At 70.6% G+C, this 111783-nt stretch carries 110 protein-coding genes, 1 pseudogene and 1 riboswitch (2 of these 112 cut by a window edge); of the genes and pseudogenes, 54 read left to right on the forward strand and 57 right to left on the reverse strand.

Annotated features, from left to right (window positions below; genetic code table 11):
* The 10 genes from PKF00_RS09960 to PKF00_RS10005 form a co-directional block, all read right to left on the reverse strand.
* A protein-coding gene (locus PKF00_RS09960) for a hypothetical protein (protein ID WP_271217128.1) crosses the window boundary here: on the reverse strand, window positions 1-514 show its 5' portion. 377 nt of this gene lie to the left of the window's left edge; 514 of the gene's 891 nt are visible here — the first part of the coding sequence; it begins with the start codon at window positions 512-514; its stop codon lies off the left edge, out of view.
* 4 nt (window positions 515-518) lie between these two features.
* A complete protein-coding gene (locus tag PKF00_RS09965) occupies window positions 519-1193 on the reverse strand; it encodes a hypothetical protein (protein ID WP_271217129.1) in 675 nt (224 codons plus the stop codon).
* A 636-nt stretch (window positions 1194-1829) separates the two neighbouring features.
* The gene (locus tag PKF00_RS09970; protein ID WP_271217130.1) at window positions 1830-3314 is read right to left on the reverse strand and encodes an FAD-dependent oxidoreductase; all 1485 of its coding nucleotides are present in this window, start codon (window positions 3312-3314) and stop codon (window positions 1830-1832) included.
* Window positions 3311-4237 carry a VOC family protein gene (locus tag PKF00_RS09975; RefSeq protein ID WP_271217131.1) on the reverse strand — a complete coding sequence of 309 codons (927 nt, stop codon included), beginning with the start codon at window positions 4235-4237 and terminating at the stop codon, window positions 3311-3313. The genes PKF00_RS09970 and PKF00_RS09975 overlap by 4 nt, the downstream gene beginning before the upstream one ends.
* Before the next feature lie 43 nt (window positions 4238-4280).
* Window positions 4281-5465, reverse strand: coding sequence for an acyl-CoA dehydrogenase family protein (locus tag PKF00_RS09980; protein WP_271217132.1), 1185 nt, complete (start codon window positions 5463-5465; stop codon window positions 4281-4283).
* Between the two features lie 8 nt (window positions 5466-5473).
* Window positions 5474-6493, reverse strand: coding sequence for a 4-hydroxy-2-oxovalerate aldolase (gene dmpG / locus PKF00_RS09985; protein WP_271217133.1), 1020 nt, complete (start codon window positions 6491-6493; stop codon window positions 5474-5476).
* Window positions 6494-6509: 16 nt separating this feature from the next.
* The gene (locus PKF00_RS09990) at window positions 6510-7418 is read right to left on the reverse strand and encodes an acetaldehyde dehydrogenase (acetylating) (protein ID WP_271217134.1); all 909 of its coding nucleotides are present in this window, start codon (window positions 7416-7418) and stop codon (window positions 6510-6512) included.
* Between the two features lie 287 nt (window positions 7419-7705).
* The gene (locus PKF00_RS09995; RefSeq protein WP_271217135.1) at window positions 7706-8740 is read right to left on the reverse strand and encodes a ferredoxin--NADP reductase; all 1035 of its coding nucleotides are present in this window, start codon (window positions 8738-8740) and stop codon (window positions 7706-7708) included.
* A gap of 27 nt (window positions 8741-8767) precedes the next feature.
* Entirely contained in the window at window positions 8768-10486 is a 1719-nt protein-coding gene (locus PKF00_RS10000; RefSeq protein WP_271217136.1) for an FAD-binding protein, read from the reverse strand.
* Window positions 10483-11352, reverse strand: coding sequence for an alpha/beta fold hydrolase (locus PKF00_RS10005; RefSeq protein ID WP_271217137.1), 870 nt, complete (start codon window positions 11350-11352; stop codon window positions 10483-10485). The genes PKF00_RS10000 and PKF00_RS10005 overlap by 4 nt, the downstream gene beginning before the upstream one ends.
* A 248-nt stretch (window positions 11353-11600) precedes the next feature.
* On the opposite strand from PKF00_RS10005, the gene PKF00_RS10010 reads away from it, so the two are divergent.
* Window positions 11601-12179, forward strand: coding sequence for a flavin reductase family protein (locus PKF00_RS10010; protein WP_271217138.1), 579 nt, complete (start codon window positions 11601-11603; stop codon window positions 12177-12179).
* A 19-nt stretch (window positions 12180-12198) separates the two neighbouring features.
* On the opposite strand, the gene PKF00_RS10015 is transcribed toward PKF00_RS10010, so the two are convergent.
* A complete protein-coding gene (locus PKF00_RS10015) occupies window positions 12199-13089 on the reverse strand; it encodes an IclR family transcriptional regulator (protein WP_271217139.1) in 891 nt (296 codons plus the stop codon).
* A 210-nt stretch (window positions 13090-13299) separates the two neighbouring features.
* Between PKF00_RS10015 and PKF00_RS10020 the strand changes: the two genes are divergently transcribed.
* The 3 genes from PKF00_RS10020 to PKF00_RS10030 all read left to right on the forward strand — a co-directional run bounded on the left by PKF00_RS10020 (window position 13300) and on the right by PKF00_RS10030 (window position 17626).
* Window positions 13300-14181, forward strand: a complete 882-nt coding sequence (locus PKF00_RS10020; RefSeq protein ID WP_271217140.1) for an LLM class F420-dependent oxidoreductase — start codon at window positions 13300-13302, stop codon at window positions 14179-14181.
* A gap of 35 nt (window positions 14182-14216) precedes the next feature.
* A complete protein-coding gene (locus PKF00_RS10025; protein ID WP_271217141.1) occupies window positions 14217-14735 on the forward strand; it encodes a nuclear transport factor 2 family protein in 519 nt (172 codons plus the stop codon).
* A 473-nt stretch (window positions 14736-15208) separates the two neighbouring features.
* Complete coding sequence (locus tag PKF00_RS10030) at window positions 15209-17626, forward strand: M14 family metallopeptidase (RefSeq protein WP_271217142.1); 2418 nt, start codon at window positions 15209-15211, stop codon at window positions 17624-17626.
* Between the two features lie 67 nt (window positions 17627-17693).
* On the opposite strand, the gene PKF00_RS10035 is transcribed toward PKF00_RS10030, so the two are convergent.
* Entirely contained in the window at window positions 17694-17894 is a 201-nt protein-coding gene (locus PKF00_RS10035) for a hypothetical protein (RefSeq protein WP_271217143.1), read from the reverse strand.
* Window positions 17895-17992: 98 nt separating this feature from the next.
* On the opposite strand from PKF00_RS10035, the gene PKF00_RS10040 reads away from it, so the two are divergent.
* From PKF00_RS10040 to PKF00_RS10050, 3 genes are read left to right on the forward strand one after another with little or no spacing between them, the layout of a single operon-like run.
* Window positions 17993-18676: a PadR family transcriptional regulator gene (locus PKF00_RS10040; RefSeq protein WP_271217144.1), complete on the forward strand. Its 684-nt coding sequence runs from the start codon at window positions 17993-17995 to the stop codon at window positions 18674-18676.
* 1 nt (window position 18677) lies between these two features.
* Window positions 18678-20636: an ABC1 kinase family protein gene (locus tag PKF00_RS10045; protein ID WP_271217145.1), complete on the forward strand. Its 1959-nt coding sequence runs from the start codon at window positions 18678-18680 to the stop codon at window positions 20634-20636.
* A complete protein-coding gene (locus tag PKF00_RS10050; protein WP_271217146.1) occupies window positions 20633-20794 on the forward strand; it encodes a hypothetical protein in 162 nt (53 codons plus the stop codon). The genes PKF00_RS10045 and PKF00_RS10050 overlap by 4 nt, the downstream gene beginning before the upstream one ends.
* Window positions 20795-20979: 185 nt before the next feature.
* Here the strand turns inward: PKF00_RS10050 and PKF00_RS10055 are convergent, their stop codons facing one another.
* From PKF00_RS10055 to PKF00_RS10065, 3 genes are all read right to left on the reverse strand, one after another.
* Window positions 20980-21390: a RidA family protein gene (locus tag PKF00_RS10055; RefSeq protein WP_271217147.1), complete on the reverse strand. Its 411-nt coding sequence runs from the start codon at window positions 21388-21390 to the stop codon at window positions 20980-20982.
* 212 nt (window positions 21391-21602) lie between these two features.
* Window positions 21603-22343, reverse strand: coding sequence for a hypothetical protein (locus PKF00_RS10060; RefSeq protein WP_271217148.1), 741 nt, complete (start codon window positions 22341-22343; stop codon window positions 21603-21605).
* Window positions 22344-22437: 94 nt separating this feature from the next.
* On the reverse strand, window positions 22438-23604 hold the full coding sequence (locus PKF00_RS10065; RefSeq protein WP_271217149.1) for a methyltransferase: 1167 nt from the start codon (window positions 23602-23604) through the stop codon (window positions 22438-22440).
* Window positions 23605-23858: 254 nt separating this feature from the next.
* On the opposite strand from PKF00_RS10065, the gene PKF00_RS10070 reads away from it, so the two are divergent.
* The 5 genes from PKF00_RS10070 to PKF00_RS10090 all read left to right on the forward strand — a co-directional run bounded on the left by PKF00_RS10070 (window position 23859) and on the right by PKF00_RS10090 (window position 28260).
* Window positions 23859-24416 carry an MFS transporter gene (locus PKF00_RS10070; RefSeq protein ID WP_271217150.1) on the forward strand — a complete coding sequence of 186 codons (558 nt, stop codon included), beginning with the start codon at window positions 23859-23861 and terminating at the stop codon, window positions 24414-24416.
* 518 nt (window positions 24417-24934) lie between these two features.
* Entirely contained in the window at window positions 24935-25537 is a 603-nt protein-coding gene (locus PKF00_RS10075; protein ID WP_271217151.1) for a sigma-70 family RNA polymerase sigma factor, read from the forward strand.
* Window positions 25538-25680: 143 nt separating this feature from the next.
* On the forward strand, window positions 25681-26259 hold the full coding sequence (locus PKF00_RS10080) for an MFS transporter (RefSeq protein WP_271217152.1): 579 nt from the start codon (window positions 25681-25683) through the stop codon (window positions 26257-26259).
* A 226-nt stretch (window positions 26260-26485) separates the two neighbouring features.
* Window positions 26486-27061, forward strand: coding sequence for a copper chaperone PCu(A)C (locus PKF00_RS10085; RefSeq protein ID WP_271217153.1), 576 nt, complete (start codon window positions 26486-26488; stop codon window positions 27059-27061).
* Entirely contained in the window at window positions 27061-28260 is a 1200-nt protein-coding gene (locus tag PKF00_RS10090; RefSeq protein WP_271217154.1) for a Dyp-type peroxidase, read from the forward strand. Before PKF00_RS10085 ends, PKF00_RS10090 begins: the two co-directional genes overlap by 1 nt.
* A gap of 63 nt (window positions 28261-28323) precedes the next feature.
* On the opposite strand, the gene PKF00_RS10095 is transcribed toward PKF00_RS10090, so the two are convergent.
* Window positions 28324-29070 (reverse strand): (2Fe-2S)-binding protein, encoded by a 747-nt coding sequence (locus PKF00_RS10095; RefSeq protein ID WP_271217155.1) that lies wholly within the window; start codon window positions 29068-29070, stop codon window positions 28324-28326.
* 69 nt (window positions 29071-29139) lie between these two features.
* The gene (metE, locus tag PKF00_RS10100) at window positions 29140-31095 is read right to left on the reverse strand and encodes a 5-methyltetrahydropteroyltriglutamate--homocysteine S-methyltransferase (RefSeq protein WP_271217156.1); all 1956 of its coding nucleotides are present in this window, start codon (window positions 31093-31095) and stop codon (window positions 29140-29142) included.
* A gap of 26 nt (window positions 31096-31121) precedes the next feature.
* On the opposite strand from metE, the gene PKF00_RS10105 reads away from it, so the two are divergent.
* Window positions 31122-32663: a recombinase family protein gene (locus PKF00_RS10105; RefSeq protein ID WP_271217157.1), complete on the forward strand. Its 1542-nt coding sequence runs from the start codon at window positions 31122-31124 to the stop codon at window positions 32661-32663.
* Between the two features lie 694 nt (window positions 32664-33357).
* Window positions 33358-34791 carry a replication initiator gene (locus PKF00_RS10110; RefSeq protein WP_271217158.1) on the forward strand — a complete coding sequence of 478 codons (1434 nt, stop codon included), beginning with the start codon at window positions 33358-33360 and terminating at the stop codon, window positions 34789-34791.
* Window positions 34792-34814: 23 nt separating this feature from the next.
* Here PKF00_RS10110 and PKF00_RS10115 read toward each other — a convergent pair whose 3' ends face one another.
* Both PKF00_RS10115 and PKF00_RS10120 read right to left on the reverse strand, forming a co-directional pair.
* Window positions 34815-35282, reverse strand: a complete 468-nt coding sequence (locus PKF00_RS10115) for an NUDIX domain-containing protein (RefSeq protein WP_271217159.1) — start codon at window positions 35280-35282, stop codon at window positions 34815-34817.
* Window positions 35283-35292: 10 nt separating this feature from the next.
* The gene (locus tag PKF00_RS10120) at window positions 35293-36048 is read right to left on the reverse strand and encodes a DUF5919 domain-containing protein (RefSeq protein WP_271217160.1); all 756 of its coding nucleotides are present in this window, start codon (window positions 36046-36048) and stop codon (window positions 35293-35295) included.
* 234 nt (window positions 36049-36282) lie between these two features.
* Between PKF00_RS10120 and PKF00_RS10125 the strand changes: the two genes are divergently transcribed.
* From PKF00_RS10125 to PKF00_RS10140, 4 genes are all read left to right on the forward strand, one after another.
* The gene (locus PKF00_RS10125; RefSeq protein WP_271217161.1) at window positions 36283-37089 is read left to right on the forward strand and encodes an SAM-dependent methyltransferase; all 807 of its coding nucleotides are present in this window, start codon (window positions 36283-36285) and stop codon (window positions 37087-37089) included.
* Window positions 37086-37418, forward strand: coding sequence for a hypothetical protein (locus PKF00_RS10130; RefSeq protein WP_271217162.1), 333 nt, complete (start codon window positions 37086-37088; stop codon window positions 37416-37418). Before PKF00_RS10125 ends, PKF00_RS10130 begins: the two co-directional genes overlap by 4 nt.
* The gene (locus PKF00_RS10135; RefSeq protein ID WP_271217163.1) at window positions 37409-37696 is read left to right on the forward strand and encodes a hypothetical protein; all 288 of its coding nucleotides are present in this window, start codon (window positions 37409-37411) and stop codon (window positions 37694-37696) included. Before PKF00_RS10130 ends, PKF00_RS10135 begins: the two co-directional genes overlap by 10 nt.
* 591 nt (window positions 37697-38287) lie before the next feature.
* A complete protein-coding gene (locus PKF00_RS10140) occupies window positions 38288-38431 on the forward strand; it encodes a hypothetical protein (protein WP_271217164.1) in 144 nt (47 codons plus the stop codon).
* A 432-nt stretch (window positions 38432-38863) separates the two neighbouring features.
* Here PKF00_RS10140 and PKF00_RS10145 read toward each other — a convergent pair whose 3' ends face one another.
* A complete protein-coding gene (locus tag PKF00_RS10145) occupies window positions 38864-39247 on the reverse strand; it encodes a uroporphyrinogen decarboxylase/cobalamine-independent methonine synthase family protein (RefSeq protein ID WP_309298386.1) in 384 nt (127 codons plus the stop codon).
* Window positions 39248-39421: 174 nt separating this feature from the next.
* Window positions 39422-39682, reverse strand: a riboswitch (cobalamin riboswitch).
* 105 nt (window positions 39683-39787) lie between these two features.
* Here PKF00_RS10145 and PKF00_RS10150 point away from each other — a divergent pair.
* A complete protein-coding gene (locus tag PKF00_RS10150) occupies window positions 39788-40486 on the forward strand; it encodes a hypothetical protein (protein ID WP_271217165.1) in 699 nt (232 codons plus the stop codon).
* 167 nt (window positions 40487-40653) lie between these two features.
* Entirely contained in the window at window positions 40654-41556 is a 903-nt protein-coding gene (locus PKF00_RS10155; protein WP_271217166.1) for an AEC family transporter, read from the forward strand.
* A gap of 35 nt (window positions 41557-41591) precedes the next feature.
* Here PKF00_RS10155 and PKF00_RS10160 read toward each other — a convergent pair whose 3' ends face one another.
* Window positions 41592-42809: an MFS transporter gene (locus PKF00_RS10160; protein ID WP_271217167.1), complete on the reverse strand. Its 1218-nt coding sequence runs from the start codon at window positions 42807-42809 to the stop codon at window positions 41592-41594.
* A gap of 86 nt (window positions 42810-42895) precedes the next feature.
* On the opposite strand from PKF00_RS10160, the gene PKF00_RS10165 reads away from it, so the two are divergent.
* Entirely contained in the window at window positions 42896-43573 is a 678-nt protein-coding gene (locus PKF00_RS10165) for a TetR/AcrR family transcriptional regulator (protein WP_271217168.1), read from the forward strand.
* Window positions 43574-43586: 13 nt separating this feature from the next.
* Here the strand turns inward: PKF00_RS10165 and PKF00_RS10170 are convergent, their stop codons facing one another.
* Window positions 43587-44543: a glucosyl-3-phosphoglycerate synthase gene (locus tag PKF00_RS10170; RefSeq protein ID WP_271217169.1), complete on the reverse strand. Its 957-nt coding sequence runs from the start codon at window positions 44541-44543 to the stop codon at window positions 43587-43589.
* Window positions 44544-44674: 131 nt separating this feature from the next.
* On the opposite strand from PKF00_RS10170, the gene PKF00_RS10175 reads away from it, so the two are divergent.
* A complete protein-coding gene (locus PKF00_RS10175; protein ID WP_271217170.1) occupies window positions 44675-46345 on the forward strand; it encodes a hypothetical protein in 1671 nt (556 codons plus the stop codon).
* Here PKF00_RS10175 and PKF00_RS10180 read toward each other — a convergent pair.
* Window positions 46330-47799, reverse strand: a complete 1470-nt coding sequence (locus tag PKF00_RS10180) for a helix-turn-helix domain-containing protein (RefSeq protein WP_425582145.1) — start codon at window positions 47797-47799, stop codon at window positions 46330-46332. The genes PKF00_RS10175 and PKF00_RS10180 overlap by 16 nt on opposite strands.
* A gap of 238 nt (window positions 47800-48037) precedes the next feature.
* Between PKF00_RS10180 and aceA the strand changes: the two genes are divergently transcribed.
* A complete protein-coding gene (gene aceA / locus PKF00_RS10185; RefSeq protein WP_271217171.1) occupies window positions 48038-49330 on the forward strand; it encodes an isocitrate lyase in 1293 nt (430 codons plus the stop codon).
* A 258-nt stretch (window positions 49331-49588) separates the two neighbouring features.
* Here the strand turns inward: aceA and mihF are convergent, their stop codons facing one another.
* Window positions 49589-49897: an integration host factor, actinobacterial type gene (gene mihF / locus PKF00_RS10190; protein ID WP_271217172.1), complete on the reverse strand. Its 309-nt coding sequence runs from the start codon at window positions 49895-49897 to the stop codon at window positions 49589-49591.
* Between the two features lie 159 nt (window positions 49898-50056).
* On the opposite strand from mihF, the gene PKF00_RS10195 reads away from it, so the two are divergent.
* Window positions 50057-50230 carry a hypothetical protein gene (locus PKF00_RS10195; RefSeq protein ID WP_271217173.1) on the forward strand — a complete coding sequence of 58 codons (174 nt, stop codon included), beginning with the start codon at window positions 50057-50059 and terminating at the stop codon, window positions 50228-50230.
* Between the two features lie 421 nt (window positions 50231-50651).
* Window positions 50652-50939 carry an HU family DNA-binding protein gene (locus PKF00_RS10200; protein ID WP_271217174.1) on the forward strand — a complete coding sequence of 96 codons (288 nt, stop codon included), beginning with the start codon at window positions 50652-50654 and terminating at the stop codon, window positions 50937-50939.
* Between the two features lie 27 nt (window positions 50940-50966).
* On the opposite strand, the gene PKF00_RS10205 is transcribed toward PKF00_RS10200, so the two are convergent.
* Window positions 50967-51650: an ABC transporter ATP-binding protein gene (locus PKF00_RS10205; protein ID WP_271217175.1), complete on the reverse strand. Its 684-nt coding sequence runs from the start codon at window positions 51648-51650 to the stop codon at window positions 50967-50969.
* A 72-nt stretch (window positions 51651-51722) separates the two neighbouring features.
* Here PKF00_RS10205 and PKF00_RS10210 point away from each other — a divergent pair, with 72 nt between their 5' ends.
* Window positions 51723-53471, forward strand: a complete 1749-nt coding sequence (locus PKF00_RS10210) for a recombinase family protein (RefSeq protein ID WP_271217176.1) — start codon at window positions 51723-51725, stop codon at window positions 53469-53471.
* A 714-nt stretch (window positions 53472-54185) separates the two neighbouring features.
* On the opposite strand, the gene PKF00_RS10215 is transcribed toward PKF00_RS10210, so the two are convergent.
* From PKF00_RS10215 to PKF00_RS10250, 8 genes are all read right to left on the reverse strand, one after another.
* Window positions 54186-54569: a hypothetical protein gene (locus PKF00_RS10215; RefSeq protein WP_271217177.1), complete on the reverse strand. Its 384-nt coding sequence runs from the start codon at window positions 54567-54569 to the stop codon at window positions 54186-54188.
* A gap of 270 nt (window positions 54570-54839) precedes the next feature.
* Window positions 54840-55232 (reverse strand): hypothetical protein, encoded by a 393-nt coding sequence (locus PKF00_RS10220; protein ID WP_271217178.1) that lies wholly within the window; start codon window positions 55230-55232, stop codon window positions 54840-54842.
* A gap of 47 nt (window positions 55233-55279) precedes the next feature.
* Window positions 55280-55672 carry a hypothetical protein gene (locus tag PKF00_RS10225; RefSeq protein WP_271217179.1) on the reverse strand — a complete coding sequence of 131 codons (393 nt, stop codon included), beginning with the start codon at window positions 55670-55672 and terminating at the stop codon, window positions 55280-55282.
* 52 nt (window positions 55673-55724) lie between these two features.
* Window positions 55725-55928 carry a hypothetical protein gene (locus PKF00_RS10230; protein ID WP_271217180.1) on the reverse strand — a complete coding sequence of 68 codons (204 nt, stop codon included), beginning with the start codon at window positions 55926-55928 and terminating at the stop codon, window positions 55725-55727.
* Window positions 55929-55969: 41 nt separating this feature from the next.
* Window positions 55970-57607 (reverse strand): replication initiator, encoded by a 1638-nt coding sequence (locus tag PKF00_RS10235; RefSeq protein WP_271217429.1) that lies wholly within the window; start codon window positions 57605-57607, stop codon window positions 55970-55972.
* Between the two features lie 2 nt (window positions 57608-57609).
* Window positions 57610-57840 (reverse strand): hypothetical protein, encoded by a 231-nt coding sequence (locus PKF00_RS10240; RefSeq protein WP_271217181.1) that lies wholly within the window; start codon window positions 57838-57840, stop codon window positions 57610-57612.
* On the reverse strand, window positions 57837-59276 hold the full coding sequence (locus PKF00_RS10245; protein WP_271217182.1) for an FtsK/SpoIIIE domain-containing protein: 1440 nt from the start codon (window positions 59274-59276) through the stop codon (window positions 57837-57839). Before PKF00_RS10245 ends, PKF00_RS10240 begins: the two co-directional genes overlap by 4 nt.
* Window positions 59277-59503: 227 nt before the next feature.
* On the reverse strand, window positions 59504-59872 hold the full coding sequence (locus PKF00_RS10250; protein ID WP_271217183.1) for a plasmid replication, integration and excision activator: 369 nt from the start codon (window positions 59870-59872) through the stop codon (window positions 59504-59506).
* 364 nt (window positions 59873-60236) lie between these two features.
* Between PKF00_RS10250 and PKF00_RS10255 the strand changes: the two genes are divergently transcribed.
* On the forward strand, window positions 60237-61274 hold the full coding sequence (locus tag PKF00_RS10255) for a pentapeptide repeat-containing protein (RefSeq protein ID WP_271217184.1): 1038 nt from the start codon (window positions 60237-60239) through the stop codon (window positions 61272-61274).
* 323 nt (window positions 61275-61597) lie between these two features.
* Here the strand turns inward: PKF00_RS10255 and PKF00_RS10260 are convergent, their stop codons facing one another.
* From PKF00_RS10260 to PKF00_RS10280, 5 genes are all read right to left on the reverse strand, one after another.
* Window positions 61598-62155 carry a hypothetical protein gene (locus PKF00_RS10260; RefSeq protein ID WP_271217185.1) on the reverse strand — a complete coding sequence of 186 codons (558 nt, stop codon included), beginning with the start codon at window positions 62153-62155 and terminating at the stop codon, window positions 61598-61600.
* 52 nt (window positions 62156-62207) lie between these two features.
* Window positions 62208-62696, reverse strand: coding sequence for a hypothetical protein (locus PKF00_RS10265; RefSeq protein ID WP_271217186.1), 489 nt, complete (start codon window positions 62694-62696; stop codon window positions 62208-62210).
* 227 nt (window positions 62697-62923) lie between these two features.
* The gene (locus PKF00_RS10270; protein WP_271217187.1) at window positions 62924-63487 is read right to left on the reverse strand and encodes a hypothetical protein; all 564 of its coding nucleotides are present in this window, start codon (window positions 63485-63487) and stop codon (window positions 62924-62926) included.
* Between the two features lie 261 nt (window positions 63488-63748).
* Window positions 63749-64048: a hypothetical protein gene (locus tag PKF00_RS10275; RefSeq protein WP_271217188.1), complete on the reverse strand. Its 300-nt coding sequence runs from the start codon at window positions 64046-64048 to the stop codon at window positions 63749-63751.
* A 150-nt stretch (window positions 64049-64198) separates the two neighbouring features.
* Window positions 64199-64615 (reverse strand): ATP-binding protein, encoded by a 417-nt coding sequence (locus tag PKF00_RS10280; protein ID WP_271217189.1) that lies wholly within the window; start codon window positions 64613-64615, stop codon window positions 64199-64201.
* 689 nt (window positions 64616-65304) lie between these two features.
* Between PKF00_RS10280 and PKF00_RS10285 the strand changes: the two genes are divergently transcribed.
* The gene (locus PKF00_RS10285) at window positions 65305-66141 is read left to right on the forward strand and encodes a helix-turn-helix domain-containing protein (protein WP_271217190.1); all 837 of its coding nucleotides are present in this window, start codon (window positions 65305-65307) and stop codon (window positions 66139-66141) included.
* Between the two features lie 23 nt (window positions 66142-66164).
* Window positions 66165-66353: a DUF397 domain-containing protein gene (locus tag PKF00_RS10290; RefSeq protein ID WP_309298390.1), complete on the forward strand. Its 189-nt coding sequence runs from the start codon at window positions 66165-66167 to the stop codon at window positions 66351-66353.
* Between the two features lie 347 nt (window positions 66354-66700).
* Here the strand turns inward: PKF00_RS10290 and PKF00_RS10295 are convergent.
* Both PKF00_RS10295 and PKF00_RS10300 read right to left on the reverse strand, forming a co-directional pair.
* Window positions 66701-66841, reverse strand: a pseudogene (locus tag PKF00_RS10295) (ABC transporter ATP-binding protein); the annotation flags it as partial.
* 75 nt (window positions 66842-66916) lie between these two features.
* Window positions 66917-68596 (reverse strand): serine/threonine-protein kinase, encoded by a 1680-nt coding sequence (locus PKF00_RS10300; protein ID WP_271217192.1) that lies wholly within the window; start codon window positions 68594-68596, stop codon window positions 66917-66919.
* Between the two features lie 426 nt (window positions 68597-69022).
* Here PKF00_RS10300 and PKF00_RS10305 point away from each other — a divergent pair, with 426 nt between their 5' ends.
* The 4 genes from PKF00_RS10305 (at window position 69023) to PKF00_RS10320 (ending at window position 75331) form a co-directional block, all read left to right on the forward strand.
* Window positions 69023-69694, forward strand: coding sequence for an ABC transporter permease (locus PKF00_RS10305; RefSeq protein WP_309298387.1), 672 nt, complete (start codon window positions 69023-69025; stop codon window positions 69692-69694).
* 41 nt (window positions 69695-69735) lie between these two features.
* Window positions 69736-70524 carry an ABC transporter permease gene (locus PKF00_RS10310; RefSeq protein ID WP_271217193.1) on the forward strand — a complete coding sequence of 263 codons (789 nt, stop codon included), beginning with the start codon at window positions 69736-69738 and terminating at the stop codon, window positions 70522-70524.
* Window positions 70525-70529: 5 nt separating this feature from the next.
* Window positions 70530-71324, forward strand: a complete 795-nt coding sequence (locus PKF00_RS10315) for an ABC transporter ATP-binding protein (protein ID WP_271217194.1) — start codon at window positions 70530-70532, stop codon at window positions 71322-71324.
* Window positions 71325-71785: 461 nt separating this feature from the next.
* Window positions 71786-75331, forward strand: coding sequence for an nSTAND1 domain-containing NTPase (locus PKF00_RS10320; protein ID WP_271217195.1), 3546 nt, complete (start codon window positions 71786-71788; stop codon window positions 75329-75331).
* A 366-nt stretch (window positions 75332-75697) separates the two neighbouring features.
* Here PKF00_RS10320 and PKF00_RS10325 read toward each other — a convergent pair whose 3' ends face one another.
* Together PKF00_RS10325 and PKF00_RS10330 are read right to left on the reverse strand one after the other, a co-directional pair.
* Window positions 75698-76042, reverse strand: coding sequence for a DUF1036 domain-containing protein (locus PKF00_RS10325; protein WP_271217196.1), 345 nt, complete (start codon window positions 76040-76042; stop codon window positions 75698-75700).
* 3 nt (window positions 76043-76045) lie between these two features.
* Window positions 76046-76255: a hypothetical protein gene (locus tag PKF00_RS10330; RefSeq protein ID WP_271217197.1), complete on the reverse strand. Its 210-nt coding sequence runs from the start codon at window positions 76253-76255 to the stop codon at window positions 76046-76048.
* A 296-nt stretch (window positions 76256-76551) separates the two neighbouring features.
* On the opposite strand from PKF00_RS10330, the gene PKF00_RS10335 reads away from it, so the two are divergent.
* Window positions 76552-77103 carry an MFS transporter gene (locus PKF00_RS10335; protein WP_271217198.1) on the forward strand — a complete coding sequence of 184 codons (552 nt, stop codon included), beginning with the start codon at window positions 76552-76554 and terminating at the stop codon, window positions 77101-77103.
* 43 nt (window positions 77104-77146) lie between these two features.
* Entirely contained in the window at window positions 77147-77914 is a 768-nt protein-coding gene (locus tag PKF00_RS10340) for a YcnI family copper-binding membrane protein (protein ID WP_271217199.1), read from the forward strand.
* Between the two features lie 343 nt (window positions 77915-78257).
* On the opposite strand, the gene PKF00_RS10345 is transcribed toward PKF00_RS10340, so the two are convergent.
* From PKF00_RS10345 to PKF00_RS10355, 3 genes are all read right to left on the reverse strand, one after another.
* On the reverse strand, window positions 78258-79199 hold the full coding sequence (locus PKF00_RS10345) for a DUF2705 family protein (protein ID WP_271217200.1): 942 nt from the start codon (window positions 79197-79199) through the stop codon (window positions 78258-78260).
* Window positions 79186-80172: an ABC transporter ATP-binding protein gene (locus PKF00_RS10350; protein WP_271217201.1), complete on the reverse strand. Its 987-nt coding sequence runs from the start codon at window positions 80170-80172 to the stop codon at window positions 79186-79188. Before PKF00_RS10350 ends, PKF00_RS10345 begins: the two co-directional genes overlap by 14 nt.
* A gap of 163 nt (window positions 80173-80335) precedes the next feature.
* Window positions 80336-81538, reverse strand: a complete 1203-nt coding sequence (locus tag PKF00_RS10355; protein WP_271217202.1) for a LolA family protein — start codon at window positions 81536-81538, stop codon at window positions 80336-80338.
* A 158-nt stretch (window positions 81539-81696) separates the two neighbouring features.
* Between PKF00_RS10355 and PKF00_RS10360 the strand changes: the two genes are divergently transcribed.
* The 4 genes from PKF00_RS10360 (at window position 81697) to PKF00_RS10375 (ending at window position 86019) form a co-directional block, all read left to right on the forward strand.
* Complete coding sequence (locus PKF00_RS10360) at window positions 81697-82371, forward strand: response regulator transcription factor (RefSeq protein ID WP_271217203.1); 675 nt, start codon at window positions 81697-81699, stop codon at window positions 82369-82371.
* On the forward strand, window positions 82361-83827 hold the full coding sequence (locus PKF00_RS10365) for a sensor histidine kinase (RefSeq protein ID WP_271217204.1): 1467 nt from the start codon (window positions 82361-82363) through the stop codon (window positions 83825-83827). Before PKF00_RS10360 ends, PKF00_RS10365 begins: the two co-directional genes overlap by 11 nt.
* A 59-nt stretch (window positions 83828-83886) precedes the next feature.
* Entirely contained in the window at window positions 83887-84510 is a 624-nt protein-coding gene (locus tag PKF00_RS10370) for a TetR/AcrR family transcriptional regulator (RefSeq protein ID WP_271217205.1), read from the forward strand.
* A gap of 90 nt (window positions 84511-84600) precedes the next feature.
* Window positions 84601-86019, forward strand: a complete 1419-nt coding sequence (locus PKF00_RS10375; protein WP_271217206.1) for a pyridoxal phosphate-dependent decarboxylase family protein — start codon at window positions 84601-84603, stop codon at window positions 86017-86019.
* Between the two features lie 326 nt (window positions 86020-86345).
* Here the strand turns inward: PKF00_RS10375 and PKF00_RS10380 are convergent, their stop codons facing one another.
* Complete coding sequence (locus PKF00_RS10380; protein WP_271217207.1) at window positions 86346-87284, reverse strand: GlxA family transcriptional regulator; 939 nt, start codon at window positions 87282-87284, stop codon at window positions 86346-86348.
* An 86-nt stretch (window positions 87285-87370) separates the two neighbouring features.
* Between PKF00_RS10380 and PKF00_RS10385 the strand changes: the two genes are divergently transcribed.
* A complete protein-coding gene (locus PKF00_RS10385) occupies window positions 87371-88594 on the forward strand; it encodes an MFS transporter (protein WP_271217208.1) in 1224 nt (407 codons plus the stop codon).
* A gap of 99 nt (window positions 88595-88693) precedes the next feature.
* Here PKF00_RS10385 and folP read toward each other — a convergent pair whose 3' ends face one another.
* Both folP and PKF00_RS10395 read right to left on the reverse strand, forming a co-directional pair.
* Entirely contained in the window at window positions 88694-89542 is an 849-nt protein-coding gene (gene folP / locus PKF00_RS10390) for a dihydropteroate synthase (protein WP_271217209.1), read from the reverse strand.
* Window positions 89543-89671: 129 nt separating this feature from the next.
* Entirely contained in the window at window positions 89672-90541 is an 870-nt protein-coding gene (locus PKF00_RS10395; RefSeq protein WP_271217210.1) for a LysR family transcriptional regulator, read from the reverse strand.
* 910 nt (window positions 90542-91451) lie between these two features.
* Between PKF00_RS10395 and PKF00_RS10400 the strand changes: the two genes are divergently transcribed.
* Both PKF00_RS10400 and PKF00_RS10405 read left to right on the forward strand, forming a co-directional pair.
* Window positions 91452-92447, forward strand: coding sequence for a neutral zinc metallopeptidase (locus PKF00_RS10400; RefSeq protein ID WP_271217211.1), 996 nt, complete (start codon window positions 91452-91454; stop codon window positions 92445-92447).
* 280 nt (window positions 92448-92727) lie between these two features.
* The gene (locus tag PKF00_RS10405; RefSeq protein WP_271217212.1) at window positions 92728-94377 is read left to right on the forward strand and encodes an LCP family protein; all 1650 of its coding nucleotides are present in this window, start codon (window positions 92728-92730) and stop codon (window positions 94375-94377) included.
* 70 nt (window positions 94378-94447) lie between these two features.
* On the opposite strand, the gene PKF00_RS10410 is transcribed toward PKF00_RS10405, so the two are convergent.
* Window positions 94448-96511, reverse strand: coding sequence for a spermine/spermidine synthase domain-containing protein (locus PKF00_RS10410; RefSeq protein WP_271217213.1), 2064 nt, complete (start codon window positions 96509-96511; stop codon window positions 94448-94450).
* Between the two features lie 170 nt (window positions 96512-96681).
* Here PKF00_RS10410 and PKF00_RS10415 point away from each other — a divergent pair, with 170 nt between their 5' ends.
* Together PKF00_RS10415 and PKF00_RS10420 are read left to right on the forward strand one after the other, a co-directional pair.
* Complete coding sequence (locus PKF00_RS10415; protein WP_271217214.1) at window positions 96682-98040, forward strand: S8 family serine peptidase; 1359 nt, start codon at window positions 96682-96684, stop codon at window positions 98038-98040.
* A 4-nt stretch (window positions 98041-98044) separates the two neighbouring features.
* Window positions 98045-98278: a hypothetical protein gene (locus PKF00_RS10420; protein WP_271217215.1), complete on the forward strand. Its 234-nt coding sequence runs from the start codon at window positions 98045-98047 to the stop codon at window positions 98276-98278.
* Between the two features lie 90 nt (window positions 98279-98368).
* Here PKF00_RS10420 and PKF00_RS10425 read toward each other — a convergent pair whose 3' ends face one another.
* Together PKF00_RS10425 and PKF00_RS10430 are read right to left on the reverse strand one after the other, a co-directional pair.
* Window positions 98369-99100 (reverse strand): ABC transporter permease, encoded by a 732-nt coding sequence (locus tag PKF00_RS10425; RefSeq protein ID WP_271217216.1) that lies wholly within the window; start codon window positions 99098-99100, stop codon window positions 98369-98371.
* An 8-nt stretch (window positions 99101-99108) separates the two neighbouring features.
* Window positions 99109-100074, reverse strand: a complete 966-nt coding sequence (locus PKF00_RS10430) for an ABC transporter ATP-binding protein (RefSeq protein ID WP_271217217.1) — start codon at window positions 100072-100074, stop codon at window positions 99109-99111.
* Window positions 100075-100150: 76 nt separating this feature from the next.
* Between PKF00_RS10430 and PKF00_RS10435 the strand changes: the two genes are divergently transcribed.
* Window positions 100151-100801 carry a TetR/AcrR family transcriptional regulator gene (locus PKF00_RS10435; protein WP_271217218.1) on the forward strand — a complete coding sequence of 217 codons (651 nt, stop codon included), beginning with the start codon at window positions 100151-100153 and terminating at the stop codon, window positions 100799-100801.
* Between the two features lie 225 nt (window positions 100802-101026).
* The gene (locus PKF00_RS10440) at window positions 101027-101899 is read left to right on the forward strand and encodes an ion transporter (RefSeq protein WP_309298388.1); all 873 of its coding nucleotides are present in this window, start codon (window positions 101027-101029) and stop codon (window positions 101897-101899) included.
* Here PKF00_RS10440 and rpsD read toward each other — a convergent pair.
* Window positions 101887-102501: a 30S ribosomal protein S4 gene (gene rpsD / locus PKF00_RS10445; protein ID WP_271217219.1), complete on the reverse strand. Its 615-nt coding sequence runs from the start codon at window positions 102499-102501 to the stop codon at window positions 101887-101889. The two genes, PKF00_RS10440 and rpsD, sit on opposite strands and share 13 nt — an antisense overlap.
* Window positions 102502-102588: 87 nt before the next feature.
* Between rpsD and PKF00_RS10450 the strand changes: the two genes are divergently transcribed.
* Complete coding sequence (locus tag PKF00_RS10450) at window positions 102589-103311, forward strand: DUF2470 domain-containing protein (RefSeq protein WP_271217220.1); 723 nt, start codon at window positions 102589-102591, stop codon at window positions 103309-103311.
* Window positions 103312-103400: 89 nt separating this feature from the next.
* Here the strand turns inward: PKF00_RS10450 and PKF00_RS10455 are convergent, their stop codons facing one another.
* A complete protein-coding gene (locus PKF00_RS10455; protein ID WP_271217221.1) occupies window positions 103401-103979 on the reverse strand; it encodes a ClpP family protease in 579 nt (192 codons plus the stop codon).
* A gap of 303 nt (window positions 103980-104282) precedes the next feature.
* On the opposite strand from PKF00_RS10455, the gene PKF00_RS10460 reads away from it, so the two are divergent.
* Together PKF00_RS10460 and PKF00_RS10465 are read left to right on the forward strand one after the other, a co-directional pair.
* On the forward strand, window positions 104283-104864 hold the full coding sequence (locus PKF00_RS10460; protein WP_271217222.1) for a copper chaperone PCu(A)C: 582 nt from the start codon (window positions 104283-104285) through the stop codon (window positions 104862-104864).
* Window positions 104861-105367 (forward strand): GNAT family N-acetyltransferase, encoded by a 507-nt coding sequence (locus tag PKF00_RS10465; protein WP_271217223.1) that lies wholly within the window; start codon window positions 104861-104863, stop codon window positions 105365-105367. The genes PKF00_RS10460 and PKF00_RS10465 overlap by 4 nt, the downstream gene beginning before the upstream one ends.
* A gap of 75 nt (window positions 105368-105442) precedes the next feature.
* On the opposite strand, the gene PKF00_RS10470 is transcribed toward PKF00_RS10465, so the two are convergent.
* Together PKF00_RS10470 and PKF00_RS10475 are read right to left on the reverse strand one after the other, a co-directional pair.
* Entirely contained in the window at window positions 105443-106339 is an 897-nt protein-coding gene (locus tag PKF00_RS10470; RefSeq protein WP_271217224.1) for an SDR family oxidoreductase, read from the reverse strand.
* Window positions 106332-106943 (reverse strand): TetR/AcrR family transcriptional regulator, encoded by a 612-nt coding sequence (locus PKF00_RS10475; RefSeq protein WP_271217225.1) that lies wholly within the window; start codon window positions 106941-106943, stop codon window positions 106332-106334. The genes PKF00_RS10470 and PKF00_RS10475 overlap by 8 nt, the downstream gene beginning before the upstream one ends.
* 192 nt (window positions 106944-107135) lie before the next feature.
* Between PKF00_RS10475 and PKF00_RS10480 the strand changes: the two genes are divergently transcribed.
* Window positions 107136-107330 (forward strand): CsbD family protein, encoded by a 195-nt coding sequence (locus tag PKF00_RS10480; protein ID WP_271217226.1) that lies wholly within the window; start codon window positions 107136-107138, stop codon window positions 107328-107330.
* 105 nt (window positions 107331-107435) lie between these two features.
* On the opposite strand, the gene PKF00_RS10485 is transcribed toward PKF00_RS10480, so the two are convergent.
* Window positions 107436-107717: a hypothetical protein gene (locus PKF00_RS10485; RefSeq protein ID WP_271217227.1), complete on the reverse strand. Its 282-nt coding sequence runs from the start codon at window positions 107715-107717 to the stop codon at window positions 107436-107438.
* Between the two features lie 94 nt (window positions 107718-107811).
* Between PKF00_RS10485 and PKF00_RS10490 the strand changes: the two genes are divergently transcribed.
* The 3 genes from PKF00_RS10490 (at window position 107812) to PKF00_RS10500 (ending at window position 108905) form a co-directional block, all read left to right on the forward strand.
* On the forward strand, window positions 107812-108177 hold the full coding sequence (locus PKF00_RS10490; protein WP_271217228.1) for a hypothetical protein: 366 nt from the start codon (window positions 107812-107814) through the stop codon (window positions 108175-108177).
* Window positions 108165-108575: a hypothetical protein gene (locus tag PKF00_RS10495; protein ID WP_271217229.1), complete on the forward strand. Its 411-nt coding sequence runs from the start codon at window positions 108165-108167 to the stop codon at window positions 108573-108575. Before PKF00_RS10490 ends, PKF00_RS10495 begins: the two co-directional genes overlap by 13 nt.
* 63 nt (window positions 108576-108638) lie before the next feature.
* Window positions 108639-108905, forward strand: coding sequence for a hypothetical protein (locus PKF00_RS10500; RefSeq protein ID WP_271217230.1), 267 nt, complete (start codon window positions 108639-108641; stop codon window positions 108903-108905).
* A 265-nt stretch (window positions 108906-109170) separates the two neighbouring features.
* On the opposite strand, the gene PKF00_RS10505 is transcribed toward PKF00_RS10500, so the two are convergent.
* Window positions 109171-110340, reverse strand: coding sequence for an ROK family transcriptional regulator (locus PKF00_RS10505; protein ID WP_271217231.1), 1170 nt, complete (start codon window positions 110338-110340; stop codon window positions 109171-109173).
* A gap of 145 nt (window positions 110341-110485) precedes the next feature.
* On the opposite strand from PKF00_RS10505, the gene zwf reads away from it, so the two are divergent.
* Window positions 110486-111783, forward strand: the 5' portion of a protein-coding gene (gene zwf, locus PKF00_RS10510) for a glucose-6-phosphate dehydrogenase (protein ID WP_271217232.1). 178 nt of this gene lie beyond the right edge of the window; 1298 of the gene's 1476 nt are visible here — the first part of the coding sequence; its start codon is at window positions 110486-110488; its stop codon lies off the right edge, out of view.

Below are 111783 nucleotides of genomic sequence, written 5' to 3' on the forward strand. Positions count from 1 at the left end.
CCGTCGCCAGCTGTTCCGGCACCGCCTCATGGGTCCACGCGTTCTCCGCCGCGTACCCGAGCAGTAGAGCACCGACGCCGAGCGCCAACGGCGAGAGGAGAGGATCGGTGAGGGCCTCCGAGCTGAAGTTCAGGCCGATCGCACCGATCATCAGCAGCACAAGAGCGATGGCGCCGAGAGTCGCCCAGACGATTCGTCGCCGTCGCCGGTTCGCACGGCTCAGCAGATAAGCAAGCACGTGGTGAGCGATTATCGCCGCGACCCCCGTGACCACCATGACCACCAGCGGAGAGAACAGCGGGCCCGCGCTGCGCACGAGATAGTCCGTCGTCGACAGCCCGGCACTGCCGAGATCCACGCCGAAGTAGCCGAAGAACGCCTTCTCGCGTACGTAGCCGAAGTAGTACAGAACCGCCGTCAGCAAGCCGGCCGACGCCAGCACCTGGCCGGCGAACTGGATCAACGGGCCGAACCCTCGATCGCCGAGGGGCGGGTCGGTCGCCTCGGTGGCCACGTGATCAGGGGCTTGCGGGTGGAGCCGAGGTGGGTTCCGGTTTCGGAGACCACGACGGGACCGACGGAGTCGCCGGGGCGGTCTCCGTCGAGGTCCGGGTCGAGGTCTCCGTCGCGACCTCCGTCGGCGTCGGCGTGACGGTTGCCGTGGGAGACGCGGTCGGTCGCACCGTTCCGACGATCCGGTCGAGCACGCTCGACGTCTTCACCCCGATGCGCAGGCACACATGGTCGGGCCCTGATTCGCACAGCGACTTCCCGTGGAGCCGGTTGTCTGTGATCTCGACGAACCCGGCCTCGGCGAAGTCGGGGTCGGAGACGTCATACACCTTCAGGCACAGGCCGTGCGACCTGCACCGCCGTTCACCGGACGGCGGCGCTTCGCGGGAATCCCCACCCTGCTTTTCGATCAACGAGTTCAGGGAGTCGGCACAGGGATTCTGGCCCTCGAAGATCTCGATCGCCCCGCGACAGTCGTCGACGATTTCCTGCGCCTGCTTCTCGGTGAGACGGATCTCGACCACGTCTGTCGCCCGCGACTGGACGTCCCCTCCGACGACCAGTCCGCTCGACTGCAGCGGCAAAGGGGTGGTCGCGGGCTGCGACTCGCCGCCTCCGCACGACACGCCCAAGAGAAGCGAAACCCCGGCCCCCAGCACGCCCCATCGTCGAGAACCCATCGCTCGCCCCCCGTCCGCGCTCAGCAGAACGCGCGCTCATGACCCGCCCGAGCAGGCGTGTGGTCGAAATCGAGAAGTGGTCGTCACCGGGTCGGCCCGCTCGCGCTCCGGCGAGTGATGATCCGGGAAAAGCAGCGGCGCCCGCAGTTCCCCGGACCGTCGCCCACCTGTCGCGGACAGCTCGATCGAGGTGCACCGCCAGGATGTGAGGATTACCGGGACCACCCGCGCGGTCGGATGTGCGGCGACTCAAGAGCATGAGTACCCCGCATTCACGCCCCTTCATCGCCAAAGAGACAAAAAATGTCGAAAAACTTCATGCGTCATTGCGCGCAAACAAATGAGGCAACCGCGGGTTGATTGTTTCACGCACCCGTGGACATCAGCCCATGAGTGTATTAACTGTGGTGAAATATGCATTTTCATGACGATCACCCTCATTCGAGATTCGATGGATGGATCGACATGGACATACAAGAAAAATTCCAGGAGAGAGGTTTGGGTCATGCGCGGGCCGCCGCCGAGCGGTACCGCCGCCGAAGCAGCGCCGACCGTGACGAGGCCGGGTGCCGGCCGCCTGGGCAGGGCGATGCCCGATGCCGCAGGCGACCGCCCTGACCACCTGACGAAGCACTGCTAGGGCCGGGAGACGGGGGTCTCCTGGGCCGCCGTGCGGCCCGCCCTGCGGCCGAAGAACGTGCCGTCGCCCAGGGACGTCCCGCTGATGTAGCCCTCGCCGTGGATGCCGGAGCTGGCCCGGCCCGCGGCGTACAGGCCGAGGATCGGCTCGCCGGACAGGTTGAGCACGACCCCGTCGACCGTGGTGTGCAGCCCGCCGAGGGTGAAGCCCGCGACTCCGGTGCCCGCGCCCGCGCTCTCCCTGTCGCCGGTGTTGAACCCCAGGCGCGGGTCGACCGCGGCGAAGGGCCCCTTGAGCGGCCGCAGCCACTTGGCGTCCTTGTGGAAGTAGGGGTCCTCGCCCTGCTCGGCGTGACGGTTGTAGGTGGCGACCGTCGACTCGAGCGCGCCGGGAGGCATGCCGAGCGCCTCCTCCAGCTCGGCGAGCGTCTCGGTGACGTGCTCGGGACGCACTCCCCACAGGTCCCGCCGGGGGATGTCCTCGTAGCCCTCCTCGTCGATGATCGCCCAGTACGGCCCCGGCTGGTGCTGCACCGCGGCGACGCTGACCAGGCCCGGGTAGACGTCCTCGCTGACGAAGCGCTGCCCGTGGGCGTTGACGAGCATGCCGCGTGTGATCATGGCGGGCAGCACGGTCAGCGCGATCTCGACGACGGACATGCGCCGGGTCGCGGCGCCGATCGCCGCCGCCATCCTGATGCCGCTGCCGTCGTCGAGGCCGTCGCTGACCTTGCCGTGTCCCAAAAGCACCGGGGCGTGCTGCTCGAGCATCTCCTCGGAGTCGACGAACCCGCCGGTGGTGAGGATGACCGCCTTGCGCGCGCGGTAGGTCACCCGCGCGCCGTACCTGCGCGCGACCACGCCGGTCACCCGGCCCCTGCCGTCGACCACCAGGTTGGTCGCCAGGGTGTCGGTGTGGCTGACGGCCCCGGCGGACGTGGCGGCCTCGACCAGCTTCTCCATGATCAGCCAGCCGCCGAAGCCCGCGGCCGTGGGCCGGTGGCCTCTGGGGGCGGGCCTGGCGACGGTGTTGTACGGCCAGGCGTTCTCCCCCAGCCACATCAGGCCGTCCTCCGTGGGCGGCATCCAGCTCGGCGCGTCGTACAGCCGCTCGTTGAAGGTGAGCCCGCGGTCGCGGAACCACTGGAAGTGCTCGACGCTGCCGTCGCAGTACAGGCGCAGCTTCTCCTCGTCGGCGTGCGGGCCGAGCGCCGCCCTGAGGTAGGCGAACATGTCCTCGGGGGTGTCGTCGAAGCCGCAGGCCTTCTGCACCGGCGTGCCGCCGCCGAGGTAGAGCTCGCCGCCCGACATCGCGGAGGAGCCTCCGGGGCCGCCCGCGCGGTCGAGCACGATGACGTCGGCGCCCGCGGCGGCGGCCTCGTAGGCCGCCGCCGCGCCCGCGCAGCCGAAGCCGACGACGAGGACGTCACACTCGTGGTCGTAGTCGCAGAGCGAGGCCGCGACCGGTTCGACGGGCCTCATGAGGCCGTCGGTGGGAGGAAGGCCGCCAGCGGCTCGGAGCCCGACCAGTCGTGGCCCCAGTAGCTGTCGGCGGTGATCTCCTCGGCGGTGTAGTGCGTCTCGTCGACGAGCATGCCCTCGGTGCCGTACTCCAGGTCCCAGCCGCCGGGCGCGCGCACGTAGAAGGAGACCATCTTGTCGTTGGTGTGCCTGCCCAGCGTGGAGGAGACGGAGAAGCCGCCCTTCCTGACGTTGTCCAGCGCCCGCCCGACGGCGTCGAGGCTGTCGACCTCGACCATGAGGTGCACCAGGCCCGGGTCCCCTCCGTGCGGGGCGGGGCAGACCGCGAGGCTGTGGTGACGCCGGTTGACGCCCATGAAGCGCACCCGCCTGGCGGGCCCGTTCCCCTTTCCGCCGCCGAGCTTGATGGCGCCGCGGGGCAGGAAGCCGAGCACCTCGGTGTAGAAGGAGACGGTCTCCTCCATGGAGGTGGTCGGCAGCACCACGTGGCCCATCCCCTGCTCGCCCGTGACGAAGCGCTGGCCCATGCCGGTGAGCACCGGGCTGTGGTCGAGAACGGGGGCGAAGAAGACTTCGACCGGGGTGCCCGACGGGTCGTCGAAGGCGATCACCCGCTCGGCGTCGCGTTCCGCGGACTCCTGCTCGGAGAGCACCTTGACCGGCGTGCCCGACGCCTCGACCGCCCTGCCGACGGCGGCGAGCGCGAACTGGTCGCGGACCTCCCAGCCGATGGCGAGGACACGGTCGGTGTCACCGGGCAGCACGACGAGCCGCGCCCGGCGCTCGTCCATGCGGAGGTAGAGCCCCTCGGGATCGGGCCCGGAGCCCTCGGCGAAGCCGAGGGCGTCGACGACGAGTTCGCGCCAGCGCGCGACGTCGCGGGTCTGGACCCGCAGGTAGCCGAGTCCACGGATCTGCGTCATTTTCTCTGCCCATTCGTTCGTTGGCGGGTTCCCGGAACCGGTCCTAGATCATCGAGCGCATCGGGCCCTGCGGGGGCTCGATGTCGAGCTGGGTCAGGGCTGAGGCGTGGAAGACCGAGCCGGGCACGTGGATCGCGTGCGCCAGGCCCATGTGGGCGTCCCGCCAGAACCGCTGAAGGGGGTTGTCCATCCGCATGGCGTTGCCCCCGGAACGCGCCACGATCTCGTCGACCGCGCGCACGGCCCGCCAGGCCGCCTGCACCTGGACGCGGCGCCCCCTGGCGCGCTCGTCGAAGGTGATCTCCCGCCCGGCGGCGACGGCGTCGTACATCCGCGAGACGTTCTCCAGCAGCGCGCAGCGTGAGGCCTCGATGTCGGCGGCCGCCTCGCTGATCGCGTAGAGCACGTAGGGGTCGTCCTTGATCTTCGTGCCGGTGACCTGGACCCGTCCCTTCTGGTAGGCCAGGTGGTGGGCCAGGGCGCCCTCGGCGATGCCGATCACGGCGGAGGTGATGCCGAGCGGGAAGGCGCAGGAGAAGGGCAGGAGGTAGCCGGGGTTGGTCAGGCCCGCCTCACGCGCGGCGCTGCCGTCGACGACCTTGGAGTACGGGATGGTCCGGTAGGTCGGGACGAAGGCGTCCTTGACGATGATGTCCTTGCTGCCGGTGCCGCGCAGGCCGACCACGTCCCAGGAGTCCTCGACGATCTCGTAGTCCGAGCGCGGCAGGATCAGGTGCATCGAGACGGGCGGCTGGACCGGCTTGCCCTCGTCGTCGCCGAGGAAGCCGCCGAGGAAGATCCAGTCGCAGTGGTCGGTGCCGGAGGAGAACTGCCAGCGTCCGTTGAAGACGTAGCCGCCGTCGACGGGACGGGCGACCCCCATCGGCGCGTACGGCGAGGCGATCCAGGTGTCCTGGTCCTCCCCCCAGATCTCCTGCTGCACCTTCGGGTCGGCGAAGGCCATCTCCCACGGGTGCACCCCGACGATGCCCGCGACCCAGCCGGTCGAGCCGTCGAGGCTGGCGATCTTCATCACCGTCTCGGCGAACTCCCTGGGGTGGACCTCCAGGCCGCCGTGCGTCGCGGGCTGGAGCATCCGGATCGCCCCGGACTCGCGCAGCACCTTGGCGGCCTGGTCGTCGAGCCTGCCGAGCGCCTCGTTGGAGGAGCCGAGGGCGCGGATCTCCTCCGCGCGCTCCGTGATCGTGTGGAGTACCTGCTTGGTCATGGGTGTTGTCACTTCCCCGCGAGGGCGACTGCGATTTCGATGAGCTGGTCCTCCTGGCCGCCGACGAGCTTGCGGCGTCCGGCCTCGATGAGGATCTCGGCGCCGGAGACGCCGTACCTCCTGGCCTGCCGGTCGGCGTGCTTGAGGAAGCTGGAGTAGACGCCGGCGTAGCCCATGGTCAGCGACAGCCTGTCGAGCAGGCACTCGCCGTCCATGATCGGGCGCACGACGTCCTCGGCGGCGTCGATGATCTTGAGGGTGTCGATGCCGGTGCGGATGCCGAGCTTCTCGGCGACCGCGACGAACCCCTCGACGGGGGTGTTGCCCGCGCCCGCCCCGAACCTGCGGGTCGATCCGTCGATCTGGAGGGCGCCCGCCCGCACGGCGAGGACGGAGTTGGCGACGCCGAGGCCGAGGTTCTCGTGGCCGTGGAAGCCGACCTGGGCGTCGTTCCCGAGCTCGGCGACCAGGGCGGAGATGCGGTCGGAGGTCTGCTCCATGATCAGCGCGCCGGCGGAGTCGACGACGTACACGCACTGGCAGCCCGCGTCCGCCATGATCCGCGCCTGCTTGGCGAGGACCTCCGGCGGCTGGGTGTGCGACATCATCAGGAACCCGACGGTCTCCAGGCCGAGGTCCCTGGCCAGCCCGAAGTGCTGGGCGGAGATGTCGGCCTCCGTGCAGTGGGTGGCGATCCGGCAGATGCTCCCGCCGTTGTCCGCGGCCTCACGGATGTCGTCCTGGACCCCGAGCCCCGGCAACATGAGGAAGGCGATCTTCGCCTGCTTCGCGGTCTCGACCGCGGCCTTGATCAGCTCCTGCTCCGGGGTGTGGCTGAACCCGTAGTTGAACGAGGAGCCGCCGAGCCCGTCCCCGTGGGTGACCTCGATGACCGGCACCCCGGCGTCGTCGAGGGCGCCGACGATGGCACGGACGTGCTCGACGGTGAACTGGTGCTGCTTGGCGTGCGAGCCGTCACGCAACGACGAGTCGGTGACCCGGATGTCCAGGTCGGCGCCGTAGGGCATGGGGATCTCCTTGTGACTAAGAGGGAATGCGCTCGGAGACGACGCGCTGCGCGAAGCCCTCGCCGACCTTGGTGGCGGCGGCGGTCATGATGTCGAGGTTGCCGGAGTACGGCGGGAGGAAGTCGCCCGCGCCCTCGACCTCCAGGAAGACGGCCACCCTGGCGAGCCCGCCGCTCACCGGCGTGGGGTCGTCGAACTGGGGCTCGGCGCGCAGCCGGTAGCCGGGGACGTAGGAGGCCACGTCGGCGGCGACGTCCATGATCGAGGCCGCGATCGCGTCGCGGTCGGCGTCCTCGGGGATCGCGCAGAAGACCGTGTCCTGCATGAGCATCGGCGGCTCCGCCGGATTGAGGATGATGATCGCCTTGCCGCGCGCGGCGCCGCCGATCGTCTCGATGCCGCGGCTGGTGGTCTTGGTGAACTCGTCGATGTTCGCCCGCGTCCCGGGACCCGCGGACGGGGAGGCGACGCTGGCGACGATCTCGGCGTAGGCCACCTCGGTGACGCGGGAGACGGCGTAGACCATCGGGATGGTCGCCTGGCCGCCGCAGGTGATCAGGCTGACGTTCGGCGCGTCCAGGTGGGCGCCGAGGTTGACGGCGGGCACCACCGCGGGCCCGATCGCCGCGGGGGTCAGGTCGACGGCCTGGATGCCGAGCTCGGCGTACCTGGGGGCGTTGGCCCTGTGCACGTAGGCGGAGGTGGCCTCGAAGACGAGGTCGGGGAGCTCGCCCTGGGCGAGCAGCCAGTCGACGCCGTCGGCGGAGGCGATCAGGCCCTCGGAGGCCGCCCGCTTCAGGCCGGGGCTGTCGGGGTCGACGCCGATCATCCAGCGCGGCTCGATCTCCTCGGAGCGGAGCAGCTTGTACATCAGGTCGGTCCCGATGTTTCCCGAACCGACGATCGCGGCGGTCGCCTTGGTCACCGCGGCCTCGCCGGGGTGCTTCGGCCCTCAGGCCGGACAGGAATGGCATTCATCGAAATCCGCCGGTTCCTTTCGCTAGGGCGGGCTTGGCCGGTGGTGAGGGCCAGGCCGCCGTGTGTTCGGCCGCCCCAGGGGCATGGGGGAAAGCATGGGAGAGACGCGGGAGGCCCTCCCCGCGCCGGGTCGCGCCCGGTTCGGAGGGGCTCCCGAGTCAAAGATTTCAACGACGCCTCGTCGGGGGGCGCCGCCTCCCGCTCAGTGGGAGTCCCCGACGGGGCCCGGCAAGGTCAGCCGTCGTAGGTGACCTTGAGCCGTTCGCTGACCGGGATCGCCTGGCAGGCGAGGATGAGGCCGTCGGCGAGGTCCTGCTTGTCGAGGACCTCGTTGTGGTCCAGCGTGACCTCACCCTCGAGGAGCACGCAGGCGCACGCGCTGCAGGCTCCCTCCCGGCAGGAGAACGGCGCGTCGAGTCCGGCGGCGAGCAGCACGTCGAGCAGGTGGTTGCCCCGTGGCCAGGACACGCTCGTCGTCTGTCCGTCGAGCTCGACCTCGACCGTGCTGACCCCGGCCGAGGCGTCGAGGACGACCTCGGAGTCGACGAACGGGTCGGTGGACAGGGAGGTGAAGCGTTCCACGTGCACCCGCGCGTGCGGCATGCCGAGGCCGGTGAGCGTGGCGACCGCGAGGTCCATGAACGGGCCGGGACCGCAGACGAAGGCCCGCCGGTCCGTGTACGGCCCCGCCAGGGCGCCGAGGCCTTCGGCCGTCGGCAGGCCCTGCACGGACTCGAGCCAGTGGACGACGGTCAGCCGCCGGCCGTACTCCCTGGTCAGCGCGATCAGCTCGTCCCGGAAGATCACCGAGTTCTCGTCGCGGTTGGCGTAGACGAGGGTGACCGCGCCGGTCCCCGCGTGCAGGCAGGACTTCAGGATCGACATGACCGGGGTGATGCCGCTGCCCCCCGCCATGAGCAACAGGTCCTCCTCGAGCGTGTCCGGGGTGAAGGTGCCGGAAGGCCTCAGCACCTCAAGGACGTCGCCCTCGGTGACGTTGTCGCAGATCCAGTTGGACCCGTACCCGCCCACGGTGCGTTTGACGGTTACCTTGAGCTTCTCGTCGCGGACCGGGGAGCTGCACAGGGAGTAGCAGCGCGCCGCCCCGCCCTCGCGGGTGGTCGGCACCCTGATGGTGAGGAACTGGCCCGGCCGGTAGCCGAACCGGTCGCGGTCCCCCTCCTCGGGTTCGAGCACGAGCGAGTGCGCGTCCGCAGTCTCGCGGATGACCTCGACGACGCGCACCTTGAGGGATTTCGGCTGCGTCACTGTTGTCTCTCCTGGGTCTCCCGGCCGTCAGGCGGGCCGGGGCTGTACGGGCCGCTCGCCGCTCCGGTTCCCGTCCCCGAGGGACGGGCCGGGACGTGCGGCGGCGTGCCTGGCGGCGATGTAGCCGAACACGATGGAGGGGCCGATGGTCGCGCCCGGGCCGGCGTACTCGTTGCCCATCACCGACGCCGAGGTGTTGCCCGTGGCGTACAGGCCCTCGATCGCCGATCCGTCCCCGCGCAGCACCCGGCTGCTCTCGTCGCAGACCAGGCCGCCCTTGGTGCCGAGGTCTCCGGCCTCGATGCGGAACGCGTAGTACGGCGCCCTGTCGATCACGTCGAGGTTGGGGTTCTTCAGCGTGGGGTCGCCGTAGTAGCGGTCGTAGGCGCTGTCGCCGCGGCCGAAGTCCTCGTCCTTGCCCGCGCGGGCGAACCCGTTGAAGCGCTCGACGGTCTCGACCAGCGCGTCCGCGGGGACGCCGATCTGCTTGGCGAGCTCGGCGACGGTGCCGGCCCGGTAGGCCAGGCCCTGCTCGTAGAACTCCTTGGGGATGGGCATCCCGGGGACGATCTGCGCGAACGGGTAGCGGGAACGGGCCTTGGCGTCCATCACGAACCACACGGGGACGTGGCCGCCGTCGAGCTGGTCATGGACGAAGTTCACATACGGCGACGACTCATTGGTGAAGCGCCGCCCCTCGGACGACACGATGACCGACGGGGGGATGCACCGCTCGGAGACCAGCGGGATGGTCGCGCCCGCGGGATGCCGCACGGCGGGCATCCACCAGGCGTCGTCCATCAGGTCGAGGGCCGCGCCGATCCGCTCGCCCGCCAGGATGCCGTCGCCGGTGTTCTCCCTGGCTCCCATGCTGAAGTCGGCCCGTCCGCCCTCCGGCAGGTAGCGGGCGCGCATCTCGGGGTTGTGGTCGAAGCCGCCGGTCGCGAGCAGGACGCCGCGCCTGCCGCGCAGCCGCAGGGTCCTGCCCTCGCGTTCGACGACGACGCCGGTGACGACGCCGTCCTCGCCGACGACGAGGTCGGTCATCGTCGTGTTGAGCCACAGCGGGATCCCGGCGTCCTTGAGCGCCATCCGCAGCCGGGCGACGAGGGAGCGTCCGCCGGTCGCCATGTGACGGCGGCGGATCACGTTCGACGAGACCCGCCACGCGGCCACGACCGAGGCCCAGCGTCCGCGCCAGGTGCGCTTGACCATGGCCAGGTCGTGGTAGTCCTTGCCGGTGATCCACAGGCCCAGCGGGCCCTTCATGCTGTTGGGACGCTGGTACTTCTCGTCCTCGCCGAGCTTGCGGGTGTCGAACGGCAGCGCCTCGACGGACCGGCCGAGCGGCTTGCCGCCCTCGAGCTCGGGGTGGTAGTCGGCGTACCCCTTGGTCCAGAAGAAGCGCATCCACTTGCTCTTGCCGAGCAGTTCCATCGCGGCGGGGCCGTTGTCGACGTAGGCGTCGAGCCTTGCGGCGGGGACGCGCCCCTCGGTGAGCAGGTCGAGGTAGCGGCGGATGGACTCGCGGCTGTCGTCGTGGCCCCTGGCGCGCAGCGTGGGGTTGTTGGGGATCCAGATCCCGCCGCCGGAGATGCCGGTGGTGCCGCCGTACATCGAGCCCTTCTCGACGATCAGGGTGTCGAGACCGCTGTCAGCCGCGGTGAGCGCGGCGGCCATGCCGCCGCCGCCGCTGCCGACGACGAGGAAGTCGACCTCGGCGTCCCACTCCTGCCCGGCGCTCACGCCTCGTCCTTACGGGTGAGGAAGGCGAGGACGGCGCTCTCCCAGGCCGCCTTCTGCTCGATCATCACCCAGTGCCCGCAGTTGGGGAACACGTGCAGCTCGACGTCGGGAATGGTGCGCATCGGCAGGAGCGCCATGTCGACGGGGCTGACCCGGTCGTCGCGCCCCCAGGTGATCAGCGTCCTGGCCCTGATCTTGTGCAGCATCGCCCAGTACGGCGCGGCGTCCGAGGCCGCGGCGGCGGCCGCGCGGGCGGCGAACGCCGCCTTGCCGTACATCTTGCGGGCGCTGGCGAGGGTGTCCGGGTCGGTCGCCTGCGTCCAGCGCTCCTCGATCAGCTCCTCGGTGACCAGGGCCTGGTCGTACACCATGGAGTTGAGCCACTTGACGAGCGACTCCCGGGTCGGCTCCTCGGTGAACTCCATGAGCAGGCCGATGCCCTCCGCGGGCGACGGCAGCAGCAGGTTCTTACCGATCCCGCCGATGGTGACCAGCCTGCGGACGCGCTCGGGGTGGTTCATCGCGACCTGGGCGCCCACGATGCCGCCCATGGAGTTGCCGATCACGTCGACCTGCTGGAGGCCGAGGCCGTCGAGGAGGCGGATCACCGCGTCGGGCGCGGCGACCATGGGGTGGGCGTCCGTCGGGTCGCTGACCCCGAAGCCGGGGAACTCGAGGACCAGGCAGCGGAAGTGCTCGGCGAAGACGGCGAGGTTGCCCCGGAAGTTCCGCCAGCCGGTGACGCCGGGCCCGGAACCGTGCAGCAGCAGCAGGGGCGGGCCGTCTCCGGCCTCGTGGTAGCGCAGCACGCCCTGCTCGGTGGGGAGTTCGCGCAGCGTCGACTCGTAGCTCAGCTCCGTGGTCATCGTCCGCCTCAGTCGATAGGAATGTCAGCTTCGTAGGAAGGTAGTCAGCGGGGGCTCGCGGTCGCCGTGACCATCCCGATCAGCGAGACCGGGGGCGCTCTCCCCGGCGCCCGGCGAGCGGGCCCGCCGATGCCGGAAAGGCCTTCCACTCAACGGGATCAGGGCTCCACGGGCGTCCGGTGCGCGCCGTACGTTCGTCCCCTGAGCAGCCGCGACGCTACGGCCGCACGGACACCCGAGGTGAACCCATGAGCGCTGAGCCCGCCCTCGCGACGGACCCCGTCGACGTGGCTCCCCCGACTCCGCAGGAGCTCCGGCGTGCGATGAGCAGCTTCGCCAGCGGCGTCACCGTGATCACCGGCACCGACGGCGAGGAGGCGGTCGGCTTCGCCTGCCAGGCCTTCGCCTCGGTGTCCCTCGAGCCGCCGCTGGTGCTGTTCTGCGCCGACCACAACGGCCGCACCTGGCCCAGGATCAGGGAGACCGGACGCTTCTGCGTGAACGTGCTGAGCGAGGAGCAGGTCGACATCTGCGGCCGGTTCGGCTCCAGCAAGGGCAGGAAGTACGACGGGCTCGAGTGGGACAGCTCCCGCTGGGGAACCCCCGCCCTGCGCGACGTGCTCCTGCGGATCCACTGCGAGGTGTACGACGTGCACGTCGCGGGCGACCACGACGTGGTGATCGGCCGGGTCCTGGAGTTGGAGACGGTCACCGAACAGCGTCCGATGATCTTCTTTCGCGGGCGGTTCGGGATCGACCAGGACGAGCCGCCCGCACCATCCCACAACGGACCGCCGCTGTGGGGATGGGGCGATCACTGGGGATAGGGCGCGGGTCGCGGCCCGGTCACATCCAGTCGCCGTTCTGACCGGTCGCCAGGAGGCGGTTCATCGTCTCCGGCGACCAGGTCCGGTCGGGCACCGCCATCATCCAGCGGGAGCGCCTCGGGGTGTCCAGATCGGGGAACAGGGCCAGCGAGGCCTGACGCGCGGCGTCGATCACCAGCGGGGCGACCTTCTCCAGCGGCGTCCTGGCGTCGCCGACCAGGGAGATGCTGGCCACCGGTCCCTCGTGTCCGCGGATCGCCGCGGCCACGCAGGCGATGTTGGGGAAGCACTCCCCCCGTTCGAACGCCAGCCCCCTGCGCTGCCTGATGCGGTTCAGCTCCTGGTGCAGGGTGCTCATCTCGCCGATCGTGCGGTTGGTGAGCCGGCTGATGGCTCCGCCGATCTGCGTGTCGACCTGCTCGGGCTCGAGCCAGGCCAGGATCGCCTTGCCCAGCGCCGTCGAGTGGGCCGGGGCGCGGCCGCCGACGCGCGAGGGGACCGAGGCGGCGAACCGCCCGCCGACCTTGTCGAGGTAGAAGACCTCGGTGCCGTCCAGGACCGCCAAGTGAACAACCATTCCAGTTCTGATCTGGAGGTTGTGCAGCAGCGGGGCGGCGGCTTCGCGGATCTCTCCGTGGCTTCCGTCGCTGCCCCCGAGTCCGAGTGCGCGCTGCCCCAGGCTGTAGCCGAAAGAGGTGTGGTCGAGCCAGCGCAGACGCACTAGCTGATCAAGGATCCGGTGTGCCGTTGAACGGGGCAGATGCGTGCACCGCGCCACATCTTCCAGGGTGAGCCGGGTGGAGCGGCCCGCGAAGGCGTCCATGATCAGGGTCATCCGCTCGACCATCGACGGTGGCAGCTCACGGCGCGCGGGCGCGGTCAGCTCCGGCGAGGAACTGGGAACGGTCATTGAGTCCTCCCGGCCAAAAACTGAAATGAATTCTTGTTGGGGAATGTAGCAGTGAGATGGGTCACCCGGAAGAGTCCGACCCAGATTTGGAGCGATCCGAGACCCTCCCGCCCCCCGGTTCCGGTCAGCGGGATCCCCTGCGCGGCGGGCCATCTCGCCCCACTAGGAAGGGGTTACAAAGATTTGGTCAAGGCGACGAGAGGTGTGCCGATGCGGATCGGGATCGTCACTCCCGTGGTGGTGCGCCTGCCGGGCGCGCACTCGGAGTGGGAACGCGGAGCGGGCATCGAGGAGATCGGGCGGATCGCCGAGACCGCGGACCGGCTCGGCTACCACCACCTCACCTGCAGCGAGCACGTGGCCATCCCGGCCCCGGTCGCCGAGGAGCGCGGCGGCGTCTACTGGGACCCGCTGGCGACGTTCGGCTACCTCGCCGCGCGCACCGCCCGGATCCGGCTCGTCACCCAGGTGCTCGTGCTCGGCTACCACCACCCCCTGGCGATCGCCAAGCGCTACGGCACCCTCGACAGGATCAGCGGCGGACGGCTCGTCCTCGGCCTGGGGGTCGGCAGCCTCAAGGAGGAGTTCGAGCTGCTCGGCGCGCCGTTCGAGGACCGCGGCCCCCGCGCGGACGAGGCGATAGCCGCGCTGCGCGCGTCCCTGTCGCAGCGGACGCCGGAGTTCCACGGCGAGTACTACGACTTCTCCGGCTTCGTCGTCGAGCCGCACGCCGAACAGGCCCGGGTGCCGCTGTGGATCGGCGGCAGGACGGCGCGCTCCCTGCGCAGGGCGACGACCCACGGCGACGGCTGGGTCCCGTTCGGTCTCCCCCTCGACAGGCTCGCCGAGATGCTCGGCGGGGCGGACCTGCCCGACGGCTTCGAGGTCGCGCTCAGCGCGGGCCGCGCGCTCGACCCGATCGGCGCCCCCGAGGCCGTCGAACGCGCGCTGCTGCGGGTGCGGGAGGCGGGCGCGACGGTGACCGGGGTCAGCCTGTCCGCCGACTCGGCCGGCCACTACTGCGAGCAGCTCGACGCGCTGCGCGCGCTCGGCCGCGAGGCCGGCGCCGTTTTCCAGGGACACGACGACTGACGGCTCGCGGGACTGGCGAGGTTTCGGAGGACGACATGAGCGACATCGAACAGCGGCTGGCCGGGCTCGAGGAGCGCCTGCGGCTCATCGAGGACGAGCTGGCGATCACCCGCCTGGTCCTCTCCTACGGCCCGCTCGTCGACAGCGGCAGCGCGGACGCCGTCGCGGCGATGTGGGAGCCGGACGGCGTCTACGACGTGGACGAGCTGGTGATGAACGGCCGCGAGGAGATCGCGGCCATGGTCAGGTCGGGCGCCCACCAGAGCTGGATCTCCGGCGGGTGCGCGCACGTCGTCGGCGCGCCGCACGTCACCGTGACCGGCGACGACGCGGTCGCGGTCTGCTACTCGCTGATGATCGTGAACGGGGTGGACGGGAGCGGGTTCACGGTGCGCCGCGCCACCGCCAACCACTGGAGGCTGCACAGGGGTCCCGGGGGATGGACGGTCGCCACCCGGACCAACCGCGTGCTCGACGGCCGTTCCGAGTCGCCGGAACTGCTCGCGAGCGGGTTCCCGCACCGGGAGGAAAGGCCGGCGGACGCGGCGCGGTGAACGAGGTCCTCTTCTCCTCGCCTCCGCGGGGAAAAGAGGACGGGCGCGGTTTCCCCGCGTTTCCCGTCGCCGGCCACGAGGCCGTACCGCCGCGCCGACCCGGTGAACGCGCGCCTCCTCCGCGAGGGAACGTTCCGAGAATCCCCGGGGGAACGTTCCGGAAATCGGGGGAACGTTCCGGAAACCCCGGAATCGCGGGCGCCGATCCCGGCTCCACCGCGTGGACCGGGGCTGCGGCCCCACGGCGGCGGTCGTCCCGTCCCCGAGCCCGGACATTCAATCCATCCCAAATAACACACTTCAAACGACACATAATTAAATTTCATGGTTAATCAGCCAGGAATCGTATAACCCTACCCCCCTTGAATTGGGGGACTTGACGGAGATCAACTTATCGATCAAGACTTTCTCCTTGCGTGCTCATTCCGTGACACCCCCTACTCGGCCGAGCACGCCAACTGGAGGAATCTCGCATGAGGAGTTCTCTCAACGGCAGGAGAACCGGCCGGATCGTGGCCGCGGTCGCCCTGCCCATCGTCCTCGCGCTCGGCGCGTCCCCGGTCCTCGCGGGCCCCGTCCCCACGCCGAGCGAGATCACGCCCGACCGGCAGCCGAGCACCTCGCAGAACGGGGTCGCCCTGCTGCGGATCGTCGTCCCCGACCAGGCGGGCGTCGACCGCCTCAACTCCCTGGGCGTCGATCTCGCGGAGTACCGGAAACCCGTCGACGGCGGCGTCGAGGTGCACGCCGTGCTCAGCCCCCAGGAGGCGCGGGAGCTGCGCGCGCGGGGATTCGACGTTCGCGACGCCATCTCCGACCAGGGCGACTTCGCGCGCAACCAGGCCGAACGGCGGAGCGCGATGGCGGCCGTGGCCACCGCGGAGGCGGCGGCCGACACGCTGACCCCGCTGCGCGCCGAGTGGTTCACCAGCCTCGACGACCGGCGCTTCCTGTCGGTCGAGGTGAAGTCGAGCGCGACGGACGCCGAGACCGTGCTCACCGCCACCTGGGACTCGGGGCCGGGCACCGCCCCCGACTCCGGCGGCACGGCGACGATGTCGCGCTTCACCGACGCGGGCCAGTACATGTACCACCGGTTCGACTACCCGCTGCCGGTGACGGAGACCCCCACCAGGGTCAGGATCACCAGCAGCCGGGGCGGCTCGGTCACGGTCCCGGTGACCAAGTGGCTGGGCAAGCGCAAGGCTCCCGGCAGGCACTACGTGTCGGACTTCGTCGATCACTACATGGACCCGACCGAGGTCACGAACCGGATCACCGCCCTGGCCGCCGAATTCCCGAGAACCGCCCAGATCGTCGACCTGCCGAACAAGACCAACGGCTACCGCAGGGCGGCGCAGGCCCAGTTCGGCACGGTCGCGGCGAGCACGCTCCACGTGACCTCCAAGGCGTACGGCTCGCAGGGCGGCAACGACGTCAGCGTGGCCCTGGTGAAGCCGGACGCCGCCTCGGCCCCGCTCTCCGTCTCGGTCGGCGGCAAGGACGTCGTGGTCAGCCTGGCCACCGACGGGTCGGCCGCGATCGCGAGCACCGCCCGCCAGGTGGTCGACGCCCTCAACGCCGACGCCTCCGCCTCCGCGCTGCTGACCGCCGCGACCTATCGGGACGACGCGGGCGCGGGCCTGGTCGCCGCGGCCCCGGCGACGAAGCTGACCGACAACCTGAAGGCGCCGCAGAGCGTCTCGCGCGAACCGTTCCAGGTGAAGGCCCTGCGGATCGGCGCGAAGCGGGACGGGTCGAAGGTCGGCGTGTTCCTCTACTGCCAGGAGCACGCCCGCGAGTGGGTGACCCCGCTGGTCTGCGTCGAGACGGCCGAGCGGCTGCTGCGCAACTACGCCCGTGACGAGCGGACCAGGAAGCTGGTCGACAACCTCGACATCTTCGTCCTGCCGACGGTCAACCCCGACGGCGCGCACTACAGCTTCTACGACTACAACATGCAGCGCAAGAACATGACCAACCACTGCCCGGCCAAGGCCGCGGACCCGGCCGCGCGCAACTCGTGGGGCGTGGACCTGAACCGCAACTTCTCCGTCGGCTCCCTGTTCGACGGCTACAGCGGCGCCTCACAGGACTGCACCAGCGCCGTGTTCTCCGGCCCCGCCGAGCTCTCCGAGCCCGAGGCGCGCAACGAGGTCTGGCTCACCCAGCGCTACCCGAACATCAGGTTCGCGATGAACACCCACTCCTACGGCGGCTACTTCATGTGGCCTCCCGGCGCCTACAAGGCGGCGGGACGGGAGGTGCTGCCCCGGGTGGACTTCGGGACGGAGAACTACTTCTGGGAGTCCTCCCGCCACATCCTGTCCGCCGTGCAGGGCAGGCGCGGCACCGCGATCTGGCCCGGCCGCACCGGCCCCGTCCCCGACGTGCTGTACTCGGCGGCGGGAAACAGCGCCGACGAGCACTGGTACAACCGCGGCGTCATCGGCTGGGACTTCGAGGTCGGCGCCGACCTCTACGACGCGGCGACCAAGCAGTTCCAGCCGGTCGGCTTCCAGCCGCCGTTCGCGGAGGGACACGAGGAGGCGATGGAGTTCTCCTCGGGCCAGATCGCCATCCTGGAGGTCGCCAGGGACTTCGCCGCCGACCGCAGGCGTCCCGAGTCGAGGCTGAAGGTGACCGGCAGGACGGACACCTCGACCACGTTCACCTTCACGATCGACGAACCCGCGAACGTCTACTACACGCTGGACGGCAGCAGGCCGACGACGAAGTCCCGCAAGCTCACCTCCGCGGGGGTGCGCGAGGGGACGCAGCAGATCACGGTCGACAGGACGACCGAGGTGCGCTGGTTCTCCGTCGACGTCGCGGGCAACATGGAGAGGAACTCCCGGAGGGAGCGGGTCGAGGTCCGCGGGAACCGCTGATCCCGGCTGACCCCGGCGGCGCCGGCGCGGAGACACACGTCCGCGCCGACACCGCCGGGCCGGAGGATCAGACGCGGCGTGACCGGGCTGGAGCCGACCAGCGGGAGCAGAGGGATCCGTCCGGCCAGAGAGACGAGCGCGGGGACGAGGCCGTCCAGCCCCGCTCCGACTCCTGCGCGGTGGGGGCGGAGGCCGTCTCCGCGAGGGCCTGGCGCCCGAAAGGTGTCGCGATCGCGGCGAACATCGCCACGACGGACATGCGAATCATCACCTGACTCCTTCGCCGATATGTCTGCCAGACATACTGATGCGTCTGCCAGACAGATAAGCACACATATGTCTGGCAGACGCATTAGGGTGGGCGCCGTGGAAAACGTCGAGCTCACCCCCACCGCATGGGCGATCCTCGGGTTCCTGTCGCTGAAGGCGCAGACCGGTTACGAGATCCTCAGAGCCGCCAAGCGTTCGATGGAGGCCTTCTGGGGCGTCAGCAACGGCCAGCTCTATCCGCAGCTGCGCTTCCTGTCCGAACTCGGCCTGATCAGGGCCGTAGGTGAGGCTGAGGGGCCCAGGTCACGGCAGCGATGGGAGATCACCGCCGAGGGCAGAGCCGCCCTGCGCTCATGGCTGGAGTCGATCTCCTCGCCCGTGCAGATCCGCGACGAGAACCTCGTCAAGCTCTTCTTCGCCGGGCAGAACGGGCCCGACCTGGTCAGCCGCCTCCTCGACGAGCGCAAGAGGCTCTTCGCCCAGTTCGAGAGTGTGATCGACGCCGTGCTCCCCGGCGACCGGTTGCCCGAGGCCGAGCAGGCCGCCGCGCTGGGCGCCCCCGAGCTGCTCTTCCGCTACGGCAAGCACTTCACCAAGTCCACGATGCGCTGGATCGACCAGGAGGAGGAGCGCATGCGCGAGGCCTTCAGGAGCGAGAACAGCGAGAACGACAAGGACAGCGAGGACGACAAGGACAGCGAGGACGACAAGGACAGCGAGGACGACAAGGACAGCGAGGACGACAAGGACGGCGAGAACGGCAAGGACGGCGAGAACTGACGTGCCCGACCTGCTCACCCTCATCGCCCCGATCCTCAACGCGCTGCTCGTCGCGCTCATCGCCAGGAAGGCGCTGGGCGTGCCCGTGGGCTGGCCGCGCTCCATCGCCATGGGCCTGTTCATGGGAGCGACCGTGGCGTGGGCGGCCGGCTACATCAGTGAGCTGACCGGCGTCTACGTCGACGGCCAGGCCAAGGCCCCGCTCGGCGTGCTCTTCGTCGTCGCCGCACTGGTCACGGCATGGGTCTTCGTGATCGGCCTGATCGTCCTCGTCCTGCTCGAACTCTTCGTCCCGACGGGCACGCTGCCCTCACCGCTGACGTTCCTGCGCGGCTGGAAGGCGCGCAGGAGCAGGGCGCGGCGCTACACCCAGGTCATGCGGATCGCGGCCAAGCACGGACTGAGCGGCTACCTCGGCGGGCGCCGCAGAGCCCACGAGGGGCAGGCAGCGATCGCCCGCTCGCTGCGCGACGCGCTCAACGAGGGCGGCGTCACCTTCGTCAAGCTCGGCCAGATGCTCTCCACCCGGCGCGACCTCATCCCCGAGGTCTTCGCCAACCAGCTCGCCACACTGCAGACCAGGGCCGAGCCCGAGCCGTGGCCGCAGATCGAGCGGGCCATCGAGGAGGAGCTCGGCGCGCCCCTCGGCCAGGTCTTCCTGACGGTCGACTCCAGTCCGCTCGCCTCCGCCTCGGTGGCGCAGGTCCACGCCGCCCGGTTGCTGGACGGCACGCCCGTCGTGCTCAAGGTGCAGCGCCCGGGGGCTCGCAAGCAGGTCACCTCCGACGTCGAGATCATCCTCAGGCTGGGCAGGTGGCTGGAGCGGGCCACCCCGTGGGGCGGGTCGCTGCGTGTGTCCAGGCTGGCCGAGGGCTTCGCCGCCTCCCTCGACGAGGAGCTCGACTACACCGTCGAGCTCGACAACCTGCGCGGCATCGCGGCCACCCTGGACGGTGGGGTCCGTGTGCCCACCGCCCACGGCGCTCACTCCACCGGCAGGCTCCTGGTCATGGACCGCCTGGAGGGCACGCCGATCGGCGACGCGGGCGCGCTGCTGGCGACGCTGCCCGCCGCCACCCGCAAGGAGATCGCCGAACGCCTGCTCAGCGAGATCCTCAGGCAGCTCGTCCGCACCGGCGTCTTCCACGCCGACCTGCATCCCGGCAACGTCCTGGTCACCGCGGACGGCAGTCTCGGCCTGCTCGACTTCGGCTCGGTCGGCCGCCTCGACCAGCCGACCCGCAACGCCCTCGGCATGCTGCTGCTGGCCATCGACAAGAACGACGCGATCGGCGCCACCGACTCCCTCATCGAGATGCTGGACAGGCCCGAGGGGCTGGCCGAACGGGAGCTCGAACGCGACATCGGCCAGCTCATGGTCCGCTACCGCACGGGGCTCGGCAGGGGCGGCAGCTCGGGGATGTTCGCCGCGCTGTTCAAGCTGATCCACGCGTACGGCTTCGCCGTACCGCCGCAGATCGCGGGCGCCTTCAGGGCACTGGCCGCGCTCGACGGCACCCTCACCCTGATCAGCCCCGACCTCGACGTGGTGGGCGCGGCCAGGCGGCAGGGCCGGGAGATGATGCGCGAGGTCACCGAACCCGAGGCGGTGCGCGCCGACCTGGAGAGCCGCCTGGCCGGTTACCTCCCGATCCTGCAACGGCTGCCCAGGCGGATCAACAAGCTGGCCGAGGACCTGGAGCACGGCAGGATCTCGATCAACATCAGGCCGCTGTCGGATGAGCGCGACAGGCGTTTCCTGACCGGCCTCGTGCACCAGGTGGTCGTCGCCATCCTGGCCGCCACCGCGACGCTGGGCGCGATCGTGCTCCTGGCGTCGGACATCGGACCGATGGTGACGCCCAGCCTACGGTTGTTCGCGCTCATCGGCTTCGCGTTGCTGCTGGTCGGCTTCGTGCTGGCGCTGCGCTCACTCGCGCTGGTCTTCCGCCGCCAATGACCCGTCCGCCCACGATCCGTCGTTCCGGGGTGCGCAGGGGGACGCAGCAGATCACGGTCGGCAGGACGACCGAGGTGCGCTGGTTCTCCGTCGACGTCGCGGGCAACGTGGAGAGGAGCTCCCGGAGGGAGCGGGTCGAGGTCCGCGGGGACCGCTGACCCCCGAGGGCGGCGGATGACGCGGAGGTTCACCGAGATTCGAGGAGGTTCGCCGAGGCCGCCGGTCCAGGCGGCGGAGGCGCGGGCGGCCGCCGGTTGCTTGACCGGCGGCCGGACCGCGTTCCCGCCGGTGACCGGCGACCGGTGCCACGGCCGCGTACCGGCACGGCGGGCGTCGCCCCCGGTCAGCCGTCCAGGGCGGCGGTGAGATCCACCTCCACGAGCTGACCGGTGAACCCGAGGCGGGTGACGCCGAGCAGCGTGCTGGCCGTGGTGAAGGCGGCGCCGAGGGCGGAACCGGTCAGCCGCCGCCACACGGCGCCGAGCGTCTCGGTCTCGTCGCCGACCACGTAGATCACCGACCGGACGACCCTCTCCGGCCGCGCGCCCACCGCGTCGAGCGCGGTCAGCGCGTTGGCCACGACCTGGTCGACCTGGGCGTCCAGGTCGTCCGCCCCGACGAGCGCGCCTGAGCGGTCCAGCGGGCACTGACCGGCGAGAAAGGCCAGACGCCCCGCCTCGACCACGGTGACATGACTGTATCCGGGGGTGGGGTGCAGCCCTTCGGGACTGAGCCGGGTGATCGTCTCACTCATGCGCCCAAGTGTTCTGGACCCCCGCCTCGGCCCGCGACCCCTTTTTCCCGCTCTCCCCGGTTTCCCCGCCCGTTCCCCGCGACCGTTCTCCCCTGCCGCCGGATCCCTCGGCGGCCCCTTCCCGTTCTCCGCCCCCTGCCTGCCGTGCCCCGGGCCCTCACCGCCCTCCTCCGAGACGGGACACGTGACGGTCTCGCCGGGACCTCGGGGGCTCAGCGCTGGGAGGGGTCACGGGCTTCGACGGCGCGCAGCTGCGCCGCGATCACGCGGGTGGCCTCCGACGCTCGGACGCCGGGTCGCCGCACCCACCAGCCCGGCCCCCAGCGCAGCACCTTGCCGTACAGCGTCAGGATGAGCCCGCCGTCGAAATCGGCGGACGGGACGCGGACGGATCGGATCAGCGGGTCGGGATCGGAGACCCTTTCGTAGCGCCCCTCGCCGGGGACGTACTCCTGCCGGGACTCGGTCCAGCTGTCGAAGAACACCCAGTCATCCGAGGCGTAGCAGAGAACACGGCCGTCGACGACCAGGCTCGGCGGGCCGTAGGCGGCCACGACCTCGCTGCGGCGCACGTCGCGCTCCTCGAACCGGTCGCGGACGCCGGTCAGGAGGGTCTCCCACTCGGCCTGTTCGAGCCGCCGGTCGATGTCGAGGTAGCCGAGCCGGTGGAAGTGCTCGGCGTAGACCGACACCACCTCCGCCGCGTAGTCGCGCTCGCTTCCGAACATCTTCGCGAACGGGCCGTACACGCCGAGCTTGCCGAACCTGTCCCCGAGCCCCTGGATGATCTCCTCGTGGTCGCGATCCCGTTCGTCGACGAAGCACAGGTCGCCCATGAGCGTCCGGGCGAGCGTCTCCATCTCCTTGCCGCCCCGGGCGAACATGCCGGTGCGACTTGTCAGCAGGGGCACGGTTTCCAACCACCGCCGCCGCAGGTCGGCCGCAGAACGCATGAGAGCCAGCCTAACCGGAGAGGCACCCGGCAAGATCCGCGCCAAGGGACCGACCGCGCCGCGCCGCGCGCCCGTTGTTCCGGGGAGGGACCGCTCAGCGCTTCGAGGCCCGCAGGACGACGAACCTGGGGTCGCTCGCGACGACCTCGCAGTTGCCGAAGATCCTGCGCAGCTTCACGTGGTAGCCGAGGTGCCGGTTGCCGATCACCCACAGCTCGCCGCCGCGGCGCAGCGCGGCTCGCGCCCCGGTGAACATGCGCCAGGCCGTGGCGTCGGTCGTCGACCGCTGGGAGTGGAAGGGCGGATTGTTCAGCACCAGGTCGACCGTGCCCGCACGCACGCCCGACATCCCGTCGCCGACCAGGAACTCCGCGCCCTTCCCCGTCACGACCCCCGCCTCGACGTTCGCCAGGAACGTGGCCTCCGCCGAGGCCACCGCCTGGTAGGACTCGTCGACGAACGTCACCTCGGCCTCCTGGTTGGCCAGCGCCGCGGCCAGCCCGACCACGCCGTTGCCGCAGCCCAGGTCCACGACGCGCTCGGGGTCCCGGCGGCGCGGCAGGTTCCCCAGGAAGAACCTGGTGCCGACGTCGAGACGGTCGGCGCAGAAGATCCCCGCGTGGTTGACGACGGTCAGGCCGGAGACCGCTCCCGCGTCGGCGGGCAGCGCGTAGCTCAGCGGCCACGGGCTGGCCCCCACGGCGCGCCCCGGCTCCGGCGAGCAGAAGATGAGCCGCGCCTTCTTCGCCGCCAGCGAGGTCCTGGTCGGTCCGAGGATCCGTTCGAACAGCCTCAGCGTCGAGGTGTGGATCTCGGTGACCATCCCGGCGCCGACGACGACGGTGCCCGCGTGCACGTGGGGCGCGAGGCGGTGCAGCTGGTCCTCCAGGAGGGCGAGACTCCTGGGCACCCGGATCAGCAGCACGTCGATCCGGTCCGGCGGCGTGTCCCTGGTCGACAGCAGGCGCACCGCGTCCGCGTCGGCCCCGTTGCGCCCGAGGTTCGCCCTGGTCGCCTCCTGGGTGAGGAAGGAGTCGGTGATCTGCACGGGGCGGTGGCCGGCGAGCGCGGTGACCAGAGCGCCCCACCGGTCGCCCAGCACGACCACGGCGCCCGACAGGTCCGTCGGCGCGCCGTCGATCCCGTCGAGGTGCCGCAGGAGGTACTCGTCGGCGGCGTCCCAGGCGCGGAGCCGCTCGCGGGGATCATCGGGAAAGCGGGTGAGCTCGAACTCGCCCCTTGACGTCGTCAAACGGTTCATCGTGCCTCAGGCTAGCCCAGTCCGGCGCCGCGCCGGGCGCCTCAGCACGGCCGAACCCCCGTGACCAGGGGCGTCTCCCGGTGCGCGCCCGCGAGAACCCGAAAGAAGCGGCGCGGCCGCGACCCGGTGCGCGCCCTCGGAGGAGCCACGCGGCCGCCGCCCGGCGCGTGTTCCCCTGCCGCCCCGGGAGATCCGGGAACGAGATCCACGGTTCCGTCTTCTCGGCGGGCTGTCTGACTGACAGGATGGCGGTTGTGAGCCCAGTGGCGTCAACGCTCCGCCTGCCGCGGGCACTCGTCTTCGCGACGCTGTGCCTCGTGGTCTCCGGCGGTGGCCACGCCCTGGCCGGTGGCGGGCTGGTGCCCGCGCATCTGGGCGTTCTCGGCGGGCTGTTCGCCTTCTGCCTCGCCTACGCGCTCAACGGGCGTGAACGCGGCCTGGAGGTCGTGCTCGCCGCGACCGTCGGCGCGCAGGCCCTGCTGCACGAGCTGTTCACCCGCGCCGCCCCGCCCCCGCACCTGGCGTCCTCCCCCGACCACGGTCATCCGGGGCCGGGCATGACGGTGGCCCATCTCGCGGTGGCGGCCCTGACGGGCTGGTGGCTGCACCGGGGCGAGAGCGCGCTCTGGCTCATGATCCGCCTGTACGGCATGAGGATGCCGGTGGTCCGGCTGCTCGTCGTCGTCCTGGCGGAGACGCCCCGCCCCGTCTGGCAGGGCGCGCAGGCCGCGGATGTCCGGCCGTACGGCGGCTGGGAGATCTCCCCGGTGCTCCGCAGGCGCGGCCCGCCCGCGCCGGAGCCCGCCCGCTGAGCCCCTGAGGGTCCTGCGGCCTCCTGCCCCGCGACCGGGTGTCTCGCGTCCGCCCCCTCCACTGTGTTCGTGACGTCCGTGACGTCCGTGACGCTCACGGCCCTGTGGCGGCGTGCGCGACCATGACTCCGCGGCGGCCCGCGCCGCCGGGAGCGGGACGCGCGGGCTTCGCCTCCTGTGGCTGCCGGAGCGGGGCCGTCCCCGCACGTGGTGAGCCCGTACGGGTCGTCGGCCCTGTCCCCGTCTCCGGCCGGTCCTCACCTCACGCCACCCCACACCGCCCTCCCGGACGAACCCACCCCTGCGGGACGGCCCTGTTCCGTCCTGGAAGCGCCTGTTCCTCCCCGGCGGTTCCGTCCTCCCGGCGGAACCGGTCGCCGGGGCGCCGCCGTGCCCCTGTCCCCCGCCGGAGTACGCCCATGCCCCGTCACGTGTCTTCACCTCTTCGCGGGCCCGTCAGGGCACGCACCGCCTGAACCGTGCATCCGTTCTGCTCCGCGACACAAGGAACGATCATCATGAGTTCTGTCACGCGCGACCAGCGCGCCCCCCACCGCGACGCCGCCTCCGTGCCCTCCGACGATCATCTGACGGCGCTCGCCCTGGCCGCGCGCGGAGGGGCGCCCTCGGACGTCGAGGCCTTCACCTGCGCGGTTTACCCAGACGTGCGTAGGTTCGTCGCGCACCTGGCCGGAACCCACGCCGCGGAGGACCTCACCCAGGAGACGTTCGTGCGCGTGCTGGGCAGCCTGCCCCGGTTCGCGGGACGGTCCTCCGCCCGCACCTGGCTGCTGTCCATCGCCCGCAGGGTCGTCGTCGACCGGTTCCGCTCGGCGGCCTCCCGTCCCGTCGTCGCCGACCTCGCCGACTGGCAGGGGGCCGCCGAGCGATGCCAGCCCCGGGGGCTGCCGGGACGCGAGGACGGCGTGGCCCTGGCCGACCTGCTGGCCAAGGTGCCCCGCGAACGGCGGGAGGCCTTCGTGCTCACCCAACTCGCCGGCATCCCGTACGCCGAGGCCGCCGCGATGATCGGCTGCCCGATCGGCACGGTGCGTTCCCGCGTGGCGCGGGCGCGCAGCCAGTTGGTCGCCTCACTCGAGGCCGCCGACCGGGCCGCATGAGGGGGGCCGTCCAGGGGCCGTGGGACCGTCGCCACACGGCCCTGTCACGCCCCCGGTCTGATCCGCCCGGGGAGAAGTTCCCGCGGGTCGTCCGTCCCGCCGGTGGAGGGGGCGCGACCCCGGCGTGCGATGATTGCCGCACCATGCCCGCCCCGCCCGCCGCCTCACCCGCGACGCTGCCCTTCCGTCTCGCCCGTGCCACCGCCTTCGCCGCGGTCTGCCTGGGGCTGAGCGTGACGGCGCACGTCCTCGCGGGAGGAACGGTCTCCGCGCGGAACGCGGCCTGCGCTCTGGCGCTCGCGTTCGTCGCGGCCCTCGCCGTCTCCGGGCGCGAGCGCACGCTGGCGGTGATCCTGCCGCTCCTCGCCTGCCTGCAGGCCGGGCTGCACGTGATGTTCTCCATGGCGCACGTCGCGTCGCCCGCGGAGGCCGCCGGGCACGTCCACTCCGGGCTGGTGCCGGGCCTGGGCATGCTGGTCATGCACGGCTGGGCGGTGGGGCTGACCTCGGTGTGGCTGGCACGCGGCGAGGCGGCCCTGTGGGCGCTGCTGCGCCGGCTGTGCGTACGGCTGCGCCGCGTGCTCGTGCTGTACGTGGCTCCGGCTCACATCTCCTTCCTCACCCCTGACGCGCTCGAGCCGAGGACCCTGCGCTCGGCCGTGCTGCGCCACGCGGTGAGCAGGCGCGGCCCTCCCCTGGCTGCCTGCGTCACCTCCGGCTGACCGTCCCGGTCCTCCGGAGGCGTCGCCTCGCGCCCGAGCCCGTACCGATTCCCGGACCTCCGGATCCGTACGGCTCCCGAACCCTCACCGGTCCGTGCCGACGCCGCGATCCCGCCGCCCGGCTGACCGGATCACCGTGACAACCCCGGCTGCCCCGTTCGGCATGGCCAGATCAAGGCGGCACTCGGCCGCGGCCTGCCGGCTCCGCCGGAAGAAAGGCTTCAGCGTGTCCTCTTTCCGTACCGTCCCCGTCGCGATCCTGAGCGCGGCCGTCGTCGTGCTCAGCGGATGCGGTTCCCAGAACGGCGCCGCACCGGCGACCGTCACGGGCACCGCGCCCGCCGCCCCCTCCTCTTCCGCCTCCTCCGCTCCCTCCGCCGCCGGCCCCGCGCTGACGATCACCGATCCGTGGGTGAAGACCACCGACAAGGGGATGAGCGCCGCCTTCGGCACCCTGGTCAACGACACCGACGCCGAGGTGACCGTCGTCTCGGGATCCTCGCCGCTGTCGCCGAGGATCGAGCTGCACGAGGTGGTCGACTCGAAGGGCAAAATGATCATGCGGCCGAAGGAGGGCGGGTTCGTCATCCCCGCTCACAGCTCTCACACGCTCCAGCCCGGCGGTGACCACATCATGCTCATGGACGTCACGCAGAAGGTGAGACCCGGCGCGCAGATCCCCTTCACCCTCGCCCTCAAGGGCGGCGGGACCCTGGAGTTCACCGCGGTCGGCAAGGATTTCGCCGGCGGCAGGGAGGACTACCAGCCGGGCGCCGACGACATGGGCAAGGACCACGGCTGATGCGCCCGCCCCGGCTGACCCGCAGGGGACTGCTCGCGGGGAGCGCCGCCACGGCGGCCGGCGCCCTGGCCGCGTACGCCTCCCCTCGGCCCTCCTACGCCTCCGTCCCGGCCCGCGCTCCCGGCGGCTCGGCCGTCGAGCCCTTCCACGGCGTCCACCAGGCCGGGATCGCCACACCGCCGCAGGCCCACGCCGTGTTCGTCGGGCTGGACCTGCGGCCCGGCACGCGGCGCGAGGCGATCGTCCGGATGATGCGCCTGCTCACCGACGACGTCCGCCGCCTCACCGAGGGCAGGCCCGCCCTGGCCGACACCGAGCCCGAACTGGCCGTCCTCGCCGCCCGGCTGACCGTGACGTTCGGTTTCGGCCCCGGCCTGTTCACCGCCGCCGGGGTGGAGGACCTGCGCCCCGAGTCGATCGCGCCCCTGCCCGGGTTCGTGGTCGACAAGCTGGAGAAACGGTGGACCGGCGCGGACCTGCTGCTGCAGATCTGCGCCGACGACCCCGTCACCCTCGCCCACGCCCTGCGCATGACGGTCAAGGACGCCCGCTCCTTCGCCCGCGTGCGCTGGACCCAGCGGGGGTTCCGCAGGAGCCCGCAGACACAGGCCCCCGGCACGACCCAGCGCAACCTCATGGGCCAGTTGGACGGCACCGTCAACCCGGTGCCGGGCACCCCCGACTTCGACCGGGCCGTGTGGGTCGGCGACGGCCCGCAGTGGCTGCGCGGCGGCAGCACGCTGGTGCTGCGGCGCATCCGCCTCCAGTTGGAGACGTGGGACGCCGCCGACCGGGTGGCCAAGGAGTTCACCGTCGGCCGCCGTCTGGACACCGGCGCCCCGCTGACCGGGCAGAAGGAGCACGACGAACCGGACTTCGACCGGCTCAACGCGAACGGGTTCCCGGTCATCTCCGAATACGCCCACATTCGCCGGGCCCACGTCGCCGACCCCGGCATGCGGATCCTGCGCCGGGTCTACAACTACGACGAGGGGCTCACCCCGGAGGGACACGCCGACTCCGGGCTGCTGTTCGCCTCCTACCAGGCCGACATCGACCGGCAGTTCGTCCCCGTCCAGAAACGGCTGGCCGAGGCCGACCTGCTGAACGAGTGGACGACCCCCGTCGGCTCCGCGGTGTTCGCCGTTCCGCCCGGCTGCTCGCCCGAAGGCTGGATCGGGGAGACCCTTCTCGGCTGAGAAGGGTCTCCCCGGCGTCCTCGGGGCTCATGACGTCCCCCGGATCCGCCGTCCGGCGCGCGCTCAGCGCTCGCGGCGGGTCCGGGGGGCCAGCAGGACGCAGTCGCCGCACTTGCCGCCGCCGGGCAGGCGGTAGTAGAGGCAGCAACTGCGCCGGACGAAGGAGAGCCGTCCCCCGGCGGACCCGGTCAGCTCGCCGCCGCCCGCGAGCACTCCGTGGGAGAGCAGCTCGCGGCCCAGACAGAGCGCGCGGGCCGCGAGCTCGGGGCGTTCCCGCGCGACCGCTCCCAGCGTCCCGGCCAGAGCGGAGGCGGCGTTCCCCCAGAGCAGGGCGGGAGCGATCCGCGTGGTCTCCCGAACGGCCAGCGCCAGCGGCTCCAGCAGCCCGCCGACCACGATTCGGTACAGCGGCTCCGCGACCCGGTCCCGGTCCGTGATCTCCCATCCTTCCAGGCGGGGCGCCCACAGCGGGAGCGGTCCGGTCGGCTCCGGACGCCAGCGGACCCCGGCCGGGTCCAGGTCGGCGAGCAGGTCGTGGGCGACGGCCGCGCCGACGACCGGTGACCACAGCCGCGCCGCCAGTCCCTGATACAGGATCGAGGCGGCGATCCTGGTCTCGGTCGTGTCCAGACGTCGCCGGACGTCGGCGACCCTGGCCGACAGTGCTTCGACGTCGGTGAACAGCTCGCCGAGCGGCCGCCAGCCCTGACCGGCCGGCTCCACCGGGTCCGTCGAGACCTCGAAGTAGGCGCTGATCGTGGAGACCTGGGCCATGACGTCGGCGACCAGCCGAGGGGGCGCGGGCCGCATGGGAGACCACCGTCCTTTCCGTGAGGATCCCGGCCCGGCGCGCCGGAGGACGCACCGGGCCGGGACGGGTCAGCCGTTCGCGCCGGTCGCCTCCGCCCGCACCTCACGGGCCGCGGCGACCAGGTTGTCCAGGGAGACGCGCGTCTCGAGCCAGCCGCGGGTCTTCAGGCCGCAGTCGGGGTTGACCCACAGCCGCCCGGCCGGGATGCCGTCCAGCGCCTTGCGCAGCAGGGAGGCCATCTCCGCGACGCCGGGCACGCGCGGGGAGTGGATGTCGTAGACGCCCGGGCCGACCTCCCTGGGGTATCCGGCCTCGGCCAGCTCCCGGGCCGCCTGCATGTGGGACCGGGCGGCCTCCAGGCTGATCACGTCGGCGTCCAGGTCGTCGATGGCGGCCAGGATCTCACCGAACTCGGCGTAACACATGTGGGTGTGGATCTGGGTGTCGGCCCGCACTCCGCTCGTGGCCAGCCGGAAGGCCTCACCCGCCCAGGCCAGGTAGGCGGCCCGATCGGCGGCGCGCAGCGGCAGGGTCTCCCGCAGGGCGGGCTCGTCGACCTGGATGACGGCGGCGCCGGCGGCCTCCAGGTCGGCGACCTCGTCGCGCAGGGCGAGGGCGACCTGGCGGGCGGTCTCGGCCTGCGGCTGGTCGTCGCGGACGAAGGACCAGGCCAGCATGGTGACGGGGCCGGTGAGCATGCCCTTGACGGGACGCTCCGTCTGGGACTGGGCGTAGGTCGTCCAGCGCAGCGTCATCGGCTCGGGCCTGGAGACGTCCCCGGCCAGGATCGGCGGCCGCACGTAGCGGGTGCCGTAGGACTGCACCCAGCCGTGCTGGGTGGCGAGGTAGCCGTTGAGCCGTTCGGCGAAGTACTGGACCATGTCGTTGCGCTCAGGCTCGCCGTGCACCAGGACGTCGATTCCCGCCCGCTCCTGGAAGACCAGGATCGAGCGGATCTCGGCGGCGATCCGCTCGTCGTAGGTCACCCGGTCGATCCGTCCCGCGCGCAGGTCGGCCCTGGCCGCCCGCAGCTCGGCCGTCTGCGGGAAGGACCCGATGGTGGTCGTGGGCAGCGGCGGCAGGTCCAGGCGGGCGCGCTGCGCCGCGGCCCGCTCGCCGTACGGCTGGGGCCTTCGGGTGTCCCGCGTGGTGACCGCGGCGGCGCGGGCCCGCACCGCGGGGTCGTGGGTGAGCGCCGAGGCCGCGCGCGAGGCCAGGTCCGCCCGGTTGGCGGCCAGCTGCCCGGCGATGGCGCCGGTGCCCTCCGCCAGCCCCCTGGCGAGGGTGACGATCTCGGCGACCTTCTGCCTGGCGAAGGCCAGCCAGCGGCCGACCTGCGGATCGACCCCGTGCTCGAGGGCGGTGTCCAGGGGGACGTGCAGCAGCGAGCAGGAGGCCGCCACGTCCACCCGCCCCGCGAGGCCGAGAAGGGTGGCCAGGGTGGACAGCGACCTCTCCAGGTCGGCGATCCACACGTTGCGGCCGTCCACGACGCCCGCGACCAGGCGCTTTCCCGGGAGCCCGCCCACCCGGGCCAGGTCGTCCAGGTTCGCCGCGGCCGAACCGGTGAAGTCCAGGCCCAGCCCCTCGATCGGCGCCTCGGCCAGGACCGGGAGCGCCTCGCCGAGCCGGTCGAAGTAGGCGGCGACGAGGATCTTCGGCCGGGCGGCGAGGGAGCCGAGCTCGCGGTAGGCGTGGGCGGCGGCCTCCAGTACGGCTCCGCCGTGGTCCTGGACCAGGGCGGGCTCGTCCAGCTGCGCCCACTCGGCTCCGGCGGCGCGCAGAGCGGCGAGCACCTCGGCGTAGACGGGAAGCAGCCGCTCCAGCAGGGTGAGCGGCTCGAAACCGGGGTCGACGCCGGGCGCGGGCTTGGCCAGCAGCAGGTAGGTGACGGGGCCGACGAGGACGGGGCGCGCGGTGTGACCGAGCGCGAGGGCCTCGCGCAGCTCGGCGACGGGCTTGGCGGCGTCGGCGGTGAAGACGGTGTCCGGCCCCAGTTCCGGCACCAGGTAGTGGTAGAACATGATCAAGGGGCATATTAACTCGGGAGGTGCCCGTGCTCAAGCTGGCCACGCTGACGGAGAGAACAGACCTGGTCCCCGTCGTGTCCTACGCTCGCATCTCGGCCGACCTGAGGGGCGACGAACACGGTGTGCAGGATCAGCACCGGGTCAACCGGGAGACGGCCGCGCGTCATGGCTGGACCGTGGTGCACGAGTTCACCGACAACGACAAGTCGGCGGCCAAGGCCGACGTCTACCGTGACGACTTCGAGGCGATGCTCAAGGTTCTGAAGGCCGGAAAGCTGCCGGACGGCACGGAGGTCCGGGGCGTCGTGATCATCGCGGAGGACCGGCTCGCCCGGCGTCCCGGGGACTACGAACGGTTCGTGGAGGCGACCACCTACCGGGACGGGCGGGTCTTCGCGGACGCGAAACAGGCCAAGGATCTCTACAGCGAGGACGTGGAGAGCATGGGCCTGTTCGGCGCGGTCATCTCCAAGATGGAGGTCCGCAAGATGCAGCGTCGCATGCGCAGATCCCATGAGGCGCGGGCACTGGACGGCAGGGCTGTGGGCGGTCCCCGGCCGTTCGGCTGGAAAGAGGACCGGATCACCCTGGAGGAGACGGAAGCGGCGCTGCTGCGGCAGGCCGCCCGTGACTTCGCCGCTGGCACGTCTCTGTACGCCATCGTCATGGACTGGCAGCGACGAGGGGTCAAGACCCCTCGGGGTAACTACTGGCAGACACGCACGCTCAGCAGCGCCCTGGCCAAGCCGCGCATGTGCGGGTACCGGGAACTGCGCGGCGAACTGGTCCGTGACACGAGCGGTGCCCCGGTCGTCGGCGAGTGGCGACCGATCCTGACCCCGGCGGAGTGGCTGGCCGTACGGAACGTTCTCGACAGTCGCAAAGGGCACAGCGTCAGGCGGGGCGGGGTCGTGGGCGATCCCCTCCCCCACGACTACCGGGAGCACCGCTATCTCCTCACGGGCGTACTGCGCTGCGGCCGTCCTGTCGACGGTGGGGGCGTGTGCAACGTGCCCCTGAGGACGAAGAGGACCAAGGACGGCAAGCGACACATCTACTTCTGTCCCGGCCAGGACGTGGGCGGCTGCGGCGGGGTCGCCCGGCGTGGGGACCTGGTCGACTTCGCGATCTCCGAACTCGTGCTCGACCAGATGGAACTCGCCCAGTACGCCGACGCGGACGACTCTCCCCAGTGGACCGGGGAGCAGGAACTCGCCGACAAGGAGGAGCAGTTGGAGGAACTGACCCGGCGGTGGCGGGCACGGAAGATCTCCAACAACCTCTACTTCGGCAACGTCGGTGTCCTGGAGAGCGACATCGCCCGGCTGCGATCGGAGAAGAACAGGATCACGGGAAGAGCTGAACGTCAGCGGGCGAGCATGGCCACCGACGTCAAGGAGATCCGGCGACGCTGGTACCTCTCCGAGGAGGAGGGCGGGCTGCCGCTGTCCAGGAAGCGGGCGCACGTCCGCGAGATGCTGCACGCGGTGATCGTGCATCCGGCAGGCAAGGGACGGGCCACCTTCAACCCCGATCTGCTCGAACCGGTGTGGGTGGAATAGGACGTCTCCGGACGTCCTTGATCGTCAAGGGAGCTGAGTGCCTGACCATCAGGCGACAGCTCCCTTACTTGTTGCGCGCGTTTGTCGCGACCGACGGGACGGCATGGGACTTCCCCGGACGCCTACGGACGCTCACGGACATTCACGGGGACTTACAGGGAATGACTCGCCGGGAACTTCTACCTGCGTTAATTCGTTTATCAGTGGTACAAACGTAGGACAGAAAAGCCTCCGCCAAGCGGGAAGAGTGAGGGAAACCAGAAGCGACAGATTCGAGCGCACAAAGCCACCGGGCACAGAAGAGAAGAAGCCGTTCCCCTGGGGGGACCCGGCCAGCGGTAGGCCGCACCACAGGCAGCGCTCACTGGTCAATCGTCGCATGAAAACACTCCGCATCTCCCTCTGACCAGCACCAACGCACCAACAGGCATGCGATGTCGGCATGTCTGGCGATGGCGCTCGTCCTTTTTCCGGTTCAGGTGGCGGTTCCCTGCGAGGAAAGGAGTCTTTTGGTACCTCCGGACCTGGTACCCCATGCCGCGCTTGTAAAGGAGTGGTGCAAGCGCAAGATCGCCGAGTCGCCTCGGTGGTCGCCCGAGAAATGGCGGCGTATCGCTGCCATTCACGGCGTGGAGCTGGCCGACGGGCCGACTTGCGCCGAAGCCCCGGCCCACAAGGACGGGAGGGATGCCGCGTGAGCGGTGACGCCTTCCCCTCCCCCGACCTGATGGCCGCCATCCAACGGGCGGCCATGCCCGACTTCGCCCGGTGGCAACAGATGGTGCGGGCAACGGGCGGCTGCGCCCATCCGATCCGGCTCCACGGCGAACGCCTGACCGTGGACGCCGGAACGGGTGAGGTCCTGGACGTCTACCGGACGGCCGACGAACCGACCGGGTTCCTGCTCACCGCGTGCGGCAACCGGCGAGCCTCGGTCTGCCCAGCCTGTTCGGAGACCTACCGGGATGACACGTTCCACCTGATCCTGTCCGGCCTGCGGGGCGGCAAGGGCGTCCCGGAGGAGGTGAGCGCGCATCCTCGCGTGTTCGCCACCTTCACCGCTCCGTCCTTCGGGGCGGTCCACGCGCACCGGAAGAAGGGCGGCAAGACCCTGCCGTGCCGCCCCCGGCGCGACAACCCCGTCTGCCCGCATGGCCTCCGCGAGGGCTGTGGGGCACGTCATGACCGCGATGATCCTCAACTCGGGCAACCGCTCTGCGCGGACTGCTACGACTACGCGGGCGCGGTGCTGTGGAACGCCCACGCGGGCGAACTCTGGCGGCGCTTCACCCTCGAACTCCCGGCGGTCTTCGCCCGGCTGCTCGGCGTCAGCCGTACCGAACTGCGCCGACGCCTACGGTTGTCGTACGCGAAGGTCGCCGAGTATCAGGCGCGGGGCCTGGTCCACTTCCACGCGGTGATCCGTCTCGACGGTCCGGACGGTCCGGACTCGCCTCCTCCGGACTGGGCCACCGTGCCGACACTCGACCAGGCGATCAGACAGGCGGCCGGACAGGTGGCGGTCCCCGTCTCCTCCCCCGTCCTCGTCGTCGACGACACCGGCGAACAGGGGCCGCTCGTCCTGCGCTGGGGGACACAGCTCGACGTGGAACCGGTCTATGTCTCCTCCGCACTCGACGGCATCACTGACAAGCGGGTGGCGGCCTACATTGCCAAATACGCGACCAAGGGGGCGGAGTCGGCCGGAACCGTGGACCGTCCGATCCGGCAGGCATGGGAGATCGCCCGGCTGGACGTGACCGAGCACGTCCGGCGCATGATCTACACCTGTTTCAGCCTCGGTGACCTTCCCGAGTTTCGAGACGTCCCGCTTCGGAAGTGGGCGCACATGCTCGGCTATCGCGGGCACTTCTCGACCAAGTCACGCCGCTACTCCGTCACCATGGGCGAACTGCGGCAGACCAGGGCGGACTACCGGGCCGAACAGGCTCGGCTGATCCTCGGCCTTCCCGACCCCGCCGAGGGCAGGACCGTCACGCTGTCCGAGTGGCGCTACGCCGGAAGCGGTCACCGGCACGGAGAAGCGTTCTGGGCTGAGGTGACCCGGCAGCGCATCGAGACGGCGCGCCGGTTCGCCAGACAGAGCACGGCGGACACGGAGGAGTGACAGGTGGTCCCGGGGCGGGCGGTTCAGTCGATGTGCGGGTATGCGCCGTTCAAGTAGTCGTTGAGCTGCCGCCACTGGGTCGGGTGGATGTCGAGCGCCTGAAGATCCCCGGGCGCTACCCACCGAACGTCGCTAGCCTCGTCGTTGGCTTCCGGCTGGCCGCCGATCGGGCGGGCGATCAACATCACTTCGTACTCCTGGCGGACCTCCCCGTCTGTGTAGGCCACGATGTGACCGGGGTCGGAGTAGATCCCGAGCATGCCGACCGGCTCGACGACGACCCCGGTCTCCTCCTCGGTCTCCCGTACGGCGCACTGCGAGGGTGTCTCGCCGATCTCCATCTTCCCCATCGGCAGTGCCCATTGCCCGGTGTCACGCCTGCGCTGGAGGAGGATGCGGCCTGTCTCGTCGACGGTGATCGTGCCGCACGCGGGAACCAGGGTGTTGGCCTTCGGCGCGTTCGGGTCGTTCCAGTACTCGACTCGCCCCATGGCCGTCCTCTCAGATCTCGGCACCGGACCAAGGAACCGCCTCGGCCCACACGCGGTCGAATGATGTCATGTAGTGATCGGCAAGTGTTCCCCCGTCGAGTCGCCGAAAGTGAAAGGTTGCGTTGGCCGACGCGGGTTCGCCGTAGGCGTGCGGGTTGACAAGGATCTCGTCGTCGTAGCGGAACAGGGACGCATACAGCGTCGTGGAGTGGAGCCGTACCTCGCATCCGTCGAGGTCGACGAGACTCCGGTAGTAGGTGAGAGACGAACGGATCTTGGCCGCGAGCGTGCCGCCGATTCGTTCCTCCCGGTCGCGGATCTCCACGGCCTGTGAGTTGGGGTCTCCGAAGCAGAGGCGGACCGCCACGCCGCGTTGGGCGGCATGGCTGAGCATCCGGGCCACCTTCGGCTGTGTCTGGGCGTAGAAGGTCCCGGAGAACACCAGGACGTCTATGTGTTCCTGGGCCTCGCTGAGAAGACGTAGCCACAGCTCGCGCGGCACGCTCGCCCGGTCGGGGAAGATCTCCAGCAGTTCCGAACGGCTGGCCTCGCCCTTGCGGGTGTCGCTCTGTCGCAGCACGCCGGGCCAGAGGTAACTCTCGTCGGCTACCAGCAGCTTGGCAGCGGCCCATCGGTGGCGGCGGTGCGGGACTCGGCCTGTGTTGATCCAGCGTTCAACGGTCTTGGTCTCGACTCCGCATTCTTCGGCTAACTGCTCCAGCGCGATTCCCTGACGCAGCATCGCTGTACGTAGACGTTCGTTCACGCCCTAAGTGGACTAGACGTCCGAGGACGTTTCAAGACTTTCTCGGGACGTTTCCATGGTGTCTAACACGTCCTCACAACGGCCTTCGGCGAAGTTCACACGTCCTTTTCGCCTCGCTTCACTTGTTCTCGCTGGTCAACACCATTACGCAGTGCGATAGATGGGGGTTGAGTACGTGGGGACAATTATGTCCATTAAATCCGCTCTGGTGGCAAGTGCCGAAAGGTGCGGAGCATGACCGAAACCAGGGCGGACGAGGAAGCTCCACGAGGAATCGACGTCCGGGTGCCGAATGTCGCCCGGATGTATGACTACTTCCTCGGCGGCAAGGACAACTTCCGCATTGACCGGGTCTGCGCCGAGCGGGTGCGGGAGCACGCTCCCGAGGTGTTCGTCATGGCCAGGGAGAACCGGGCCTTTCTCGGGCGGGCGGTGCGCTACCTGGCCGACGAAGCGGGCGTCGACCAGTTCCTCGACATCGGCGCGGGCCTGCCCACACAGGAGAACGTTCACCAGGTCGCACAGAAGATCAACCCAGAGGCACGGACGGTCTACGTCGATCATGACCCGGTGGTGCTGGTGCATGCGCGGGCGTTGCTGGCCACCGACGATCGGACCTGCGTGATCCGGCAGGATGTGCGGGCACCGGAGAAGATCCTCACCGCCGTCGACGCTCTGGGCCTGCTGGACCTGTCGCGGCCGGTGGCGGTGCTGCTGGTGGCGGTCCTGCACTTCGTCACCGACGCCGAAGACCCCTACGGGATCGTGCGCACGCTGCTGGAGGCGGTGCCTGCGGGCTCGCATCTGGTCGTCTCGCACGTGGAGCACCGCCCCGACCTGGAGGAGGCCGCCGCCCAGTACCGGGACGCCAACGCCCCGGTCACGCTGCGCACGGCCGACGAGATCGGGCGCATGTTCGACGGCCTGGCCCTGGTCGACCCCGGGGTGGTGCAGGTGACGGACTGGCGTCCCGACGAGCCGCCCTACCTCGGCGAGCATCGCCGCAAGTGGGTGTGCGGTGGGGTGGGCCGCAAGCCATGACCGCACTCCTGGCGCATGACTTCCGCGCGGTGGACACGGCCCAACGGCTGTGCGACGTCCTGACCGCCACGCATCAACTGTCCTGCGAGGTGCGGGGCGGCTACGGGCTGGCTCTGGTGGCGATGCGGTGCGGCCTGGTGGTGTGGTGCAACGGGGAGTGGTTCTGGTGGTGCGCGGGCTGGGACAGACAGCGTCGCCGACCGGTGTACGCCTTCTGCCGGGTCGACGAACTGGAACAGGCCGCGCGCCGGGTGGCCTTCCACTGCGCCCGACTGCGCGAATGGCAGACGCAACGACGGCAGGCCGGTGAGGGGGCGTCATGCTCATGACCGAAAAGTGCGTGAGTCCTCACGTGGCCATGCCCCAGAACGGCTACAGGCGGCTGGACTGGCGAACGCCGTACCGGGGGCTGGAGCGGGTGCGGCCGACGGCCTGGACGTGTGGTTGCCGGGCCACGGTGTATGAGCTGTGCGAGGGCGGCGGGCAGGCCTTCATCCGGCGCACCGTCCAACTCGACAGCGGCCACGAGATCCACGAGACCCCCTGCTGGCCGATCCCCGAAGCACGCACGATCTGGACGGCTCTGCTGACCGGCCGGGCACGGTAGATCAGACCTCGTCCAAGCGTGCTGACAAGCCGGTGCGGCGGTACGGCCTTCCCCGTGCCCGTGCCGCCGCACCTGACCGGAGAACCCCGTGATCAGGTCGCCCTGTGTCATTCGATGGCAACCCGACCCGTACCGCAAGGCCGCCAAGGCCTGAGGAACGGAAGCGGGGCGGCAGCCTGTTTTCCCGGTTCGACGAAAGCAGACCTTGCTCCCCGGTAGGTCAGAGCGGCTCGTGTCGGTGAATCGTGGCTTCGATGGTGCGTGCCGGGCGCCGGGTCATGGTGGTACGGGCGTGAGCCGGTCGGGTAGCGGTGGGGCCGGTCGCATGACGTAGTCATCCCGAAGGGACGCCCGTTCAGGGCAGTGGTGCCGACGCCACTGCGGCGAAAAAATGATCTTGGTCGGGCGCGCGGCACGGGTGGCGGTGTGTGCCTCTGGTGGGGTGAGTGGTGTGTGCGGCGGTCCGGGTGTGATTTCAGCCTGGACCGCCACACTGGTGTCACCTCACGGAGCAGTCACCATCTGCAACTTAATTATTACACAGAGTCATGTGACGATGAGGTGTCGGTAACTCCTAGCCAAAGGAGCATCATGAGCACCATGCCGCACCTGTCCGCCCCGGTCGAGCGCACCCTCACCGGAACGGCCACAAGTGACACCGTCGGCGTCACCCCATCTTTCAACGCCCCGCCGTTTCTCCCCGGCCCACCCTTTGCCGGTGACGACGACAACTGACCGTCTGCCGTGAAGTGGCCCCGTCGTTCTTCGGAGCGGCGGGGCCATCGCATGCCATACATGAGGGCGGCGGCGCACACCCCGGTGCGGCGGGTGCGATTGGTTGCGGCGGGCGGCCGGTACGGCGGGCGGCGCGGTCTGCCCGTCCGCGCTGGACGGCGCGGGCCGGGACCGGCCGCCAGGGCCGCATGCCCGGCCCCGATGCCGGTCCGGCGCGGGCGGGCACGCCGCGCCGTGCGGCGGCGCGGAGCGCTGCCGCCTTGACCCTGTAATGAAACTCCTCGCAGATCGCCCCTCTTTGGTGATCTTTAATGTGTGATCCGGGGCTTCACGAGGGCGGTTACGCGGACGTCTTGGCAGCTCGGAGGGCGGGTCGTGTGGCGTGACGTTGAGCGGGATGCCCCATGGCTAATAGTTGCCTTTGTCGTTGAACTAGTGGTAGTTGGTGTCGAACCACTTGGTCATCTCCAGCGGGGCGACGTCCTGGGTGCCTCGCGCCATGGCGAAGTAGCCGTCCAGGGCGTCGGCCTCGACGGCGGCGCGGTGGCGTGCGGGGACGGCCCCGACCATGACGGTGGTGTCCAGGACGTGGTCGTACAGCGAGAAGTCCCCGGTGGGGACCTCCCGCACGCCCGCCTCCGCCAGCCGCCGCCAGGTGTCGCCGCGCAGCCTGGCCGCGACGGCGTGCAGGTCCTCTGCCGGGACGCGGCCCGTCCAGTAGCCCTCGATCGCCCTCTTCAGCTCCCGGCCCGGCCCCTGACGCGGATAGCCGTGGACGGTGGCGATCGATGAGGGAGTGGCGGAAGTCTCAGCCACGAAACTCTCCTTCGCGAGTCATGGAGGACTCCGGTGCCCTCAGAGGCGCGAAGGAACGGCCGAACGGCGGGCGCGCCGTGCCTGGCCGTTCTGGCCATGCCGCCTGTCCGTGCCCGTCCGTGTCCGCCCGCACCGCCGACCCGCCCTCGAGGTCACCGAAGTCGCCGCGTGCGTGGTCGCACGCGGGCAGTGGCAGGTCTTCGGACTCGCGGGCACGCCGGGGCCGTTCGAACCCGGGCATCTACTGGCCGTCGCTTCCCCGATCCGGTGTCCGGATCCAGTGCGTCTGACGGCGGTCGTTCCCACTCACCGCTGCGGGGCAGTCCCGGAATTGGCGAGCTCGCGAGCCAAACAGGCGAGCGCTGCCGCACCGGGTTCCCTCTTACGACGCGCCTGCCTGGCGGACAGGGCGAACCGACTGCACGCCCAAGCCTAGGCGCATCCGTCTCTCTTGACGACACCTGCCGCCCCGCGATCCGCTCGGCGGGGATTGCGGGCCCCATCGTCGAACCGGCGGCGGGCGCGACACGTGATGAGGGTATGAGATATCGGCTTCTCACCGTGCTCGCGTTGCTGGCCGCCACCGTCGTGCTCACTCCCGGTACGGCATGCGCCTGCAGTTGCGTCCCGCTCAAACCCGCGGAGCAGGTCACGAAGGCGGCCGCCGTCTTCACCGGGACCGTGGTGGCCTCCCGTCCGGGCAAGGGCGAGCCCATGGGCCCCACGCCTCCGGTCGTCTACACCCTGAGGGCCGACCAGGTCTACAAGGGCGAGCCCGCCGCCGAGTACCAGGTGGCCACCAACGCCGACAGCGCGGCCTGCGGTTACACCTTCGCCATCGGCTCGCGGTACCTGGTGTTCGCCTCGGACGGGGACTCCGGGTTGTTCGCCGTCGACCCGGGCGTCCCGCTGCACACGGCGCTGTGCGACGGCAACCTGCAGGTCCGGCCGGGCGAGGGCCCGTTGCGCGCCCAGGACGGCATCCTGAAGGACGAGCCGCTCAGCGCCGAGCTCCTCTCCGCGCTCGGCGACGCCACCCGCCCCCGGCCGGCCGCCTCCCCCGCCCCTTCCACCCCGGCCCCTTCCACCCCGGCCCCCCTTCCCTCTGCCGCCCCGGCCTCCTCAGCCGGTGACTCCCCTGCCGCTCCGGCCGTCCCGTGGGTCTACGCGGGCGGAGCCGTGGCGCTGCTCGGTCTCGTCATCACCGGGTGGCGGCTGACCGGCAGACGCCGGAAGTAGGGCTCCGCGCCGGGAGCGGGCCTCCGCCTCGGGGAAGGCGGCCGTTCGCGGCGTCCGGTCATACGGCGTGGGCCGGGGAACGCGTGGCGGAGGCCGCCCCAGGATCTCCAAGATCGGCAGGATACGCTAAATTTCTGCCTTTACGAGGAGTCTGTGGTGGCCCTCCATTGATCACGGCTTTTATACCGATATGGGCGCTGACGCTGCTCGGCTTCGCGGCCGGACGCCTCCGGCTGCTCGGCGCGGAGGCCGACCGGGTGCTCGGCGGTTTCGTCTTCCACCTCGCGATGCCCGCCGCGCTGTTCTCCATCCTCACCCGGACCAGGCTGTCGTTCAGCGGGCCCGCCCTGGGTGTCTTCGCCGCCGGAACCGTCGTGACCATGGCCCTGGGTTTCCTGCTGAGCGCCCGGCTCCTCGGCAGGAAGCCCGGCGAGGCCGCGATCGGCGCGATGGCCGCGGGCTACGTGAACTCCGCGAACCTCGGCATCCCGGTCACCCTGCAGGTGCTCGGCGACGCCACCTTCCTGAGCGGGGTGCTGCTCTTCCAGGTGCTGGTGGTCACTCCCGTCGTGCTCGTGGTCCTGGACCGGGGCGCGGGCCGCGCCTTCGGGCTCGCCCGGCTGGCGAGCCTTCCGTTGCGCAACCCGGTGATCCTGGGCCTGATGGCGGGCGCGCTCTGCTCGGCGCTCGGCTGGCGTCCGCCCCCGGCGATCGCCGGGCCGATCGCCCTGCTCGGCGACGCCGCCGTGCCCACCGCACTGGTCGCCCTCGGCCTCTCCCTGACCGTGCGCGGCCCGGCCCTGACGGGCGAGCGTTCCCAGATACTGGCGCTGTCGGCCATGAAACTGCTGGCCCAGCCGCTGCTGGCGTACCTGTTCGGGCTGCTGGCACGGCTCGGCCCCGCCGAACTGCTCGCCGTGGTGGTCTGCGCGGCCCTGCCGACCGCGCAGAACGCCTACGTCTTCGCCCGCGAGTACGGCCAGGCCGCCTCCGTGGCCCGCGGGACCGTGATCGTCAGCACCGCGCTGTCGATGCTCACCCTCGCGGCGGCCGGATGGCTGCTGGGTTGACCGGCCGTACGGAGGACGAGGACGGGCCGGAGACCTCACCCCGCCTGGCGTCCGACGCGCGCCGCGACCAGCAGGGCCAGCACCCCGAGCAGCAGGAGGCCGGCCAGGCCGTACATCAGCAGGCCGAAACCGCCGGCGACGAAGGCCGTGGCGAGTTGGGGGCCGAGGCTGCCGCCGAGGAAGAGGGAGAAGGTGAACAGGGCCAGCGCCGTGCCGCGCGCCTGGCCGGCGATCATGCCGATGTTCTCGTTGAGAGCCGGGGCTCCCGCCGCGACGCCCAGCACGTACACGGCCAGGAGCACCGCGAGCCAGAGCGCGCCGGGGCCGGTGACGGCGACGGCGGCGAGCGCGAGGGCCGCGACCGCGAGCAGGTAGGCGGCGCGCCGGGGGGCGGGGACGCGGCCGAGCAGCGGCGTCAGCAGCGGGACGACGACCATGGACGGCAGGCCGCTGATCCGCAGGGCCATCAGCGCGTCCGGTGAGCCCGCGATGCCCGCGGGGCCGCCCAGCTGCAGCCCGGTGTAGACCGCGACGAAGGTGGCCAGGATGGTGACCGTCGCGACGTAGCGCAACAGCAGCGCGGGGGTGGCCAGCAGGGTGGGCATGGCCCGGTAGGCGGACAGGAAGGAGCCGGAGATCTCGCGCGGCGGGTCGGCCGGCATGACGGAGCGGGCGGCGAGGGCGACCGCCGCGAACGCGGCGGCGGAGACGAGGAACATGCCGCGCCAGCCCACGATCGGGCCCAGCGCCTGGGCCGCGACCTGCAGCAGCACGGCCGCGGCCAGGAACCCGCTCGTCACGGTGGCCAACGCGACCGCACGGCGGCGCGGCTCGACCCGCTCGGCCAGGTAGGCCATCGCGGCGGGCGGGAAGATCGCCACAGCCACGCCCTGCAGCGCCCTGAGCGCGATCGCCGCCTCCGGTCCCGGCGCCACCGCGACCAGGGCGGTGGCCACCGCCGCGGCGGGAAGGCCGAAGGAGATCAGACGCTTGCGTCCGTAGCGGTCGGAGAGCGGGCCGAACAGCAGGAACCCGGCGGCGTACCCCATGCCGAACACGGTGACGAGCCAGGTGAGCCCTCCTTGAGGGGTCTCCCATCCGGCCGCCATGTCGTGCAGCAGCGGGATCACCATGTAGAGCTGGCCGCTGGACAGGACGGCGGTCAGCGTGAAGACCGCGAGGGTGGATCCGAGGGGGGCGAGCCTCTGGGAGCGGGCCGTCGCGAGGGGCGGCGAGGGGGAGAACGAACTCATGGCGGGACCGTAACCAACTATCTAGTTGGAAGTCAACCAACTAGTTGGTGGATACAACCAACCAGTTGGTCCACTAAACTTGCGCCATGTCGAAGGAAGCCACCAAGGACGCGCTCCTGGCCGCGGCTCGCAGCGAGTTCGCCGCCCACGGGATCGCCGGGGCCAGGGTCGACCGGATCGCCGAGCGCGCCGGGGTCAACAAGGAGCGCATCTACGGCTACTTCGGCAGCAAGGAGAAGCTGTTCGACCGCGTGATGGAGGTCGTCCTCGACGAGATGGCCGAGGTCGTGGCCATGCCCGGCGACGACCCCGTCGAGTACGTCGGCAGGATCCACGACTTCTACCTCGCCCACCCCGAGCTGATCCGGCTGATGACGTGGGAGTCGCTGCACTACCGCGAGGACGCCCTCGAGGGGCAGCACGAGCGGATCGCCCGGTGCGCCGCCAAGGCCGAGTCGCTCGCCGCGGGCCTGGGACGCGAGCCGTCCCCCGACGTCGCGCGCACGATGATGACCCTGATCGGGCTGGCGGCCTGGCCGATGGTCATGCCCAGGCTGGGCCGCATCGTCGTGGGCGAGGAGTTCGGCGGTGAGGAGGGACACCTGCGGATGCGCGAGCACCTGGTGGACTTCGTCCGGGCGGCCCTCGGCCGTGACGCGGACGGCGGCACGGCCGAGAACTCGACGGGGAGCACGGACGGGAGCACCGGGAACGCGGGGAGCGCGGGGAACGCGGAGGAGAGCGGGGACGGCGACGCGCGGTAGAGGCCCGGGCGGGTCAGTCCCCGGTGCGGCGGCGCCGCTCGTCGACAGTGATCATCGGAGGGCGCTCGGCGACGGCCACGTCCCGAACGGTCACGTGGTGGCCGCTCGCCCCCCGGCGGAACTGGGCGAGGCGGGGCGAGGGCGTGTGCAGCGAGACCATCTTGTTGTGGCGCTCCAGGCGGGACCAGGAGGTCTGCAGGATCTGGGCGGCCATGCCGCCGAGCGCCTCGGTCGACTGGTGGGAGTGGACGCGGCGGCCCAGGTCGACCTGGGCGAGGGCGTCGAGCCCGGCCAGCTCGAGCAGGTCGACCAGCAGGGCAAGCTCGACCCCGTAACCGGTGACGAACGGGATCCGCTCGAGCACCGAGCGCCGTCCGGCGTACTCACCGGCGAGGGGCTGCACGAACCCGGCCAGCTGCGGCCAGTGCAGGTTGAGCAGGGGCCTGGCGACGAGCTCGGTGACCCGCCCTCCGCCGCTCTGCACGTTCTGCAGCGGCCGATCGTAGCAGCCCTTGACGTAGACGACGCCGGGGTCGTCGAGCAGCGGGCCGAGCAGCCCGGTCACGAACGACGTGCGGAACTCGCGCAGGTCCGCGTCGACGAAGACCAGCAGGTCGCCGGAGGTCACCGCGAGGGACTTCCACAGCGCCTCCCCCTTGCCGTCGAGCGGTTTCAGGTCTGGCAGGATCTCGTCCTGCGCGACCACCCTGGCGCCGGCCTGCGCGGCGCGCGCCGCGGTCTCGTCGACGGAGCGGGAGTCGATGACCACGATCTCGTCGACGAGCGGCGCATCCTCCATCAGGTCGCGCCGGATCGCCGTGACGATCTCGCCGACCGTCTCCGCCTCGTCGCGCGCGGGCAGCACGACGCTGACCGTGCTGTCTCCCTTGGCCCGCAACAACCACGGCAGCGGCCAGTCGCTCGAGGACGAGGTGCGTCTACGCAGCCATGCCTCCACTTCAGGCAGCACAGCCCACCCTTCCCCGCACCTCGGAATTCACGGGTATCACCCTATGTGGCTCTGATTCTCGGCGAGTACGGGCTCCCGTACCCGTCGCGTAGTGGGAAGATCGGCTCAGAGCGGAGCGAGGAGGGGCGGGCATGAACCCGGTGGCCGTGATGAGGGCGGCGCGAATCGTCCGCGACGAGCTCGACTTCATGCCGGACGACACCTCCGGAGAGCTTCGCGACCGGCTCGACCAGTTGCTGGCCGAGGAGGGCAGACAGGCGGCGGGCCCGCTGGCCGAGGCCGTCGTGTCGCTCGTCTCCCGGTACGGCCCCGCCTGGGAGCGCATGCGCCTGCTGCTCGGCCAGGACGAGCAGGCCCTCCTCGAGGAGCCTCTGCCCGAGGAGCCCGCGCCCGCGAGCACCGCCCCGCAACCGCGTGTCTCCGAGCGCGGCCCCTCGGTGATCGGCAGGCTGACCGGGGCCTTCCGCAGGCGGCGCAAGGACGGCGGGGAGCGGCCCGCGGCCCCCGGCGGCCGGGAGCCGCTGATCCTGCCGCTCGTGGAGACTCCCGGCGAGGTGGTCGCGGGCTGGGGCGCCGAGGTCGAGGTCGGCCTGATCCCGCAGGAGACGCCCGGCGGCTCCACCGCCGCGCCCGCCCGCGAACCCGTCGACCTGGACGTCCAGATCATCGCCGAGGGGTTCGAGGCGCCCGCGGGATGGCGGGTGCGGCTGCGCGCCGACGAGGCCACGCCGTACCCCAGGGCGAAGGTCGGCCTGGTCGCCCTCGCGCAGGAGCAGCCGGTGACCGCCCGGCAGATCCAGGTGGTCCACGCGGTGCGCGGCCAGGTGACCGGTTTCGGCGTGCGCGCGCTCGCGGTCCTCGACTCCCCCGGCCTGCTCGGCCAGGAGAACGCCCCGCACCCCGTCGCGGGCACCCCGGTCCGGCTGACCGGCCTCGGGGAGGCGCCGGACGTCACGGCGGTCGTCGTGCACGGCGACCGGCCGGGACGGCTGTGGTGGACCTACCATTCGCCGCACTTCGTCACCCCCGACCAGGCGGAGGCCTGTGAGCTGGGCATGCGGGTCTCGGAGTTCGGGCGAAGCGTGGCGCGGCAGGACCTGCCCCTCGAGGAGGCGGGACGGCAGGTCGCCACACGCGTCCCGCCGGGTTTCTGGGAGCTGCTGAACGCGGTGGCGGGGCGGGTGGCCCCCCGCCGCCCGAGCGTGCTGATCCTGTCGCAGGAGCCGCACGTCCCCTGGGAGCTGGCCTCGCTCGAGCGTCCGATCGACCGGTCGGTGCCGGGCTTCTTGAACTGCCAGACGGTGACGGGCCGCTGGCCGCTGGGAGGCAGGCGTCCCGAGTTGCCGCCGCCGGTGCGCACCGGCGGCGGTGGCGGCATGGCGGTGGTGTACGGCGGGCCGCAGGCCCACCCGCTGGTCCCCGCCTTCGGCGCCAGACAGGTGAGTCCCGCGCTCGGCGACGTCATGGCGCTGCTCGGCGACCCGCCCGACGTGGTCCACTTCGCGACGGGTGCTCCCGCTCCCGAGTCCCTCGGCAGGGGCATGGGCGGCGGCTCGTTCGTCTTCCTCGACGAGCCGGGCGACTGCCAGCCGTTCCTGCTGGCGGGCGCGAGCGGGGCCGTGGCCCCGTTCAGGCCCGTCGGGGACGGCCTGGTCGAGGAGTTCTACCGCCGTTCCCTGGGCGGGGAGCCGCCCGCGGAGGTGCTGCGCTCCCTGCGTTGCATGGCTCCCGCGACGGCGCCCGCCTACCGGTTCTTCGGCCATCCGTCGCTGACGCTGTCCCGCGATCACTCCGCGGCGTGACGCTCCAGGAAGGTGTAGACGTCGGCCTCGTCGACGCCGGGGAAGGACCCGGGCGGCAGGGCGGCCAGGACGTGGGAGTTCCCGCGCGCCGAGGGCCAGGCGTAGCCCTCCCAGCGTTGGGTCAGCTCGGCGGGCGGGCGGCGGCAGCAGTCTCCGGTCGGGCAGCCGGACCTGGTGCGGTTGGTGGTCTCCCGGCCGCGGAACCAGCGTGACTCCCGGTACGGCACGCCGAGGGTGATGGCGAAGTCCCTCTCCCGTGAGGGGTCGACGTGGGCGACGCAGAAGTAGGTGCCGGTGGGCGAGTCGGAGTACTGGTAGAAGACCGAGAACCTGTCCGGGGAGCGGAAGACCTGCCGCCCCGACCACTGCAGGCACATCCGCTGGCCCTCGATCGCCCCCTGCTCGTCGGCGGGGAAGACGATGCCGTCGTTCTCGTACGCCTTGAAGATGATCCCGCCCGCGTCGTTGCGGACGAAGTGGCAGGTCAGGTCGAGGAAGTGGGTGGCGAGGTTGGTGAAGCGGTGCGCGGCCATCTCGTAGGAGACGGCGAACACGTCCCTGAGGTCCTCGACGCTGAGCGCCCGGTCCTGTTTGGCCTCCCTGAGGTACGGCACGGCGGTGGCCTCGGGGACCAGCACGGCGGCGGCGAAGTAGTTGGCCTCGGTCCGCTGGCGGAGGAAGTCAGCGAAGTCGCGCGGCTTGTGGTGGCCGAGGGCGAGGTGGCCGAGGGTCTGCAGCAGGATCGTGCGGGGGGTGTGCATGCCGAGCTGCTCGTGCTTGACGTAGATGCGCCGGTTGCGCAGGTCGGTGATGGAGCGCACGGTGCGGGGCAGGTCCTGGACCGTCTGCACGGTGTAGCCGAAGTGGGTGACCAGGGCCTGGACGGTGCTCTGCGACAGCGCGCCGGTGCGGTAGCCGACCGCGGAGAGCGCCTCGGCAGCCGCCTTCTCGATCTCCTCGAAGTAGTTGCCCCGCTCGCGCTGCATGCGGCGCAGCTCGGCGTTGGCGACGCGCGCCTCCTCCGGGGTCGCGGTGCCCTTGGCCTGGCGTGAGCGCAGCTCGCCGTAGAGGCCGAGGATGTGCTCGAGCACGTCGTTGGGGACGCGCGCGGAGAGCTTGAGCCTGGCCAGGCCGAGCCCGGCGTACAGCGGGTCGCGCTGGGCCTCCTCCAGCGCCATCTCCAGCTGCGCCCTCCGGTTGGGGGCCTGGCGGCGGAGCAGTTCCTCGACGGGCACGTTGAGCGCGGCGGCGAGGGACTTCAGCAGGGACAGCTTGGGCTCGCGTTTGCCGTTCTCCAGCAGGGAGAGCTGGCTCGGCGCGCGGCTGACGCGTTCGCCCAGGTCGGAGAGCGTGAGACCGCGCTGCTTGCGCAGGTGTCTCAACCTCTGGCCGAACGCGATGAGATCAAGCTCCTGCGTCAAGGACAGCGGTTCTTCTCCGACCAAAGATGCCATAGCACGATGCTAAACGAAATTTCGAGCGATATTTCAAGCACTCTCGGAGACCGTGACCCACCTCACTCGGATTGGTCTAGTCCATAGCGAAAATTATGAATTTCTTCGCACCCAAACACCTGATCTTCTTCACAAAAAGAGAAGAAGTTGTGTTCTTTCGTCAACTTCGACCTTGTTTGCCTGTTTCGTCCGGGCACACACTCGAAGCAAGGCACCCAGGGGACGACAAGGAGTGAAAATGAACGATCGCCTCAAGGGAGCCGCAGACGAGCTGCGGCGAGAGTGGGAGACCAACCCCCGCTGGTCGGGAATCGAGCGGACCTACACGGCCGAAGACGTGGTTCGACTCCGAGGATCCGTCCAGGAGGAGCACACTCTCGCCCGGCTCGGTTCCGAGCGGCTGTGGGATCTGCTCAACACCCAGGACTACGTGCACGCTCTCGGCGCGTTGACCGGCAACCAGGCCGTGCAGCAGGTCAAGGCCGGGCTGAAGGCCATCTACCTGTCCGGATGGCAGGTCGCGGCCGACGCCAACCTCGGCGGGCAGACCTACCCCGACCAGAGCCTCTACCCCGCCAACTCCGTCCCGGCGGTCGTGCGCCGCATCAACAACGCGCTGCTGCGCGCCGACCAGATCACCTGGTCGGAGGGCGAGGCCGACGCGCCCCACTGGCTGGCCCCGATCGTGGCCGACGCCGAGGCGGGCTTCGGCGGCGTGCTCAACGCCTTCGAGCTGATGAAGGGCATGATCGCCGCGGGCGCGGCGGGCGTGCACTGGGAGGACCAGCTCGCCTCGGAGAAGAAGTGCGGCCATCTTGGCGGGAAGGTGCTCATCCCGACCAGCCAGCACGTCAAGACCCTCAACGCGGCCCGCCTCGCGGCCGACGTCGCGGGTGTCCCCTCTGTGATCATCGCGCGGACCGACGCCCAGGCCGCGACGCTCCTGACCACCGACGTCGACCCCCGCGACCGCGCCTTCACCACCGGCGACCGCACGGCGGAGGGATTCCACCGGGTCCGCAACGGCGTCGACTCCTGCATCTCGCGCGGCCTCGCCTACGCGCCCCACTCCGACCTGCTGTGGATGGAGACCTCGACGCCGGACCTGGACGTGGCCCGCGCGTTCGCCGAGGCCGTCAAGGCTCAGTACCCCGACCAGATGCTCGCCTACAACTGCTCCCCCTCCTTCAACTGGAAGAAGCACCTGGACGACTCGACCATCGCCAAGTTCCAGCGCGAGCTCGGGCACATGGGCTACAAGTTCCAGTTCATCACGCTGGCGGGCTTCCACTCGCTCAACTACTCGATGTTCAACCTGGCGAAGGGCTACGCCGAGGAGGGCATGACCGCCTACGTCGCGCTGCAGGAGGCCGAGTTCGCCTCCGAGTCCCGCGGCTACACCGCGACCCGCCACCAGCGCGAGGTCGGCACCGGATACTTCGACCTGGTCAGCACGGCCGTCGCGCCGAACTCCTCGACCACGGCGCTCAAGGGCTCCACCGAGGAGGAGCAGTTCGAAACGGCTCACTGACCCTTCGAACCCGAGCCCGCCCGGATGCTTCCAGGGCATGGGACCGCTCCCCGGGCGGGCTCGACCACCAGGTCGCGGGGTGAGGCCCCGCCGTACGGATCTCCCCTGAGTCCGTACGGCGGGGCTTTCGCCTTCGCCCCGTGGTCTCCCCGTTCGGCCCCGGTTCCCGCCCGGTCCGCCCGCGAGGACCCGGCTCCCGGGGCCCGGTTCGCGACGGCTCGGGTCAGCCCGTGGCGGCCCGGCCCGTGACGGCAGGGATCAGGCCGTGACCGCCTGGATCAGCTTGCGCCGCTGCTGCGTGCCCAGCCCGCCGAGGCGGCGGGTCTCGTCGACCTCGGCCTGCCGCATCAGCTGGGCAGCCTTGACGTTGCCGATCCCGGGCAGGGCGCGCAGCGCCTGCGACACCTTGATGCGCTTGGCGACCTCGTCGTCCCGGCCGAGCAACTGCTCGAGGCTTATCGACCCGGCCTTTACCTCGGCCAGAAGCCTGGCTCTGGCGACACGGGTCTCGGCGGCCTTGGCCAAGGCGGCTTGACGCTGTTCGGGGGTTAGCTTGGGCAGAGCCATCGATTTCTCCCTGACTACTTGGATTCTGGCGATCTGTTACCCGCAGCGCACCGCCTAATCATCGCCAGGGGTGGGGAAAATCACGCAGCTCGCAGGGACCATCACGATATGCCCGGTTGGTTACCCCGGCCTTACCTGACTGTTCGTAGCCTCGACAGCATGGGTGTGTGGCGAGGGCCGGACGGCATCGAGGTCGAGGCGATCGTGCTCAACGACCTGCCATGCCTGCGTGTGACCCGGCGGATCGGAGAGCGGCGGGTACTGCTGGCCTACTGCATGGACGTGCGCGAAGTCGGCGAACACGTCGACCTCGCCGAGCTCGTCGCGACCTGAGAGAGGCCCGGGAGAGCCGTCCGGACACGCCCCGAGGGGAGGGGCGCGGGAGCGGCTCGGAAAACGGCGGGCGCGGAGGCCGACCGTACGAGATGATCAAAGTCAGGGTCACAGCCACGTCCGATTTGGCATCGGTGTGAACTTTCGCGGTTCGTGGGACGTCCGAGTACTAGGAGGCCCGAATGGAAGTTCTGGACGGCCTCGTCGACGAAGACCTCCGGCTGGAGCTCATCCTCGTCGAGGCCCTGTACGGGGAAGCGGAACGACTGGCCGCCCAGTCCGACCGCTGAACGACACCGGATGCCTGTCGCCTCACGTGAGACGGCAGGCATTCCCCCGCCCACGCCCCGCCCCCCGACGTCCGCCCGCGGTGGGACGGGCGGACTCGATGAACCCCATGGAGATGGCGTTAACTGTCCTCATGAACAAGCGCGAGCTGATCGAGAAGGCCGCGGCCGAGGCGGGGCTCAGCCGGCGGCAGACCGCCGCGGCCCTGGAGGCGATCCTGGGGACCATCCAGACGGCGGTGGCGGCCGAGGACAAGGTCGCGATCCCCGGCTTCGGATCCTTCGAGATCGTCCATAAACCAGCACGGACCGGACGAAACCCTCAGACCGGTGAGCCCCTGGAGATCGCCGAGACCTGGACGGCCAGGTTCAAGCCGAGCCCGGGATTCATGGGCCTCATCCGCCAGCGCAAGAAGGACTGACCCCGCCCGGGGGCGTCCCGCGACCGCTCAGCCGCGCACGGCCCTGGCCGACCAGCGTCCGTCGTGCCGCTCCACCCGCAACGGCCTGCCGAAACAGTCGGAGAGGTTCTCCTCCGTCAGGATCTCGGCCACCGGCCCCGCCGCCCCGATGCGGGAGTCGCGCATCAGCAGGGCGTGGGTGGTGGTCGCCGGGACCTCCTCCAGGTGGTGGGTGACGGTGACCGTGGTCAGCGCGGGGCGGGTCTCCGCCAGCTCCTCGACCGCGGTGATCAAATCCTCGCGGGCGGGCAGATCGAGCCCGGCGAACGGCTCGTCCAGCAGCAGGACCACCGGCTCGGCCATCAACGCCCTCGCGACCCGGATCCTGGCCCGCTCCCCCTGGGAGCAGACCCGGAAAAGCCGGTCCGCGAGATCCTTGCAGCCCATGTCGGCCAGCAACCGGTGGGCGCGCTCGTGCTCGGCCTGCCCGTACCGGTCCCACAGCGGGGCGCTCGTCCCGGTGTGGCCGGTCAGGACGACCGTGTGCGCGGTCGCGCCCTCCTCCTCGAGCAGTTCCTCGTCGACGAGCCGCTGGCTGGCGGCGACCAGGCCGATGCGGCGGCGGAGCTCGCGAAGGTCGACACGGCCGAGCCGCTGACCGAGCACGGTGACCGCGCCGTCAGTCGGATGCCGTACGGCGGCCGCCAGCGAGAGCAGCGTGGTCTTGCCCATCCATGAGTTAACGCACTTCTTTTTCGTAGAATGGAGAAGCCAGGACAAAGCGGAGGGAAAGGGACGGTAACGATGGCAACCAGGACCAAGGCCCCCAGCAAAGCCAAGGTTGAGCAGCACGCACGTATCACGGTCATCAAGGAAGCGATGCTCAACGGCACCGCCATGTCGATCAATGGCGTGGCCGGACGATGGAACACCGCAGGCGATGTGTGGACCGCCGACGACCCTTCGGTGGGTAACACCTTGATCTTGGTTCGGATCTCGGACGCCGAAGAAGAGGAGGTCAACGGCGTAGCCCGGCAGATCGAGGACACATGCAACCTGACCGCTCGTCGTGGCGCGAGGGTCGGCATGATCCTCGTCGAGAACGACACCTCAGCGTTCAAGCGCCGCAAGATCAAGCTTCCCAACGGAGAGACCCAGCTCCGGACCGTACGCCCGAAGTTCCGGCTTGCTCTCAGGCTGCTTAGCGAGGGCAGATACCGCCGGTTCACGACCTACCACCTTGACCGCACGGTTCGTGATCCGAGGGACCTGGAAGACCTCATTGACGTGGTCGAGGGGTCGCGCCCACGCGTCGTCGCCGACTCGTTCACCGGCAGTCTGAGACTGGCCACCGACAGCGACATCACCTCCGCCCGAATCCATTGCGCCATAGCGAACCAGGCATCCCGCGACACCGTGCGCCGGGTCTCGCGCACCCGCAAGGAGCAGGCCCAAGAGGGACGCTTCGGAGGAGGCGGAAGACGCTACGGGTTCGAGCCCGACGGGATCACGCATCGCCCGCAGGAAGCCGATGCCATCGCCCGATACCATGCCATCGCGCTCACGGGTGTTTCGGTCAAGGAGATCACCCGCGACATGAAGAGGGAAGGTCTGCTCACCGCCACCGGCAAGCAGTGGTCTTCGCAGTTGGTACGCGAGATGTTGCTACGCCCCTGTATCGCGGGGCTCAGCGTGCATCGCCCTGAGATCCCTCTGGATCTTCCCCACGATGAAGACTATGACGAGCAGGAGAGGGAAGATCAGGAAGTTGCCGCCCTCAGACCCTCGCACTACACGCCTGAGGATGTCGTGGGTACTCTGCCCGGCGATCCAATCGTCTTCCCGGAAGACTATTGGCGTCTGGTGAACATGTGGACCGACCCCGACCGCCGCAGCAACCAGGCGGGCAACACGCCGAAGTCACTCGGGTCATGCATCTACCGGTGTCCGTGTGGGGGAACAGTGACCCCGAAGAACAAGAAGTGGAAGCGCAAGGACCCCAAGACCGGCGAGTACACCATACCCGTGGTCGAGAAGGGCTACCGGTGCTATGAACCCGGGAAGGGACACGTCACGTGTCCCGCTGCGGAACTTGACGCGTTGGTGATCGCAACGATCAAAGAGCTGATCCGCATCTCTGACCCTGCCGACATCATCGGCCGCCCCGCCACCGCAGGAGCCGACATCCCCGCCCTCCGCGCGGAAATGGCGATGCACGAGGCACGGCTACGGGAGATCAGCGCCGACCGCGAAGCCGACCTCATCAGCAGGGCACAGATGCTCGACATGACCGCCAAGCGCCGCAAGAAGATGGAGGAGACGAAAGCCAAGCTTGATCAGGCACTTGAGAACGTCCACCCCGCCGCGAAACTGATCGACGCGAAAGACATCGACGCCGCATGGGATGACCTCACCCTTGGTGAACAGCGTGAGATATGCCGCCGCATGCTGGTAGTGACCATCCACCCCCTCGGACGGGGAAGGCGGGTGCCCGTCCGAGAGCGAGTCACCATCACCAAGCGTCACCGTGACGCGCAGGACTCCGCCGCCTGACCCGGAAACGACTACTGCCCCGGCGGGATGTCCGGGGCAGTAGTCATGCTCTGAACCTCAGCGATGATTCTTGAAGACCAGCGCAAGGTAATCGCGTTCCTCGTCGGCTAGCGGCCCCAACTCCGCCGCTGTCCGCTTGATCCACTCGTGATCATCGTCCGTCAGACGATAGCCGGACGATGATCGACCATCCGCCCCACGACCAGGTAACCCCCCGGGTTCCGTCCCGCGCCCCCTTCCCAGCCGACTGCACACCGTAACACCCGCCGTCCCTGTGACCACGCACAGTAGCCACTGGGGTTCCGTGCTGCCCGCTCCCCGTACCCCACCCACCCGCCCAACCCCCGACGGCTGAGGACCACGCGCCCCTGCCCCTCACCCCGAACCCCTTGACATGCACGCCACCTCGCCATGTCCAGGTCGTCGCGTGATGCGGGAAGTACTTGAGCACCTCGACCATGTCCGCCCCGCCGTGCCGTGAGCGCTGTGCCCATTGCGACACCTGCGGCCGCGTCCCGATGTGCGTCTGTGCGACCACCTCACCCGCCGTCGTGATGGTCACGTAGTACGGCCCCACCACGAACCCGCCCTGACGCTCCTGGTCGATCCACGCCATATCACCGGCCGCGCACCGAGCCTCCACATACCGCACCTGCTCCCGCCTCACCCGCCCCCGCCACCAGCTGACCGGTTCCCGCCGCACCACTCATGCCCCTACCCCCCGCCGTAGTCAAACCGCGTGATCTTGGTGCGCCGCCGTACCCCGTCCGTCCACACCCACGTCGTCACCTGGCCCTCCCAATCCCGCAGCGACACATACACCCGCTTGGCTTGCCGAGACTCCTCCCGCGCCCACGCCTCAACCTCCGCCGCCGACATGTCCACCGCTTGTGCCGCCACCCCCTTCCACCCGAGATCCACCCCGACCACGTATCCCACCTCCCGCCGCCCGGCAGAGAGCCGCCGCTCAGCCGCCAGCCACCGCTTAACTCCGCCCGGCTCGCCGAGCTTGTGACGCATCACCACCAGCCCCACCATCAGCGCCAGCGCCCCCGCCACCAGCGCCGCCAGGACCAACGACCCATCGGCCTCACCCATCCCGCCGCCTCTCCGGACCATTCACCGCAGGCACTTGACAGCCTCCCGTCCGTGTACTCATAAAGATCAACTTTCCGTCGCGGCGCCGCCGGCTGAACTGGCCCTGAAGGGGCCGCCCCTTCGGGGTGACCTGCGGTCATTCGACCGGCGGAGCCGCTACCTCACCCATGACCGCCCGTAGCGCGCAGGCTCAGCACCGACCCCAGGTTCGCGGTGCGTAACCATGCCGCCCTTGTCTGCTTCTCTGTGCTTTCTCTCGCCCCTTGCGCCCTACGCCTCCCGCGACACCCGCCCCCGCAGATAGACCCGCGTGGACAGCACCTGACCATCCGACGACGTCAGGGACGCATACATCTCCCGCCCCGACCGAGACTCCTCCCGCGCCAGCACATCCGCCGCACTCGCAGACAGCCGCGTCTGACTCACCAGGCCCTGACCGGATTCGATGAACCCCACGATGTACCGGTCACGATGGTCGGCCCCGACGAACCCACCCCGCGCCGCACCCTGTGCCGCCTTCAGCCATATCCGCAGACGCCGCCTCGCGAAGGCGTAATGCACGGTGAGCCCCACCGCCAAGGAGGCGACCATGTAGGAGATCACCTGGCCCAGCCCGAACCCCGACGACCGCGCCGCCATGACCCCCGCCTCAACCCAACCCATGCCGCTCCTCTTCTCCTTCGGTTTGATCGCTGACAGACCGTGCCGCGCTACTTGCCGTCGTAAGGCTCATCACGGGGACGCAGCAGCCCCGCCAGCACATCACCGCCCTTGTTGCGGTCGGTGACCTTGCGCGCCTGCACCCCGTCCGCCCAGATCCACGCGGTGACTTCGCCTCCAGGCTTCGCCCGCATCACATACACCTCTTTCACCCGAGGCGACAGCGACCGTTCCACCGCCCACTGCTCCACCTGCGGCCACGTCGTGGAGACCTGCTCCGTCTGGAAACCGTCTCCCTCCACCGCAGCGCCGATCGTGTACGTCTCCACCGGCCACGCCGTCTCGTCCTCCGGACGCGCCCCCCGCCAGATGGGCACCTGCCACAGCAGCCCGCCCAGCAGCAGCACCGCCACGACCCCGACCCCGATCACGAACCCGACCATGAATGCCTCCCAACCTCGCTTGTTCTTCCGGCTGTGCTCCCGAGCGCAGCCCTTACAACCACGGCTTGTGCTGATAGCTGTTGGTGCGCAGGCCCCGTTCCGCTTCGGCCCGCGCCTCCTGCCGTCGAAGCTCCTTGACCGCCGCACGTGGCCGTAGATCGTGCCGGTGCCGCCACCAGTGCACTACGTTGATCACCGCTGACAGCGTCGGCAGGAACAGCACCACCGCCAGCAACACCAGATCTCCCGTGGCCACGTCTCTCCTTGTCTTCTCGTCTCGTTGGCCCTGATCAGCGCTTATGCACACACCCGCACCCCCAGCCCGAGCCCGTCACCCCCCGCTGCATCGGCCCGCGCCCGCAGCCGTTCCAGCTCAGCCCGCCACCGCTGCTTACGCGCCACCTCCCGCAGCAGCCGCAGCGCAGCAGACCCCGCCTCCGGATCACCCGCCGCCACCCGCAGCCACACGAACCGACACGAATCGGCCGCCCCTTCGTCCAGGCCCAGCGCCTCCAGCACCCAGGCCCGGCGATCCCGCTTGTGCTCGCCCATGGTCCGCCCCGACCACTTACGCGACACCAGCACCCGCCGCCCCGCATAGCCCAGATGCTCCGCCCGATGCGCCTTCGACCGGCACCGGCCCGGCACCATCCCCGACTTGGCCCCCTTCGGCTGCACCCCGTACCGCAGCCAGTTCGCACACCCCGGCGAGCACGGCTCAAACCGCAGCGCCTCCACCAGGCGCGCCGCATGCGCCCGACGCCCCGCGTTCGCCCGAGGTCCGGCGTCGTCGCCCAAGTCCTCACCCAGGCTCTTGGTCAGGTACTTCGTCAGGTACCTCACCCGCTGGTCAGCATCCCGACTGCCCACCAAGACCCCTTGCGCGTCGAACTGCACGCCGAAGCGCACCACATGAAGGGGATCGGCCTCCTGGTCGGCGTCCAGCCGGTCAAGCGCCTCATCCCAGGTCGGCAGCACCTCACCCGTGTCGGAATCGACGTATCCGCCGATCTCCGCCGACCACACCGGCAGTCGATCCCCCTCGAAGCGGACCTCATCGACCGCAGGCCACCACACCTGGTGATAGGTGGCCGCCACGATCTGACGCAGTTCCGCCCGGGGCAGCGTCCCGCGAATGGCGATGTGCAGATGTGGAGCCAGCCGCCTTTGCGGCTCGACACTGGCGAAGTACTGCACATCGAAGCCCGCCACCCGGCGAAGGTTCTGCACGAACCTGTCGATCAGCTTCGAGAAGTGCAGCGCATCCCGCGCCGCCCGCCGATAGTCATAGCCGCCCGGATCGACCGGCACCCCGTCACGCACCCGCCCATACGACGGCAGCGTGAGCGTGACGAACATCGACGGCCGAAACACCTTGCCGTCCGAGCCCGTGAAGGTGCGCCCAAGCGTGGTGTCACACCGCAGCCGCCGAGGAAGATCCGGCGCATCCTGCCGCCGCCGCGTGGAGCGCACCCGCCCCCCGCCCGACCGGCCCGCCACCGCCCCGACCATCCCCGCCGCCTGAATCTCCCGATCCACCGCGTCAATCACCGCGTCCAGCTCAGCCGTGTCGACGCCCGCGTGCACCGCCTCATCCCGCTGAAGCTCCAAATGCGCCCGCGCCTCGATGAGTGAGCGTTGATGCTCGCTCGCCTCAGCAGGCGCGACCGGTTCGGCCTCCAGATGCCAGCCCTCCCGGCACTGCGCCCGCCGCACCTGACGCCCCCGCTTGGCACACGGGGGACACTTGCTCTCCAGCGTCGCCCCGCACGGCACCGACACCACCTCAGCCACCCCGGTGAGGGAGTCCACCCGCCGATACGGGATCGGCCGAATGCACACCCCGTTCGTGATCGCGACCTGTTCGGCGACCTCGCGGGTCAGGAGCCGCGCACCCCGCACGGCCCGCAGCTCCCGCCCCACCTCCTCACCCAGGGTCAAGCAGCCCCCCACCCTTCGCCGTCCGCGCCGTCGACGTCCCACCCCTCGAACTCCGCGCCGTCCAGGTCCGCCCCGTCGAGATCCGCGTCCGCGCTGTCATCGCCCGCCAGAGCCCGCGCCCCGCAGGCCCGGCACTCGATCAGGCCCCGCATGACGTCCTGCCAGAGCTGATCGATCTCACCGCAGACCGCGCAGGTCAGCCCATAGAGCACCACCGAGAGAGTCAACGCACCTCACTTGCCATCGCCGTCGAGTACTTGAGAACCATCTGCCGAATGTCGTCGTCGCTGACGTAGGCCGCCCGCACCCGGATCGGGTCGGGACGGTTCTCCAGCCGGACATAGGCCACGCCCGCGCCCACGCTCTTGTCAGTGGGATGACGCGGGATCTGATCGGCCAGCGCGCCCCGGTCCCGCGCCCCGTCCCCAAGCACCATGTCGACCTGTCCCGGCTCATCCAGCCGCAACGCGACCTTGTCCGGGAACAGGTGCCGGATACTCAGCACCTCTTTCCGAGGATCTTGCAGCGCCGCCATGACGCCGATCCCCACCGCGCGCCCCTGCGTGGTCAACGTCGCCAGCGCCGCCCCAATCCGCGCCTTGAGCCCCTTGTCCGCCTGGTAGGCGGTCAAGAACGCGATCTCATCCACCACGACCAGGACGAACGGATCCTGTGTGGTCGGCACGTGCGAGCGCCGGACCCCGGCGTATCGGTCGGCTCGCTCGTGCATCACCGCGACCGCTTCTTCCAGCAGATCCGCGCACTCGTCCGGCGTGGACGCGTACCGATCGAACAGCGCCCGCCCGAAGGACAACTCCATCCGCTTGGGATCCAGCCCCCACAGCCGCACCAGGCCCACCCGCCGCGCAGGCAGCAGCCCCCGGATCACCGACCACAGCCACGAGCCCTTACCCGCCCCGGTCGCCCCCGCGATCAACACGTGGGTCCCGTGCACCTGGAGCCGGTACGGCCTGCCGTCCTCACCTATCCCGACGTCGACCGTGGTGACGGTCGGAGCATCGGGATACGGCCGCGCAGGCACCACCCGCGCCAGCGCATCCCGCCGAGGAAAGGTCAGGGTCACCCACCCCGGACGCGGCGAGAAGACCCGGCAGCTCACCGCACCGAACCCGTTACTCAGGCCCGCTTGCGCCTCCGCGAACTGCTGATCGGCCTGCCCGGCCAGCATCTTGACCGTGAGCCGGTCGGTGTTCCGGTCGCACCGGACCCGCACCAGCTCAGGCGCATACCCCCGCCCGCCCAGCGTCACCCCGAGCCCGGAAACCGCCATCACGGCCCGCCACCGCCACCGGTACACCCACACCAGCCGCCACCAGGCCAGCGCAGGCCACACCAGCACCCGCACCGCAGCCGCAGGCCACAGCGCAGCCCAGGAGGAGACCGCCCCCGCAGCCACCCCCCACCCCATCACCGTGATCCGCCACCCCACCAGGTAGCAGCCCACCCCGCTCACCGCCACCAGCGCGCACGCCACCGGATGACGCCACACCGTCCGCGCCAGAGCGGCCAACGCCCGCCACAGCCACACCACCAGCGTGATCACGGCAGGCGTCTTGATCACCGTCGGCGCGAACACCACCGACGTATCCGGCGTCGTCGACACCACGCTTTGCACCTCTGCGCCCGGCATCCTGCGCAGCACCAAAAACCTCCCCGTCCCCGTGAATTGGCCCGAAAATTGGTATGCGGTCGCCCGCCCCGAAAATGCGCCGTAGAAAAGAAGGCGGAGCCGCCGATGCAAAGGCCGCCGGAATGCGTAATCCCGGCAGCCCACACGCCACGGTCACCGTCTACAGAGACGCCGCCCCTCAGCCAGCCAGCGCACGCCCCACACGCGCGCCCGGCAGCGACAATCCCTTAATTACTCGTTCATTCGCCGTTGAACGGCATCTTGCCCTTACCCGCTCCCGCCGCACCAGCGGACGGAACCACCCCACGCAGTCCCGACGCCCGATACGAGTAGGCCAGACGAACCCGGTCCCCAGACCCGTTGATCCACGGAACCACCGCCAGCCCTTCGAAGACCACCGGGACCATGCTCAACCCGAGCGCCTCCAGAGCAGGCGGAACCGGAGGAACCACCGGCTCATCCACCGCGATGATCTTCACGGCCAGCGACTTCGCAGCCACCTTGACGGACGGATCACCGTCCATCACCGGCACCTGCCACACCGGCAACCCCGTCGTCTTGTCCCGCGCCGGAACCTGCCGATCCGGCGTACTCGCCTCGAAATCCATGACCTGACTTACTTCCCCCGTGACGTAACAGCCATGAGGGAACACGTGCTCATGAGCAACAGGGATCGGTCCCTGTAGTGCCAACGAACCTCCTTGGTCGGCGGGTTGTTTATGGTACCGGTTAAACGAGCGAATGGCACGTAAAGTTCCCGTCCAAATCAAAAAGAGGCACCCTTACAAGAATTAGTGACTTCTCTGTAGAAGTTCTTGTTATGTCATTGTTGACATAGCCGGATCACGGCCACCCTCAAGGCCGCCACTCGCGGTGCGCCACCCCTGCAACAACCTCACACTGCTCAACTGTGAATACAACGGGTTAACCGATTCCTATGACGAGCAATCACCCGATCTCTACCGTTGGACCGTGCCCAACTCTCGCCCGCAGCGCCGAGTCACCCGCACCTTCCGCAACCTGTCCCGACGCTCACCCGCCCCCAAGAACAGCGAGCCGCCGCCCGCACCACCCCGGCCGCGCGCCGCCTCATGGATTGGCCGCCTTCTGCGCCGCCGCCCACCAGTCGACCGACCCGCCCACGCCGAACTCGATGCCCTGACCGCCAAGGAACGCCAAGAGCTGTGGGACGCCCATCGCCAACGCCCCTTCCAGGCAATCACCTCACTGATCACCTCAGCCGGTGTACTGCTGGGCGTCGCGTTCACTGCCTACGGCCTCAGCTACACCGCCCAGACCCTCAGCGCGGCCCAGGAAGGGCAGCTCACCGATCGCTACACCAAAGCCGTCGAACAACTCGCCTCCGAGGCCGTTGACGTACGACTCGGTGCCATCTACGCCCTGCAACGCCTCGCCACCGACTCCCCCCGCGACCGCATCACCATCCGCAACCTTCTCGCCGCCTTCGTCCGCAACCACGACCTCTGCTCCCCCAAACCGCCCCCAAAACAATGCGGCACCAAAACCAAGCATCTTGGTACGGTTCGCATAACGACGGACGTCTACGCCGCCCTCACCATCGCCCAAACACTGACCACTTCCAAAGATGAGTTCCTCGACTTATCCGAGACACGTTTCCCCCACGCGGACCTGAACTTTGTGGACCTGACCCGCGCGAACCTGCTCGACGCAGACCTGACTAGCGCAAGCCTGGTGGACGCGCGCCTGACCCGCGCACACTTGTCCGTCGCAGACCTGACCCACGCATACTTACGCAACGCGGACCTGCGCGATGCGAACCTGGTCAACGCGGACCTGATCGATGTGGACCTGGAGAAGGCGAACCTGACCAAGGCGGACCTGTTCCTCGCGAACCTGACGGGCGCGAACCTGAGCGGCGCAAACCTGACGGGCGCGAACCTGAGCGGCGCGAACCTGACCGATGTCACAGGGATGACTGCAGACGAGATCCGGAAGGCGGCCATCACCGATGCCACCACAAAATTCTGACCATCACCGATACGCCGCGTATCCATGCGAAGCATGTACGGCCGGATTGCCGAATTGTTCTTATAAAGGTCAAGGGGCGGCAGCGCTCCGCGCCGCCACCCGGCGCGGCACGCCCGCCCGCACCGGCCCGGCATCGGGACCGGGCATGCGGCCTGACGGCCGGTCCCGGCCCGCGCCGCCCGGCACGAACGCGCGGACCACGCCGCCCGCCGCACCGTCCGCCGCCGCCTTACCTCGACTCGCCGCCCGTGGTACGCGCCGCCGCCCCAGACACGACGAAGCCCCGCCACCTCCAAGGCGACGAGGCTCCAGTTGCCGAAAAACTATCCCCCAGAGGAGGGATCGAGAAAGGAAGGGTCGAGAACATCAGGCGTGGGAGGAGCCGTGCCGTTCTCCCAGATGCAGTCGGACAACCCCCCGAGGACGTTCAACTTCTCCACTCCCGGAGGAGAGTAATAGTTGATGTGCAGCCAGTAATTACCCAACCGCTCAAACTTGATCTCGACACCGTCCCTCGCGCCGTCCCCTCGGATATACCACTCCACTCGCACCCCTGGCCGCCCCTGCCAGTACGCCGCCACATCGGCTAGATACTTTCGCGCCTTCTTCTCCCCGACGCTCTCTGTCAGATACTCCACACCCGGCGTGATCTGCCCCGTGCCTCCCGAATCAAGGAAGTACTCACACGACGTGGTGAGGAGCGGACGGACAAGGGTGAACGGCGAAGGAACGGGCACCGCGCGAAACGTCTCCTGCAAGTAGCCGTCTATCACCGTCATGGCCTCCTTCTTCGTGATGGACGGCCCCGGCGTGACAGCACACCCCGACCCCAGCAGCACCAAGGCCACAGCAGCCCCCGCCCCCCAGCGACTTCCGATCATGCGCTCCTTTCCATGCCCGAGTGCGTACGCGCTGAATGCCCTCCATCCTGGCTCAGCGAGCCTCAGCCGGTGCGGTTCCTTTCGGCCAGATGCACTCATTAAGCACCCCGCGTATCTCCACCCGACGCGCAGCCGGGTAATAAGCCACGGCCAGCCGGTAATGATCACGAAGATGGATCACCGTGCTGTTTTCCATTCGTTCGATTCCCGCCCCCGCTGACTGCCAGTACGCCACCGTCGCAGCCGCGAAGCGCCGCACTTCCCACCGCCGCAGACCGATCGTGGAAGCCCGGTAGAACACGCTCGGCTCTACCTGTCCGCCGAACCCAGCCGCCGCGCAACCTTCCCCGCGACCATCACGCACACGGGAGAACCGCAACGGCGAGTACACCATCCGCAGCGTCTCCCGCACATAGCTGTCTATTCGCTCACCCGCCACCCGCTCACTGATCGTCGTAGCAGGAGCCGACGCGCACCCCGCGACCACCAGGAGCACACCCACCGCAGCCGTCCACCATGCGCACGTCATCAGCCAACGCAACTCAAGATCCTTTTTGTGTCCGCGGGGCTCAGCAAGATCACTTTCCGTCGCGGCGCCGCCGGCTGAACTGGCCCTGAACGGGCCGCCCCTTCGGGGTGACCTACGGTCATTCGGCAGGCAGAGCCGCTACCGCACCCATGACCGCCCGTAGCGCAGGGGCGCTGTACCCAGCGCACGCCACCGAGCCCAAGTTCGTCGGTACGCGACCGACTTGCTCTGACCGCGCCTCATCCCTGCTCATTCCTTCTGTAGTCACGGCAGGCCTTACACGCACATCGAGCGGAGACATAACCCAGCCGCCCGCCATGAGGAACGGCGGGATCGCGCACCAAGGCCAACGCGCCGTCCAGCAGACGCTCCCATTCCGCATCTCGCTCGGTACGCCTCACCATCCGCAGGTACGAGGTGCCCTCTTGCTTCGCTACGACGTCGAGAGCATCACGACTCCACACCCCCCGCTCCAGGATCACGGCGATGATCCGGAGCCGACAGGCGACATCGTCAAGGGGAGACGGCCCACGGCCAGCCCTCTTGCAGGGTTCCTTACGACACAGGTATCTCCTGTACGCAAGCGCCGTCCCGCACCACTTACCCGGGCACGGGAGAGGCACTAGCGGCCTAAGCCGTCTGTTCGACGCAGCGACGATCTCAGCGTCGAACGCCGAGTCCCGCAGGCGGCTCGCATACAGCGCAGCCAGCCCCACCGACAGCTCACGGACCACCGCTTGCAAGGTCAGGCCACGCGCGACCAAGGCCACGGCACGCGCCTTGAGATCATCGTCGAAAACCACCGGTCTCATCGAGACCTCTACGAGCAGCCAGACGACGGAAGCGGGATCTCCACACCACACAGGCACGCCTGACACTCACAGGTGCAACCGTCCCGACAGCTGCACCGGCTAACCTGACGGCTCGTGCAGCAGATACGTCCTTCTTGCATCGACACTCCATGTTGGTTTTGAGGCACGGTGAAGGCAGGCACCGCGCCAGGGAAAGGAGGAGGTGCGACGACGTGAAAGGAAAGGTTTCGCCGTCGCACCGGAACCGATGGGTCAATTGCCCCTTGTGGAGCGCCACACGGCCGCAAAAACCTCCGCGACCTGCATCAACACTGTCGCTGCCCTATGTATCGCCGCGTCCCGAGACGTGTAGCCGCGTTCCTGCCCTATCAAGCCCTTTGGGCCGGGAAGATTGATGACAAGTGTCCAGCAGCGCTGACAGTGGAAGTCCCGTTCGGCCTTCAAAGTGAAGCAGCGTAGACCGTCGACATATCCGTACTCGTACCCGCTCGCTGCCGAAGGCCGCCAAGCGATGACGTCAGCGGCAGCGGCGTCGCCGGATTCGATCACCACGTGTCCTTACGCCACGGACGCCAGCCCTTACGCCAGTCCCGCACCAGCGATTCCGCCGCCAAGTACCCGACGCCCAGCAGAATCAGCACTGTCAGGTGATTGCCTAGCGTCTGCGCCGTACCGAACAGGTGCGCCCCTTCTACCTTGATCTCACACCTCCTCGATTGATCTTGATGCAACGATCTGCATCCACACCGCCGACCGCCCTCTTTCCACGGGACGGAATCCCCAGCTCTCGGCGATCTCATCGACCAGCCACAGCCCACGCCCTCCCAGCGAGTCGTCAGCCGGACGACGCGGCACCGGCACACCAGGTGACCCGTCGTCGATGACCTCGATGCACACCATCGAGGGATCAGTCTCGGTAACTTCCACCGTCACCACACCGCCCGGCTTACCCGAATCGGTATGCGCAACCGCATTGGTTACGGCCTCGCTGACCAGCAGCACCGCGTCATCAACCTCGATGTAACCGGCTTTCATGAGCAGGTCGGCCACATACCGACGTGCCGTGGAAACGGAGCACTCCAGCCCCGGCAGGCTGATGACACCGAGCGTGCCCGTCACAGCGCCACCTGCCGGATGCGAAGCGCCGCGTACTCATCCAAGGCGTGGACCCACTGATCCGGCCCGCGTCCCCAGGTGAAGACCCACTTCCGGTCACGCTTCGTCGCTGCGATCCGCAGCGGTCCCGATGCTTGCTGCACTATCAGGGCAGGCTCCCGCGCTTGCGGAAGATTGACACTGATCGTGAGGCCTAGGTCCCGCAGGTCCCAGGCAAGGCGCATCAGATGGATGAACTGACGCTGTGGATCAGTTCCAGCTTCATATGGGATAGCTCTAGGCTTATCCATGGTTCGCACCTCCAGCGTGCGGCCATGGTTCGGCCAGCGGTCGCACGTCTGGCCGAACCCTTTTTGCTTTAGTGATCACTTCGTGGTCAAAGCGCTACATGACGACGGCTCATATCCGCACCTGAAGGCTTAGCCGGTCTGTGGTCTGAGCGCTCCCCTGTCATCGCGGAGGACGCAAAAGGATTCGGCTGTCATGTTGAGCTGCCTCCGTGTGCGGATAATGTCCGCTTTGTACTCCTCCCTCTGGACCTTGCTCGATGTACGCCTAGAATGCCGATAAAGAGGCCGGTAGAGCACCGGTAACAGCTCGACAAGCTTCGACTTAAACCGTCTCCTGCTGTAGAGACATGTCATTGAGCTGTCTGTGCTTGTCGATGGCTCATCAAGACACGGAGGGCGAGTATGGCGAAAAGTCCCGAGTCGCGCATGTCTGCAAGTGAGCGCTTCGGCCGCGAGTTGGCACGTCATCGCAGAGAAGCGGGCTTATCGCAAGCCCGGCTTGCTGAGCGTTTAGGGTGCTCACCATCCCTTGTGGGACACATCGAAACGGGGGACCGTAACCCACAAATCGACTTTGCCGAAACATGTGATCGTATCTTTGACCTTTCCGACAAGCAGCATTTCGTTCGGCTGTGTCGACGAATCAGTGAATCTCCCTTCGGGCCGCAATGGTTCTTACGGTGGGTGGAGGAGATCGAACCTCAGGCAACAGGACTGCGAACGTGGGACCCTCTGCTGGTCCCCGGACTTCTCCAGACAGAGGCATACGCTCGGGCGATTTTCCGTGGTCACCTTGCGATGTCCGAAAGGGAAGTTGAGAAGCAGGTCAGCGCGCGCATGCAACGAAGGCTGATCCTGGACAGGGAAGACCCCCCGGCCCTGTGGGTTTTGATAGATGAATGGGTGCTTCACCGCCCCATAGGAGGGGCAGCGGTGATGCAAGAGCAGGCGGAGCATCTATCGACGGTCGCCAGCCGTCGTCACGTAACTGTGCAACTTGTTCCCCACAACACCCCATGCACAGAGGGCCTGATGTCAGGGTTCGCGATCGCAGAACTGGCAGATGCGCCGATCACCGTATCTGTGGAGTCGGCGGCGACAGGCGAAGTGTCAGCGGAACCCGAGGTGGTCTCTGTGATCATGGGGCGTTATGACAGGATACGGACAGAGGCGTATCGTCCGGCTGAATCCCTCGACAAGATCAAGGAAGCGGTAGCCCGATGGACTCAAACGACCTGACCTCAGTAGATCTCGCCCAGGCCATGTGGAGAAGAAGTTCCCTTAGTGGCAACAGCGGCGGGAACTGCGTTGAGGTTGCCAACAACCTTTCTGGTGTTGTTGCCGTCCGAGACAGCAAGAACCCCCACGGCCCCGCGCTCGTTTTTGCTCCGGGGCAGTGGAGGAGCTTCGTAGACGGCATCAAGCGCGGCGAACTCGCTAAGCTGATTTAACAGCTTGATTGCCTCCGGCGGGGGATCGGGCTCCGGGATGGTCGTCAGAGCCAAGTGCCGGGAAGTAGGTGGCTGAGGTAGGAGCCTGGTCATCCCGTCTACCGCGTCCCAGGCAAAGCCCAGCAGACCGAAGACTGCGGGTCAAACTCGTCTGTGACCGTCGGCATCTAATGATCGAGGAATGTCACCGGCTAAGGGACGCGCAAGACGAGCTTGCCCCTCCGTCGTCGGCCCGCTGTCCTCCGGATGGGACGCGGCAGACGGGATGACCAGGCGGGGGAGACGCGCGGGACTGCGACAGTAGAAGCGTCTACAGCGCAAAAGAAGTGTCACAATCCCACAACGGGCTTACCCGCCCCGTTCGGACCGAGCACCACCCAGTGCTCGCCGTACCCGACCCGCCAGTCGACGTCGGCCAGCAGCGTCCGGCCGACCACACGGACACCGACACCGTTCAGCTCCACCGCACCGGGCGCGAGCTCGCCCATAGGTCCCCCTCCGACTCGACACGCGCCGATCACCCTAACGGAAGGCCGAGACCGGAACTCACCCGCCGAGGCGGTTCATTCGCCGAGCTGCGGCGAGGGGATCGGCCCCGACGAGGACACGGAGGCGGTCTCCGTCGCGGACGGGGCCGGTGAGGGAGCGGGGCTCTCGCCCTCCCCCGTCTGCGGAATCTGGGTGAAGGAGGGCTTGGGTCTGCCGGGCGTCGGAGAGGGTCTGGGGCCGGCGGGCGTCGAGGAGGGCTTGGGGGCCTCAGAGTCCGAGGGGCAGTCCTTGCCCTTGGCCGTCGCGTCCGCGCAGCCCTGCGGGCCGTCCTCACCCGAAGGGTCCTCCGCCCCCTGCGGCCGGTCCGGCCTGTCCGGCTGGAGCTCCTCCTCCTCGCCGTTCGTCTCGGGCGTCGGGACCGGGTGGGTCGCGGTGACCAGAACCGTCGCGGGCGTGATCGACGGCGCGGAGACGCCGGGTGTGGCCCGCGGGCCCCCGCCCGGCGGGAGGGTGGCTCTCGGGGAGCGTCCCGCGGTCGTCTGACGGACCGGGGACGTCTCCGGCGCCAGCCCCTGGACCTCGGAGCCCGTGGGCGAGCGGTCCCCGCCTCCGGCGGCGGCCGCGACCACCGTGAGCGCCGCCATCGAAACCGTCGCGAGCGCCGCGAAGCTCGCCTGCGACAGGTGGGCGCCCCTGCGCGGCGTCGCCCTGCGGGAGGCGGTGCGGGACGCCGTGCCTGAGGACGGAGCCGGAGCGGAAGACCGATCGCCGGCCTGAACGGCCGCCGGGCCGGAGAGCCGGTCCGGCACCGGCCCCCCGGGCCCTGCCCGCCCCGTCCCCCACGGGTACGGCGTCCCCAGGGGGTACGGCACCGGCGTCCAGATCTCCGCCAGCACGTCCGCGACCGCCTGGCGGAAGTCCCAGGGATCGCCCACGCCGCCGGCGGCGAGCAGCGCGCCGAGCAGTTCGGCGGCCGCGGGGCGTCGCGCGGGCTCCTTGGCGAGCGAAGCCTCCACGGCGGGGCGGAGCATGGCCGGCACGGAGGCGACGCGCGGCTCCTCCACCAGGACGCGCCGGGCCAGCAGGTCGGACTCGCCCGCGCCGAAGGGGTGGTGACCGGTGGCGGCGTAGGCGACCAGGCACCCCCAGGAGAAGACGTCCGAGGCGGGCAGCGCGGGGCCTCCGGTGAGCCGCTCGGGAGCGACCCAGCCCGGACTGCCCATGACCTGCCCCGCCTGGGTGTGCGCGGCGAGGGTGTCGACGTCCCTGGCGATGCCGAAGTCGATCAGCCTCGGCCCCGCGTCGGACAGCAGCACGTTGGCCGGCTTGAGGTCGCGGTGCACGAGCCCGGCCTCGTGCACCGCCACCAGCGCGGCCGCGACCCCCAGGGCGACGCCGTAGGCGAGGTCGGGGGGCAGCGGGCCGCGCGAGGCCATCACCTGCGACAGCGCGGGCCCGGGGACGTACTCGAAGACCAGGTACGGCCTGTCCCTGTCGGAGCCGTCCTCGACGACGGCAGCGGTGCAGAAGGGCACGACCCGCCGGGAGAACATGACCTCCTCCGCGAAACGGGCGCGGACGGTGGCGTCGTGGAGATGCGCCGGATGCGGCGTCTTGAGCGCGACCACACCCCCCTGCGGGTGCTCCGCCAGGTAGACCACCCCCATTCCGCCGACGCCGAGGCGCCCGAGCAGCAGGTAGCGGCCGACGATGACCGGGTCCCCGACGGTCAGGGGCCGCACACCGGGCGGCAAGCCGTTCAGGGGACCAGTTCCGCCACGTGCCATCCTGGTTGAGCCTCTCGTGTACGCGGTACGGCAAGCACACTGTGGCGAAATCCAGCCGACCTTCGCCTCCGACCTGACAGAAGGGGTATGGCAGGTAAGGCGAATCATCCTTCGAGGTAAGTAACCGGTGATGCCCCGGAGGCGTTTCACCACTCGACGGAGAAACGTGACCCGGCGCGGCCCCCGCCCACCGGCCCGCGCCGCCGAAAACCCGTTGCCGCCCGCCCGCGCGACGACAACCATAGGAGGGTTGTCCCGACACACCCCCGGGAGGCAGCCTTCCTTCTCTACGCACGCATCGCCTGGTACGGCTTCCGCCGCCACTCCACCTACCGCGCCGCCGCCCTCGCCGGAGCCTTCACCAACACCGTCTTCGGAATCCTCCGCGCCTACGTGCTGGTCACCCTGTGGGAGTCCCGGCCGGGACTGGCCGGATACGACGTCGCCGACGCCGTGACCTTCTGCTTTCTCAGCCAGGCCTTCATCGGGCCGATGCAGGTCTTCGGCGGCGGCCTGGAGCTGTCGGGCCGGGTACGGAGCGGGGACGTCGCCGTCGACCTCGTCCGACCGGCGTCGCTGCAGCTGTGGAGCCTCGCCGACGACGTCGGCAGAGCCGCCTACCTGTTCCTGCTGCGCAGCCTCCCGCCGACGGCCGTCGGCGCGGCCCTGTTCGGCCTCGTCGTCCCCGTCGATCCGGTGACCTGGCTCGCCTTCGCCGCGGGATTCGTCCTCGGAGTGGTCGTCAGCTTCGCCTGGCGCTACCTGATCGCACTGTCGGCCTGCTGGGTCGTCGACGACAGGGGGACGCAGTCGCTGTCGCTGGTGATGACCTTCTTCTTCAGCGGCATGGTCCTGCCCCTGAACCTGTTCCCCGGCTGGCTCGGCACCCTCGCCCAGACGCTCCCCTGGGCGGCGATGGTCCAGGTCCCCGCCGACCTCTATCTCGGCAAGAGAGACATCCTCGACGCGCTGGGGTTCCAGGCTGCCTGGGCGACGGCGTTGCTGGCGCTGGGCGCGCTGGCGACCCGCGCCGCCCGGCGCAAGGTCGTGATCCAGGGTGGCTGACGGCACGAGGGAGCGGACCGAGGGGACGGTGAGCGCCTGACATGGTCAGGACCTATCTCCTGCTGGCCTGGACGTGGTTGAGAGCCTCGGCCCAGTATCCCGGACCGCTGATCACGATGGCGATCGGCTCGTTCGCGGTCAACATGCTCGACGTCGCGGCGATCTGGGTGATCTTCGAGCACACCCGGTCGCTGGCCGGGTTCGGCCTGGACGAGGTGATGTTCTTCTACGGCACCTCGAGCATGTCCTTCGCGCTGAGCGACATGCTCTTCGGCAACGTGGACCGGCTCAGCCAGCACGTCAAGGCGGGCACCTTCGACACCATCCTCATCCGGCCGACGAGCGCGTTCGTCCAGATCGCCGTCGACCGCTTCGGCGTGCACCGCTTCGGCCGGATCGCCCAGGCGACGGTCGTGCTCGCCGTCGCCCTGCCCCGGCTCGACCTCTCCTGGGACAGGGCCTGGATGATCCCGCTGATGATCCTGTGCGGGATCGTCATCTTCGCCTCGATCTTCACCCTCGGCGGCGCCATGCAGTTCCTGCTGACCGACGCGCCCGAGGTGGCCAACGCCTTCACCTACGGCGGCAACACGCTCACCCAGTACCCGTTGAGCGTCTACGGCGGTGAACTCGTCAGGGGCGTCACCTTCGTGGTGCCGCTGGCGTTCGTGAACTGGCAGCCCGCACTGTTCGTGCTGGACCGCCAGGACCCCTTCGGCCTGCCGTACTGGCTGCGCTTCGCCGCCCCCGTCGCCGCCCTGGCCCTGGCCGCCGTCGCCATGCTCGCCTGGCGGGCGGGCATCCGCCGCTACCGCTCAACCGGGAGTTGACGAACATGATCGAAGTCGAGCGGGTCGGCCGCTCGTTCACCGTCGGCCGCCGTCGCGCGCGCAGGACGGTGCACGCCGTGCGGGACCTGTCGTTCACCGTCGAGGCCGGGGAGTTCGTCGGCTACCTCGGCCCGAACGGCGCGGGCAAGTCGACCACCATCAAGATGCTCACCGGCATCCTCGCGCCGACCTCGGGCCGCGTCGAGGTGGCCGGACTCGATCCGACGCGACGCCGCACGGCTCTCGCGCGCAGGATCGGCGTCGTCTTCGGCCAGCGGACGACCCTGTGGTGGGACCTGCCGCTCAGGGACAGCTTCGAACTGATCCGGCATCTTTACAAAGTAGATCAATCTGTTTTCCGCAGCAGGCTGGAGGAGCTGACGGCCCTGCTCGACCTGTCCGCCTTCATGGGCACCCCGGTCCGCCAGCTCAGCCTGGGCCAGCGGATGCGCGGCGACGTCACCGCCGCACTTCTCCACGACCCCGCCGTGCTGGTGCTCGACGAGCCGACCATCGGCCTGGACGTGGTCAGCAAGGCCGCCATGCGCGGGTTCCTCCGCCGCCTCAACGCCGAGCGCGGCACCACGGTCCTGCTCACCACGCACGACATGGGCGACATCGAGAAGCTCTGCCGCAGGGTGATGCTCATCGACCACGGCCGTCTGGCCTTCGACGGCACCCTCGACGACCTGCGCGCGACCGCGCCGGGCGAGGAGTCCATCGAGGACGTGGTCGCCCGTCTCTACACCGGACGGAGCACGACACATGCCGGAGACGGCCTGGACACGTCGAAGGACTGACACGAATCCCCTCCGCAACAATGGCGATGAAAAGCCCCGAAGATCCTTACACGCCTCTTATCTCCACTGGACTATCTCTGTTCGACGGGAGCCGGGCGGGGACGGCGGCCCCCGCGCGGCGCTGTCACGACCGCCGCCGCCGACGCCGTCCCGGCAGGCCTCCCCTCGGCTGCCAGGCCTTTCCCGCCCCTCTCAAAAAGGAGTTGTCCACTCGGAGGACGTCACGGAAAATCGTCGGCGAATAATCGGGACTGTCGGAAGATGGGCGGGTAACCGGAATTCCACGGCCAGAACGAGCACTGGACCCCGGTGACGGAAGCCTTGCCCGATTCGCCGCCGACCTCAGGCTGCTGCGGGAGAAGAACGGGCGCCCGAGCTACCGGGAGCTGGCTCGCAGAGCCCACTTCTCCCCCAGCACCCTGTCGGAGGCCGCGGGCGGCAGACGCTTCCCCAGCCTCGCGGTGACCCTCGCGTACGTGAAGGCCTGCGGCGGAGACCTCACCGACTGGCAGGCGCGCTGGACGGCCGTCTCCACGGAACTCGCCTCCGGCGCGGCCCCCTCCGACGACGCGCCCGCGCGCGACGACGTCCGCCCCTACCGGGGGCTGGCCGCCTACGAACCGCAGGACGCCGCCTGGTTCCACGGGCGCGCCCGGCTGGTCAAGGAGCTCGCCGAGCACGTGGACGAGCGCCGCTTCCTCGCGGTGTTCGGGCCTTCGGGCTGCGGCAAGTCCTCGCTCATCAGGGCCGGGGTGATCCCCGCCGTCACCGGCCCCGACCGGTCGGCGATCCTGTTGACGCCCGGTCCCAGGCCGCTGGCCGAACTCGCGCTCCATCTGTCCCTGCCCGCCGGAGTGCCCGCGGGACAGCTCCTGACCGACTTCGGCCAGGACCCCGTCAGGACCGGCCTCGCGGTGCGGCAGGCGCTGGCGGCCCGTCCCCCCGGGCACGAACTGCTCATCGTGGTGGACCAGTTCGAAGAGGTGTTCACGCTGTGCGAGTCGGCGGACGAACGCGACGCCTTCGTGTCGGGACTGCTCGCCGCCGCCGAGGAGGAGCACGGCGCCCGCGTGGTGATCGGCGTGCGGGCCGACTTCTACGCCCGCTGCGCCGAGCACCCCGGCCTGGTGGTCGCCCTGCGCGACGCCCACTTCCTGGTCGGCCCGATGACCGCGGCCGAGCTGCGCGAGGCCGTCACCCGCCCCGCCGAACGGGCGGGGCTGATGGTGGAGAGCGCGCTGGTCTCCACGGTGGTCGCCGAGGCCACGGGCAGGCCGGGCGCGCTGCCGCTGATGTCGCACGCCATGTCGCAGGCGTGGGAACGGCGCCGCGGCAACGCCGTCACCCTGGCCGGATACCAGGCGGCAGGCGGAATGGGCGGCGCCGTCGCGCAGAGCGCCGAGGAGGTCTACGCGCGGCTGGACGAGACCCAGCGGAACCTCGCCAGGCGTGCGCTGCTGCGGCTGACCGACGTGGACGAGGACGGCGTGGCGACCCGGCGCCGCGTCCGGATCGCGGAGTTCGGCGACGACCAGGCCACGGCCGAGATCCTGGACCACCTGGCCACGGCCCGCCTGCTGACCGTGGGCGAGAGCAGCGTCGAGATCACCCACGAGGCGCTGATCAGGGCGTGGCCCCGGCTGCGCGTGTGGCTGGAGGAGGACCGGGACGGGATCCGCCTGCAACGGCAGCTCAGCCAAGCCGCGGCGATCTGGGAACGCCTCGGCCGCGACCCGGGGGCCCTGTACCGGGGAGTGCGGCTGGAGGCGACCCGGGAGTGGGCCGCGACGGCTGGGCCGCGGACCGGGCTGACCTCACGGGAACAGGAGTTCCTCGACCTCAGTCTCGCCGCGTGCGACCGCGAGGCGGCCGCGAGACGCAGACGCCTGCGGCTGGCGCTGACCGGGGTCGGCCTGGTGCTGACACTGGTCAGCGCGCTCGCGGTCGTCGCGCTGTGGCAGGCGGAGCGGGCCTCGTCCGAACGGGACCTGGCGTTCTCGCGGCAGCTCGTCGCCAACGCGAGGGAACAGCTCTCCCTCGACCCCGAGGTCGCGCTCCTGCTGGCCGGACAGGCGTACGAGATCACCGCGAACGCCCAGACCGAGACCATGCTCCGCCAGGCGACCCTGGAGTCGCGGGTGCGCGCCACGCTGCCCGCCGGGCACGCCGGGCCCGTGTACAGCCTCGCGTTCAGCCCCGACGGACGCCGCCTGGCCAGCGGCGGCGCGGACGGAGCCGTACGGCTCTGGGCCTGGAACCGGACCGCTCCCGCGGCCAGCCCCCAGGTCCGCACCCTGCCCGGTCACCGAGGGTGGGTGCTGGCCCTGGCCTTCAGCCCCGACGGGCGGCACCTGGCCAGCGCCGGCCATGACGGGACGATACGGCTGTGGACCCCTGACCACGACACGGCGGCCCCCGTCGTGCTGAGCGGAGGCCGCGGCAGCGTCCGCGGCGTCGCCTTCAGCCCCGACGGACACCGCCTGGCCGCCGTGGGCGACGACGGGGCCGTGCGGATCTGGACGGTGGACGCCCCCGCCTCCCCCACGGTCGTGCGCGGACACGACGGCCCCCTGCTCGCCGTCGCGTTCAGCCCCGACGGGCGGCGCCTGGCCACGGGCGGAAGCGCCCGCACCGTCCGGGTCACGGACGCGGACGGCCGGGGCGGGCCCGTGATTCTGCGCGGCCACACCGGCTCGGTGAACTTCCTCGCCTACAGCGGGGACGGCACCCGCCTGGCCGGCGCCGGCGCCGACGGCACCGCGCGGATCTGGACCCTGGGCCGCCCCGGCGACCCCCTGGTGCTGCGCGGTCACGACGGTGGCGTGCTGAACGTGACGTTCGCGCCGGACGGGCGGACCGTCACCGCCGGAGAGGACGGCGCGATCCAGGTGTGGGACGCGGCGAGCGCCGTCCATCCGCTCACCCTGCGCGGTCACGACGGGGCCGTGTGGGCCACGGTGTCGGACCCCGGCGGCCCCCTGCTGGTCAGCGCCGGCGACGACGGCACCGTCCGCGCGTGGGACCCCGCCAGACCCGGCCGTCCCGTGATGCTCCCTGGGCACCCGCCGGGCGTCTGGGCCGCCGAGGTCGCCGCGGGCGGGCGGCAGGTGGTGTCCGGCGGCGACAGCACGGTGCGGATCTGGAACGTCGACGGCCGCGGCGCGCCCGTCGTGCTGCGCGCCCCCAGCGACGTCATGGGACTGGCCGCCAGCCGCCAGGGGACGCGGGTGGCCGCCGCGACCCGGGACGGCACGGTGCGAGTGTGGGACTGGAGCCGCGGCGGCGCGCCCGTCGTCCTGCGCGGTGGTTCGGAGCCGATGATGAACGCGGCGTTCTCCCCCGACGGGCGGATCGTGGCGGGGGCGGGCAGCGACCGGACGGTCCGCCTGTGGAACGCCGACGGCACCGGCATGTCCCGTGTCCTGCCCGGCCACCGCGACCTGGTGAAGTCACTGTCGTTCAGCCCGGATGGGCGCAGGCTGGCCAGCGCGTCCCGGGACGGCACCATCCGCGTCTGGGACCTGTCGGGCCGGACCGAGCCGCTGGTTCTCACCGGGCACGAAGGTCCTGTCTGGACGGCCGTGTTCAGCCGGGACGGCCGCCGGATCGCCAGCTCGGGAAGCGACGGCACCGTCCGGCTCTGGGACGCCCGGGGCCACGGCACGCCGACCGTCCTGCGGGGTCATCAGGGCGCGGCCTGGAGTCTGGCGTTCTCCCCCGACGAGCGGCTCCTGGCCAGCGCGGGCACCGACGGCACCGTGCGCGTCTGGCCGACCACGGGCGCCACGGAGGCGGTCGTGTTCCGCGGCCTCGGCACCTCCGTCGAGGCCGTCGCCTACCATCCCGACGGCCGCCTGGTCACCGCGCACGGCGACGGCACGATCAGGATCTGGGCCTGCGAGGTCTGCGGCCCGGTCCCCGACCTGCTCGCACTGGCCGCGAAACGCACGACGCGCGCCCTGACCCGCGACGAACGCGTCATCTTCCTCCACGAGCCACGCCCCTGACCTCGAACAGCGATCACGCCCCCGACCTGGAACAGGCCGCCCGTCCGGCCTCCACTCCCTCCCCCGCTCTCCGGCAGCCCCTCCCCCGCTCTCGCCAACCGCCCCCGGCCCCTGGGGAGCGCGTGAAAACCCCTGGGAAGCGCGTGAAAACGGCAGTGACCGGCCTGATCACGGATCAGGCCGGTCACCGTCTCACGGGCGGGCGTCTGCGGTCCGCGAGCGCCCGGTTCGCAGATGCCGGGTTCGCGGAAGGCCCGGCCGATGAACGCCGGGTTCGTGAACGCCCGCTACCGCGGGCGGCGCCCGGTTCGCGCGCTCACGACGATCGGAGCGCTCGGGCGCATGAGGCTGGAGGGGTTTCCCGCGTCAGGCGACGAGGTTGACGTAGTAGCGGGAGTAACCGTTCAGGTCGATCAGACGGGCGCCGACCCGTCTGGCGGCGGTGCTGCCGATGTTAAGGCAGGAGTCGAAGGCGTTCTGGTAGACGTAGAACGGACCGTATGGACCGGTCCAGACCGCGCCGTTGGCGGCCTCGGCGTAGAACGCGGCGTAGCGGTTGTTGGTGTTGATGACGTAGGCCTCGCCACCGGGGTCGATGGCCCACCAGCCACGGGTGCCCCACTGGCCGTAGTCGCGACAGCCGTCCGGGCTGTAGAACATGATCGCGACCCACACCTTGGAGGTGTAGCGGTTGCGGAAGTGCAGCTGCATGGTCTACTCCTCCGGTTCCGCGAAGCGCTGGGCCAACGGCCGGGCGTCGAGCTGCTCGTCCGCCAGAGGGGGCAGATGGTGGTCTGCGCTGGCTGCGACGGCGATCCGGTCGGCGGTTCCGACACGCGCGTCGGCCTCGCCGGTGTTGGCTCCCGCGGCGTCCACGAACGCCACCCGGGGGTCGGGATGGCGTTCGTTGTCTTTGTCGGACATGGCTCACCTCTATCCCTTGAATGCGTAGGGTGATCGAGCAACAACGTACAGTTAGATTCACGGGTGTGTAAAGAGGTGGTCCGGTATGCCCGGGGACGGCGGGCGAACGTCCGGGGACGGCCCGGCGGAACCCCGCCCACCTCCTTGATCAGGACGTTCGCGGCGACCAGGGGCAGGCGGCCGGGCGGTCCCGCGCGTCCCGCCCCCGGCCGCGCGTCGCGTCGGCGCCGGAGGCCGGAGGACGGCGAAACCCGGAACGGCGGGGGTTGCGCGGGCGTGAGACCATATGGGGCATCATGCGTGCCCGCCTCCCGTTACGCCTCACGCGCACGGCGGCCTTCTCCGCCGTCTGCGTGACGCTCGCCGCACTCGGCCACCTGGCCGCGGGCGGTTCCGGGCCTGAGCCGTCGGCGGTGGTCGCGGGCGGCGTCGTGGTCACGGCGGCGACGGCGGCGCTGGCGGGACGCGAGCGGTCGACCACGACGATCAGCGTCTTCCTGTCGGCCATGCAGCTGTTCCTGCACGAGCTGTTCGCCTTCGACGACCCTTCGGGGATCTCCCTGGCCGTGCACGCCCACGGAGGGGGGCTGGGCGAGAACCTCGGCATGCTGGTCGCGCACCTCACCGCCACGCTGATCACCGGCTGGTGGCTGGCCCGGGGCGAGGCGGTCCTGTGGGCGCTGCTCCGCGCGGCGGGGCGGCGGCTGGGTGCGACGCTCCTCCCGCTCCCGCTTCCCGCGGTCCCCACTCCCCGGCGCGCCGTCCTGCCCGCCGTCGCCCCCGCCCCGGCCCGGGGTCCGCTCCGTCACACCGTCAGCAGACGCGGTCCTCCACTTCCCGCGTGCTGAGTCCCCTCACCGCAGGAACCAAGTCTCGAAGTGGAGAATCCCCATGTCCCTTTCCTCAGCGTGCCGCCGCGCCGTGGCCGTGACCGCCGGTGTCACCGCGCTCACCCTCGGTCTGGCCCTGCCCGCCCTCGCCCACGTGACCGTCAACCCCGGCAGCGCCGAGCAGGGCGGCTTCACCAAGGTCGCCTTCCGGGTCCCGAACGAGCGTGACGACGCCTCGACCAACAAGATCGAGGTGTCCCTGCCCGTCGACCACCCGCTGGCTTTCGTCTCGGTCAAGCCGGTTCCGGGCTGGGATGTCAAGGTGGTCGAGAGCAAGCTGCCCAAGCCGGTCACCACCGAGTACGGCGAGATCACCGAGGCCGTCACGAAGATCACCTGGTCGGGAGGGAAGATCGACCCCGGTCAGTTCCAGGAGTTCGAGGTGTCGATGGGAATGCTGCCGAAGGACACCGACCAGCTGCTGTTCCCGACCACCCAGACCTACACCGGCGGCGAGGTCGTCAAGTGGGCCGACGAGCCGAAGGCCGACGGCTCGGAGGCCGAGCGCCCGGCGCCGGTCCTGAAGCTCACGCCCGCCTCGGCGGAGGGCGACGGGCACGGAGCCGCCTCGGCGAGCCCCTCCGCGGCGCAGAGCGCCTCGGCCGCGCCCGCGACCGAGGCGGCCCCTTCGGTCGCGCCGGTCGCCGCCGGACAGGCGGCCTCCTCCGACGGCACCGCCCGCCTGCTCGGCGGCGCGGGCCTGCTGGCCGGGATCGTCGGCGTCGTGGTCGGCCTGCTGGGGCTGCGCCGTGGCGGCCGCGCCTCCTGAGGAAGCGCGCGAAGAGCGTCCCGGAGGACGTCGGGAGACCGGACGGCGGGGCCCCGCGGAGACCTTTCCGCGGGGCCCCGCCGTCGTCTCACCCGTGACGGCCCCGCGAGAGCGGGGCGCCGAGGTGACCTGTCGTCACTCCGCAGCGCGAGGACCTCGGTGTTGACGTCGGGGAAGACGCGGAGGACGCCCTCCTTCACCGACGGCGTCGCGGGGCCGAAGGAGTCGACGCGCTCCAGCACGTAGCGCCGGTCGCGTTCGACCTTGGTGAGCCTGTACGGCCCGGCGCTGACCCAGCTGGCCGCCTGGCACTTCGCCGACCTCGCCGGCGCGCGCCCTGAGGTCAGCTGGTGACGTCCTTGCCGGTGAAGCGGGCCCACGCGATCGACCCGAAGACCACGGCGTAGGCGGCGAACACCAGCAGCCCCTGCCCCATGTCCCCGGTCGCGATCGGATCGCGCAGCACCCCGTCGAAGCCGCTCCACCAGTGGGTCAGCAGGTACGGCTGAAGCCCGGAGAGCTGCGGGATGACGCCGAGCACCTGGGTGACGATGACCAGGACCACGGTCGAGGCGATGGCCCCGACGGCCACCTCGGTCAGCGTCGAGAGCGCCAGGGCGACGGCGGCCAGGGCGGCCATGCCCGCCGCGACGTACAGGACGACGAGCCCGATCCTCAGCAGGCCGTCGAACAGGGGGATCGTCCCGCCCGACAGCAGGGTGATCGGCCCCGCGGGGAACAGCAGCAGCCCGGCGAGCAGCGCGGACAGCGCGACCACGGTGACGGCCGCCAGGCAGAAGACGGCCGCGTTGGCGTACTTGACGGCCAGCAGCCTGGTCCGGCCCGCCGGGGCGACCAGCAGGTAGCGCAGCGTGCCGATGCCCGCCTCCCCCGCGACGGAGTCCCCCGCGACGACCGCGACCGCGACCGGCAGCATGAGCTGCACCAGGACCGAGAGCGCGGCGAAGGTGAGGAAAAGCCCGTTCCCGGTGACCTGGGTGAAGATGGCGGGGCCGCCGCCGTCGTTGTCGTCGGGCCCGCCGAAGGCCCGCAGCGCGACGCCGATCAGCACTGGGACCACGGCGAGCACGGCGAGCATCGCGATGTTCCTGGGACGGCGGAAGGTCAGCCCGATCTCGGAGCCGAGCAGCCTCAGCAGCGCCGCCGGGGCGCTCACGGCCCGCGCCCCCGGGGCCGATCCGCCGCCCCTCGCCGCCTCCGGGCGCCGTTCCGCGGCCGATCCCGCGCCGGAGACCGCGACCTCTCTCCCGCTAACCGTCGACATCGAAACCCTCCCCGGTCAGGCCGACGAACACGTCCTCGAGGCTCGGCCGCTGCACGGCCAGGCCCCGTACCGCGACTCCTCCGGCGACCAGCGCCGCGCAGACCCGCTCGGGAGCCTCCTCGCCCAGTTCCGCGCCCGCCTCGCCGTCGCCGGACCTGACTCCCCTCAGTCCCAGGGCCGCCAGCACGGCCGCCGCCTCCGCGGTGTCCGGCGTCTCCACTCTGATCCTGACCGTCTCCCCCGCCCTGAGCTCGGCGATGGGCCCCTGCGCGACCAGCCGCCCCGCCCGCATGACCGCGACGTGGGAGCACATCTGCTCGATCTCGGCCAGCAGGTGGGAGGAGACGAACACGGTCGTCCCCTCGTCGGCGATCTCCTTGACCAGGGCGCGCACCTCACGGGTGCCCTGCGGGTCCAGGCCGTTGGTCGGCTCGTCGAGGACCAGCAGTTCCCTGGGGCCGAGCAGGGCGGCGGCGATCGCCAGCCGCTGGCGCATGCCCAGGGAGTAGGCGCGGTAGCGCTTGCGGGCGGCGGCGGTCAGTCCCACCCTGTCGAGGGCGAGCCCGATCCTGGCCGTGGCCGTGCGGGGGTCGGCGGCGGGGTCGGCCGCGTCGTAGCGGCGCAGGTTGGCCTCGCCCGACAGGTAGGGGTAGAAGGAGGGCCCCTCGACCAGCGCTCCGACCCGGGACAGCACGGCGGGCAGCCCTCTCGGCATGGAGACGCCCAGCAGCTCCCAGCTCCCCGAGGACGGGGCGGCCAGGCCGAGCAGCATGCGGATGGTCGTGGTCTTGCCTGACCCGTTCGGGCCGAGGAAGCCGAAGACCGCGCCTCTGGGCACGGCCAGGTCGAGGCCGTCCACGGCCACCTGGCCGCCCCTGAACCGCTTGGTCAGGCCTCGGGTGACGATCGAGCAGTCCTCCGCGGAGGACGTGGGGGGTGTGGAGGGCACGGTCGCCTCCTGGACGGTCAGCACGGCTCTCCTGCCAGTGTCGGTGTTCCTGGGACGGGGGCGTCTCCCGAGGCGAGGACGCCGCGCACGGCGTCCCCCGGCTCTCGTCGAGCCCCGGGGCCGTGGGGCGCGCGGACGCGCTCCCCACGGCCGTCCGCCAGGAGTCGCGCGTCTCCCGGCGTCTCGCTCATCTCCGCCCGGCCGCCTCTGCCAGCTTCTCCGGGGTGACGGCGCCGACCAGCAGGCGGCCGTCGTCGGTCAGCAGCGCGGACACCAGCTTGGTCTGGACGACCCTGCCGTTGCCCCACGCCCCGCTGACCGGCTTGGCGGACTTCAGCAGGGCGTCGACGATGGCGTTCGCGTCCTGCCCGCCCCGGCCGTCACCCTGTCCGCCGCCCTGTCCGCTGCCCTGGCCGTCGCTCTGCCCGCCGCCCCGGCCCTGCGAGAGTCCGGCCTTGAGGTCCTTCTCCGAGAACGGCAGCACCGCGACCGAGGTCCAGCCCTCGCCGACGGTCTTGATCGTCTCCCTCAGCCCCTCCGCCCTGTCGTGCTCGGCTCCGCTCTCCTGGTCGCGCGCGCCGAAGGTCCGCTCCTCGACCTTCGCGCCCGCGGGCGGGGTGAAGGTGAAGTTCTCCGCGGCGGGCGGGGTGAAGGTGACCGAGGTGAAGCCGATCTCGAAGGCCGGCTCGGCCGCGCTCCTGGCGTAGACCTGGACCCGCAGCGGGACGAAGGTCTCCCCGTCGAGCGCCAGCTTGACCTCCCTGATCAGGGAGGCGCCGTCCTTCGGCTTCAGGACGAGCTGGTAGGCGGGCCGGTCGGCGACCCTCTCGGTGTTGGTCACCTCGACCACGGTGTCGGCCTGTGCCCGCCGCAGCACCTCCGCCGCGGTCAGCTGCGGGGTGGCGGCCGTCGGCAGTGCCTTCTCAGGGCCTGCCCCCTGCCGGGCGTCCGCGCCCTTGATCCGGGTGGCCTTGTTGGCGTCGCTCTCCCACAGCCAGACCTGGTTCCCGTTGGCGATCAGGTCGGTCTCGCTCATCCGTCCCGGAAGGGCGAGCCTGACCCGGCCCTCGCCGCCGTACCAGACCTTGAGCTCGTGGGAGCCCGCGAGCAGCGCGGCGGGAGAGGTGCCGCCCATGCCCGCGACCTCGGGCAGCCCGGGAAGGCCGAGGGAGGCGGTCTGGATGACGGTGCCCGACATGGGTTTCACGTCCGCCCTGGTGGCCTTGGTCGCGTCCGCGAGCAGCTGCTCGGCGGTGCGCTCGGGCAACGCCGGTTCGCCCTGCACCGCGGCGATGACCGGGCCCGCGCCGAGGGCCCCCGCGACCACCGCGATCGCGGCGACCGGCACGCCCCACCTCATCGCGCGGCCCCGTCTGGTTCGCTCTGACATGTCACTCCCTCACGGTATTGCGTCAATCGCTGTCATCCGCAGCTTGCGTGACGGCTCCTGTGCCGAAGCTGAGACAGACTGAGAGGGCTCACAGGGTTCTCAGCGGCCTCTCAGGACCGCTGCCCGAAGATGGGGCGAGTCGGTGAAGGCGGTGGGGAATGCGGGTTCTCGTCGTGGAGGACGAGCGGCGGATGGCCGCGGCGCTGCAGCGCGGGCTGCAGGCCGAGGGGTTCGCGGTCGATCTCGCGCACGACGGCGAGGAGGGCCTGCACCTGGCCAGGCACGGCGACTACGACGTGGTCGTGCTGGACATCATGCTGCCCAGGATCTCCGGCTACAACGTCTGCAAGCAGTTGCGGGCCGAGGAGAACTGGGTGCCGATCCTGATGCTGTCGGCCAAGGACGGCGAGTACGACATGGCCGACGGGCTCGACCTGGGCGCCGACGACTACCTGACCAAGCCGTTCTCCTACGTCGTGCTCGTGGCCAGGCTCAGGGCGCTGCTGCGGCGCGGCGCGAACCGGCGTCCCGCCGTGCTGCTGGCCGGGGACCTGTCGCTGGACCCCGCGCGGCGGCGGGTCGCCAGGGGCCAGCGGCCCGTCGAGCTGACGCCCAGGGAGTTCGCGCTCCTGGAGTACCTGATGCGCCGCCATGACGAGGTGGTCTCCAAGTCCGAGATCCTGGAACACGTGTGGGACACCTTCGACACCGATCCCAACGTGGTCGAGGTCTACGTGGGCTACCTGCGCCGCAAGATCGACGTGCCGTTCTCGAGGAACGCGCTGCAGACCGTACGGGGAGCCGGATATCGGCTGGCGGGCGATGGCGGCTGATCCGCCCGGCGGAAGGACGCGCCGCACCGTCGGCTGGTGGCGGCGCAAGAGCCTGCGCTTCCGGCTGAGCGCGGTGGCCTCCGCCGTGTTCGCGCTCGCCCTGTTCGTCGCGGCCTACGTGATGATCGGCGTGCTCGGCCAGGCGCTGCTCACCACCATCGACGACGCGATCTACCAGCGGGCGCGGGACACGGTCTCGCTGGCCGACGCGGGACGGCTGCCCGACGAGATGACCACGCCGGACGGCACGCTGCTGCAGGTGATCGACGGCGCGGGGCGGATCACCCACGCCACCACGGGCACCGACAGGCTGGTCCCGCTGCTGGACGCCGGGGAACGGGCCACGGCGGTCGCCAGGGGCTCCGCCAGGTTCGTCAACGGCGAGCCGTACGGGATCCCGCACGTGCTGCGGGTGCGGGTGCTCAGCGCCGACCGGGGACAGACGGTGATCGCCGCCCGCCCCTTCGGCGAGGTGGAGACCAGCATCCGCACCGCCGGTCACGTGCTGGTCGTCGGCACGCCGCTGCTGCTGGTGCTGCTCGCGGGGGCCAGTTGGGTGATCGTCGGCAGGACGTTGCGTCCCATCGCCGCGCTGCGCCGGGGAGCGGACGAGATCACCGACACCGCCCGTTCCCGGCGTCTGCCGGTGCCCGAGGCGCGCGACGAGGTGCACAGTCTCGCCACCACGCTCAACGACATGCTGGCCCGCCTGGAGAGGGCCGACGCGCGCCAGCGGGCCCTGGTCTCCGACGCGGCGCACGAGCTGCGCAGCCCGTTGGCCAGCATCCGGCTCCAGCTGGAGGTGGCGCTCGGCCATCCCGAGGGGCAGGAGTGGAGGGAGACCGCCGAGGGCGTGCTCGAGGACACCATGCGCCTGGCCAGGCTGGCCGAGGACCTGCTGGCCCTGGCCCGCCTCGACGAGCGCGGCGGCGTGCCAGGGCGCAGGGAGCCCGTCGAGCTGGACCAGTTGATCCCCCAGACCGCCGAGCGGTACGGCGAGGCCGTCGCGGTGCGGATCGCGGGCCGCTCGGCGGAACGCCGCACGGAGCCGGAGCCCGGGACAGAGGCAGGGGCAGGAACGGGGACGGGGACGGGGCAGCCGGGGAACGGGCCGATCGTGGTGACAGGAGACGCGCTCGACCTGGGGCGGGTGCTGGTCAACCTCGTGGACAACGCGCTGCGTCACACGACGACCCGGGTGGTCGTCGAGCTGCGCGCCGAGGGCGCGGACGCGGTGCTGACCGTCACCGACGACGGGCCCGGCATCCCCGAGGCCGACAGGGAGCGCGTCTTCGACCGCTTCACGCGTCTTGACAGCGCGCGCAGCCGCGACGAGGGCGGCGCGGGTCTCGGCCTGGCGATCGTCAGGGAGACGGTCAACGCCCACGGCGGCGCGGTGCACCTGGAGGACGCCTCGCCTGGTTTGCGGGCTGTCGTGCGCCTTCCACTATCTTGACTGAGGCTTATCCATCATGTGATTGGCTGAGGCATGTCGTCCGATCTAGCGTCGCTTCCATGACTTCCGCTGACGGCGGCGAGCGGGAGCTGATCCTGCGGGTCGCGACCCGGCTTTTCGCCGGCCTGGGATACGACGGGACCTCGATCAGCCAGATCGCCGAAGCCGCCGGGCTGGACGTCGCCATGGTCAGCGAGAGCTTCGGCAACAAGCGGGAGCTGTACCTCGCGGTCATGGAGCGTGCCCACCTGGCCGAGTCGGCCGGGCTGGAGAGGTCGGTCGCGGAGATCGGCGCGGCGCCGCCCGAGGAGGCCCCGGCCGCCCTGCACCGCCTCGTCGACGACTACATCGACTTCTGCGCCCGCAATCCCGAGGTCCCCGCGCTGTGGGTGCACCGCTGGCTGTCCGACGCCAGCGACGTCACCGAGCTGGAACCGCAGTACGTCCAGCCGCTGGTCCAGTTCGTCGCCGACGCCCTCGTCCCCATCACCGCGGGCTCTCCCGACATGAGGTTCGTGATCTGGACGGTGATCTGGTCGACCCACGCCTTCTCCCGCGGCGGGGTGCTCGACGAGAACGGCGAGCGCCGCGGCCCCGAGGACCCCGAGACCCTGCGCCGCTTCCGCGCCCACATGCACAAGATGGTGCACTGCACCCTCGAACTGCCGGGGAGCCCGCCCTGACCTCTTCTCCTCCCGCCCGTCCCTCCTTCCCCCGCCCCCATGGGCTCGCGCGGGCCGTGCCCGCGTGAGCCGTACCCCCTGAGGAGATCCATGAGCCTGCCCGAACAGGGCCGCGGCGTCGACGAGCTGCTCGCCGAGATCACCCTGCTCAAGAAGGACGACCTGCCGCTGCGCGGCGGCAGGGTGACCGCGTACGTCTACGACACCGGACGCCCCGAGGTGCACGAGGCCGCGGCGCGCGCGTACTTCGAGATGCTCGAGGTCAACACCCTCGACCCGACGGCCTTCCCCAGTGTCGTGGAGATGGAGAGGCAGGTGGTCGGCGCGGTCGCCGGGCTGCTCGGCGGCGGGCACGGCATCTTCACCAGCGGCGGCACCGAGTCGATCATGCTGGCGGTGAAGGCCGCGAGGGACTCGCGGAGGACCGCGGGCCGTCCGCGGATGGCGGTCCCGGTCACCGCGCACCCGGCCTTCCACAAGGCCGCCCACTACCTGGGGGTCGTGATCGACCCGGTGCCGGTCGACCCGGTGACGTTCCGCGCCGTCCCGTCCGCGGTCGAGGCCGCGCTCACCGAGGACACGATCCTGGTCGTCGCCTCCGCGCCCTCGTACCCGCAGGGAGTGGTCGACCCGGTCGCCGAGATCGCCGGGATCGCCTCGGCGCGCGGCGTGCCGTGCCACGTGGACGCCTGCGTGGGCGGCTGGCTGCTGCCGTGGCTGCGCGAGGCGGGGGCGGCGGTCCCGCCGTTCGACCTGTCGGTGCCCGGCGTCACCTCGATAAGCTGCGACCTCCACAAGTTCGGCTACGCCCCCAAGGGCGCCTCGGTCGTGCTGTTCGCCGACGCGGGGCTGCGGCGCAGGGCGTACTTCGCCTCGGCCTCCTGGCCCGGCTACGCCGTCGTCAACGCAGGCGTGCAGAGCTCGAAGTCGGCGGGCCCGCTGGGCGGCGCGTGGGCCACCCTCCAGGCCCTGGGCCGCGAGGGCTATCTCGAGCTCGGCCGCGTCACCCTCGCCGCGGCCCGCAGGCTCCGTGAGGGCGTCGCGGCGGTCCCCGGGCTGCGGGTGCTCGGCGATCCCGATTCGGCCCTGGTGGCCTTCGGGTCGGACGAGGTGGACGTGTTCGCGCTGTCGGACGAGGCGAGGAGGCGGGGCTGGTTCCTGCAACCGCAGCTGTCCTACGCGGGCATTCCGGCCAACATCCACGTCACGGTGACCGGGGTGACCCTGCGGGGCGTCGAGGCGATGATCGAGGTGATCGCCGAGTCGGCCGCCGCGGCGCGGGAGCGCGGTCCCGTCGAGCTGCCGCAGGGGCTGGTCGAGCTCGTCACGGAGCTGGACCTCGACACGCTGGACGACACCGCCTTCGGCGCGTTCGCCTCGGCCCTCGGCGTCGAGCTCGGTGGCGCGGGCCAGCCGGAGATGGCCGTGGTCAACGCGGTTCTGGACGCGCTGCCCGCCGACAGGCGCGAGGCGGTGCTGGTCCGCTTCCTCTCGGTGATCTACAGCTGACCGTGGGTTCCGGGCAACATAACAAATCAATTCACTGCGGTAAAGATATTGCGGTAAGCACTCCGCCGGTCGACGATGGGGACGCCTGCCTTGCGCGCCCCGCCCCCCGGGGCGCCGGGCCCTCCCGGCGGAGAGGGCCGTCGGCATGAGCGAGGCGCCCGCCCCCGCCCACGGGGGCGGGCCGCCGGACTCGACGCGCATCGAGACCTCTCGAAAGGCGAGGCGTGCCCCCGCCTCGCGATCGGGCCACCCGTCCCCCCCACGGGTGGCCCGATCCACTCCCCGGACGGCCGCTCCCGCCCGCGACGCGGGAGCGGGGCGAACGGTCAGCGGAAAGCGCGACGGTAGGCGGCCGGGGTGGTGTCGAGGGCGTTGCGGAAGCGGCGGCGCAGGTTCACCGCGGAGGAGAGGCCGACGCGCTGGGCGATCGTCTCGACCGGGAGGTCGGTCTCCTCGAGGAAGGCACGGGTGCTGGCGATGCGCCGGCCCAGGACCCAGCGGCCCGGGGAGATCCCGAGCTGTTCGGAGAAGTGGCGGCTGAGGGTGCGCGGCGACATCCCCGACCGGCTGGCCATGTCCTCCAGCGTCAACGGGCGGTCGAGGTTGGCGGTGATCCAGTCGAGCAGCGGGGCGAGGGAGTCGGGGACCGGGCCCGTCGTCGGCAGCGCGGGGTACTGGCGCTGGCCGCCCTCCCGGTGCGGGGCCGCCGACAGCTGACGGCCGATCCGCATCGCCAGGGCGGCGCCGTGGTCGCGCCTGACCTGGTTGAGGCACAGGTCGACGGTGGTGGCCGTGGCGCCCGCGGTCGCGACGTCGCCGTGATCGACGTACAGCACGGTGGCGTCGGCGCGAACCCGCGGGTAGCGCTGGCTCAGCTCGCCGGTGAGCTCCCAGTGGGCGGCGGCCTCGCGGCCGTCCAGCAGGCCCAGGCTCGCCGGGACGTGGATGCCCGAGCAGACGCCGACGATCCGGGCGCCGCGGGCGTGAGCGGCCAGGACGGCGTCACCGAGCTCGGCGGAGAGGTCCGGACCGGGGCACCAGCCCGCGACGATGATCGTGTCGGCCTCGGCCAGGGCCTCCAGTCCGTCGTTGACGACGATGTCGACGCCCATCGTTGTCGCGATCGGGCCCGGCCGCTCGGCGCAGAGCCGGAAGTCGTAGAAGTGGGGGATGTCGGGGCCGTGGTGGCCGAACACGGCGGACGCGCAGGTCACCGGATACATCTCCTGCGGCGGGCCGACCAGCGCGACGACGCGATGCTTCATGGCACGAATGTACTTAATGATGTCATTCTGAGCGTCTGCCTGGGAGCGGCCGGATGTCCAGAATGAGTGGTCATGGAGTTCGTCGAATGACCGCGACCCTTGATCGCGAAGCGGCCCCCGGCATCCCGGAAAGGCTCTGGAACAGGGATTTCTCGCTCTACTTCGCCGCCCGGGTGGTGTCGCTGCTGGGCGACGCGATGATGCCGGTCGCGACGGCGCTGGCGGTCGGGGCCGTCTACGGGGTTTCGGGCGTGGGGTACGTTCTCGCCATCTGGACGGCCCCCTTTGTCCTGTTCATTCTGTTCGGCGGGGTCTTCGCCGACCGCGTCGGCGCGCGCGCCATGATGGTCGGCGCGGACCTGGTCCGGATCCTCACCCAGGGCGTGCTCGCCGTCGCCTTCTTCACCGGAACCCCGCCACTGTGGCTGTTGCTGGTCGCCTCCGCGCTGTCCGGCACGGCCGCCGCCATGTTCCAGCCGGGCGTCAACGGCATGGTCCCGCTCGTCGCGAAGGACCCCCAGCGCGCCAACGGCACCCTCAAGATCGCCGACGCGGCCACGCAGCTCGGCGGCCCGGTCCTGGCGGGACTCCTGATGGCGCTGACCGGCGCCGGCGCGGTCTACGCCTTCGACGCGGGCACCTTCCTGCTGAGCGGCCTCTGCCTGGCGCTGATCAGGATCACCCCCGCAGCCGGGGTCAGGGAGCCCTCGACGGTCCTGCTCGACCTGCGGCGCGGCTGGACGGAGTTCCGTTCGCGCAGCTGGATGTGGTCGGTCATCCTGGTCTGGGTGTTCTTCGGGGTCCTCGTCTTCGGCCCCTTCATCCCGCTGGGCTCCCGGCTGATCGGCGACCGCCTCGGCGAGGCCGCCTACGGCTGGGCCATGGCGGGCCTGGGCACCGGAACCGTGATCGGCGGCCTCGTCGCGATCCGTCTGCGTCCCTCCCGCCCCCTGGCCGCGGGCGGCGTGGCCCTGATCGGCTTCGCCTGCATCCCCCTGTCGGTCGCCCTGGAGCTTCCGCTTCCCGCGCTGATGGCCGGCCACCTGCTCGGCGGCGTCTCCTGGGCGTTCTGGTCGGTGATGTGGTCCACCAGCGTCCAGACCCAGGTGGCCCCCGAGGTGCTCAACCGCGTCACCGCCTACGAGGTGGCCGGCTCGGTCTCCGGCGTGGCGGTGGGCCAGGCACTGGTGGGCCCGGTGTCCTCTGTCGTCGAACCCCGCGACCTGCTGCTCCTGTCGACGGGCGTCAGCGTCGCGGTGTGCGCGGCGCTGTTGCTCATCCCGCCGATCCGGCGGCTTCGCCGGGTCTGACCGTTCGGGCGGGAAACGGCGGCGGGCCTCGGACGGGGCCGGTCACCGCGCGAGGCCTCCGTGGGCCGGCGCCTTCGAGTGCGCCGGCGCGTCGGCCGGTCACCTCGCGCGGGAGGCCTCCCGCAGCCTGGAGACGACGGCGAGGGCCTCGCGGGCGGAGGCGGCGTCGTGGACCCGGAAGACCCGTGCGCCCTGCCAGGCGGAGACCGCCAGGGTGGCCATGGTCCCGGCGTGGCGCTCGTCGACCGGGAGACCGCCGAGGGTCTCGCCGACGAAGTCCTTGTTGGAGACCGCGACGAGCACCGGCCAGCCGGTGGCCACCATCTCGCCGAGACGGCGGCTGACCTCCAGGGAGTGCCAGGTGTTCTTGCCGAAGTCGTGGGCGGGGTCGATGAGGATCGACTCCCTGGCGACCCCGGCGGCGACCGCGCGCTCGGCGAGCCCGACGGTGTGTCCGATGACGTCGGCCACCACGTCGTCGTAGGCGATGCGGTGCGGACGGGTGCGGGGGGTGACGCCGCCCGCGTGCGCGCAGACCAGCCCGACGCCGTGCTTGGCCGCGACCTCGGCCAGGCCGGGATCGACCCCGCCCCAGGTGTCGTTGAGCAGGTCGGCGCCCGCCTCGGCGACGACCTCGCCGACCTCGGCGCGCCATGTGTCGACGCTGACGATCAGCCGGGGGTGGCGTCGCCTGACCGCCGCGACCAGGTCGGCCACCCTGCGGATCTCCTCCGCCGGGTCCACCTCGTCGCCAGGGCCCGCCTTGACGCCGCCGATGTCCACGATGTCCGCGCCGCCGTCGACGGCCCCGTCGACCGCCTCGATGGCGGCCTCGAAGCCGTAGGTTCTCCCCCTGTCGTAGAAGGAGTCGGGAGTGCGGTTGACCACCGCCATGATCGCGAATTCGCCGGGCCGGAACTCACGGCCGCGCAGGCGCAAGATAGTCATCGGTACCGAGCCTATCGGGCCGGTGCCGGAGAGGCGGGCGCTCCCACCTGCGCCGCCTCTGTGGGATGAGAACGTGGGAGGCACGGTGCCCTCGGGGCGTCCCCGGGGCGTTCCGTCTCCGGGGTGCTCCTAGGCGGCCGACCCACCTTCGGCCACCGTGAGGAACTCCTGGGCGATGGCGGGCAGCCGCCGTCGCGCGTGGATGAGGGCGATCACCCTTCGGATCGAGGGATCGAGGGATCGGACCACCAGCCCGGCCCGGGTGGCCTGCTCGGCCATTCCCCGGTACCACAGCAGGGAGGCCGCGCCCGAGCGGACCGTGTTGAGCCAGTTGCCGCGCTCGTCGAGCTGCACGGCGGGCACGGGGGTGATTCCGTACTTGGCGAACAGGGCGTCGAACTCCCTGCGGCGCGCGCTGCCGGGCACGGGCAGGACGAGCCGCATGCCGTTGAGCCTGTTTATCGGCACCGGATCGGGAAGGTTCGCGCCGGGCGGGGAGATCAGCACGATCTCCTGGCGTTCCAGCGGATGGCTGACCAGGTCGGCGGGGACGGGCAGGTCCGTCAGGCCGAGGTCGGCCCGCTGGTCCCTGATGGCGTTCACCACGCCGTCCCGTCCGTCGCAACGGACGATGTGCACGCGCACCCCGGGATGTTCGGCGGTGTAGGCGGGAAGCAGGCGTCCGGCCAACCCCGGCTCGAGGCTGGGGGTCGAGGCGATGCGCAGTTCGGCATCGGACGAATGGCCATGGGTGGACAGTGCTTCGATCTCTCGAACGGCGTCGAGCGCCTCCCGGGCCAGCTTGACCACCCGGCGCCCCTGCGCCGTGACGACCACGCCGCGTCCGGAGCGGGCGAACAACGTCATTCCGAGCTCTCTTTCCAGATCCCTGATCGCACGGGAAAGCGCAGGCTGCGCGATGTACAGCGATCTGGCCGCGTCGGTCATGGTGCGGTGCTCCGCCGTCGCGACCACGTAGCGGAGCTGCTGCAGATTCATGACTTCGAAGCTAGGACACAGCGCGCGGCGCGGTCCTGCACATCGCGGAGATCACCTTGGATGATTTCGGAATGTAATCACATATAGCAACATCCGTGACGGATGATAAATCAGTATGCTTACGCCCCAAATTCGACAAAGGTCCGACCCTTCTTGGCATATCGGACGCTCGGGTTAACGGGGAGACAGCGTGACAGGCAACGGACAGTACCCTCCACAACCACCTCCACCACAGGGGCATCCGCGCTCCGCTCCACCGCCGCCGACCTGGGGCGCTCCTCCGCCGCAGGGCCCGCCCCAGAGCCCGCCGCAGGGGCCGCCGCCCGGGGCGCCGCAGGACCACTCCCCGCAGTGGGCGTCAGGGGGACGCCCGCAGGGAACTCCTCAGTCCCCGGCGTACCCGCCTCCGCCGCCCGCCCCTTCCGGACAGGGCTATCCACCGGGATACGGTTATCCGCCGCCTGTTCCGGCCGGACCGCAACCCCAGCCGGATCACGTCCGTCCTCCCCAGGGCCCGCCGCCGGGTCATCCCGGGCATGCACACCCTCCGCACCCCCAGGCGCCGCAGGCGTACCCGCCGCCGGGGCCCCAGGGCCCTCCGGGCCACGGGTATCCGCCGCAGGCTCCCCAGGGATACGCGCCGCGGCCCGCCGCACCGCGGGGACACCCGCCGCAGCCTCCCGCCGTACCGGGGTATCCGCCCGCCCAGGGGTACCTCGCACAACCCATCGCGCCGCAGGCGTACCCGCCGCCGCCCGGGCCCCAGGTCCCTCCGGGACACCGATATCCGCCCCCGCCCCAGGGGACGTACGGCGCGCAGCCGCCACGGGGAAACCTCCCCCAGGGGCGGCCTCCCTACCCGGCGGCCCCGTGGCAGCCTCCACGCCAGCGCTCGGGCGGCGGCGCGGGAGTGATCATCGGCGCCGTCTTCGGCGTGGTCGCGCTCGCCTTCGTCGGGCTCGTGGTGCTCGGAGCCGTCCTCAAGAGCAGCCGCCACTCGACCCAGGTCTCCCCCGTCGCGTTCCCCACCTACACGCCGTACACCTACACCCCGCCCACGAGCAGGCCCGACCCCCTCGAGACGTCCGCCGCCGAGCCGACCGCCGCGACGAGCGAGCCCGCCTCCCCCGAGCCCACCGAGAGCACCCTGCAGCCTCCGCGGCAGGTCGTCCTCAACACCACCCTGGAGAACAACACCCTCTACCGGGCAGGCGGGCTGCCCAGGGTGAGCTGCGCGGTCGGCTCCCCCAGCATCCACAGCGACAGCCAGCTCAAGGCGCTGATCCTGAAGACGTCCAGATGCCTGGACAAGGGCTGGTCGAAGATCCTGCGCGAGGAGGGCATCGCCTGGCACCGGCCCGGCTACGCCATCACCGCCACCAGGGGGCGCGGCGCGTGCGGGGACTTTCCCGGGATCGGCAGCATCGTGCCGTACTACTGCCCGCGCAACACCACCATCTACGCCTCGACCGGAGCCATGGCCAACGGGACCGGCAACGCCCGCGGGTACGGCCAGATCGTCAGCTGGCACGGCGCGATCATCAGCATGATGGCCCACGAGTACGGCCATCACGTGCAGCAGCTGTCGGGCCTGTCGGAGACCAGATGGCAGCGGTCCGAGCGGTCGTCGAGCACGAGCGGCAGGCTCGCGCTGAGCCGCAGATTCGAGCTCCAGGCCACCTGTTTCGGCGGGATGTTCATGCGCTCGGTCTCGGCCACCTATCCGGTCACCCCGGCCAGGCGCAACTCGCTCTACTACTTCTACACGCAGGTCGGGGACTGGCCCGGCTACCCGCGCGACCACGGCTCGCTCACGAACAACAACCGCTGGTTCCGCCAGGGCTACGAGAAGAACAAAACCTTCCAGTGCAACACCTGGCTCGCCCCGTCGTCGACGACGTCATAGCTTAAGTGGTCGTTCACCTGTCTTTGGTTGTCTGTCTGCCATGTCCAGGTATGAGGCTAGAATCCTGCCAATTCCGTGTAATCGGGGGGCCTCGGCTGTTTTACCAGGTGGACCGGGGTAGGACGTAGTAGGAAGCGGTGTGGAAATGCGCCTTGGGCATGTCTCGGGGGATTCTGCCGGCGAGGACGGGAAACAGGGCGTCCAGCCGCACGGTGGGGAAGGCGGTGCGGGCTCCGGTCCCGAGGCGCCGCACTCCTCCCAGTCGCCGCACCCCTCTGACGTGCCCGCGGAGCAGCCCCAGGAGACCGGGGCGGTCCCCGCCGCCCTCCCGCCCCAGGACCACGCCCAGAAGCAGGACCGCGCCCAGGAGCAGGTCGATCGCGTTCAGGAGCCCGCCCAAGGGGCGCAGCGCGCGCCCAAGGAGCGGCTCAAGTTCGCCAGACCGCTGACGACCGCCTCGCTCATCGGCTGGACCGGCCTCTCGGTCATCCTGCCGGGGGCGGCCCACCTGCGCTCGGGGCACCGCCGCACCGGCTACGCCCTGCTCGGCGCCTTCGCCGTGCTGCTGGTGGCCGCGGTGGTCGCCGCCTTCCTCGTCTCGAAGAACGCGGGCTTCCTGGCCCGGGACAGCACGCTGACGACCATGGTGGTCCTCGCCGGGGTCGGCGCGGTCGCCTGGTTCCTGCTGGTGCTCTCCTCCTACATCGCCCTGCGCCCCAGACGGCTCACCGGCGCGGGCCAGGTCGTCTCGGGCATCGCGGTCGGCGTGCTGTGCGTGGCCGTGATGTCGCCCTTCGCGCTGGCCGCCAGCACCACGCTGGCCGCCAAGGACCTCGCCAACACCATCTTCGAGAGCGGGGGCACCCCCACTCCCGTGGTCTCCGGCGCGCACGAGGACGACCCGTGGGGCGGGCGCGACCGGGTGAACTTCCTGCTCGTCGGCGGCGACGGCGCGGGCAACAGGGAGGGCATCAGGACCGACAGCATGACCGTGGCCAGCGTGCACGTCGCGACCGGCAACACGGTCATGTTCAGCCTTCCCCGCAACATGCAGCACGTGCGCTTCCCGCCGGGCACCGCGCTGGGCAGGCAGTTCCCCAACGGCTTCATGCGCGAGCTGCCGAACGGCGGCCTGCTCAACGAGGTCTGGCAGTACGGCGAGGAGCACCCCGAGATCGTGCAGGGCAAGGACGGCCAGCGGGGGCCGAAGGCGCTCATGGAGGCGATCGGCCACACCCTCAACCTGAGGCTCGACTACTACGCCCTGGTCAACATGTTCGGCTTCGCCCACCTGGTCGACGCCATCGGCGGGCTGAAGATCCGGGTGGAGAGGGACGTCCCGTGGGGCGGCCTCTACGGCACCGCGGGCACGATCAAGGCGGGCTACCGGACGCTGACCGGCGAGGAGGCCCTCTGGTACGGCCGCTCGCGCGTCGGCAGCGACGACTTCTCCCGGATGGGCCGCCAGCGCTGCGTCATCGGCGCGTTCGCGCAGCAGGCGACCCCCTCGGCCGTCCTGACCAACTTCGTCAAGATCGCGGGTGTCGCCAAGCGGATGGCCAAGACCGACATCCCCCGCGAGATGCTCGACCCCCTGACCGAGCTCGCCCTCAAGGTCAAGAACGCCAGGATCACCAGCCTCCAGTTCGTGCCGCCGGAGTTCTACTCCGGCTCGCCCGACTGGCAGAAGATCCGCGCCGCGACCGCCAGGGCCCTGCGCCAGTCCGTCCAGCCCTCCCGCCGCGCCCAGGCGGCGGGTGTCACGGCCTCGCCCGGCACGAGCGGCGCGACGCCCGCCCCTTCGCGGAGCGGGACCGTCACGGCCACGCCGACCCCTTCGCCCACCAGGACCGTCAGGGCCTCCGTGCCGCGCGAGACGCCCACCCAGAACGGCACCGCCAAGTCCCTCGGCGAGCTCTGCGGCTTCTGACCTTCGCCTCGCCCGACGGCCCGTCCCCTGAGGGGGCGGGCCGTCGCGTTTCCGCCCCCGGCGGCGGGCGTCAGCGGGCCCGGACCGCTCCCGGCGACCGCGCGTCCCCGGGCAGCAGGGCGAAGGCTCCGAGGTAGAGCGCGCCCGCCACGACCAGCAGGGCCTGGTAGCCGACGACCAGGGCCAGATACTCCAGGCAGCCGCCGACCATCGCGCCCAGCAGGTTCGCGCCGAAGGCCGTCGTGCCGTCCGCGGAGTCCGCGAAGCGCCTGGCGAAGACCACGTTGGCCGCGAAGATCGGCAGGAACGCCACCGTCACGGCGACGAGCGCCCTCGGGGCCGGCGGCAGGCCCAGCAGCCAGGAGGCGGGCACCAGCCAGGCCAGCGCGAGGCCGCCGAGGAGCACGCCGTACATGACGGGCAGGGGCGGGGTCCTGAAGCGGCGCGTCACCTCGACCGCGGCGAGCACGGCCAGGAGCACCCCGGCGAACACGACCGCGTTCACCACCCAGGTCGTGCCGAACAGCAGGGCGAACCCCGTCACGCTCCTGGTCTCCAGCAGCAGGAACGCCACGCCCAGCAGGAACAGGTCGGCGTAGGGGCGCATCCGCCGGTAGGGGCCGGCGACCGCGCGGACCGCCAGCAGGCTCACGGCCAGGATCAGGCCGAGGGTGACGAGATAGACCCACGGCACGGTCCTGTCCCTCAGGTAGAGGAAGGGCCGGTCGTCCTCGGCGGGCGGCGGGGTGGCGGCGCTCGCGCCCGCCCACGCCTCGCCGCAGCTCTGCGCCTCCGCGGTGAGCCCCACGGTGATCACGGCCTGCTGGCCCGCCTGGCTGACGACGTCGACGCACGGCCGGTGGCCGAAGGCGGCCTGCGCGGTGGCGGCGAGCCGGTCGACCAGCCATCTCTCCCGGTAGTAGTTGTACATGGAGAAGACGCCGCCCGGCTTGAGGTGCTCCCTGGCGGCCTCCATGGCCTGCCGGGTGAACAGGTAGCTCTCCAGGCGCAGCGAGCTCGCCCCCGAGACCAGGGTGAGCGAGTCCGGGAGCGCGAACAGGATCAGGTCGTATTTTCCCGTCGTGCGCTCGAGGAAGGCGCGGCCGTCGGTGACGACGGTGGTGACCCGCGGGTCGTCGTACGGCCTGTCGGGATGGTAAATTCCGCCGAGCTCGCGGAGGCTGGGGTCGATCTCGACCGCGTCCACGTGCCCGGCGCCCTTCAGCAGCGCGATCGCCACGTCGGTTCCGCTGCCCGCGCCGACGACCAGCACGTCGTCGGGCCTGCGTCCGCCCGCCCGCTCGTACGGCAGGGCGTACTGCCGTTCCCACTCGAGCCGCCTGCCCGCGGGCACGGCCTGCTGGTGCGGGATGCCGTTGACCTGGATGTCCGTTATCGGAACCCCGTGCCAGTCGAAGTGGTCGTGGGTCACCTTGTAGTAGGGCGACCACAACGCGCCCGCGGTCAGCGTCTCGGCCGCGAGCGCCCCGACCACGACCAGCGCGGGAACGGCGAGCGCGAGCCTGCCCGGCGTCGTGCGCGGCCACAGCAGCACCGTGTAGGCGAGCGCGGCGACCGTCCCCCAGACGACGGGCGGCGCGCCGAGGAACGACAGCGCGGTGAACAGCCCGATGCCGGTGAGGCTGCCGACCAGGTCGTAGCGGTAGGCCTCGAGCCGCTCCAGCGCGGGGAAACAGCGCCCGACCAGCTCGGCGGGTCCCATCAGGACGATCGCCGCCGCCGCGAAGACCACCGGCAGGATCAGCCACGGCGGCGGCCCCGTGGTGGTCAGGCTGGTCCAGTACAGGACCCCCTCGGTCCGCCGGTCGACGGTGACCGGGAAGAGCAGGACGACCACCACGAGGACGGCCAGTGTGATCGGCGAGTAGTACGGCGGGCGCGTCGTGCGCCCGACCCTGAGGAAGCCCAGCCCGATGCCGAGGAACGAACCGAGCAGGACGAAGTTCGTGAAGTAGCTCAGGTGCACGATGTTCGATCCGGTCCACCGGATCAGCGCGAGCTCGAGGAAGAGCATGAACGCGCTGGCCAGGACCAACCTGGGCCGGACGCCCAGCCAGGAGATCGACCGGACATCGGGATGCGAGGATGGCGTCGTCTCCGCCGCTGCGGTCATGTCTTCCAACGCTAGTGAGTCAGCGGCGTTCCGCGGAGGAAAAACAGCTCGGCGTTTTGGGAGATTTGGAGGGCATAAGCCCAGGTCCGAGGGGTTTTTGACGGCTAGACGGAGCGCCGTCGGATGCAGGAACGTGGTGGGGTTCGATCCCCTCGAGCCTGGTGGTGCACATGCGAGTCCTGATCCAGCTCCGCCCATCCCCCGACGTCGTCGCGGCCGTGGCCGACCCGGGTGTGACCGCGACCACGGCCGATGTGTCCGACGGCCTGCCCGGTGTCGTCCTCGACCACTCCTTCACCCCGGTCGCGGTGCCGCGCCCCGTGCCGGCGACCGGGGGCGACCCCCTGTCCCTCAACCAGGCGCTGACGTTCTCACTGGCCGCCGAGCACGCCTCGGTCCTGGTCCGCGGCGAGATCTCCGACGACGAGTTGTCCACCCGGCTCGCCCTGCTGCCCGGCACCCGCTCCGACGTCGTGGGAGTGCACGCCGATCCGGTGATCGAGTCGAACCTCACCTGCGGCGGCGACGACCCCGTCGGCGACTGGCACGACGTCGAGCGGCTGCTGGGCGTCGCGGAGCTCAGGGCCGAGGGGCTCGACGGGACCGGAGTCGCCCTGGCGATCGTGGACACCGGCATCAACTCCGCGCACGTCGGACGGCACCTCGGCAGCAACCCGATCGTGGACGTCCGCAACAGCTGGAACCCCGCCGGGGTGAGCGGCACCGCGGGCCAGTTCCGGGTGGACCACGGCACGATGTGCGCCTTCGACGCGCTCATCGGCGCCCCCAGGGCGTCGCTGATCGACATCCCCGTGCTGCTGTCGCGGCGCCCCGGCGGCTCGGCCATGGACGGCCTGCTGTCGGACGCGGTCGCGGCCTTCGCCCACCTGCGCACCGTGCTGGCCGCGCAGCCCCAGGCGACCCGCTCCCTGGTCGTCAGCAACAGCTGGGGCTCCTTCTCCCCCCGCTGGGACTTCCCCATCGGTCACCCCGGCAACTACTCCGACAACGCGGCCCACCCGTTCAACCTGATCATCTCCAGCCTGGAGCAGGCGGGCGCGGACGTGCTGTTCGCGGCCGGCAACTGCGGGCGCGACTGCAGGGACAGCCGGTGCGCCTACCCCGACCGTCCGATCGGAGGCGCCAACTCCCACTCGCGCGTGCTGTCCATCGGCGGCGTGGACACCACGGGCGAGCGGGTCGGATACTCCTCCCAGGGTCCCGGCCGCCTCAGTCTCCGTAAGCCGGACGTCTGCGCCTACACCCATTTCTCGGGCTCCCAGGCCTTCGGCGCCGCCGAGCCCGACTCTGGCACCTCGGCCGCCTGCCCGGTCGCCGCGGGCCTGGTGGCCGCCATCCGCACCCGCTGGCCCGCCTCTGCTCTCTCCCCCTCCCAGCTGCGCACCCTGCTGCGCCGCACGGCGGACGACCGGGGCGGCGTCGGGTTCGACTACGACTACGGATACGGGGTGCTCGACGTCTCAGGCATCCTGTCCTCGTTGCGTCGCAGGGAACTGCGCGTAGCGTGAGGACATGGTTCTCATCACCGTACGACTGCCGTCCGAGGCGACGCTCAAGCAGGCCATGCGCCGCCTGGACCTGCGGGAGGAGGAGGTCGACACCGGCTACGGCCTGGTGCTCATCGACCCCGAGCAGAGTCTGTACGGCCTGCGCGTGAGCGAGGCAGCCGCCCGCCGGATCGACCCCGCGGCGGGCGACGGCCCCTACTCCGACCCGAGGATCGAGCCCTACGGCCCTCCGCGCTGACGGGCCCCGCCTCGCCCACCACGGTTCGACGCGCGCGCCGGGCCTCCACGGTCAGGCGGCGGGAAGAGCGGAGGGCGGGGCGGGGGCGGCCTAGGCGTTCTCCCGGTTGAAGACGCGGGTGCCGACGGTCACGCACACGGCCGACAGGAGCACGGTGACCGCGACTCCTGCCGCCACCGTCCACGTGGCGTACCTCCCCGCGAAAAGGTCACGGACGGCCTCGAGCACATAGCGGAACGGAGTGGCCCGCGACAGCGCGTCCAGCCAGCCGGGCGCCATCGACATCGGCAGGAACGCGCCCGACAACAGGATCAGCGGGACCACGCCGGTGGTCATGACGGGCGCGAACAGCTCGGGGCCGATGTTCAGGGCGACCGCGTTCGACAGCGCGGCCAGGCTCACCCCCAGCAGGCCCATGAGCACGAGCGCGGCCAGAACACCGGGGATCCAGGCGCGCATGCCGAAGGCGTAACCCACGGTCATGAGCATGACCGACTGAATGAGCAGCGTCACGGAGCTGCTCAGCACCCGGCCGAGCAGCAGGCAGACGCGGCGCGCCGGGGTGACCCTGAGCCGCTCCAGCACGCCGGAGCGCGCGTCGAAGACGACGCCGAATCCGGCCAGGCCCGCGCTCAGCAGCGCCACCTGGATCAGTAGGCCGGGGACCAGGGTCTCCCAGCTGCCGATCGTGGCGAAGAGCGGCCCGAACAGCACCAGGTACAGCATGGGCTGAAGGACGCCGAAGACGATCCCGGCCCGCTGCCTCAGCACGATCCGGGTGTTGTACAGGAAGACGGTCCAGGTGTCACGAAGCACATCCATCGAGTCGTTCACCGTTCCTCACACGCCGGAGCGACGGCTGAGCGCTCCGGGACGGCCGGTCCCACACCACCCGGCCCCGATCCCGCCGATCCCACACCGCCCGGTCCCGGACGACTCGGTTCCCCATCCCCCGATCCCACACCGCCCGGTCCCGGTCGCCCCGATCCCACACCGTCCGATTCCTGATGGCTCGGCTCCACACCGTCCGGTCCCGGACGACTCGATCCCGGGGCGGCGGAGGGACGGTCCTCTCTCAGAGAACGGCCGGTGATCGACAGGAAGACGTCGTCGAGCGTGCCCGTGCCGCCCTTGAGCTCGGCCGGGGTGCCCTCGGCCACGATCGCGCCGTGGTCGATGACGAACAGGCGGTCGGCGAGCGCGTCCGCCTCCTCTAGATAGTGGGTGGTCAGAAAGACCGTGAGGCCCTCCTCCTCGCGCAGGCGTGTGACGTGCGCCCAGAGGTTGGCCCGGCTCTGCGGGTCGAGGCCGGTGGTCGGCTCGTCGAGAAAGAGCAGCGAGGGGCCGTGGACCAGGCCGAAGGCCAGGTCGAAGCGGCGGCGCTGACCACCCGACAGCGCGCCTGCCGGCCTGGACTCCAGCCCCGACAGGTCGAGCCGCTCCAGGATCTCGCCGATCCGCTCGCGCGCCGGCCCCCGGCGCATGCCGTACAGCATGGCGTGCAGTTCCAGCTCGTCTCCCACCGGAGTGGCGGGGTTGGTCCCGCCGCCCTGGGACACGTAGCCGATGCGCCGCCGTACACCGCGGGGGTCGGCCAGCAGGTCGCGCCCGGCGACCGTCGCGACGCCTCCTGTGGGACGCAGCAGCGTGGTCAGCATGCGCATGGTGGTTGTCTTGCCCGCACCGTTCGGACCGAGGAAACCGACGATCTCCCCTGCCTCGACGGCGAGGTCCACTCCCCTGACGGCGTTCACGCCGCCCGGGAAGGACTTGCTCAGACCCGAAGTCCTGATCATTTCATCGCCTCCAAACTTAGGTTAACCATAAAAATAGAGTGACTGCAAAATTTACCCGGCACCATAAGATGTGCGCATGAGTGAGGGACTGCGCGAGCGCAAGAAGCGGGAGACGCGGATGCGCATCTCCGACATGGCGACAGGGCTGTTCATGGCGCGAGGCTTCGACAACGTGACGGTGGCCGAGGTCGCCAGGGCCGCGGACGTCTCGGTGAACACCGTCTTCAACTACTTCCCGGCCAAGGAGGACCTCCTCTTCGACCGCCAGGACGAGCTGGTCGGCCTTCTCAGCAGGATCGTGCGGGAGCGGAGAGCCGGAGAGAGCGCGCTCCAGGCGGTGCGACGCGACTTCCTCGACGCGCTGGACACGCGCGACTGGCGGCACGGCTTCCACGAGGGAAGCGACCTGTTCGCCCGCATGGTGAACGCGAGCCCGGCGCTCACCGCCCGGCTGCGGGAGGTGAACGAGCTCAGGGTCGAGGCCCTGGCCCGGACCCTCGCCGACGAGGCCGACGCCGACCCCGACGACCTCACTCCCCGCCTCGTGGCTGCCCAGATCTGCGCGGCGCTTCACACGTTGGCGGCGTACGCCGTGCGGCGCATGCTCGCGGGCGAGAGCGTGGCGGAGATCGCCCCGGGTCTGCGCGAGCAGGCGGAGCACGCCTTCCGGCTGCTGGAGTCGGGGATCGACGGCTACTGCGCCCTGGGGGAGGCCAGGGAAGCCTGAAAGAGGGCGGGGAAGGCGTAGGAGAGGCCTGACAGGAGGGCGGGGAGAAGCCGGGAGGCCCGACAGCGCGGGAACCCTCAGGAGAACCAGGATGGGGGAAAGACCGTCCCCGCGCGCAGCCGTCCCGGCGACCGGGCCACTGGGACGGCGACACAAGGCGAAAGCCGCCCAAAAGGATATGATCTTCCGGCATTCACCAGGCCCACGACCCCGGGGGAGTCATCTGTGCCGCTGCGCGAGCGTGTCCGCGCCGTCCTGGAGGCTCCTAGCTTCCAGCGGACCATCATCGCGGTCATCCTGGTCAACGCGGCGACTCTGGGCCTGGAGACGTCGGTCACGGCCGTCGAACGGTACGGCACGGCGCTCACCGTCGTCGACCACGTGGCGCTCTACGTCTTCGTGGCCGAGCTGCTCACCAAGGTCTACGTCTACCGGGGCCGGTTCTTCCTCGACCCGTGGAACCTGTTCGACACCTCGATCGTCACGGTCTCCCTGCTGCCCCTCGCGGCCGGCCTGTCGGTGCTGCGGGCGCTGCGGATCATGCGGGCGCTGCGTCTGATCTCGGTGGTGCCCAGCCTGCGCAGGGTGGTGACGGCACTGCTCAACGCGGTGCCGGGGATGACGTCGATCGTGCTGCTGCTCGGTCTGGTGCTCTACGTCGCGGCGGTGATGGGCGCCAAGCTCTACCACGCCACCGCGCCCGAGTACTTCGGCGATCTGCCGACCTCGCTGTTCACCCTGTTCCAGATGATGACCGGGGACGGATGGTCGGACATAACCAGGGAGGTGATGGACGAGCATCCGGCGGCCTGGATCTTCTTCGTGGCGTTCATGCTGGTGTGCACCTTCGTGGTGCTGAACCTCTTCATCGCCGTCGTGGTCAGGGCGATGGAGGACGAGCACGCCGAGGAGTCGGCGCAGGCGACGGTCCACGCGACGGAGGCCCTGAGCGCCGCCGTGCTCACAGAGCTGGCCGCGCTCAGGGCCGAGATCCGTGAGCTGCGCGACCGGGTCCCCGCCGCGCCCGGGACGGACGACCGTCGCGGGGGCGTGCGCGAGAACCCGGCGGCGCGGGCGGGCGCGGGTCAGCGGGAGTAGAACTCCACGACGAGCTGCTCGTCGACCGGGATCGCGATCTGCTCGCGCAGGGGGCGGCCGACCAGGGTGAAGCGCAGGTCGGCGTGGCTGACGTCGAGGTAGGCCGCGGTCCGGTCGTCGGCGTAGACGCCCTCCGCCGCGGCGACGAACGGCTGCATCCCCCTGGACTTCTGGCGGACCGCGATGACCTGGCCCGGCTTGACCAGATAGCTGGGAATGTCGACCTTTCGGCCGTCCACAGTGATGTGACCGTGCGTGACGTACTGGCGGGCCGCGTAGATGGACGGGGCGATGCCCGCCCGCAGGACGAGGGAGGCCAGGCGGCTCTCCAGCAGCACCACCAGCTCGGCCCCCGAGCGTCCGGTGCCGCGCAGCGCCATGTCCCAGTAACGGCGCATCTGCCGCTCGGAGACGTCGTAGTACCAGCGCAGCTTCTGCTTCTCCATCAACCGCAACCCGTAGTCACCGGTCTGCCGCCTGTTGGTCTTGCGTCCGTGCTCGCCCGGCGGGTACGGCCGCTCCTCGAAGTAGCGCACGGCCTTGCGGGTCAGCGGGACGCCCGCCCTACGGGACAGCCGCACCTTGGGTCCGGTGTAGCGCACAGTCACTCCTCTGTGGTTAGGTTTGCCTTAGTCAGGTTAGCCTTACCTTAGGCGAAACGGTCCCCTGATCTCAAGGAGAGCCTGTTCATGCATCCCGTCACCGCTCCCCCGATCCCCGAACGGGTCCGCAGCCTGGCCGCCACGGCCACCCCGACCCACGTGTCCCTCGCGGGCGCCGACCTGCCGGCGACACCCGCCAGGGGAGGCGTGGACGACGCGGGCCGCCCGGTGCTGCTGGTCCTGCCGGGAGACCCGCTCCACGGGGCGCACGACGAGCCGGTGGTGACCGTGGACCTGACGGCGAGCCGCTCCCTCGGCGGGATCGAGGCCTCGCGGGGACTGCTCAAGGTGCAGGGCTGGGCGCAGGCGGTGCCGGAGGCCGAGGCGCGGCGGACCGCGGTGGCGATCGCCGAGCGCTGCCCGGACGAGGCGCTGTTCGAGGCCCTGGAGGGCGGCGCGCCCCGGCTGCTCCGGGTCGACGTCGGCCAGGTGATCTATCTCACCGGCCCCGAGTCCGGCGTCCTCGACGGCGAGGAGTATCTCGAGGCCCGCCCCGACCCCCTCCTGGAGGTCGCCGAGCGCATGCTGGACCACGTCAACGGCACGCACAGGCACCAGCTGGAGAGCGCGCTGGTCTCCCTGCTCGACGGCCCCGTCCCCGACGTCTGGCTCTGGGAGCTGGACCGCTTCGGGGCGACCGTCCGCTCGGGCGTCGACGAGCCGACCCTGATCCGCCTGCCCTGGCCCGCCCCCATCACCGACGCCGGGTCCCTGGAGCGCGCCCTGCGTTGCCTGCTCTGCCATCGCTGACGGCGCGCCGTGCGACGGCCCGGAAAAATCAGGGGCGATTCCGGTGCACACCGGAATCGCCCCGGAAGAATTATTCCGAGAGCGAATGGTTAATTATCGGAAACGACCTCGCTCGTGCTGCGAATGACCTCGTCGACGAATCCGTAGTCTTTCGCCTCCGTCGCGGTGAACCAGCGGTCGCGGTCCCAGTCCTCCTCGATCTGCTCCAGCGTCTGGCCGGTGTGGAAGGCGATCCGCTCGCGCATCGTCTGCTTGGTGTAGAGCATCTGCTCCGCCTGGATCGCGATGTCGGCCGCGGTGCCGCCCAGGCCTCCCGACGGCTGGTGCATGATGACCCTGGCGTGCGGCAGCACGTAACGCTTGCCGGGCGCGCCCGCGCACAACAGGAACTGCCCCATGGAGCCCGCGATGCCCATGGCGACCGTGGCGACGTCGTTGGGGATGTACTGCATCACGTCGTAGATGGCCATTCCGGCGGACACCGAGCCGCCCGGCGAGTTGATGTAGAGCCAGATGTCCCTGTCGGGGTCGTCCGCGGACAGCAGCAGCAACTCGCCGCAGATCCGGTTGGCCGCCTCGTCGTTCACCTCGGTGCCGAGGACGACGATCCGCTTGCGCAACAGCCTCTGGTACAGCGGGTCCTCGAACACGGGCTGTGGACTGGTCATCCCTCTCACCCACTCCGAATCAGAGTTTACGAATGATGAACATCTGCGACCATAACGCGTTCCGTTCCGCCGATTTCGCGCCGTTCGCTGTGAGCGCTTTCCGCTCACAGCGCACCGCGGGTTGAATTTCGTCCGGGCGTTCCCCGGAGTTCCCCGCCGCTTCCTCCGCCGTCCGTGTCACGGCGCTTCGGCGCGGTGGACGGCCCGCCGTGTGTGATGATTGCCGCACCGTGCGGGCGACGACCTCCCCGTGCCCGAGCACGGCCCTGGCCGCGGCGCCGTACACACCTGGAAGGGCTTTTCATGATCGTTCGTCGTGTCCTGTCCGCCGGCCTCGCGGCCGTCCTCACCGTCGTCTCCACGGGCGCCTGCGGCGGGCAGGCCGCCGAGCGTCCCGCGGGGAAGGACGCCGCGCCGGCCGCCGCGACGCCGTCCGCCGCACTCGGCGCCTCCGCCCCGCCGGGCGAACCCCTGGACGGGCCGCCGCTGGCGGTGACCGACCCGTGGGTGAGGAGCACCGAAAGCGGCATGACCGCCGCCTTCGGCACCCTGGTCAACAACACCGACGTCGACATGACCGTCGTCTCGGGAAGCTCTCCCGTCTCCCGGAAGGTCGAGCTGCACGAGGTGGCGGACTCCGGCGGCAAGCCGGTCATGCGGCCGAAGAAGGGCGGGTTCGTCATCCCCGCCAGGGGCACCCACCAGCTCCAGCCGGGCGGCGACCACATCATGCTCATGGGCGTGAAGAAGGAGGTGAGGCCCGGGGCGCAGATCGACTTCACCCTCACCCTCCAGGGTGGCGAGACCCTGGAGTTCACCGCCGTCGGCAAGGAGTTCGCGGGCGGCCAGGAGGACTACCGGCCCGACGCCCAGGTGACGCCGTGACGCCGCCGGTCCGCGTCCTCGACGCGTTCGCGGCAGGGCGTGGGGCGGACGCCGCCACGCTGATCTTCGAGTACATGGCCGCCACCCAGGCGGAGATCCGCGGCACCGTCCCGGCCTCCGTCGACGACCTGTCCGCCGCCCTGCGGGAGGAGTGCAGGAACCCGGAGACCGTCTACCACGCCCCCGGCGTGTTCCTGGTCGCCTACCGCGACGACGCCCCGGTGGGCGGCGTCGGCCTCAAACCCCTTCCGGGAACCGACGCCGTCGAGGTCAAGCGCCTGTACGCGCGTCCCGGCCACCGCGGCGGAGTCGGCAGGGCCCTGATGGAGCACGCGCACAGGTGGGCCGAGCTGGGAGGCTACGCCAGGCTCGTCCTCGACGTCATGGCCCAGCGCCGTCAGGTCGTCGACCTCTACCGCCGTCTCGGCTACACCGAGACCGAGGCCCACTCGCGGTACCCGATCCCCATGCTCTCCATGGAACGGCTCGTCACCTCCGCGTAGGGCCGTCTGCCGAAGCCGCCGCGGCGCGAGGGGCACGGCTTCGCCGGCACGGCCCCGGACGGCCGCGGGCGACGCTCACCGGTAGTCCTCGGGGTCGCCGGCCACGCCCCGCTGGGAGTCGGCGAAGTAACGCCCCCAGTCGGGGCGCGACCCGTCGGCGTCGGTGAAGCCGTACTCCCCGGCCAGCTGCCAGCTCGCCAGGGACCTGCCGTTCCAGCGGTCCACCAGCGGGTCGGCGGCGAGGGCGGCCACCGCGCGGCCGACGTAGGCCGGCGTCTCCGACATCGCGAAGTACGGGTCCTTGGCGATCCCGTCGCGCCAGGTCTCCTCGGTCACCCCGAAGTGGTCGAGCATGGCCTCGGAGCGGAGGAAGCCCGGGGTGAGCGCGAGCGCCGTCACCCCGTACGGCTTCAGGTCGGCGGCCTGGGCCTGGGCGATCCTGATGACGCCCGCCTTGGCCAGGTCGTAGAAGAAGGTGCCCCGGTAGCCGTGGTCGTCCAGCCCGTCGGTGACCTCGACGACCAGCCCGCGACGCCGGGCGACCATCAGCGGCAGCGCGTGCCAGCTGGTGATGACGTGGGTGTGCACGGCCTGGCGTTGCAGCCACAGGCCGTCCTGGAGGTTCTGCTCCCACAGGGGTTTGTCCCACACGGTCAGCGGGTCGCCACCCCAGACGTTGTTGACCAGGACGTCCAGGCGGCCGTCCTGTTCGGCCGCGATCCTGGCGACCAGGTCACGCACCTGGTCCTCCTGCTGGTGGTCGACCTGGACGGCGATGCCCCGCCCTCCGGCGGCGGTCACCAGCTCCGCGGTCTCCTCGATGGTCTCCGCGCGGTTCATCGGCGACCTCGAGGCTCTCGTCGTGCGTCCCGTGACGTAGACGGTCGCGCCCGCCGCCCCGAGTTGGACGGCGATCCCCCGTCCGCCGCCCCGGGTCGCTCCGGCCACCAGGGCCACCTGTCCGTCACTCACTGGTCCTCCTCGGGACACGATAGGGGTCGAGCAGGGTCAGCAGGTCCCGGCGGAGCTCGTCGGCGAGCGGTTCCGACCTGGTCATCGCCCAGGTGAGCTGGGTGCCGTTGCGGATGGAGTCGGCGGCGGCGGCGAGCGCGCCGAGGTCGGCGCTCTCCACCAGGTGGCCGCCCGCCACGGCGGCGGCGAGGTAGTCGAGCAGCTCGGCCCGCACCGCGCGGACGTGGTCGCCCAGCAGCGCCCGGAACTCCTCGTCGGCCAGCTCCAGGTGGAGGAACGCGAGGTTGTTGGCGAACTCCTCCGGCCCGCTCTCGCGGCCCGCGGTGCGCACCACCGCCCTGACCAGTCCCTCGACCGGGTCGGGCGCCGCCTCGAACGCCTCGCGCATGGGCCGCACGAACGCGTCGTGGTCCGTCGCCCATCTGACGAAGCCGAGCAGCAGGCCGCGTTTGCTGCCGTACCGCTGCACGAGCGCGCCGGTCGACACCCCGGCGGCCCTGGCCACGTCCGCCAGGGTGAGCCGGATCGGCCCGACGTCCCCGACCGCCTCGGCGACCGCGGCCATGATGTCCTGCTCCCTGATGGTGCGAGGCCGTCCTGCCATGTTCCTGCCCTCATTAAATAATGACTGTTCATTATTTATATCAGATCCGCCATCCCTCACGTCGCGACGACCGCCCGCGAGACAGGTCCTCCCTGGCCACAGGAGCGGCGCACGCATGTTTACCGCCTCCGCCTGCGGACAGGGGTTACCCCTGCGGAGCGGAAAACTCCGCACAAGGGGAGGAACCACACAATGGGAACGGACGACAAGATCTCCAACAAGGCCGAAGAGCTCGGCGGCAAGGTCAAGGAGGGCGCGGGTCGTCTCACCGACGACGAGCGGCTCGAGGCCGAGGGCCGGGCCGACCAGAGCAAGAGCAAGATCAAGCAGGCGGGGGAGAAACTGAAGGACAGCGCGGAGAAGGCCAAGGACGCCTTCAAGAGCTGATCTCCGACGAGCGGCGGGGCCCCGGAAAAACCGGGGCCCCGCCGCTGTTCCAGACGGGACGCGTCGGCGCACGACCTTCGCGCGGCCGACCCCGCGGGAGCCGGGTCAGGAGGCGGGCCCCACCTCCGGCTTGGGCGCGCCCTGTCCCGCGTCCGGGTCCACGGCCCCCGAGTCCGGCGCGTCGGCGGGATTCACATCGACGGGGTCCGCCGACAGCGGGCGGTCGGGGAAGGAGGTGTCCGCCCCCGACCTCTCGGCCACGACCCGGCTCTCCCCGTCGACGCCCCGCGGCGCCGGGGGTTTCGCCCCCTCCTCCGCGAGCTTCGGGTTCTCCGCCGCCGGGGCGCGCTCCCCCGGCCGCTCACTCACTTCACGATCGTCGGTCATGCCCTCCCCTCTCCCCGGCAAAGAACTAAATATGTCCCCATCAGGCATGGAGCGGGATGAACGGGTAGGGAACCCGCGAGAGAGAAGAGGCGACATGACGGTGACGCGGTTTCACGACCTGCCCCTCGCCGACCGCGACAGGCGCTGGGACGCGGACTCGGCCGACAAGCACGTGCGCGCCTGGGCGGGAGCCGAGGAGAAGCCGAACGGCAAGTACCGCGAGGCGCACGTCTGGTACGACGGTGACGAGCCCGACGAGTTCGGCAGCTACAAACTGCCCATCGCCGACGTGATCGGGGGCGAGCTCAAGGTCGTCCCGCACGCGGTGCGAGCCGCGGGAGGCGTCATGGAGGGGGCGCGGGGCGGGGTCGACGTCCCCAGGGAGGACGTCGAGCGCATCAAGTCCCACCTGGCCAGGTACTACGCCAAGATGGGGGAGACCGCTCCATGGGAACGCTGACCACGAAGACGCGTTTCGGGTTCGCCGCCGACCCGGGCTGGACGACCTTCCTCCTCCAGTTGATGGGCGTGACCCCGCAGCGGGCCTTCGTCCTGGTCGAGGACGAGCGGCTGACGGTGCGCTTCGGCCCCTGGCTGCTGCGCACCCCCCTGTCCAACGTCCTCGACGCCACGATCACCGGACCCTACACGGCGTGGCGGGTCATCGGACCGCACCTGTCGCTGGCCGACCGGGGCGTGACCTTCGGGACCAACGCCGAGCGCGGCGTCTGCGTCCGCTTCCGGACCCCGGTCCCCGCGCTCCTGCCCGGCGGCCTGCTGCCCCACCCCGGCGCAACCGTCACCGTCGCCGATCCCGAAGGACTGGTGAGCGCGCTCGCAGGGGCGCGGAACACATGACGCGGAACACATGACGGGGAGGCATCCGGGTACAGGGTGTTCCTGATCGAAGGAGAGGAAACGATGGCCAACGAAGACATGCCGGAGCAGACGTCCGCGAAGGGCCAGCCGATGGTCCGCGCCACCCCGCGTGACGTGGTCTACATCCGCCTGGCCTCGTTCGGGTTCATACCGGTCGCGGTCCTGGCCGTGTTCGGCTTCGCGACCGGCACGACGTGGCTGATCGTCGCCATGGCCGTGCTGGCGGTGATCCTCATCGGGGTCATCACCGTCGGAGTCCGCCGCCAGTCACGCAACTCCCGCGACGGCATAACGACAGAAGCGGGCTGAGGCCTCACAGTCCCCGGTGACCGAAAGGACTTGGGCGCACCGGTGTCCGGACCGGGACCCGGCTCACTCCCCGGTCGGCAGGGACTGGTTGTCGGCTTGGGCGCGTCGGTGTCCGGACCGAGGCCTGGCTTGGGCGCGTCGGTGTCTGGACTGAGGAACGCAGGAGCGCAGCGACGGAGTGACGAGGGAAGACACCGACCCGAAAGCGCCCAAGCCCGCGACGCCGCCAGGCGTCGCAATAAACAGAGCGTCGCAAACAAACAGGTCAGGCGGGCGAGTCGACGGCTTCCGGCGAGAGGATGTGGTCCAGGACCATGTGCGCGCAGCCGACGATGCCCGCCCCCGGGCCGAGCCTGCTGCGCTCGATCCGCAGGTTGCGGGTCGACAGGGCCGTCGAGCGGCGGTGGACGACCTCGCGCACGCCGGAGACCAGTGGCTGAAAGGTCTCGGCCACGTCGCCGCCGAGGACGACCACGGCGGGGTTGAGCAGGTTGACGGCGCTGGCCACGACCTCTCCCAGCATCCGAGCGGCGTTGCGGACGACGGTCATCGTCTCCGCGTCGCCCGCGCGGACCAGGCTCACCACGTCGGCCAGGGTCTTCACCTCGTGTCCTCTGGCGCGCAGCTCGCGCAGGATCGCGGTGCCGCTGGCCACCGAGTCGACGCAGTCGACGTTGCCGCAGCGGCACAGCACTCCCCCGCCGTCACGGACCGGGATGTGCCCGATCTCGCCGGCCGCGCCCAGCGCGCCGCGCAGGATCTCGCCGCCCGCGATGACGCCGGAGCCGATCCTGGTCGAGACCTTGACGAACAGCAGGTCGTCCGCCTGGCCCGCGTAGACGGCGCGGTGCTCCCCGATCGCGATGACGTTGACGTCGTTGTCGAGGAAGACGGGGGCGGGAAAGCGCTCGGCGATGAGCGGGGGGATCTCGACGCCGGTCCAGCTCGCCATGATGCGGGCGCTCTCGGTACGGCCCGCCGCGAACTCGACCGTGGCGGGCACCCCCAGGCCCACGCCCCGCACCTGCGAGATCGGCCGGTCGCCGAGCAGGTCGCTCCAGGTCCGCATCACCAGGGGAAGGACGACGTCGGGCCCCTCCTCCACGTCGACCTCGAGATCGGCGCGGGCCAGCTCGCCGCCCGCGAGGTCGCACACGGCGATCTGCGCCCTGCTCGCTCCCAGGGAGGCGACCAGCACGACGCCGCCCGAGGCGTTGAAGACGAGCCGGGTCGGCGGGCGGCCTCCGGTGGAGGGCCCCTCGCTGTCCTCGACGACGAGACGCCGGTCCAGCAACTCGGTGACCCGCAGGGAGACGGCGGGCCGGGACAGGCCGGTGACCCGGCCTATGTCCGCGCGCGTCACGGCCTCACCGGTGCGGATGAGGCGAAGCACCTCACCGCTGGTGGCGAGGGCGGCAGCGGGACGTCGAGGCATCCGCTAAGTGAACCACACCCCCTTAGGAAATGAAAAGTTCAAACTTTCTCATCTCAAATGACAAAACTCCGCTTGTGTAGAGCACAAGATGCGGATACTGTCCGATCTATCCCTAATTCCGGTAGATCACCACGGAGCACTCCCCATGTCAGAGACCCCGCAGTCCGCCGACCTGATCGTCTTCGGCGGCACAGGTGACCTCTCCATGCGGAAGCTCCTGCCCGCGCTGTACCACTGCGACCGGGACGGCCGCCTCTCCCCGGAGACCCGCATCATCGCGATGTCGCGGGGCGGGCTCGACGACGCCGACTTCCGCGGCAAGGTCGACGCGGAGGTGCGCGGCTCGGTGCCGGTCGACGACCTGGACCTCTGGCAGCGCTTCCTGGGCAGGCTGCACCACGTCTCCATCGACGTCGGCGGCGAGGACACGACGGGCTGGGCACGGATCACCGGCCTGCTCGCCGGGCACGAGCAGCGCAACCGGGTGTTCTACCTGGCCAGTCCGCCCATGACGTTCGGCCCCTTCTGCCGGGAGCTGGACCGCGCGGGCCTGGTCACCCCCGGTTCGCGGGTGGTGCTGGAGAAACCGCTCGGCCGCGACCTGGCCAGCGCGCGGCGCATCAACGACGAGGTCGGCGCCATCTTCGACGAGCGGCAGATCTACCGCATCGACCACTACCTGGGCAAGGAGACGGTCCAGAACCTGCTCGTGCTCCGGTTCGCCAACGCCTTCCTCGAGCCGATCTGGAACTCCCTGTGGATCGACCACGTCCAGATCACCGCCGCGGAGACGGTCGGGACCCCGGGCCGCAGGGGTTACTACGACCACGCGGGCGCGCTGCGCGACATGGTGCAGAACCACCTGCTCCAGCTGCTCTGCCTGGTCGCGATGGAGCCTCCCGCGCGCAACGACCGCGAGTCCATCCGCGACGAGAAGGTCAAGGTCCTGGAGTCGCTGCGGCCCATCGTCGGCGGCGAGGTCGACCGGTTCACCGTGCGCGGTCAGTACACGGCGGGCGAGTCCGGCGGCGTACGGGTTCCCGGCTATCTCGACGAGCCGGACAACACCGCGCCCACCGAGGCCTCGCACCGGGTGGAGACGTTCGCCGCGATCCGCGCCGAGGTGAAGAACTGGCGCTGGGCGGGCGTGCCGTTCTACCTGCGCACCGGCAAGCGCATGCCGTACCGGTGCTCGGAGATCGTGGTGCAGTTCAAGGACGTGCCCCACTCCATCTTCCCGGGCAGCACGCCCAACCGGCTGGTGCTGCGGCTGCAGCCGAGCGAGGGCATCCAGCTGCACCTGATGGCCAAGGAGCCGGGCGCGGGCGAGGTGGCGCTCAAGCCGGTCCCGCTCAGCCTCAGCTTCGCCGAGACCTTCACCGGCCGGGTGCCCGAGGCCTACGAGCGCCTGCTCATGGACGTCCTGTCCGGCAACCCCACCCT

The sequence above is a fragment of the Streptosporangium carneum genome (genome assembly GCF_027922005.1).
In the GTDB taxonomy this organism is placed as follows: domain Bacteria; phylum Actinomycetota; class Actinomycetes; order Streptosporangiales; family Streptosporangiaceae; genus Streptosporangium; species Streptosporangium carneum.

Bases quoted from the DNA above. Each gene is read 5' to 3' on its own strand.
- PKF00_RS09965 (WP_271217129.1), bottom strand. From the start codon at position 1,193: ATGGGTTCTCGACGATGGGGCGTGCTGGGGGCCGGGGTTTCGCTTCTC.
- PKF00_RS09970 (WP_271217130.1), bottom strand. From the start codon at position 3,314: ATGAGGCCCGTCGAACCGGTCGCGGCCTCGCTCTGCGACTACGACCAC.
- PKF00_RS09975 (WP_271217131.1), bottom strand. From the start codon at position 4,237: ATGACGCAGATCCGTGGACTCGGCTACCTGCGGGTCCAGACCCGCGAC.
- PKF00_RS09980 (WP_271217132.1), bottom strand. From the start codon at position 5,465: ATGACCAAGCAGGTACTCCACACGATCACGGAGCGCGCGGAGGAGATC.
- dmpG (WP_271217133.1), bottom strand. From the start codon at position 6,493: ATGCCCTACGGCGCCGACCTGGACATCCGGGTCACCGACTCGTCGTTG.
- PKF00_RS10005 (WP_271217137.1), bottom strand. From the start codon at position 11,352: ATGACCACGGAGCTGAGCTACGAGTCGACGCTGCGCGAACTCCCCACC.
- PKF00_RS10010 (WP_271217138.1), top strand. From the start codon at position 11,601: ATGAGCGCTGAGCCCGCCCTCGCGACGGACCCCGTCGACGTGGCTCCC.
- PKF00_RS10015 (WP_271217139.1), bottom strand. From the start codon at position 13,089: ATGACCGTTCCCAGTTCCTCGCCGGAGCTGACCGCGCCCGCGCGCCGT.
- PKF00_RS10020 (WP_271217140.1), top strand. From the start codon at position 13,300: ATGCGGATCGGGATCGTCACTCCCGTGGTGGTGCGCCTGCCGGGCGCG.
- PKF00_RS10025 (WP_271217141.1), top strand. From the start codon at position 14,217: ATGAGCGACATCGAACAGCGGCTGGCCGGGCTCGAGGAGCGCCTGCGG.
- PKF00_RS10030 (WP_271217142.1), top strand. From the start codon at position 15,209: ATGAGGAGTTCTCTCAACGGCAGGAGAACCGGCCGGATCGTGGCCGCG.
- PKF00_RS10035 (WP_271217143.1), bottom strand. From the start codon at position 17,894: ATGATTCGCATGTCCGTCGTGGCGATGTTCGCCGCGATCGCGACACCT.
- PKF00_RS10050 (WP_271217146.1), top strand. From the start codon at position 20,633: ATGACCCGTCCGCCCACGATCCGTCGTTCCGGGGTGCGCAGGGGGACG.
- PKF00_RS10055 (WP_271217147.1), bottom strand. From the start codon at position 21,390: ATGAGTGAGACGATCACCCGGCTCAGTCCCGAAGGGCTGCACCCCACC.
- PKF00_RS10060 (WP_271217148.1), bottom strand. From the start codon at position 22,343: ATGCGTTCTGCGGCCGACCTGCGGCGGCGGTGGTTGGAAACCGTGCCC.
- PKF00_RS10065 (WP_271217149.1), bottom strand. From the start codon at position 23,604: ATGAACCGTTTGACGACGTCAAGGGGCGAGTTCGAGCTCACCCGCTTT.
- PKF00_RS10075 (WP_271217151.1), top strand. From the start codon at position 24,935: ATGAGTTCTGTCACGCGCGACCAGCGCGCCCCCCACCGCGACGCCGCC.
- PKF00_RS10080 (WP_271217152.1), top strand. From the start codon at position 25,681: ATGCCCGCCCCGCCCGCCGCCTCACCCGCGACGCTGCCCTTCCGTCTC.
- PKF00_RS10090 (WP_271217154.1), top strand. From the start codon at position 27,061: ATGCGCCCGCCCCGGCTGACCCGCAGGGGACTGCTCGCGGGGAGCGCC.
- PKF00_RS10095 (WP_271217155.1), bottom strand. From the start codon at position 29,070: ATGCGGCCCGCGCCCCCTCGGCTGGTCGCCGACGTCATGGCCCAGGTC.
- metE (WP_271217156.1), bottom strand. From the start codon at position 31,095: ATGTTCTACCACTACCTGGTGCCGGAACTGGGGCCGGACACCGTCTTC.
- PKF00_RS10115 (WP_271217159.1), bottom strand. From the start codon at position 35,282: ATGGGGCGAGTCGAGTACTGGAACGACCCGAACGCGCCGAAGGCCAAC.
- PKF00_RS10125 (WP_271217161.1), top strand. From the start codon at position 36,283: ATGACCGAAACCAGGGCGGACGAGGAAGCTCCACGAGGAATCGACGTC.
- PKF00_RS10130 (WP_271217162.1), top strand. From the start codon at position 37,086: ATGACCGCACTCCTGGCGCATGACTTCCGCGCGGTGGACACGGCCCAA.
- PKF00_RS10135 (WP_271217163.1), top strand. From the start codon at position 37,409: ATGCTCATGACCGAAAAGTGCGTGAGTCCTCACGTGGCCATGCCCCAG.
- PKF00_RS10140 (WP_271217164.1), top strand. From the start codon at position 38,288: ATGAGCACCATGCCGCACCTGTCCGCCCCGGTCGAGCGCACCCTCACC.
- PKF00_RS10150 (WP_271217165.1), top strand. From the start codon at position 39,788: ATGAGATATCGGCTTCTCACCGTGCTCGCGTTGCTGGCCGCCACCGTC.
- PKF00_RS10160 (WP_271217167.1), bottom strand. From the start codon at position 42,809: ATGAGTTCGTTCTCCCCCTCGCCGCCCCTCGCGACGGCCCGCTCCCAG.
- PKF00_RS10165 (WP_271217168.1), top strand. From the start codon at position 42,896: ATGTCGAAGGAAGCCACCAAGGACGCGCTCCTGGCCGCGGCTCGCAGC.
- PKF00_RS10175 (WP_271217170.1), top strand. From the start codon at position 44,675: ATGAACCCGGTGGCCGTGATGAGGGCGGCGCGAATCGTCCGCGACGAG.
- PKF00_RS10180 (WP_425582145.1), bottom strand. From the start codon at position 47,799: ATGGCATCTTTGGTCGGAGAAGAACCGCTGTCCTTGACGCAGGAGCTT.
- aceA (WP_271217171.1), top strand. From the start codon at position 48,038: ATGAACGATCGCCTCAAGGGAGCCGCAGACGAGCTGCGGCGAGAGTGG.
- mihF (WP_271217172.1), bottom strand. From the start codon at position 49,897: ATGGCTCTGCCCAAGCTAACCCCCGAACAGCGTCAAGCCGCCTTGGCC.
- PKF00_RS10195 (WP_271217173.1), top strand. From the start codon at position 50,057: ATGGGTGTGTGGCGAGGGCCGGACGGCATCGAGGTCGAGGCGATCGTG.
- PKF00_RS10200 (WP_271217174.1), top strand. From the start codon at position 50,652: ATGAACAAGCGCGAGCTGATCGAGAAGGCCGCGGCCGAGGCGGGGCTC.
- PKF00_RS10205 (WP_271217175.1), bottom strand. From the start codon at position 51,650: ATGGGCAAGACCACGCTGCTCTCGCTGGCGGCCGCCGTACGGCATCCG.
- PKF00_RS10210 (WP_271217176.1), top strand. From the start codon at position 51,723: ATGGCAACCAGGACCAAGGCCCCCAGCAAAGCCAAGGTTGAGCAGCAC.
- PKF00_RS10215 (WP_271217177.1), bottom strand. From the start codon at position 54,569: ATGGGTGAGGCCGATGGGTCGTTGGTCCTGGCGGCGCTGGTGGCGGGG.
- PKF00_RS10220 (WP_271217178.1), bottom strand. From the start codon at position 55,232: ATGGGTTGGGTTGAGGCGGGGGTCATGGCGGCGCGGTCGTCGGGGTTC.
- PKF00_RS10225 (WP_271217179.1), bottom strand. From the start codon at position 55,672: ATGGTCGGGTTCGTGATCGGGGTCGGGGTCGTGGCGGTGCTGCTGCTG.
- PKF00_RS10250 (WP_271217183.1), bottom strand. From the start codon at position 59,872: ATGGATTTCGAGGCGAGTACGCCGGATCGGCAGGTTCCGGCGCGGGAC.
- PKF00_RS10260 (WP_271217185.1), bottom strand. From the start codon at position 62,155: ATGATCGGAAGTCGCTGGGGGGCGGGGGCTGCTGTGGCCTTGGTGCTG.
- PKF00_RS10285 (WP_271217190.1), top strand. From the start codon at position 65,305: ATGGCGAAAAGTCCCGAGTCGCGCATGTCTGCAAGTGAGCGCTTCGGC.
- PKF00_RS10290 (WP_309298390.1), top strand. From the start codon at position 66,165: ATGTGGAGAAGAAGTTCCCTTAGTGGCAACAGCGGCGGGAACTGCGTT.
- PKF00_RS10310 (WP_271217193.1), top strand. From the start codon at position 69,736: ATGGTCAGGACCTATCTCCTGCTGGCCTGGACGTGGTTGAGAGCCTCG.
- PKF00_RS10315 (WP_271217194.1), top strand. From the start codon at position 70,530: ATGATCGAAGTCGAGCGGGTCGGCCGCTCGTTCACCGTCGGCCGCCGT.
- PKF00_RS10325 (WP_271217196.1), bottom strand. From the start codon at position 76,042: ATGCAGCTGCACTTCCGCAACCGCTACACCTCCAAGGTGTGGGTCGCG.
- PKF00_RS10330 (WP_271217197.1), bottom strand. From the start codon at position 76,255: ATGTCCGACAAAGACAACGAACGCCATCCCGACCCCCGGGTGGCGTTC.
- PKF00_RS10335 (WP_271217198.1), top strand. From the start codon at position 76,552: ATGCGTGCCCGCCTCCCGTTACGCCTCACGCGCACGGCGGCCTTCTCC.
- PKF00_RS10340 (WP_271217199.1), top strand. From the start codon at position 77,147: ATGTCCCTTTCCTCAGCGTGCCGCCGCGCCGTGGCCGTGACCGCCGGT.
- PKF00_RS10345 (WP_271217200.1), bottom strand. From the start codon at position 79,199: ATGTCGACGGTTAGCGGGAGAGAGGTCGCGGTCTCCGGCGCGGGATCG.
- PKF00_RS10355 (WP_271217202.1), bottom strand. From the start codon at position 81,538: ATGTCAGAGCGAACCAGACGGGGCCGCGCGATGAGGTGGGGCGTGCCG.
- PKF00_RS10360 (WP_271217203.1), top strand. From the start codon at position 81,697: ATGCGGGTTCTCGTCGTGGAGGACGAGCGGCGGATGGCCGCGGCGCTG.
- PKF00_RS10365 (WP_271217204.1), top strand. From the start codon at position 82,361: ATGGCGGCTGATCCGCCCGGCGGAAGGACGCGCCGCACCGTCGGCTGG.
- PKF00_RS10370 (WP_271217205.1), top strand. From the start codon at position 83,887: ATGACTTCCGCTGACGGCGGCGAGCGGGAGCTGATCCTGCGGGTCGCG.
- PKF00_RS10375 (WP_271217206.1), top strand. From the start codon at position 84,601: ATGAGCCTGCCCGAACAGGGCCGCGGCGTCGACGAGCTGCTCGCCGAG.
- PKF00_RS10380 (WP_271217207.1), bottom strand. From the start codon at position 87,284: ATGAAGCATCGCGTCGTCGCGCTGGTCGGCCCGCCGCAGGAGATGTAT.
- PKF00_RS10385 (WP_271217208.1), top strand. From the start codon at position 87,371: ATGACCGCGACCCTTGATCGCGAAGCGGCCCCCGGCATCCCGGAAAGG.
- folP (WP_271217209.1), bottom strand. From the start codon at position 89,542: ATGACTATCTTGCGCCTGCGCGGCCGTGAGTTCCGGCCCGGCGAATTC.
- PKF00_RS10395 (WP_271217210.1), bottom strand. From the start codon at position 90,541: ATGAATCTGCAGCAGCTCCGCTACGTGGTCGCGACGGCGGAGCACCGC.
- PKF00_RS10410 (WP_271217213.1), bottom strand. From the start codon at position 96,511: ATGACCGCAGCGGCGGAGACGACGCCATCCTCGCATCCCGATGTCCGG.
- PKF00_RS10415 (WP_271217214.1), top strand. From the start codon at position 96,682: ATGCGAGTCCTGATCCAGCTCCGCCCATCCCCCGACGTCGTCGCGGCC.
- PKF00_RS10420 (WP_271217215.1), top strand. From the start codon at position 98,045: ATGGTTCTCATCACCGTACGACTGCCGTCCGAGGCGACGCTCAAGCAG.
- PKF00_RS10425 (WP_271217216.1), bottom strand. From the start codon at position 99,100: ATGGATGTGCTTCGTGACACCTGGACCGTCTTCCTGTACAACACCCGG.
- PKF00_RS10430 (WP_271217217.1), bottom strand. From the start codon at position 100,074: ATGATCAGGACTTCGGGTCTGAGCAAGTCCTTCCCGGGCGGCGTGAAC.
- PKF00_RS10435 (WP_271217218.1), top strand. From the start codon at position 100,151: ATGAGTGAGGGACTGCGCGAGCGCAAGAAGCGGGAGACGCGGATGCGC.
- PKF00_RS10450 (WP_271217220.1), top strand. From the start codon at position 102,589: ATGCATCCCGTCACCGCTCCCCCGATCCCCGAACGGGTCCGCAGCCTG.
- PKF00_RS10455 (WP_271217221.1), bottom strand. From the start codon at position 103,979: ATGACCAGTCCACAGCCCGTGTTCGAGGACCCGCTGTACCAGAGGCTG.
- PKF00_RS10460 (WP_271217222.1), top strand. From the start codon at position 104,283: ATGATCGTTCGTCGTGTCCTGTCCGCCGGCCTCGCGGCCGTCCTCACC.
- PKF00_RS10475 (WP_271217225.1), bottom strand. From the start codon at position 106,943: ATGGCAGGACGGCCTCGCACCATCAGGGAGCAGGACATCATGGCCGCG.
- PKF00_RS10480 (WP_271217226.1), top strand. From the start codon at position 107,136: ATGGGAACGGACGACAAGATCTCCAACAAGGCCGAAGAGCTCGGCGGC.
- PKF00_RS10485 (WP_271217227.1), bottom strand. From the start codon at position 107,717: ATGACCGACGATCGTGAAGTGAGTGAGCGGCCGGGGGAGCGCGCCCCG.
- PKF00_RS10490 (WP_271217228.1), top strand. From the start codon at position 107,812: ATGACGGTGACGCGGTTTCACGACCTGCCCCTCGCCGACCGCGACAGG.
- PKF00_RS10495 (WP_271217229.1), top strand. From the start codon at position 108,165: ATGGGAACGCTGACCACGAAGACGCGTTTCGGGTTCGCCGCCGACCCG.
- PKF00_RS10500 (WP_271217230.1), top strand. From the start codon at position 108,639: ATGGCCAACGAAGACATGCCGGAGCAGACGTCCGCGAAGGGCCAGCCG.
- PKF00_RS10505 (WP_271217231.1), bottom strand. From the start codon at position 110,340: ATGCCTCGACGTCCCGCTGCCGCCCTCGCCACCAGCGGTGAGGTGCTT.